This window comes from Sphingomonas sp. Leaf67 (assembly GCF_001421965.1).
GTDB lineage: Bacteria > Pseudomonadota > Alphaproteobacteria > Sphingomonadales > Sphingomonadaceae > Sphingomonas.
The window spans coordinates 901,628-1,016,970 of record NZ_LMLP01000001.1 but is presented as its reverse complement, the minus strand read 5'-3'; the positions used below and the strand labels follow the sequence as shown (position 1 = coordinate 1,016,970).

The window sequence follows — 115,343 nt, the reverse complement described above, 5'->3', positions numbered from 1 at the left end:
GCGATCCCGCCTGACAGGTCGCGCCATTGTCGCAGCCCGCTGCCCAGTCGCCGAAGGTCTTCAGCGGCAACGGCTTGGGCCGGGCGGCGGTGTCGGTCGGCGGCATTGGCGCGGCGACCGGCGACGCAGTCGGTTCGGGCGTCGGCGCGCCGGCATTGCAGGCGGGGAGCAGCAGCGGCAGGGCAAGGGGCAGGAAACGGCGCATGGGGCTGCGATACCGGCATGGACGGCTGACCGAAACCCGCTATTCCCGCGTTCAGGACGCGAAAGTCGTAACGAGAGGACGTTGAGGATGAAGACGATTGGCGTGATCGGCGCGGGCCAGATGGGGGCGGGGATCGCCCAGGTCGCGGCGCAGGCGGGCTATCGCGTGCTGCTGTCGGACGTATCGGCCGACCGCGCGCAGGCCGGCAAGGACGGCATCGCCAGGCAACTGGCGCGGGCGGTTGCCAAGGAAAAGATCGCACAGGACGATGCCGATGCCGCGCTCGGCCAGATCGAGCCGATCGGCGATCTGGCCGCGATGGGACCGTGCGATCTGGTGATCGAGGCGGCGACCGAGCGTGAAGCGGTCAAGCGGCAGATTTTCGAGAGCGTCGGCAAGGCGCTGTCGGACACGGCGATCCTCGCGAGCAACACGTCGTCGATCCCGATCACGCGGCTGGCACAGGCCGCGCCCGATCCAGCGCGGTTCATGGGCGTGCATTTCTTCAACCCGGTGCCGGTCATGGGGCTGATCGAGCTGATCCGCGGCCTTGCCACCAGCGACGCGACGGTCGCGGCGGTCGAGGCGTTCGGGCAGAGCCTGAACAAGCGGATCGTCCATGCCAACGACGCGCCGGGCTTCATCGTCAATCGCGTGCTGATGCCGATGCTGAACGAGGCGTGCTTCGAGCTGGGCGAGGGGGTGGCGACGATTTCGGATATCGATGCGGCGTGCCAGCTGGGCCTCAACCACCCGATGGGGCCGTTCACGCTGGCCGATTTCATCGGACTGGATACCTGTCTGGAAATCACGCGCGTGCTGTTCGAGGGGACCGGCGATCCCAAGTTCCGGCCCGCGCCGCTGCTGGTCAAATATGTCGAGGCCGGTTGGTACGGGCGGAAGGTGAAGCGCGGCTTCTACGACTATTCGGGCGAGGAGCCGGTGCCGACGAGGTAAAGGACGCTTGACGTAAAGCGAGCTTGTCATGTAAAGCGTCCTTCACAATAATGGAGGACGCCGACATGTCGATGTTGCCCGAAATGAAGCGCTATACGGCGCGCTTGATGATCACGATGACGTTGTACGCCGTGACGCTAGTCGGTGTGAACCTCTGGTTCCGCTACGCCCCGCCGAGCGGACCGCTCGCCTATGTCGCGGCGGTGCTGCCGGCGCTGCCAATCGCGTTTGTGTTTGTGGTGATCGGTCGGCTGCTGGTCGAGATGCGCGACGAATATCTGCGCGCGCAGATGGTCCGGGATCAACTGATCGCGACCGGAGTCACGCTGTCGATCACGACGGCGATGGGATTTCTCGAAGGGTTCGGGCTGATCGGCCATGTACGGGGCTATTATGCCGCGACGATCTGGTTCGGCGCGCTGGGCATCGCGGCATGCGCGCGGGGCGTCGCGGGATGGCGGGAACGCGCGCGTGGATAACCACCTGAAGGCGCTGCGCGCCGAGCGGGGCTGGTCGCAACAGCATCTGGCCGAGCGACTCGACGTATCGCGGCAGAGCGTCAACGCGATCGAGACAGGCCGCTACGACCCGTCGCTGCCGCTGGCCTTCCGGATCGCCGAACTTTTCGGGCTGCCGATCGAGGCGGTCTTCGTCAGCCCGAGCCGGGATTAGATGAAGGTGCCCTGCGTCGCGCGACCGATGGCCGGCAGGACGATGCCCTGCAGGATGCCGATCAGCACCAGCACCACGAACGGCGCGAAGTCGAGCGCGCCGAAATCGGGAAGAATCTTCCGGATCGGGCGATAGACCGGCTCGGTCGCGGTCATCAGCCCGCGATACAGCGAGCGGATGAAGTCGTTATGGGTGTTGATGACGTTGAACGAGATCAGGATCGACAGGATCGCCTGCACGACGATGATCCACCACAGAACGTTCAGCAGCACCTGAATGATATCGAGCAGGACGTTCAACGCTTGGCCTTTCGCGAATGGTTCTCGACTATAGGGACGCGCGCGCCCGGCTCCAAGCCTTCAGCGGTCGGATCGCGGCGCGATCCGGTCCCGTTTCAGGCGCGGACCAGCGTTCCTGCACCCTGTTCGGTAAAGATTTCAAGCAGCATGGCGTGCGGCACGCGCCCGTCGAGGATGACAGCGGCATCGACGCCCTGCGCGACCGCGTTGACGCAGGTCTCGACCTTCGGGATCATGCCGCCCTTGATCGTGCCGTCAGCCTTCAGTTCGGCGATGCGGGCGGGGTTGAGGTCGCTCAGCAGTTCGCCGGTCTTGTCGAGCACGCCCGCGACATCGGTCAGCAGGAAGAAGCGCGACGCGCCCATCGCGCCCGCAATGGCCCCGGCCATGGTGTCGGCGTTGATGTTGTAGGTCTCGCCATCGGCCCCAAGCGCGACCGGTGCGACGACCGGGATGAACCCGTCGCGCGCGAGGCTGTGGAGGATGGTCGGGTCGACCGCGACCGGCGTGCCGACGAAGCCCAGATCGACATGGCGTTCGATCCCCTGCGACCGATCGGGTTCGCTGCGCCCGACCTTTTCGGCGGTGACCAACCGGGCGTCCTTGCCGGAAATGCCGACCGCCTTGCCGCCGGCCTGCGCGATCCACGCGACGATTTCCTTGTTGATCTTGCCCGCCAGCACCATTTCCGCGACCTCGGCGGTCGCCGCATCGGTGACCCGCAGGCCGTCAACGAAGCGTGATTCGACGCCGAGCCGCTTGAGCATCGCCCCGATCTGCGGGCCGCCGCCATGGACGACGACCGGATTGATGCCGACCTGCTTGAGGAGCACCACGTCCTCGGCAAAATCGCGCGCCAGTTCGGGATCGCCCATCGCGTGTCCGCCATATTTCACCACGAAGGTGCGCCCGGCATACCGTTGCAGATACGGCAGCGCCTCGGTCAGCGTTTCCGCCTTGGCGAGCATCTTCGGATCGGGAGCGTGGGTCATGACCGCGCCTTTAGCGGGGTCGTGCGGAAGAGGGAAGAAGTTGGGTTCACGCGGAGGCGCGGAGGAGGAAGAGGATTTTCGCGCAAAGGGCGCAAAGGGCGCAAAGGGGGCGTGGAGCGGGTTGGGTCGGCCTGTGCGGCGAAGCCTCTTCTCGACCTGCGTCTGATGAAGGAGAGCCGCTATCGCGGCGAGCGCGACCCCTTCACGTTCTTTGTGCCTCTGCGCGAAACCAAAACCACTTCTTCGCGTCTCCGCGCCTTCGCGTGAAACCGAATCCTGCTTACCTCGCCCGATCCAGCCGTCGTCCCAAAGCGACGAACGCGTAGATCAGCGGCGGGACTAGGACGATCGACAACGTGACCTTGGCCAGCATCTGCCCGACGACCAGCTGCCCGATCGGAAATACGCCGTAAAAGGCGACCGAGATGAAGATCAGGGTGTCGACGATCTGCGACAGGACGCTGGCGACCGCCGCGCGCAGCCAGAGCAGCTTGCCCTGCCCGCGCTTCAGCCAGCCGAAGATGGTGACGTTCAGCGTCTGCGACACGCCGTACGCGACGATGCCCGCCATCCAGATGCGCAGGTTGGAACGCATGACGAGGTCGAAGGCGGCGAGCCGGTCGGCCTCCATGCTGGGGGCGGCGGGCAGTTCGAGGACGATCGCGACCAGCAGCATCGACGCCAGCAGCGGCAGGAACCCGAACCAGACCAGATGCTTCGCGCGCGACGCGCCGTACAGTTCGGCGACCGCGCTGGACACCACGACCAGCAGCAGGAAGGCGAAGATGCCTGCCTCCACCGCCAGCGGGCCGATCGCGACCTGTTTGTTGCCGAGCACGCCGGCGATGCAGACCATGCCGCCGTAGAAGATCGAAAAGATGAACAGCGCGCGGGGCATGGTGATCGTCGCCGGCGCGGGCATTGCAGCTATCGTCGTTGCAGGTGTCGTCATGGCCCTTGCTAGTCCCGAAAACCGCCGATGGCAAAAGCGTTTGTCACCGCTGGCCCCCGCGACACCGGCATGGCATATCGCGACGGTTTGGGGCCGTCCGGGCGGGCGGCGGGGCAGGGTACTTCGCTTACATGACACGTTTCCTCATCGGCATCGCCGGCATCGTCGTGATCCTCGGCATCGCCTTTGCGTTATCGACCAACCGCCGCGCGATCCGGTTGCGCGTGGTCGGCGCGGCGTTCGCGTTGCAGGCAGGGATCGCGGTACTGGTGCTCTACACGCCATGGGGGAAGGGCGTGCTGGGGTTCCTGTCGGGGGGCGTCGCCAACCTGCTCGCCTATGCCAATGCCGGCACGTCGTTCCTGTTCGGCCCGCTGGCGCGTCCGGAAATCGGCGGGACGAGCTTCGCCATCGCCGCCTTGCCGGTCATCATCTTCTTCGCGTCGCTGGTGTCGATCCTCTATTATCTCGGCATCATGCAGCTGGTGGTTCGCTGGATCGGTGGCGGCATCGAAAAGGTGATCGGCGTCAGCAAGGTCGAATCGCTGTGCGCTGCCGCCAATATCTTCGTCGGACAGAGCGAATCGCCGCTGGTGATCAGGCCCTATTTGGCGGGGCTGACCCCGGCGCAGTTGTTCACGGTGATGACCAGCGGCATGGCCGGCGTCGCCGGCACGATTTTGGCGGCGTACGCATCGATGGGCATCCGCATCGATTTCCTGCTGGCGGCCAGCTTCATGGCGGCGCCGGGCGGCATCCTGATGGCCAAGATCATCATGCCCGACACGCCCGAGCCACCTGCCGGAGAATTGCCGCTGGGCGATGCCGACCGGATCGGGCGCGAGGCGGATTCGATCGCGCTGGCAGAGGCGACGCATGACGAGGAACGTCCGGCCAACATCATCATGGCGGCGGCACAGGGTGCGCAGACCGGCGTGAAGCTGGCGGTGGCGGTCGGCGCGATGGTGCTGGCGTTCGTCGCGCTGGTGGCGCTGGCCAACGGCCTGCTCGGCGGGATCGGCAACTGGTTCGGGATCGCCGACCTCAGCTTCCAGCGGTTGCTCGGCTATGTCTTCGCGCCGCTGATGTTCCTGCTGAACGTGCCGTGGAACGAAGCAGGGATCGCGGGCGGGTTGTTCGGGCAGAAGGTCGTGCTGAACGAATTCGTCGCCTATATCTCGCTCGGGGAAGCCGGCGGACAATTGTCGACGCGGACGATCGCGATCATCACTTTCGCCCTGTGTGGCTTCGCCAACTTCTCGTCGATCGCGATCCAGATGGCGGTGACCGGTAGCCTCGCCCCCAATCAGCGGCCGATGATCGCGCGGCTGGGCATCCGCGCGCTGATCGCGGGCAGTCTGGCGAACCTCATGTCGGCGGCGCTGGCGGGGCTGTTACTGGCTTGAAAATGCGGCGGTGACCCGCCCCGTCAACCGTCTGTTTACGCCATTTCAATACGGGTGCTCGTCCATGCCGGACACGGCGTGCGACTTGGGTGACGGGGATGGCCATGAACGACGGACTGATCGATCAGCGGGTACTGACGCAGACGCGGGGGGAACTGGGCGCGAATTTCATCCGCATTCTCGGATACTTCCGTGAGGATGGGCTGAAGTCGCTGCTGGCGATCGAACAGGCGATGCGCGAACAGAATGCGGTGGCGATGGTCCTGCCGGCGCATACGCTGAAGGGTGAGTCGCGGCAGTTCGGCGCGGAGACGCTGGCCGATATGGCGGAGGGCATCGAGCTGATCGCCCGCAAATGCGTCGAGACGCATGACAAGCCGACCGAGGCGCTGGAGCATGTCGCGCGGCTGCGCCCGACGTTTCAGGCGACGCTGGCGTCGCTAGACCGCGACAGCAACCCGCTGGCGCAGCGCAAGTCGACCGGGTTCGGCAAGCGGCCGGTCGCGCTGTAAGAACGGCGTTTCCGACCGTCCGTTGTTTCGAAAAAGCCGACCGCGACGATGCGCGGCCGGCCATCGGCGTTACAGCCCGTGCTTGTCGTATTCCGACTTGGCGTTGAGCTGAATGTAGTTCTGGATGCCCATCCGCTCGATCATCTCGAACTGGGTTTCGAGCGTGTCGACATGCTCTTCCTCGTTCATCAGGATTTCCGCGAACAGATCGCGGCTGACGAAATCGCGGATGCTTTCGCAATAGGCGACCGCTTCGCGCAGCTGCGCGACCGCTTCGACCTCGATCGCGAGATCGGCCTTGAGGATCTCCTCGACCGTTTCACCGACGCGCAGGCGACCGAGCAGCTGGAAGTTGGGCAGGCCGTCGAGGAACAGGATGCGCTCCGCCAGACGGTCGGCATGCTTCATCTCGTCGATCGATTCGTGGCGTTCGAACTGGGCGAGCTTGTAGACGCCCCAATGGTCGAGCAGGCGATAATGCAGCCAATACTGGTTGACCGCGGTCAGCTCGTTGCGGAGCGCCTCGTTGAGAAATTCGATGACCTTTGCGTCGCCCTTCACGTCGTTCGTCCTTATCCTGTGATGGACGGCGTCTACGCGGTTTGACGCGACAGGGACAGCATCAACGTGGCTGATTTCCGCCGATTTCGATAGCTGCGAACGCTACGCAGCCGCGCGCTCCGCGTCGATAATGGCTCGCGCGAACGGCACGCATTGACCGCATTTCGCCTGACATCCCAGCGCGCGATACGCCTGGCAGGCGCTGTTCGCGCCGCCGCGCGCAGCCTCGCGCACATCGCGTTCCCGAATGGCATTGCAGACGCATACGACCATGTTCGACCCTCGCTCCGTTGGGTCGGTTCATACTGGTAGTGAAAATCGTTCGCAACAATTATTGCGGATCATTCGCATCAATTCGTCGTGTTCAGGTCGTCGACGAACTGTGTATCGGTTGCCATTGCCGGCGTGCGAGTGACCGCCACAGCCATTCGAACGGCCCGTAGCGACAGCGGGCCAGCCACCATGGCGACCAGAGCAGCATCGCGGCGCACATCGCGAACACCGGTAGATAGAGCGACGCGCGCGACCAGTGGCCGAACTGGCCGAGGCCCCATCCGTAGAAGACGAAACACATGACGATGCTGGTGGCGAGATAGTTGCTGAGCGCCATCCGCCCGGCAGCGGCGAATCGGCGCGCGATGGGACCGCCGCCGGCGGCCAGCAGCACGATCGTGGCCGCCCAGCCGGGGATCATGATCGCGCGGACCGGGGTGGCCAGCGCGATCGGCCCGGCGACGATGGCCAGCACGTCGAGGTCGCGCGACGCCATCCAGACCGCGATCGCCCCATAGCCGAGCAGGCCGATGCCCGTCCCGCCGATCGCCCATCGCCACAGCCGGCGACGCGACCAGCGGCCGTCGAGCATCCCGCTGCGCAGCGCAGCCATGCCGAACAGCATATAGGCAATGGTTTCGAAGCCGATGATCAGCGTGTTGCTGAGGCTTTCGGCGATCTCCGCCAGATTGTGGGCGAGGATTCCGGCATAGCTTCCCCGGTACACGGCAAACTCCCGTGCAAGGACGGCGGGGGCGGGGACGCCGAACGCGTCCTGGAAATCGCGCAGGTTCTGCACGGCCTTCGCGCCATCACTCGCCCGTATCGACAGATAGGCGAGCGGGATCGAGCCCATGAGCAGCGCATCGATCAGCGCGAAGGCGATACCGAACGCTAGCAGCCGTCCGGGGCCGAGCGAGCGGAACGCATAGGCAGCCGACCCGATCAACGCATAATGGGCGAGGATGTCGCCACGCCAGAGCAGGGCGGCATGGGTGAGGCCGAGTACGAACAACCAGCCCATACGCGCGTAGTGAACCGCCGCCGGATCGCGCCCGGCGGCCTCCGCCCGGTCGGTGACCAGCAGCAGCGACGCGCCGAACAGGAACGAGAACAGTCCGCGCATCTTGCCGTCGAACAGGATCAGTACGGCGTAATAGGCGACGCGGTCGGCCGCGCCGTTCAGGCCATAGGCGCGCGGGCTGATATAAGCCGCTTCGGGCAGGGCGAAGGCGAGGATGTTGAGGAACAGGATCCCCATGACGGCGACGCCCCGGACCGTATCGATCGTCGCGATACGGCCCATGGGCGTCGGTTCAGGCAAGGGCGGCGTCGCCGTTCATCAGTGCCGGGAAAAAGCCTTCATGCGCCTTGCGCAGATCGTCGAGCGCGACGGCGAAATCGCCATCGGTCAGTTCGAAGATGATGCGGCTGCCGATCGTCCGGCCGATCGGTTCGGCATCGACCCCGGCCTTTTCCGCGCCCTGCAGGAATTCGAGCAGCGCATGGTCGTGGACGGTGACGATATAGACGCCCTGATCCTCGGCAAAGAGCGAGCGGGCGATGTCGTCGAACGGCAGCTTGCGGTCGAGGATCGCGCCGACATTGCCGGCCAGCGCCATTTCGGCGACCGTTACCGCAAGGCCGCCGTCGCTGACGTCGTGGCAGGCGGTGATCTTGCCCGACAGGATCGCGCGGCGGATATAGCCGCCGGTGCTGCGTTCGGCGTCGAGATCGACCGGCGGCGGCGGGCCTTCCTCACGGCCGTGCAGTTCGCGCAGCCAGAGCGACTGGCCGAGCGGCCCGGTGCGGTCGCCGACGCGCAGAATGATGTCGCCGGTCTGCTTGAAGGCGATCGTCGCCGACTTCTCCCAATCGGCCAGCAGCCCGACGCCGCCGATCGCCGGGGTCGGCAGGATCGCCGAGCCGCCGCCGGTCGCTTTCGATTCATTGTAGAGCGAGACGTTGCCCGACACGATCGGGAAGTCGAGCGCGCGGCAGGCTTCGCTCATCCCGTCGAGGCAGCCGACGATCTGGCCCATGATCTCGGGCCGCTGCGGATTGGCGAAGTTCAGGCAGTTGGTAACCGCCAGCGGCGTCGCGCCGACGGCGGTCAGGTTGCGATACGCCTCGGCGATCGCCTGTTTTCCGCCCTCGACCGGGTCGGCGAAGCAATAGCGCGGGGTGCAGTCGGTGGTCATCGCCAGCGCCTTCTGCGTCCCATGCACCCGCACCACCGCCGCATCGCCGCCGGGGCGCTGCACGGTGTTCGCACCGACCATGTGGTCGTACTGTTCCCAGATCCAGCGGCGGCTGGCGATGTCGGGCGATCCCATCAGCTTTAGCAGGTCGGCGGCCGGATCGGTGCATTCGGGGACGTCGGTCAGCTCGGCGGGCTTGGGCGTGGCGACATGCGGCCGATCGTAGAGCGGGGCATCGTCGGCCAGCGGCGCCAGCGGAATGTCGGCGACGACGTCCCCCTGCCATTTCAGCACCATGCGGCCGGTGTCGGTGACGTGACCGATGACCGCGAAGTCGAGCTCCCATTTGTCGAAGATCGCGCGCGCGAAATCCTCGCGGCCGGGCTTGAGCACCATGAGCATCCGCTCCTGGCTTTCCGACAGCATCATTTCGTACGGGGTCATGCCGCGCTCACGCTGCGGCACGTCGTCCATGACCAGTTCGATGCCGACCCCGCCCTTCGACGCCATCTCGACCGAGGAGGAGGTGAGGCCCGCGGCGCCCATGTCCTGAATTGCGACGATCGCGTCGGAGGCCATGAGTTCGAGGCACGCCTCGATCAGCAGCTTTTCGGTGAAGGGGTCGCCGACCTGCACGGTCGGGCGCTTCTCCTCGGCATCCTCGCCGAAGTCCGCCGAGGCCATGGTCGCGCCGTGGATACCGTCGCGGCCGGTCTTCGACCCGACATAGACGATCGGATTGCCGACGCCCGATGCCGCCGAATAGAAGATCTTGTCGGTGTCGGCGATGCCGACGGTCATCGCGTTGACGAGAATGTTGCCGTCATAGGCGGGGTGGAAATTCACTTCGCCGCCGACGGTCGGCACGCCGACGCAGTTGCCGTAGCCGCCGATGCCGTGGACCACGCCCGCGATCAGGTGGCGCATCTTGGGATGATCGGGCCGGCCGAAGCGCAGCGCGTTGAGGTTCGCGATCGGCCGGGCACCCATGGTGAACACGTCGCGCAGGATGCCGCCGACGCCGGTCGCCGCCCCCTGATAGGGTTCGATATAGGACGGGTGGTTGTGGCTCTCCATCTTGAAGATCGCCGCCTGTCCGTCGCCGATATCGATCACGCCGGCATTCTCACCCGGACCGCAAATGACCTGACGGCCGGTCGTCGGCAGCTTTTTCAGATGGATGCGGCTGGATTTATAGCTGCAATGTTCCGACCACATGACCGAGAAGATGCCAAGCTCGGTGAGGTTCGGCTCACGGCCCATCGCGTGCAGGACACGCGCATATTCTTCGGGGCTCAGGCCGTGTTCGGCGACGATCTCGGACGTGATCTGGGTCATGGGCGTGCCTCTAGCGTGCGCGCGCAGGCGGTGCCAGCCGGTTTGTGATCGTTGCCGATGTGTTTCCGGTGGTTCTGCTGCGTTGCAAAATAGGTACAGGCGAAGAACAATTATGATCGGCTGGATTTAATCCGCTTCGATTAACCCGTTTGCTGTGGGAACCTTGCATAGCGCTAGACGTCGGTGATCCGCATCGCCGGTCGCTGGCGTAGCAGGGCGTCATGCCGAGCAAGGGAGAATCTGAATGGTTTCGAAGTTTCTGACGGCAATCGCGGCAACCACGCTGGTCGCAGCCCCGGTCGCCGCCAACGCCGCATCGAACGCGCAGTCGCTGTCGGTTGCGAATTCGGTCCGTGCGTCGGCCCCGACCAAGGGTGGCCAGAAGCTGGCCGGCGGCGGCATCGTGTTCGCACTGCTGGCAGCCGCGATCGTCGCCGGCGGCGTCATCATCGCCACCGACGACAATTCGGACAGCAACTAAGTCCGGTTGCGGGGCGGGGGCCAGTGTCGGTCCCCGCTTCGGTTTTCAGTTTGTACCTTGCCCGTCAGCGCGGTCCAGCACTGCGGAGCGACGTTCTCCGATTTTGGTAACAAGGTCGTCGCAGAACAGTCCGCCCATCATGACAAAGAATGCGGTGTCGAGAGTCGGCGTTGCCATTCCCGACCACCAGCGCCACGCCACTATCGCGAGCGGAACAAGCGCGACGATCCCTATCGCTTGCCGTAAGCGGATCGGAACCTCATAGCGAAGCGCGATGAGCGACAGCAGGGCGATCGCCCATGTCGATCCGGCCAGCACCCACAGCATCAAGCGGTCTCCTGACCGGAAGACGAGCGGCTCAAACTTTCCGCTTCTTCCACGCCTGCCACAGCATCATGCCAAGCAACGTGCCGCCGGCGACGGTGCCGCCGACCGCGACCGCCGTCATCACCGGCGACAGCGTATCGTCGGCGCGGTGGAGATGCGGGCGGTGCTTCTTCAGCTTCTTGAGCAGCGGCGTGCGCTGCGACAACCCTTCGAACATCTCGCCCGGACCTTCGGGATCGAGGATCTTGTTGTCCGCCAGCCATTCGGTGACCGCGCCGAGGTCCGGCACTTCATAGGGGCGTAGCGAGCGGCCTTCGCCGCGAAGTTCCTCGATGGTCGCGATCAGCGAGCCGGTACGCTCCAGCGTGGCCTCGATCGTCTTGCAATCGGTGCAAAGATGCTCGGCCAGCAACGAGTCGCGAATGCCGGCGATGGTACGCCGTTCGTCGGCATTGACATGGCGGGTGGCATCGATGGTCACGTCGCATTCGGTGTCGAGGCGCAGCGAACGGTTGTTGAAGTTCGACGAGCCGACGCGCAGCAGCTGGTCGTCGATCACCGTCACCTTGGCATGGACATAGATGGCGGTGCCGCCGGCGGTGAAGGGGTGGTAGATGCGCAGCCGGTCGTGGCGGTCGCGTTCCTTCAACGCCTGAAAGATGCGGGCGCGCGCCGAATCCATCGCGACCGGTTCGAGCCAGCCCTCCGCCGTGGTCGGGTTGACGATCACGACTTCGGGGCCGTCGGCTTCGTCCAGCCGCCTCGCGATCGCCTCGGCGACCTTGCGCGAGGCGAAATACTGGCTTTCGGCGTAGATGAAGCGTTCGGCGCGGGCGATCAGGTCGAGATAGAGCGTCTCGATCTCGTGCACCGGTTCCTGTTCGGCCATTTCGGGGATGGTACGGGCGATGGCGACGTCGATTTCGGTGAAGTCGGCGTCCAGCCCGGTCGGCCAGCAATCGCCGGTACCGGTCGGGGCGGGCAGGACCTCGCCCCCCGACACTGCCCAGCGGCGGCGGCACATGTCGCCAAGGGCGGCCGCGACCGGCCCTTCCAGCGCCGTCGTGACGTCGTGCCATGGTTGGTAGGGCGTGCCATCGGGTTCGAGACGACGGGGATCGTTGTCGAGGTGTTCGCGCGTGTCCCAACGATCGACGGTCATGTCGATCCCGCCGCAAAAGGCGACGCTGTCGTCGATGACCACGACCTTTTGATGATGCGATCCGGCGATCGGGTGATGCCCGTCGAGGCGGAGATGGACCTGCGGATCGCCGATCCATTTGGCGATCCGTACCAGCGTGCGGCCGTGGAACAGCGTCTTGATCGCGCCGGTGTCCCAGCGCAAAATATGGACCTGTAGCCCCGGCGTGCGGCGCACCAGCCAACTGATGAATTCGCCGACCTTGTCGGGGCCTTCGCTCTCCGGATCGGTCTTGAACCGGATGCGCGCATCGAAGTCCCAGCCGATCAGCATGATCTGCTTCCTGGCCTTCAGCATCGCGTCGCGGGCATGGGTGAAATAATTGTCGGCATCGACCAGCACGGTCGCGCGGGTCGCGCGCTCGATCCGCCAGCAGTTACGACCGGGTTCGAGCGGAGGAGTATGACGTGCCATATGCCCGCCATGGCATCCTATCGTGACGGTTCCAAGGGTTAGCGGCGCGTGACGTGGCCAAAGGTCACAAAGGTCACACTCGCGCGCGGTTTGTGGCGCGCGTGTCGGACACCGGTTGGGACGGGCGGCGGGCGGACGATGGGAAAGAGCGGGAGGGCGATGCTGGCAGGGCGGCGGCGTGTAGGAAAGGGCGGATGCGGGCGCGCTCGCCTTCGCGGGAATGACGATGCGGGGCGTCGATCTGTCGTCACCCCGGGCCAAGCCCGGGTGACGGGATGGGGAGGTGGTTACAGGATTTCGTGCACCCGTTCCGGCGGACGGGCGAGGACGCTGCCCCTGGACGTTTCGACGATCGGGCGTTCGATCAGGATGGGGTGCTCGGCCATCGCGTCGAGAATGGCGGCGTCGGTGGCGTTCTTCAGCGGTCTGGCTTCGGTTTCGCCGGTGCGCAGGGCCTCGCGTGGGGTGAGGTTGGCGCGGTTGAACAGGTCGGCCAGTTCTGCGCGGGTCGGCGGGGTTTTCAGATATTCGATGACGGTGACGTCGGCGCCGGCTTCGGTCAGGAGCGTCAGAGCCGCGCGGGACTTCGAGCAGCGGGGGTTGTGGTAGATCGTGGCTTTCATGATTTCCTCCCCGGTACGGGGAGGGGGACCGTCGGCGTAGCCGGTGGTAGAGGGCGATGTCCGCGTCCACCACGGTTGCGTTTGGGGCCATCCCCCTCCACCATTCTGCGGATGGTCCCCCTCCCCGCGGGCGGGGAGGATCTTACGTCAGTCGTTCTTTGCCAGCCATTCCTCGAGCCATTTGATCGTATAGTCGCCCTGCTGGAATTCGGGGTCGTCTAGCAGCGCCTGATGCAGCGGAATGGTGGTCTTCATCCCCTCGATCACGAATTCCTCCAGTGCGCGGCGCAGGCGCATCAGGCAGCGTTCGCGGGTGGTGCCATAGACGATCAGCTTGGCGATCATGCTGTCGTAATAGGGCGGTACCTTGTAGCCCGCATACAGTCCGCTATCGACGCGGACGTGCATCCCGCCGGGGGCATGGAAATGCTTCACCGTGCCGGGCGACGGCGCGAAGGTGCGCGGGTCCTCGGCATTGATGCGGCATTCGATCGCGTGGCCGGTGAAGCGGATCTGCTCCTGCCGACAGGTCAGGCCGTGCCCTTCGGCGACGCGGATCTGTTCGCGGACGAGGTCTAGGCCGGTGATCATTTCGGTCACCGGATGTTCAACCTGCAGGCGGGTGTTCATTTCGATGAAATAGAACTCGCCGTCCTCCCACAGGAATTCGATCGTGCCCGCGCCGCGATAGCCCATATCGGCCATCGCCTTTGCACAGATGCCGCCCATGCGCTCGCGGTCGGCCTGTCCGAGCACGGGCGAGGGCGCTTCCTCGAGCACCTTCTGGTGGCGGCGTTGCAGCGAACAGTCGCGCTCGCCCAGATGAATGGCGTGGCCGTTGCCGTCGCCGAACACCTGGAACTCGATATGGCGCGGGTTGCCGAGATATTTCTCCATATAGACGGTGGCGTCGCCGAACGCCGCCTTCGCCTCGCTGCCCGCCTGCTGCATCAGCGTTTCGAGCTGGTCCTCGGATGCGCAGACCTTCATGCCGCGCCCGCCGCCGCCCGATGCGGCCTTGATGATGACCGGATAGCCGATCGACGCGGCGATCGCCTTGGCCTCGTCGACGTCCGCGATCGGGCCGTCGGAGCCGGGGACGAGGGGGAGGCCGAGCTTGCCGGCGGTCCGCTTCGCCTCCACCTTGTCGCCCATCACCCGGATATGTTCGGGCTTGGGACCGACGAAGATCAGATTATGCAGCTCGACGATCTCGGCGAACTTGGCGTTTTCCGACAGGAAGCCATAGCCCGGATGGATCGCGTCCGCGCCGCTGATCTCGGCGGCCGAGATGATGTTGGGGATGTTGAGATAGCTGTCGGTCGCCGCCGGCGGGCCGATGCAGATGGCTTCGTCGGCGAGGCGCACGTGCATCGCATCGGCATCGGCGGTCGAATGGACCGCGACCGTCCTGATGCCCATTTCATGGCACGCGCGGTGGATGCGGAGCGCGATCTCGCCACGGTTGGCGATCAGCAGTTTCTTGATTTCGGGCATGTTATTCCACGACCACCAGCGGCTGGTCGAATTCGACCGGCTGGCCGTTCGACACGAGGATCTGCGTCACGGTGCCGGCGGCGGGGGCGACGATCGGGTTCATGACCTTCATCGCTTCGATGATGACCAGCGTGTCCCCGGCCGCGACCTTTTGCCCGACCGCGATGAACGGCTTCGCATCGGGATTGGCGGCGAGATAGACGGTGCCGACCATCGGCGAGGTCACCGGCGGCACGGCGCTGACCGGCGCGACGGCGGCAGCGGCCTCGATCGTGGTCGTCGCGGCGCTGGCAAGCTGCGGCGCGGGTTGCGAGGCATAGGCCGGGGCGTAGGTCGCCTGTGCGACCGGCGCATGCTTGCGCACCACGCGGACCTTGCGCGCGCCGTCCTCCACCTCGACCTCGGTCAGGTCGGTTTCGTCGAGCACCTGCGCCAGCGCACGGACGAGGTCGATGTCGACGCGCATCGCGTGGCTGGTGAACGGCGTTCCTTCGCCCTGATTGTCGTCTGCCATGGTAACCCCCAATGGTATCGCTGAGTATAAAAAACCGCGCCCTTGTCAGATGCGGGCGGCCGCTTCAAGCGCGACCAGATAGGAGAGCGCGCCGAACCCGGCCACCGTGCCGCGTGCGGCGCGGCCGACGAAGCTGACGTGGCGAAAGTCCTCGCGGGTATGCGGATTCGACAGATGGACCTCGATCACCGGGGTCTTCACCGCCTTGATCGCGTCGTGGAGCGCGATCGACGTATGGGTATAGGCACCGGCGTTGAGCAGCACCGCCTTTGCCCCGTCCGCCTGCGCCTCGTGCAGCCAGTCGACCAGATGGCCTTCGTGGTTCGACTGGCGAAGGTCGATGGCGAGGCCCAGTTCGCGGGCGCGATCCTCCAGCATCCCGGCGATGTCGTCGAGCGTGTCCGACCCGTAGATGTCGGGTTCGCGCAGGCCCAGCAGGTTCAGGTTCGGGCCGTTGAGGACGAAGACGGTGGCGGGCGTCGGTGCGGGCACGGGCGGGCAGGCTTTCGGTTGCGGGCGCTTGGTCGCGGTCCCTATATGCACCGCACCATAGCCGGACCGGGCGCCCTAAGTCGAGAGAACGGCGCCCCGACAGGAGACGACATGCATAGCGACGGCACCATCAGCATCACGGTCAACGGCGATCACATGCGGGTTCGCGACGGGCTGACCATCGCCGAGCTGGCCGCGCAGATCGGGCTGGTCGCCGAAAAGGTGGCGGTCGAGCGCAATCTGGAAGTGGTGCCGCGTTCGAGGCTGAAGGACGTGAAGGTCGAGGATGGCGACGAGCTGGAGATCGTGCATTTCGTCGGGGGCGGCGATCATCAGCGGGTCGCGGCGTCGGCCGATACGTGGAGCGTGGCGGGCCGCACCTTCACCTCGCGGTTGATCGTCGGCACCGGCAAGTACAAGGATTTCGAACAGAATGCCGCCGCCGTCGCGGCGTCGGGCGCAGAGATCGTCACGGTCGCGGTGCGCCGGGTGAACGTCAGCGACCCCAAGGCGCCGATGCTGACCGACTTTATCGATCCCAAGAAGATCACCTACCTGCCTAACACCGCCGGCTGCTTCGATGCCGACAGCGCGATCCGCACGCTGCGGCTGGCGCGCGAGGCGGGCGGCTGGGATCTGGTCAAGCTGGAGGTGCTGGGCGAGGCGCGGACGCTGTATCCCGACATGGTCGAAACGCTGCGCGCGACCGAGGTGCTGGCCAGGGAAGGCTTTCTGCCGATGGTCTATTGCGTCGACGATCCGATCGCGGCCAAGCGGCTGGAGGATGCGGGGGCGGTCGCGATCATGCCGCTGGGCGCGCCGATCGGGTCGGGGCTGGGCATCCAGAACCTTGTGACGATCCGCCTGATCGTCGAGGGGGCGAAGGTGCCGGTGCTGGTCGATGCCGGTGTCGGACAGGCGTCCGACGCGGCGGTGGCGATGGAACTGGGCTGCGACGGGGTGCTGATGAACACCGCCATCGCCGAGGCCAAGGACCCGGTGCTGATGGCCCGCGCGATGAAGGCCGCGGTCGAGGCGGGGCGCATGGGTTATCTGGCCGGCCGGATGCAGCGGCGGCGCTATGCCGATCCGTCGAGCCCGCTGGCGGGCCTGATATGAAGTAAGTTTAATGGAACCGGTGGGTGCGGTTGCGCTTTGTATAATCGCAATCCAGCGAGGGAAACCTCGCCAACCTACAGGAGCCTTTCATGGGTGAACTCACCGACAAGCTCGCCGCAGCCGGCAACAAGATCGCCGGCAACGTCAAGGAAGCCGTAGGCAAGGCCACCGACAACGAGCGTCTGGAAGCCGAAGGCGAGGCCCAGCAGGCCAAGGGCACCGGACAGGACGTCAAGGGCAGCGTCAAGGGCGCGCTCGGCGACAAGATCTGAGCCGATCCGCACCGCATACCGTCGTGTAGTTGGCGGATGGTGCGAAAGGGTCGCTCCGGGAAACCGGGGCGGCTCTTTTCGTATCGGGCGTCGTGCTGCGGCAGGCCGCGCGTTGCGGGTCGGCAGCGGACGCGATAGGAACGGCGATGGCCAGAGCGGATCGACTTGCCCGTACCGAAACGTTGCGTGTCGAGCGCGAGGCGGAGTATCGCGACGCGTTGATCGTCGCGCTGACGGCAGCGGCGTCGGGCAAACAGGGGCTGTTCGATCATAACCGCGATCGACGTACCCGCGCGGCGATCGCCCCGGTCGTCGACGAACTGGTCCAGATCGGCGAGGAGATCGACGCGATGCGCGAGCAGTTGGGGATGCCGCCCTTCGCCTTGCACCACGAATTCATCAAATCGCGCGGCCCGGTCGGGCCGCAGGCGGTCGGCGAGCGCAAGCAGGCGCAGGCGTGGCTGGACCGGTTGGCGGTCGATGTGGAGTAGCGTTGCGGCGGTGTGATCGAACGGTCCGATCGGAACCGTTGCCCGACACGGGTCCGGGTGGGCCGACATAGGTTCACGACCGTCATGCCGGATGTGTTTGCGATCTCTGCAAAAGTCGCGATCACTGATCAATAAGCGTACCCCCGGCGCGGGCGGGGGGCCAGTGTCACAAGCGCAAGCGGTTGTTTTGCTTGGCTCTGGACCCCCGCCTGCGCGGGGGTACGGGGTTTCTGCCTCGACGTGCGACTGCTGTAGAGGTCTCGAACTAGGGCCGATCGACCTTCAGCGATAACCACGGAATTTCGTCATTCCCGCGCAGGCGGGAATCCATCGACGCCGACGGTTCGGCTCGATCTGCGACGCTGGCGTATATGGACTCCCGCCTGCGCGGAAGTGACGAAAGGGGATGGAACGCTATTCCTTACGCGCAGCGAACTGAATGTCGATCGGCCCTGGTCCGGCGGTACCGCAGCGGGTGACGCTACCGATTGCGGATGGCGGCGATCGTCGTGCTGTGGGTGATGGTTTCGATCTCGGTCTTGCAGTGGAGCAGGCGGACGCCGGTTCGCGCCAGCGCGCGGTCGAGGGCGGGGGCGAATTGGTCGGTCGTCTCGACGGTTTCGGACCACGCACCGTATGCGCGGGCAAGGGCGGCGAAGTCAGGGTTGTGAAGCGCGGTGCCGCTGAGGCGCGCGGGATATTCGCGCTCCTGATGCATCCGGATCGTGCCGTAGCCGCCATTGTCGACGAGGATGACGAGCAGATTGGCGCGGTGCTGAACGGCGGTGGCAAGTTCCTGTCCGTTCATCAGGAAGTCGCCGTCACCTGCCACCGCGACTGCCAGTTTGTCGGGTTCGCGCAAGGCGGCGGCGACGGCAGCGGGGACGCCATAGCCCATCGCGCCGCAAGTCGGGGCGAGCTGCGTACCCGACCAGCCATAGTGCCAGTAGCGATGCCACCAGCCCGAGAAATTGCCCGCGCCGTTGCAGATGATCGTGTCATGGCCCGACAGGCGCTCGCGCATCGCCGCGACGCATTGGCCCAGGTCGAGGGCGACGTCGCGCGGGGCGGGGGTGGACCATGCCAGCCATTCGGCATGGGCTTCGGCACCCGAGGGATGCGGATTGGCCGGCGGTTCTGCGCGGGCGAGCATGTCGGCAAAGGCGAACGGGTCGGCGGCGATGGCGATGTCGGCGCGGTACACGCGGTCGAGTTCGGCCGGGTCGGGATGGACATGGATCAGCGTTTGCCCCGGATGATCGGGGGTGACGAGGGTGTAGCCGTCGGTGGTCGCTTCGCCGAGCCGCGCGCCGACGACCAGCAGCAGGTCGGCGGCCTTGATCCGCTGCACCAGCTTGGGCGAGGGGCCGTAGCCGAGATTGCCGGCCCATGCGCGGGTGTCGTTGGCGATGGCGTCCTGTCGCCGGAACGCACCGGCGATGGGGATACCCCAGCTTTTGGCGAAGGCGCTGAAGGCGGCCCCCGTCGCCTTGTCCCAGCCCGCGCCGCCGACGATCGCGACCGGACGTTCGGCCCGGCGCAATCGGTCGAGCATATCGGTGAAGTTGACAGGATCGAGCACCGTTTCCAGTTTCGCGAGCGGCGGGCGGTCGACCGCTACCGCTTCCTCGACCAGCATATCCTCGGGCAGCGCGATCACGACCGGGCCGGGGCGGCCCGAGGTCGCGGTGCGCCATGCGCGGGCGATATATTCGGGGATGCGCGCGGGATCGTCGATGCGCAGCACCAGCTTGGCGAGCGGTGCGAACATCGTCAGGAAATCGACCTCCTGAAACCCTTCGCGGTCGCGCATTCCGCGATCGACGTCGCCGATGAACAGCAGCATCGGAATCGAATCCTGCATCGCGACATGCACGCCGATCGAGGCGTTGGTGGCACCGGGCCCGCGGGTGACGAAGGCGACGCCCGGCCGGCCGGTCAGCACCCCATCGACACAGGCCATGAAGCCGACCCCGCCCTCCTGCCGGCAGGTGACCAGATCGATCGCGGGCGTGTCGTGCAGCGCATCGAGGACCGCGAGAAAGCTTTCGCCGGGGACGTGGAAGATGCGGTCGCAGCCATGGGTGACAAGGGCATCGACGAGGATGCGGCCGCCGGGTCGTGGAGTTGTCATGGCCCCACGCTATCGCGGGCCACCGGTCGACGCCAGAGCGGCGGCGAAGTTGAAGGGCGGTTCAGGTTCTTGACCCGCCCGGTCGACCCTGCGACATCGGCGACGCGACCAGTTGGGAGAGAGCGAGTGAACAAGCTGTACCCGAGTGCCGAGGCGGCGCTGGAGGGATTGCTCCACGACGGGATGACGATCTGCGCGGGCGGGTTCGGCCTGTGCGGCATTCCCGAACGGCTGATCGACGCGATCGAGGCGTCGGGCGTCCAGAAGCTGACCATCGCCAGCAACAATGCCGGGATCGACGGACAGGGGCTGGGCAAGCTGCTGCGCAGCCGGCAGGTCGCCAAGATGATTTCGAGCTATGTCGGCGAGAACAAGGAGTTCGAACGGCAATATCTGTCGGGTGAGCTGGAGGTCGAATTCTGTCCGCAGGGCACGCTCGCCGAACGTTGTCGCGCGGGCGGGGCGGGGATTCCGGGCTTCTATACCAAGACCGGGGTCGGCACGCTGATCGCCGAAGGCAAGGAAGTGAAGCAGTTCGACGGCGAGGACTATATCCTCGAACGCGGCATCCGCGCCGACCTGTCGATCATCAAGGGGTGGAAGGCGGACGAGGCCGGCAACCTGATCTTCCGCAAGACCGCGCGCAACTTCAACCAGCCGATGGCGACCGCCGCCAATTTCTGCGTGGCGGAGGTCGAGGAAGTCGTGCCGGTCGGGTCGCTCGACCCGGATGCGATCCATCTGCCGGGCATCTATGTGAAGCGGATGATTGTCGGCGCGCCGTATGACAAGCAGATCGAGTTCCGCACGGTGCGGGAGCGGGTGTGATGGGGCTGCCACGCGGTTTGACCAAAGGGGTGGCGCGTACGCTTGCTCTTGGTGTCGGAGCCTTCGCGCTGTCGGGATGCGTCGTGGCGGTCGGCAACCAGTCCGCCGCGCCGGTCGCGCCGGCCACCGTGGCAGGTGTGCCGGCGGGGATGCAGTATCTCTATGGGTCGGGCGAGGCGGCGGCGGCGAGCCGGCAGGCTTATGCCGGGCTGGTCCGCTATGTGAACCAGTATTTGCGCGACCGGACGACGCTCCGGCGGATGCCGCTTTCGGCGGTCCTTACCGCCAATGCGACGCTCGCGCAGCCGACCCAATTGCCCTGCACCGGCAAGCCGGCGGTCGTGTTCGATGTCGACGAAACCGTGCTGCTGAACACCGGGTACGAGTATTCGGATGCGCGCGGTGGCCTTGGCTATGATGCCGCGCGCTGGGAACGGTGGGAGCGGTCCGACGGGCGCGCGACCCGCGCCGTGCCGGGTGCGGTCGAGGGGCTGGCGGCGCTGCGCGCGGCGGGCGTGACCGTGGTGTTCAACACCAACCGCAATGCCGCGACCGCCGAATTTACCGAAGGCGTGCTGAACCGCGCGGGCCTCGGCCCCGCCAGACATCGCGAAACGCTGTTCCTGAAGGGCGATGCGCCGGGCGGGTCGGGCAAGGATGCCCGGCGCGCACTTATCGCCAGCCGATACTGCGTTGTCGCGCTGGTCGGCGATCAGCTGGGCGATTTCAGCGACCTGTTCAACACCGGGCTGAAGCCCGCCGAGCGCCGCGCCGCCGCCGATTCGCCGGCCGTCGCCAATCTGTGGGGCAATGGCTGGTTCGTGCTGCCCAACCCGGTGTACGGCACCGCGCTGGCCGGCGATTTCGACGATGTTTTCCCCAATGATCTGCGCTGGACCGATCCCGGCGCGCGCAAGGAGTAACCGCATGGCCTGGACCCGCGATGAAATGGCGGCGCGTGCCGCGCGCGAGCTGAAGGACGGATTCTACGTCAATCTGGGGATCGGCATCCCGACGCTGGTCGCGAACCATATCCCGGACGGCGTCGAGGTGACGTTGCAGTCGGAAAACGGGATGCTGGGCATCGGCCCGTTCCCCTATGCCGGCGAGGAAGACCCCGACCTGATCAACGCTGGCAAGCAGACGATCAGCGAATTGCCGCAATCGGCCTATTTCAGCAGCGCCGACAGCTTCGCGATGATCCGCGGCGGGCATATCGACCTGACCGTGCTGGGTGCGATGGAAGTGTCGGAAGGCGGCGACATCGCCAACTGGATGATTCCGGGCAAGATGGTGAAGGGCATGGGCGGGGCCATGGACCTGGTCGCCGGGGTCAAGAAGATCATCGTCGTGATGGAGCACACGTCGAAGAACGGCGATCCGAAGTTCATCCCCGAATGCACCCTGCCGCTGACCGGGCGCAATGTCGTCGACATGATCGTCACCGATCTGGCCGTGTTCCAGCGGGCCGACCATGACAGCCCGTTCCGGCTGATCGAATGCGCGCCGGGGGTGACGACCGAGGAGGTTCGGGCGAAGACGACGGCGGCGTACGAGGGGTAGCCCCGCCTGTCCACGGACGCACTTTCAGGGAAGGCAGGAATGACGTTCGCGGTGGGCGCTCGATAAGAAGATTGGTTTCACGCGAAGGCGCGGAGACGCGAAGGAAGAAGTACCAGAATTGGTTTGTGCAGAGGCGCGAAGGGCGCAAAGTACTGCGCCTGCGGTAAAATCCGCCGCGACAGCGGCTTTCGGCGCTCGCGGCAAAAGGAAGAGAGGCTTCGCCGGACAGGCGGCGACCGCCACGTCCACAACCTCTCTTCTTCCTTCGCGTCTCCGCGCCTTCGCGTGAAACGAACCTTCTCCTGCCGCTCCACCGCATCAGGCTCGATGCACCCGTATGCAATCCAGCGATATCGGTAATAAAATGTCGTGCGGCCTTTTGTTGGCGACTGTTTTCGGTTAACGCGCGCCCATGAGCAACCGTCCGCAAACCCTGTACGAAAAAATCTGGGACGACCATGTCGTCGAACGCCGCGATGACGGCACCTGCCTGATCTATATCGACCGGCATCTCGTCCACGAGGTCACCAGCCCGCAGGCGTTTGCCGGCCTGCGCGCCGCCGGACGGCGGGTGCGGCGGCCCGACCTGACGCTGGCGGTGCCCGATCACAATCTGCCGACGACGGCGCGGGTGGACGCGAACGGCAACCGCCTGCCGATCGCCGATCCGGCGAGCGCCAGCCAGTTGGCGGCGCTGGAGAAGAACGCGCCCGCATATGGCATCCGCTATATCGACGCGACCGCCGCGCAGCAGGGCATCGTCCATGTCGTGGGACCCGAACAGGGCTTTACCCTGCCGGGGACGACGCTGGTGTGCGGCGACAGCCATACCAGCGCGCACGGGGCGCTGGGCGCGCTGGCGTTCGGGATCGGCACCAGCGAGGTCGAGCATGTGCTGGCGACGCAGACGCTGTTGCTGCAGCAATCGAAGACGATGGAGATCCGCGTCGACGGGACGCTGGGCTATGGCGTGTCGGCCAAGGACGTCGTGCTGGCGATCATCGGCAAGATCGGCGCGGCGGGCGGCACCGGCTATGTCGTCGAATATACCGGCGAGGTCATTCGCGGCCTGTCGGTCGAGGGGCGGCTGACGATCAGCAACATGTCGATCGAGGGCGGGGCGCGCGCCGGGCTGATCGCACCCGACGAGACGACCTTTGCGTATCTGAAGGGGCGGCCGATGGCCCCGACCGGGGCCGATTGGGACCGGGCGGTCGACTATTGGCGAACGCTGCCGACCGACGCCGATGCCCGGTACGATCGTGTCGTGCAGTTGCATGCCAGCGACATCGCCCCGTCGCTGACCTGGGGCACCAGCCCCGAGGATGTCGTGCCGATCACCGGCGTGGTGCCGTCGCCCGACAGCTTCGCCGACGCCAGCAAGCGCGTCGCCGCGCAGAAATCGCTCGATTATATGGGGCTGACGCCGGGCACGCGGATGCAGGATGTACCGGTCAGCTATATCTTCATCGGCAGCTGCACCAACAGCCGGATCGAGGATCTGCGCGCCGCCGCCAGCGTCGTGAAGGGTCGCCATGTCGCGGGCGGCATCAAGCAGGCGCTGGTCGTGCCGGGATCGGGGCTGGTCAAGCGACAGGCCGAGGCCGAGGGGCTCGACCGCATCTTTACCGAAGCGGGCTTCGAATGGCGCGAACCGGGCTGTTCGATGTGCCTGGCGATGAACCCGGACAAGGTGCCGCCGGGCGAACGCTGCGCTTCCACCAGCAACCGCAATTTCGTAGGGCGGCAGGGGCCGGGCGCACGGACGCACCTGTTGTCGCCGGCGATGGCGGCGGCGGCGGCGGTGACCGGGCGGCTGGCCGATGTCCGCGAACTGGTGACGGAGCAAGGCGTATGAAGAAGGTGTTGATGGCGCTGATCGCGGGCGCGGTGCTGAGCGGAGTCGCGGCGGCTTATGCGTCGAGCGTGCGGCCGGCGGTGGCGAAGCCGGTAGTGCCCCGCGACGGAGCATAGGATGGAAGCGATCACGCAGGTCGAGGGCGGTGCCTATCCATGGGGTGCCAAGAATATCGACACCGACATCATCATCCCGGCGCACTGGCTGAAGACCACGACGCGCGAGGGGCTGGGCAAGGGCGCGTTCGAGAGCGTGCGGGCGGAAGCCGGCAATATCTTCGACGATCCGCGCTATGCCGGCAGCCCGATCCTGATCGCAGGCGAGAATTTCGGTTGCGGGTCGAGCCGCGAACATGCCGCGTGGGCGCTGGGCGACATGGGCGTCAAGGCGGTGATCGCACCAAGCTTTTCCGACATTTTCTCCGGGAATGCGATCAAGAACGGGATCGTCACCGTCGTGCTGCCGCAAGCGGCGATCGACCGGCTGGTCGAGGTGGCGAAGGATCAGCCGATCGCGGTCGATCTGGAGACGATGACCGTCACCACGCCGTATCAGGATCGCTTCACCTTCGACCTCGATCCGTTTCGTCGCCGGTGCCTGATGGAAGGGCTGGACGAGATCGGCATGACGCTGGCACAAGATACCGCGATTTCGAAATATGAGTCCGGCGTGGCGAATGCCCGACCGTGGCTCAATGGGAGAAGCGGTGATGCGGGCGTTGCTGTCGAAGGAGCCGGGCGGGCCTGAACGCCTCGCGATCGGGGAATTGCCCGAGCCGGTAGCGGGCGGGGGCCAAGTGATCGTCGCCGTCCGCGCCTGTGCCGTCAACTATCCCGACGTGCTGATCATCGAGGATCGCTATCAATTCCGCCCGCAGCGCCCGTTCGCGCCGGGGGGTGAGGTCGCGGGCGTCATCGAGAGTGTCGGCGAGGGTGTCGAGGGCTGGGCGGTCGGCGATCGGGTGATCGCGGTCACCGGCCATGGCGGGATGGTCGAGAAACTGGTGCTGCCCGCCGCCGCGCTCCACCGCCTGCCACCGAACCGCAGTTTCGAAGATGGTGCGGCGCTGTTGCTGACCTATGCCACCGCGATCCACGCGCTGGTCGATCGCGGGAGGATCGCCGCGGGGCAGACGTTGCTGGTGCTGGGCGCGGCAGGCGGGGTCGGTCTGGCGACGATCGAGCTGGGCAAGGCGTTCGGGGCGCGGGTGATCGCGGCGGTGTCTTCGGAGGAAAAGGCGGCGGCGGCGCGCAGCGCAGGGGCGGACGAGGTCGTCGTCTATCCGTACGCGCCGCTCGACAAGGCCGCGTCGAAGGCGCTGGCGGATGCGTTCAAGGCGGCGGTCGGCGGGCAGGGCGCGGACATGGTGTTCGATCCGGTCGGCGGCGACTATGCCGAACCGGCGCTGCGCAGCGTCGGGTGGGAAGGCCGTTATCTGGTCGTCGGGTTTCCGGCGGGGATACCGAGGCTGCCGCTAAATCTGACGCTGCTCAAGAGTTGCGATGTGTGCGGCGTCTTCTGGGGCGCGTTCGCGATGCGCGATCCGGCGGCGAATGCGGCGCATGTGGCGACACTGTTCCGGTTGTGGGACGAGGGCGCGATCGCACCGAAGGTGACGGGGGTGTTCCCGCTGGAGCGCGGCGGCGATGCGATTGCGGCGCTGGCGGGGCGGCGGGTCATCGGCAAGCTGGTGGTGGTGCCGTAGATTGGGTTCACGCGAAGGCGCGAAGGCGCGAAGGCGCGAAGGCGCGGAGAAGAGGGGAGTTGTTCGCGCAGAGACGCGGAGACGCAAAGGGGTTGCGTGACGTCGAACCTGCATGAATTTCGTCCTTCCCGCGAAGGCGGGAAACCTTAGACGCGCAGCTTGGCGATGGAGGCGTGACCGTTGCGGTTATGGATCCCGGCCTTTGCCGGGATGACGATGGGGGATGGGTTCGGGACGACGGCGGCTGACGTAGCTCGGCGTCGGGGTGTGCCACCCGCCTTACCCTGCGCCGTTGCGTAGAACCGGGCCGCGTCCTATCTCGCTGGGGAGGGACCATTAGGGGATTGCCATGACGACGTTCGACGACCGGGAGCGCGCTTTCGAAGCCAAATTCGCCCGTGACGGGGAAATGGCGTTTCGCGTGACCGCGCGGCGCAACAAGCTGGTGGGCCAATGGGCCGCCGAACGCATGGAACTGACCCCGGCCGAAACCGACGCCTATGCGACGTCGGTCGTGCAGGCCGATTTCGAGGAAGTCGGTGACGAGGACGTGATCCGCAAGCTGATATCCGATCTGGCCGCCGCCGGTGTCGGTTGCGGCGAGTCGGACATTCGCCAGGCGATGGCCGATTGCACGGTCGAAGCTCGCCGGCAGCTGCTGGAGAGCATGTAATGCCGATGGAGGCACAGGCGATCGAGGCGCTGATCGTCGCCGCCATTCCCGATGCGGTGGTCGAGATCACCGATCTGGCGGGCGATGGCGACCATTATGCGGCACGGGTCGTGTCGGAAAGTTTCCGTGGGAAACCGCGTATCGCACAGCAGCGCGCGGTCTATGCCGCGCTCGGTGAACGGATGGGCGGCGAACTGCACGCATTGCAACTGACGACCGGCGTCCCCACTCCACAGGCATGAAGCGCCCGCCGGGCGACGAGAAGGATATGACGATGACCGACGATACCAACGCCCGCATCGACGCGGTGGTGAAGAGCAACCCGGTGGTGCTGTTCATGAAGGGCAGCCCGCTGTTCCCGCAGTGCGGCTTTTCGAGCCGGGCGGTGGCGATCCTGAACCATCTGAACACCCAGTTCGAAAGCGTCGACGTGTTGCAGGATCAGGGCATCCGCCAGGGCATCAAAGCCTATTCGGACTGGCCGACCATCCCGCAGCTGTACGTCAATGGCGAGTTCGTCGGCGGATCGGACATCATGATGGAGATGTACGAGAGCGGCGAGCTGGCCGAATTGCTGGGCGGCGACAAGGCGGCCTGAGGTTTCAGGTTTTGGACCGTCGGGAAGGCCCGGTCGCACGATGGTGCGGCCGGGTTTTTCATTTGGGGTAACGGAGGTTGACCCATCCGGGGTGCGCGCGGACCGCGGACTGACGAAGACTGAGATATCTTCGTGAAAGCGTGGCGAGGGGCGCTGCAGGCGCCCGCCCTCGCCGGGGCGACGTTCACTCGGATGTTCCGCCCGGTCGAAGCGATCATATGCCAGTTCAACGCCGGCGGCGGAATGGCATGGCTGTCGGTGAGGGAGACCCGGGTGGGCGGACCGGCAAGGATGCTGGCCCGCCCGATTGAAGCGCGAACGCATCGGGTGCCTTGACCATTGCAGGTCGCGTGCCAGTTCCGAACATTGCACGTTTCCATCGGCCATTGCGGTTAACCGCCCTGCACCACGCGGCGGGAGTGTAAGCGGTTCCGACAGGTTGGATGGCGTAAACAAATTACACTTGTAAACGTAACGACCACGGGTGTAGTCATTGCCCATGGCCGAACGAATCAGCGATGCCGAGCATGCCGTCATGGAAGTGCTCTGGGACAAGAACCCGCTCACCGCGCAGGAGGTGATCGAACGCGTCGCCCCGTTGCGCGACTGGAGCGCGAACACCGTCAAGACGCTGCTGGGCCGGCTGCTCGCCAAGGACGTGATCGGCGCGGAGGAGGATGGGCGGCGCTACCGCTATCGCCCGCTGGTCGCGCGCGAGGAATATGTCGCGGGGGAATCGCAGAAGTTCATCGACCGGTTGTTCGGTGGCAGCCTGACCCCGCTGGTCGCGCATCTGGCCGAACGCGACCAGTTGAGCGCGAAGGAAATCGACGAGATCGAGGCTCTGTTAAAGGCGCTGAAACAATGATCGGATGGGCGGTGGAGACGATCGCGGCGGCGACGCTGCTGATGCTGATGGTGCTGGTGCTGCGCGGTCCGGTCGCGCGGCGGTTCGGTCCGCAGGCGGCCTATGCGCTATGGGCGCTGCCGGCACTGCGCATGATCCTGCCGCCGATTCCCGATGCGTGGCGGCCGGTCGATATCGCACCGATCGGTGCCGCGACCGAGCCGGGGGTGTTTTCGCTGGGCGTGCCGGTCGCCGACATCCCGGCGCTGCCGCAGGGGTGGGGTATGGCCGACGTGCCGCTGGCGGTGGTCGCCCTGTGGTTGCTGGGGGCCATCGCGTTCGTCACCTGGCATGTCGTCCAGCATCGCCGCTTCTGTGCGAAGGTACTGGCGTCGGGGCGGGCGAAGGGGGTGGCGAACGGACACGTCAAGATGATCGAGACGCGCCATGCCGCCGGGCCGCTCGCCTTTGGCGTGGTGCACCGCTACGTCGCGATGCCGGTCGATTTCCGCGAACGCTATGACGAGCGCGAACAGGCGTTGGCGTTGGCGCACGAGCTGGGCCATCATGCGCGTGGCGACCTGCTCGCCAACTGGGTCGCGCTGGTCGTGCTGGGGTGCCACTGGTTCAATCCGGTCGCGTGGCGCGCCTTTCGGGCCTTCCGCGCCGATCAGGAGATGGCGTGCGACGCGATGGTGCTGGCCCGCGCCACGCCCGGCGTCCGCCACGCCTATGCCACCGCCATCGTCAAGTCCGCGCATGGGCAGGGGCTGTCGGCCGCCTGTCACCTGCACGGCGTCCATGAACTGAAAGGGAGGCTTGTCATGTTGTCGAAGCATCGGGTGATGTCGCCCGCCACCAGGCGGATCGCCGGGGGCGCGACGCTGGCGCTGGCCGTGCTGGGGCTAGGGATCACCGCGTCGGGGACGCAGGCGGCCGAGACTCTGCGCGGCAAGATGGAGGATGCGACGGGCGTCGAGATCGCAGCAGTCGAGGCGAAGGCGGCGGCGGTGCTGGCCCCGGTCGCGGCGATCGTGCCCGCACAGGCGGCGACGCTGCCGGCCGAGCCTGCGAGCCCCGCGCCCTTGCCGAAACCCGCGGTCCCGGCGACCACGCCGCAGGTGCCGATGCCGGTGACGGTCATGATGCCGGCCATGCCCGCCATGCCTGCGACGTCGGGCAAGCGCGGGAATGGCGAGGTCCGCAAGATCGTCGTCCAGCGGTTCGACGGCGACGGCAAGCTGATCGGACAGGATGTCAACGACATCCCCGAAGTGAACGTCGTCGCCGGCAATTGCGGCCCCGGCACGCAGACCAGCGTGACGCGCAACAAGGATGGCAAGCAGGTCACCGTCATCTGCTCCGACCGCATCCGCATCATCACCCGCGAAGCGGCACGCCGCGCGCAGGACGGTGCCCGGATAGCGGCTTTGGGCGCGGCGGCGGCAGCCCGCGGCGAAGCGGCGGCGGCACGCGGTGAGGCACAGGCGGCGCAGGGTCGTATCTATGCCCGGCAGGGATTGCGGACCGCGCTGGCCAGCCTGCGGTCGACCCGCGCGTCGATCGCGGCGGACCGGGACATGCCGGCCGCAGGACGCACCAGCGCGCTCGAAGGCATCGACGAAAGCATTAGCGAACTTCAGTCCCAGTTGGACGACGAGGACTGATACCCGGGTCCACGGACGTTCTGCCCCGTTCGTTCGTGGCAGGGCCGGTCGGCTTCGCGCCGGCCGGCCCGATCGCCTTGTATCGTCGGCGGTCAGCCGCCATCTGTCCCGGTAATGGCCGAATTTCCCCCCGGTATCGCCCAGCCGCTCGAACCGCTGGTGACGCGCGTGCTGGCGCGCAATGCTTCGCCCTACACCCATAGCGGCACGCAGAGCTTCGTGGTCGGCGGCACGGGGGCGGTGGCAGTGATCGATCCGGGGCCGGTCGACGACGTTCATCTCGACGCCATTCTGGCGGCGGTCGGCGGGCGCGAGGTCGCCGCCATCCTGTGCACCCACACCCACCGCGATCACAGTCCGGGGGCGGCACCGTTGGCCGAGCGGACCGGTGCGGCGATCATCGGCTGCGCGCCGCTGACGATGGACGATGCAGGGCCGCGTTCGGACGCAGCGTTCGACATCGATTATCGCCCCGACCGGGTGCTGGCCGATGGCGAGGCGGTGGCGGGTGACGGGTGGACGCTGGTCGCGGTGGCGACGCCGGGCCATACATCGAACCACCTCGCCTTTGCCTTGCCCGAAAGCGGTGCGCTGTTCAGCGGCGACCATGTCATGGGCTGGTCGACGACGATCGTGTCGCCGCCCGATGGCGACATGGGCGAGTACATGGCGAGCCTGTCGAAGCTGCTCGAACGTGATGATCGCGTCTATTACCCGGCGCACGGTGACGTCGTAGCGACGCCGCAACGGCTGGTGCGCAGTATGCTCGGCCATCGTCGACAGCGTGAGGGGCAGATCGTCCGGGCGATCGAACGCGGCATGCACGACGTGCCGACGATGGTTTCGGCGATGTATGTCGGACTGGCACCGGGGCTGGTCGGTGCGGCGCAGCGTTCGGTGCTGGCGCATCTGATCGACATGGAGCGGCGGGGATTGGTGCGACAGGAGGGCGCGACATGGCATCGCAGGTGAGGCCACAGGCGCTGCGGCTGGTCGTCGCGGTCGTCGTGCTGCTGGCATTGGCGGTCGGCGGTTGGCTGCTGTGGCAACGCTATGAAGAGCGCTATACCGTCACGACAGAGCCGGACAGCGGGCAGGCGGTGACGCGGATCATCACCGCTCGGTTGTCGGGGGCGAGCGCGCTGAAGGTCGCGTCGTTGTCGGGCACGTTGCAGGCGACGGCGAGCGACGTGCGCGGCTTTGGCTGGCTGCGGTCCGATCAGGTAGTCAAGATGCCGTATTCGGTCGATTATTTCGTCGATGTCGGCGGGATCGGGGACGGGCAGCTGAGCTGGTCGGCCGATACCCGGACGCTGGTGGTCGATGCGCCTGAGGTAACGGTGGCGCGGCCGAATGTCGACGAAGCAGCGCGGACGCTGATTCAGACCAACGGGCTGTATGTCACGCGCGAGGCGGCGGCGGCGTTGTCGCAGCGGGTGTCGTCGGTGGCGCAGACGCGTGCCGAACGCGAGGCGCGCAGTCCCGAGCGACTGGCGCAGGCGCGGGAGATGGCGCGTGCCGGGCTGGCCCGGTTGCTGGCCGCACCGCTGGCGACGGCGGGCGAGCGGAATGTGCGGGTCGTCGTGACCTTTCCGGCCGAACGAGCCGTTCGGAACAACGAGCGCTGGGATGTTTCGGCGGACCCGGCCGAGGTGGTCGCCAATCGGCGGTGAGGTTTCGGCTCCGCTCCCTTGGCGGGCAGGGGAGGACGTCCCGCTTGCGATGCGGTCGGGACCGACCTACGGGCAGGTTCACAGGAGACGACAATGAACGCGCGCACCGAAATGCCCACCGGCACCGACCTGCTGGCCGAGATCGACCGGCTGCGCCGTGAGCGCAACGCCGTCATCCTCGGCCATTATTACCAGCGGCCCGAGATTCAGGACCTTGCCGATTTCGTCGGCGACAGCCTCGACCTCAGCCGCAAGGCGGCGGCGACCGATGCCGATGTCATCGCGTTTTGCGGCGTGCGCTTCATGGCCGAAACGGCCAAGATCCTGTCGCCCGACAAGACGGTGATCCTGCCCGACATGGATGCCGGCTGTTCGCTGGAGGACAGCTGCCCGCCCGACCAGTTCGCGGCGTTCCGGGCCAAACATCCCGACCATATCGCGCTGACCTACATCAACTGTTCGACCGAGGTGAAGGCGCTGTCCGACATCATCGTCACCTCGTCGTCGGCCGAAAAGATTCTGGCGCAGCTGCCGGCCGATCAGAAGGTGATCTTCGGTCCCGACCGCAATCTGGGCGGGTATCTGATGCGCAAGACCGGGCGCGACATGTTGTTGTGGCCGGGCGTGTGCATCGTGCACGAGGCGTTCAGCGAGACCGAGTTGCTGAAGCTGAAGGCGCAGCATCCCGGCGCGCCGGTCGCGGCGCATCCCGAATGCCCGGCGATCATCCTCGACCATGCCGATTATGTCGGGTCGACCAGCGGCATCCTCGCCTATGCCGCCGACTTCCCCGGCGACACGCTGATCGTCGCGACCGAGCCGCACATCATCCACCAGATGGAAAAGGCGTTGCCGAACAAGCAATTCATCGGCGCGCCGGGTGCGGACGGGAACTGCAACTGCAATATCTGTCCGTATATGGCGCTCAACACGCTGGAAAAGCTCTACATCGCGCTGCGCGACCTGTCGCCGCGGATCGAGATCGAGGAGGGCTTGCGCCAGCGGGCCAAGGTGTCGCTCGACCGGATGCTGGCGATGGCCAGCGGCACGGTGGGACTGGGCGATCTGGGACCGCTGCGCGCAGGGTGAGGCCGGCGTAGCGGCACGGGTGCCGGACGCCGAGTCGCTATGCCATCGGTCGTCCGGACCGGCGGTTTCCCCCGCCGGTGGGCGAGCGGGTGCGATTCACACGCGGGCCTGGTTCCGGATTTCGTCCGTAGGGCGTGGTACCCCGCGTCCCAGCCAATGGGCGAAGCCACCATTGCGCAGACCGGTGATGGTGCCGATCAGCACCAGCAGCGTGGCGATGACCACGCCGATCGCGACCAGCGCCGATCGCTGCCCGCCCGATGCCCAGATCGCCGACAGCGCCCAGAAGAAGACCAGCGCATAGGGCGGGCAACCCCGGCCGGCGACCAGTGCCGCCGACCCGATCGCGCCACCGACGACCACCACCGCCGCAGCGATGAACGGCGTTTCGCCGCCGAAATAGACGCCGTGCGCGCGCAGGGTCGCGGTGATGTTGACGATCGACGCGACGGTCAGCCAGCTGGCCAGCGCGGTCAGGGGCAGGACCGCGCACCACCGCTCACCGGGGGTGAAGCCCGATGGCCATGCGGCGAGAATGCGGTAGCTTTTGAGCAGGCACAGCAGCGTGAACAGAATGATCGCGACCGACGGCACACCCAGCCCGGCGACCTGCACATAGGCGGCCCATAGCGCGTTGCCGAAGAACGCCCCGGCGGCGGGGCCGCGCAACCGGGCGATCAGCACATTGTCGCGCTGGGCGGGTAGCGCCTGATACAGCGCGAACACCAGCGCGCCGGTGTAGAGCGCGCCCCAGATCGCGAACGCCCAGCCGGCGGGCGTGACCAGCGTGCGGACGGCGTTCGACTGATCGCCGATCGTTCGCCCGATGTCGATCATCGGCAGCAAGGGGGTCAGGATTTGTGCCGAAGCGCAAACCAAGGGGAGCATGCGCGACGTGAACGATACGTCGGCGATATCAGGGGATTGCGTCGTCATGGCGAGCAAACTCGCAACATTGCATTCGGTTGCCAACTGCTACTGGCATGTTGGTTCCATTATTTTTTCTGTCTGCTCCGACTAATCGGCGCGCCGGGGGGTGCCGGCGCGCCGAAAACGGTCAGGGATGCGCCACGCTGCGCCGTTCGCCGAACCGGACGTACAGCGTCGGCAGCACGAACAGCGTCAGCAGCGTGGCCGAGATCAGCCCGCCGATGACGACGGTGGCGAGCGGTTTCTGCACTTCCGCCCCCGCCCCTGATCCGAGCGCCATCGGCACGAAGCCGAGGCTGGCGACCAGCGCAGTCATCGCGACCGGGCGCAGACGAAGCATCGCCCCGGTCCGTGCCGCCTCCGCCCGGGCCATGCCGTTCGCGACGAGTTGCTGGATCGAACTGACCATCACCAGCCCGTTGAGCACTGCGATCCCCGACAGCGCGATGAAGCCGACCGCCGCCGATACCGAGAAATCGATGCCGCGTACGTAGAGCAGCAGCACCCCGCCGACCATCGCGAAGGGGACGCCGGTGAACACGATCGCGGCGTCACGAACCGATCGCAGCGCCCCGTACAACAGCAACAGGATCAGCACGAAACAGGCCGGGACGACCAGTTTCAGCCGGGCGGTGGCGGAAGCGAGGTTTTCGAACTGACCACCCCATTCCAGATAGCTGCCCGAGGGCAGGCGGACCTTTGCCGCGATCGCCTCCTGCGCATCGGCGACGACCGAGGCGACATCACGGCCGCGGACATTGGCCTGCACCACGACGCGGCGCTTGCCGTTTTCGCGGCTGATCTGGTTGGGGCCGTCGACGACGCGGATTTCGGCCACGCTCGACAGCGGTACGCTGCCGCCGCCCGCGATCGGCACCGGTACGCGTTGCAGGAGTTGCAGGTCGGCGCGCTGGCTGTCGGACAGGCGGATGACGATCGGCACGCGCCGGTCGCCCTCGAAGATCACGCCCGATGGCCGCCCGCCAATGGTGGCGGTGATGACGTCCTGCACGTCCTGCGCGGTGACGCCGCGCTGTGCCATCGCCATCCGGTCGACGCGGATGTCGAGCATCGGCAGGCCGGTGGTCTGTTCGACCTTCACGTCCGCCGCGCCCTTCGTCTGGCGCAGTACCGCCGCGATCTGTTCGGCGGTGCGGTTCATCGCGTCGAAATCGTCGCCGAAGACCTTCACCGCGATGTCGCCGCGCACCCCCGCGATCAGTTCGTTGAAGCGCATCTGGATCGGCTGGGTGATCTCATACGCGTTGCCGGGAATCTTGGAAAGATCATGCTCGATCCGCTCGACCAGTTCCGCCTTGGGCAGACGCGGGTCGGGCCATTCGGACCGGGGTTTCAGGATCACGAACATGTCGGTCGCGTTGGGCGGCATCGGGTCCGAAGCGAGTTCGGCGGTACCGGTCTTCGAATAGACGAAGCGCACCTCGGGCTGGCGCGACATCAGCCGTTCGATCGGCACCTGCATCGCCTGACTCTGCTGGACCGAGGTCGCGGGGATGCGCAGCGCCTGGATCAACAGATCGCCTTCGTCGAGCTGCGGCAGGAACACCTGTCCCAGTCCGGTAAAGGCGAGCAGCGCCACGATCAGGCTGGCGATACCCGCACCGATGGTCAGCGACGGGCGCTTCATCGCGCGGTCGAGGCCGGGTTCGTAGCGGCGTTTCAGCCACGACACGATCCGGCCGTCCTTCTCCTCGATCCGTCGTGACAGCAGCAGCGCGATCATCGCGGGGACGAAGGTCAGCGACAGCACGAAGGCGAAGGCGAGCGCGATGATGATCGTCAGCGCCATCGGCACGAACGTCCGCCCCTCGACCCCCGACAGCGTCAGCAAGGGCAGGTAGACGAGGATGATGATCGCCTGCCCATAGACCGAGGGCCGGATCATCTCACGCGCCGCCGCCGTCACGGTGTCGAGCCGTTCGTCGGTGGTGAGCAGCCGGCCCTCGGCATGTTGACGATCGGCGAGACGCCGCATCGCATTTTCGACGATGATGACCGCACCGTCGACGATCAGCCCGAAATCGAGCGCGCCGAGACTCATCAGGTTGGCCGACACACCCGCGTGCAACATTCCGAACCCGGTCAGCAGCATCGTGATCGGGATGACCAGCGCCGCGATCACCGCCGCACGGAAATTGCCGAGCAGCAGGAACAGCACGACAATGACCAGCACCGCCCCTTCGGAAAGGTTCTTGGCGACGGTGGCGATGGTCGCGTTGACCAGTGCGGTTCGGTCAAGCACCGGCTGCACCACCACGTCGGGCGGCAGCGAGGCGTTGATCGATTTCAGCTTGTCGGCGACCGCGGTGGCGACGGTGCGGCTGTTCTGGCCGATGCGCATGATCGCGGTGCCGACGACGACTTCGGTGCCGTTTTCCGACGCCGATCCCATCCGCACCGCCTGTCCGGTCCGCACGGTCGCGACCTGATCGAGCGTGATCGGCACGCCTTCGCGGGTGGCGATGACCATGCGCGACAGGTCGGCGGCGCTGCGCACCAGCGCGTCGGACCTGACTGCCAGCCCCTCGCCACCGCGATCGACGAAGCCGCCGCCGACGCTGCTGTTGTTGCGTTCCAGCGCGGTACCAAGGTCGGTCAGCGTCAGGTTCAGCGCCGCCAGCCGCTGGATATCGGGTACGACGAGAAACTGCTTGGCATAGCCGCCGATCGAATCGACCCCGGCTAGACCCGGCACGGTTTTCAGCAGCGGGGTGACGATCCAGTCCTGCGCGGTGCGCAGATAGGTCGCCTTGTCCTCTTCGCTGACCAGCCGTTCGCCCTCCGGCGTGATATAGCTGCCATCGGGCTGCTGGCCGGGCTCGCCGGGTTTGTGCAGGTCGTCGCCGCGATGCTGTAGCCGGACGGTGTACATATACACTTCGCCAAGGCCCGTCGCGATCGGCCCCATTTCGGGGGTGACGCCCGGCGGCAGGCTTTCCTGCACCCCCTGCAACCGTTCGCCGACCTGTTGCCGGGCGAAATAGGTGTCGGTGTCTTCCGAAAAGACGGCGGTGATCTGGGCAAAGCCGTTGCGGCTGAGCGAGCGGGTATATTCGAGGCCGGGGGTGCCGGCGAGCGCGGTCTCGATCGGGAACGAGACCTGTTTCTCGACCAGTTCGGGCGAGAGGGCGGGGGCGCGGACGTTGATCTGCACCTGGTTGTTGGTGATGTCGGGCACGGCGTCGATCGGCAGGCGATAGAGCGACCATGCGCCGATGGCGGTGGCGATGAGGGTCAGCAGCAGAACCAGCCAACGCTGCGCGACCGACCACGCGACGATACGGGCGATCATCGATCAGTGATCCGCATGGGTGGCTTCACCCTTGCCGAGTTCGGCCTTGAGCGTGAAGCTGCCGGTGGTGGCGATCTGTTCGTTACCCGACAGCCCCTTGCGGACGACCACCGCGCCGCCCGATGCGGTGCCGAGTTCGACGGGAACCGCCCTGAACCCGGTCGGGGTACGGACGAACACGACCGAGCGATTCTCGACGGTCTGGACTGCCGTGGTCGGCACGCGGATCGCGCCGGTGCCTTCGCTGCCGGTCAGGCGGATCGCGGCGGTCACCGGTTCGCCGACCCGCCACTGGCCCCCGCGATTGTCGAGCGTGGCGATGGCGGGGACCAGCCGCGTTTCGGGGTCGAGCGCGGGCGAGACGAAGCGGACGCGGGCGGTCGTTTCCCGGCCCGGCGCGGTGACGGTGACGACATTCCCCGGCGCGATGCGGCTGGCATCCTCAGGCTTCAGGCTGAGCGACAGCGCGACCCGCGACAGGTTGGCGACGCGGAACAGTTCGGCGTCCGCCGCGACGGTCTGACCCAGCACCACCGGGCGGGCGATGACCTGTCCGCCGATCGGGGCGACGATGCCGATGCGGTTGAGGCTGCCGCCCCCGCCGCCCGTCGCGGCCATCATAGCGCTTGCCTGCGTCAACGCGATGCGCGCCTCGGTCGCGGCGGTGCGGGCGGCGATCAAATCCTGTTCGGGCGTGACCTTCTGCGCAAATAAGCGCTGTTCGCGCGCGAGATTGCTGTTGGCGAGTGTCAGGCGGGCGCGGGCGGCCTGTACCTCGCCCTTGATCTGCGCCGCCTCGCGGCTTTCGATCACGGCGAGCGTCTGCCCGCGCGCGACGCTTTCGCCAAGATTGCGGTTGAGCGCGACGACCCGTCCGCCGATCGCGGCGGAGACGACCTGCGTCGCCTGCGGATCGCCCTCGACGATCGCGGGAATTTCGATCGTCGCCGCGCCGTCGTTGGTCGGGCGGGCCAGTTCGACGGCGGCCAGCGCGATCTGTTCGGCGGTCAGGGTGACGGTCGCTTCGTCATGCTCGCCGCCATGTTCCTCGCCATGCTCGGCTTCGGACGCATCGTTGGTCGGGGCGTCGGCGGCGTTACAGGCCGACAGCAACAAGGCGAGCGCGAGGGTCGTGCGCAATTTCATCACGGTGTCTCCGTCGACGGCGCAGGGGCGGTCAGTCGCTCCAACTGCGCACGGGCATTCTGATACTCGGCCAGCGCATCGATCGCGGCGAGCCGGGTTTCGGCAAGGGTGCGTTCGACGTCGAGCAATTCGGTCTGGCCGAACTTGCCCTCGCGATAGCCGATACGGGCGATGCGCGCGGCCTCCTGCGCCGCTGCCAATGCCGGGCCGGCGGCGGTGCGCGCGGTGGTCGCGGCATTGGCGGCCTGTACCTGCGCATCGGTGATCGCCTGCGCGACATCGAGCGCGGTGACGCGGGCCTGCGCCTCGGCACGGGTGCGTTCGGCGCTGGCCTGCGCGATCGCCGCGCGACCGCGGTCGAACAGCGGGATCGGCAGCGACAATGCGACCACAGCAGCAGTATCGTTGGTCGCCTCCAGCCGCCGGATCGCCGGACCGATATTGAGGTCGGGAACGCGGGCAGCGCGGGCGAGGCGAATGCCGGCATCGGCGATGGCGATATCGGCTCGTGCCGCCGCCAGCGCGAGCGTGCCGTCGGGCAGGACGGGCGCCACGGGGCCGTGGGTATCGGCGGGCAGGCGATCGAGCAGGCGGTCGTCCAGTGGCCCGGCCACCGGATGACCGATCCGGCGCGACAGGTTGGTGCGCGCCGCCTGCGCCAGTCGCTCGACGCGTTCGACCCCGGCCTCGGCATTGATGCGGGCGACCTCGGCCCGCTGCCGTTCCAGTGGTGAGGTGCGGCCGGCCTCGACCCGGATCATGGCGACGCGGAGTGCGTCGGTGGCGATCCGGGCCTGTTCGCGCGCGGTCGCGACGCGGCGGTCGGCGGCCAGGGCGCCGACATACAGCTGTGTGATCCGCAGCCGCAGGTCGGCGGCGATGACGGCTGCCTCGATTCGGGTACGCGACAATTGCGCCCCGGCGACCGCCCCCCGCGCGCTACGCTTGCCGCCGAGTTCGATCGGGATGGCGATGCCGAGCGTCGTCTCGGCGCTGCGCAGTCCCTGATAGGCACCCGAGCCGAGGATATTTTCGACCTGCGCCTGCACCTGCGGGTTGGGGCGAAGCGCCGCGACGGCGCGCGCCTGTTCGGCGGCATCGACTGCGGCGGTGGCGCCGTCGATCGACGGTGCGGCCCCGCCCGCCGCCGCGACCGCCTGATCGAGCGTATAGACCGGCCCCGTGTCGGCGGGGGCGGTTTGCGCCATGGCCGGACCGGCACACGACGCCGCGACCAACATGGCCGCGAACCAGATTTGCATGATGGAGAAATCCCAACGAACTGCGTCAGGCCGGTCGTAACCGGCCGGTGGCGTTCGTTAGGCGGCGGGCGGCCGCAGCGCCGGATCGATCGCGCGTGACGGTGTCCTACGAACCTGCGCAAGCGTAGCGGGATTGACCGTCACCAACGAAAACAGGTTCAGCGCGCCGCGCTGCGGAACGCTGAACGTCCCGGCGTGGCAGTTGCCGTGATGGTGCAGCGCCGCCTTGTCGTTGTCGCTGCCATCGGGGCCGGTATCGGCATCGCTATGGACCGGTCCCGAACATTCGACGGTCGCCGGCCCGGCCGATTCGCTCGCATGGACCGTGGTCGCCAGCACCAGCGACGACAGCAGCAGCATGAGCAACAGGGACCAGGCACGGGTCAGCATGAGCGCAACCCTATCGCATCGCCGACGGAAAGTCACCGGGAGGCTGCCGGAAAACAACAAGGACGCGATGCTACCGTATTCGTCGGTCATGACCGGAGCGAAACCGGACCGATCAGCCGGCAGCGACGCGCTCCGCCTCGCCGGGTGCGAACCCCGCCAGATAGGGATGCCCCAACACGCGGCGGGCATTGCGTTCGCCGATCGCGGTGTCGTTGACCAGCCGGCTGCCGGCGACGGTGCGGTACTGCGCGACACAGGCGTCGATCCGCGCGAAGCGGGCCCCCGCCGCCCCGGCCCGGGTGTAGAAATCCCAATCGTTGCAATTGTGGAAGCTGGGATCGAACCCGTCGACGCGCTCGACCAGCGTGCGGCGGACCACCGACCAACTCGGCCCGATCACCCCGCCGCTGGCAAGGCCCGCACGGATGCAGTCACCGTCCCAGCCGCATTCGGGATCACCGGGCGCGGCATCGCCCTCGACCCGCGCGAACCAGCCGACGACGATGTCGCTGGCGGCACTCACCACGCTGCCGAGCAGGGCGCGCGCCGCGCCGGGCAGCCAGACATCGTCGCTGTCGAGGAACGCGATCCAGTCGGCAGTGGACAGCGCCGCGCCGCTGTTGCGCGCCTGCGATGCGCCGACGTTGCGCGGCAGGATCATCGCGACCACGCGCGGGTCGGTATCGGCAATAGCGCGGATCGTGGCGGCGCTGTCATCGCTCGACCCGTCATCGACCACGATCACGCGTTCGGGTGCCGGCACCTGCGCCAGCACGCTCGCCACCGCATCGGCGACGACGTGCGCGCGGTTATGACACGGGATGACGACGTCGTACGACGCGACGAACGGATCGGCGGAATGCAGCATCCCCGCCCCATGCCAGAACCACGCCCACGATCAAGCGTCGCAACCGTACCGGCACAAAGGCCGTTTGAAAACGCGCCGGTACCGCCTTGAAACTCGCCCTTTTTGCGAGTTTCCAAACCGACCCTCAGCGCCCGCCGTAGCGCAGGCGGGCACCGGCATAGACATAGCGGCCGACCGGCGAGATCGGCACATTGGTTTCGAAGCCGATATCGGGCCGCTGGTCACCCAGATTGTTGACGCCGCCATAGAAGGAGAAATCGTCGTTGACCGCGACCTGCGCCTGCACGTCGTGGCTCCACAATTCCTTGTACCGCAGATAGCGCGGATCGACGAGGCTGGGGTTGCTGTCGGTATCGATCCGCGAGAAGCGGCGGACGCCGTTCTGCCAGCGCAGATTATAGCTGAGCGTCAACGCGCCGCTGTTCCATGTCGGGGAAAAGGCGAGGGTATAGCGCGGACGGAACGGCTGATCGACATTGTTCTCGGCCACCGCGCCCGGCGTCGCCACCTGTTCAAGCCGGTCGAGATAGCCGCCGACCAGCCGCAGGTCGAAATCGCCGATGCGCGTGGTCGAAAAGCGATAGGTGACGTTCAGCTCGGCTCCGGCGGTCCGGAAGGCGGCGACATTCTGAAGCGTGATCGCGTACCCATTGATGAAGCCGCTGCCCTGTGCGCGCGAGATTTGCGGGCAGAACACATTGTCGAGCGTCGACTGATCGACGCACGCCGCTGCATAGTTGTTCGGATCGGGATTGATGATCGCATCAGTCAGGTCGATGTCGTACCAATCGACTGCGACCGACAGGCCCGGCACGAAATCGGGTCGCAATACGACGCCCGCCGTCCATGTCCTTGCGACTTCCGGCCGCAGGTTGGGATTGCCGGCCACCGATCCAGGGATGAAGATCGTCGCGTCGGGATTGCTCTGGGCCGTGAAGTTCGCGAAATTCCCGCCAGCGGCAGTAATCAGCGTCTGGCAGTTCGCCGTGCGATACTGGGTGCCCCGGCTGCGATTGGCGACGTAGCAAGGGTCGGAGAAGAAGTTACTGGTGCCGGACAGCGGCCGCTGAAGCTCGCCGATATTGGGCGCACGGACCGAGCGGCCATAGGAGCCCCGAACGCTGATCGCGGCGATCGGCGCGTAGATTCCGTTGAACTGCCACGCGCGGGTCGATCCGATCGTCGAATAATCGGACAGGCGACCCGCCGCACCGACGGAGAGCAGATGGGCGAAGGGCACTTCCTTCAGCAAGGGCGCGTTGACCTCGCCAAAGGCTTCCCAGACGTCGAAGCTGCCGTCCGACGGGGTCGGGATGATATATTCGTCATATTGGTAGAAGGCATTGTCGATCAGCGCCTGTGCCGGGCGGAAGCGGCTCGATTCGCGACGATATTCGCCACCGGCGGCGAAGGCGACGGGGCCGCCGGGCAGCTCGAAGAACTGGCCGAAATCGCCGGTCAGCGACGCGTTGGCGACATGCTGTTCGATCCGCGCGTTGCTGACCGGGTTGCTGAGATAATAGCCGAACGAGCGGCCATCGACGGTATTGCCGCCAAAGGTGTTGACCGGAATGCACCCCGCCGCCCGCGCGTCGGCCGAGCGGCACACGATCGCGCCGCTGCCGTCGCGCACCGCGTCGAGGGCGTTCAGGAATTGGGTGTTGAGCCGGTCGTTCAGCTTGGTCGCGCGGACATCGGTGCGGCCATAGGTATAGGACAGGTCGTAGCTGGCATGGTCGCTGATCCGCCCGGCAAGATCGACCACGCCGCGCCACGTCCGCCGCCGGTCGCGCTCGCCGCGGCGGGGGATGTCGAAATTGTTGCGGCTGATATCGACCGAGGTAAGGCCGGCGGCGCGCGCGGCGGTCAGGATCGACAGCGGAATGAACGGATTGTCGAGCGCGATGGTGGCCGGGTAATTGCCGCCATAGCCGCTGAAGCTGGTCACCTCGCTCTGGACGAACTTGCCCTCGACCGACAGCTTGAACGCGTCCGAGACATCGAAATGGGCGAGCGCGTTGATCGCATGGCGTTCGGTGCGTGGCAGGATGTCGCCGACATAGCCCGCGACCGGCGTATCGTCGCCGCCGATCGAGTAACCGTCATTCTGCAGGAAACGACCGGGGGTGTAGATCGCGCCGTCGCCGCGAAACACCTGATCGCCGATCACGACATAGCCCTGGTTCGATCCATAGGGATAGCGCAGGTCGGTGACCGGTCCGATCTTGTAGCTGCCGGCGCGGGTCGGGTCGTAGCCGTCGAGGTTCACGAAATACTGGCGCTGGGCGAGCGCCAGATAATCGCGGTCGTCGTTCGCCAGCGGATCGTCGGCGTTATATTCATAGGCCAGCGTCAGATTGCCGCGCCCCTCGGCGAAATTGCGTCCCGCGATCAGCGAGGCGAAGCGGTTGCCGGCATCGCCGCGTTCGGAAATGCCCGCCTGCGCCCGCGCGGCGATCCCGTCGAAATCGCGACGCAGGACGAAGTTGACGACGCCCGATACGCCATCGGCACCATAGACGGCGGAGGCCGCGCCGGTCAGCACGTCGACCCGTTCGATCAGGTCGGTCGGGATCGCGTTGATATCGACGGCGGCGGTGTCGGGCTGTCCGGCGACGTGGCGACGGCCGTTGACCAGCACCAGCGTCCGGTTCGGGCCGAGGCCGCGCAGGTCGAGCAGGTTCAGCCCGACCTGTCCCAGCGCGCCATCAGCCTGGTTGCGGCCGGCGGTGCGCGTGCTGTCGAGCGAGTTGGTGAGCGCGGGCACGCGTTGCAGGAAATTGGTGACGTTGGTCGTCCCCGATCGCCGAAGTTCCTCGGCCCCCAGCGACACGACCGGGTTGGGCGCGGCATAGTCTGGCCGGGCGATCCGCGATCCGGTGACGACGATTTCGCCGCCGTCGTCGTTGCTCGTCGCGGCTTCGGGGGGCTGCGGCGTCACGGCTACGGTCTGGGCCTGTGCGGATGCTGCGGTGAGCAACGCCGCCCCGGCAAGCAGGTGACGGCGTGTGACGATCGACATGGTGTACTTCCCCCGACCATCGCACCCCTTGGCGTCGAGACTGGTCGGAATGCAAAACATCAGACGGCCGAAAAGGGTTCGGTTCGGTACGCGGTGGACCGGAATATCGGCGCGTTTCTTGTGGTTTAGCTGTCACGTCGGCTGGCGTCCGACTCCGCGATCCGGCACAGATCGACGGGTGCAGAGCGGCGACGATCATGGCGGACCGACCCGCAGGGCGATGCTCGGCCTGTTTCCCGCGCTTGCGATCGCCGGCTGCGGCAAGACGAGCGGGCCGCCGCCGCTGCGCGTCTGGGCGATGAGCTATGAGGGCGACTATTCCCCGTTCCTGATGCCCGGCTTCACCGCCGCCACCGGCATCCCGGTCGAGGTCCAGTCGCTGCCGACCACCGCGTCGCACGAAAAGCTGCTGACGGCGTATGCGGGGGGGGCGTTGCCCGACGTGTTGATGTTGTTCAACGGCTGGGTGCGCGAATTTGCGATGATCGGCGCGGTGGCACCGGTCCCGTCGCCCGCGCTGACCGCCGGACTGTTCCCCGGCATCCGCGACGCGCTGCGCATCGACGGCGTCGATCATGCGGTGCCGTGGTCGGTCGCGCCGCAGGTCCAGTATTATCGCACCGACATCGTCGCCGAGGCCGGCTATGCGACGCCGCCGCTCGACTGGGCCGGGTGGCTGACGATGGCGCGGGCGATCAAGCGGCGGCGGCCCGACAATTATGTGTTCCTGATGCTGCTCAACTGGCCCGGTGCGCTGCTCACGATGATGACGCAGGCGGGCGCGACGATGCTGCGCGATCAGGCGACCCGCGGCAATTTCCGGTCCGAACCGGTGCGCGAAGCCTTTGCCTATTACGCCAATCTGTTTGCCGAGGGACTGGCCCCGCGCGCGGCGTCGACCGAGGTGCAGGACCCGCTGGCCGCGTTCGCACAGGGGTTTTTCGCGATCTGGCCGAGCGCGCCGACGACGTTGCTCGACCTGCGCCGCCGCGCCGCCGATATCGCGCCCGATCGCTGGGGCACCGCGCGGCTGGCCGGGCCGAACGGGCCGGGGCCGGTGTCGGGCGATAGTGCCGCGCTGTGCGTGTCGACCACGACGGACCGGCCGGCCGAGGCTTGGGCGCTGGTCCGGCACATGACATCGCGCACCAGCGAGCTGACGTTTCAGCGGATGATCGGCAATCTGCCCGCCCGGCTGGATGCATGGGATTCGCCGCAACTGGCGCTGCCGGTACTGCGCGCGTTTCGCGAACAGATGGCGCAGCCGGCACCGATCCCCCCGGTGGTCGAATGGGAACGGATTCAGGGCGAGATCCAGCTGGCCGCCGAACGGGTGGTGCGCGGACTGCAAACGATCGGCCAGGCGCTGACCGCACTGGACGAACGGGTCGATCAGCTGCTGGCGCGGCGCCGTGCGCTGGTCGATGCCGGGAAGATCGCATGACCCGCCAGTCGCGCGCCGCATGGCTGTTCACCGCGCCGGTGCTGACCATCATCCTGATCGTGCTGGTGATCCCGACGATCGCGGCGATGGCGCTGTCGGTCACCAACTATTCGATCTATGCGCTGGCCGATCCGGGCAATCTGCATTTCATCGGCATCGACAATTTCGTCGAACTGCTGGCGACGCCGTTATTCTGGCGGTCGCTGAAGAACACGCTGATCTTTGCGGTGCTGGGCGTGCCGATGGCGATCGGTACCTCGCTGCTCGCCGCATTGCTGCTGAACGACGCGACGGTCCGGTGGAAGCCATTGTGGCGAGTCGCGCTGTTCGCGCCCTATGTCACCAGCGTGGTCGCGACCGCCGTCGTGTGGCGGTTCCTGTTCAACGAACGGTTCGGCCTGCTCAATCAGGGGCTGGCGCGGATCGGCATCGCGCCGGTCGACTGGCTGGGCAATCCCAACAGCTCGATTCCCGCCATCCTGATCTTCGTCACGTGGAAGATCTTCGGATACAATATGATCGTGTTCACGGCCGCGCTGGCGGCGGTGCCGCAGGAGCTGATGGAGGCGGCACGGCTGGACGGGGCGGGGCGGTGGCTCCGGTTCCGCCATGTGACGTTGCCGGCGATCGGGCCGACGCTGTTGCTGGCGGCGGTGATGAGCGTCGCGGGGTTCCTGCAGATCTTTGCCGAACCCTATGTCATGACGCTGGGCGGACCGGCGCAGAGCACGACGACGGTGCTGTATTTCATGTTCGAGGAAGGGTTCAAATGGTGGAACCTGGGACAGGCGAGTGCGGTCGCCTTCATCCTGTTCGTCATGATCCTCCTCATCACCTGGGTCCAGACCCGCATCGGCAGGCGCAACGAATGGCTGTGAGCAAATTGCGCACGGTCGTCGCCAATGCCGCGGTCGTCGCGCTGGTCGCGCTGACCGTTGCGCCGCTGGTCTATATGGTCGTCGTGTCGTTCATGCCGCGCGGCGAGTCGGGCACGTTGCCGATCCCGCTCTGGCCGTCGCGCTGGTCGCTGGAGAATTATCATGAACTGCTGGTCCGGCGGCAGATCGACGGGGCTTGGTTCGATTATCGCATCCTGCCGGCGCTGCGCAACAGCTTCGGCATCGCCATGCTGTCGACGCTGCTCGGGCTGCTGTTGACGGTGCCGGCGGGCTATGCCTTTGCGAAATTGCGGTTTCGTGGGCGCGAGCGGTTGCTGAAACTCCTGATCGCGGCGCTGGTGGTTCCCGGACAGGTGGCCATGCTCCCCCTCTTCCTGATCTTTCGACATCTGGGGCTGGTCAACAGCTATGCCGGGGTGATCCTGCCGGGGCTGGCGGGGATTTTCGGCGTGCTGTTCGTGCGGCAGGCGACGCTGGCGATCCCCGACGAACTGATCGATGCGGCGCGGATGGACGGGGCGAGCGAGATGCGCATCTTTCGCGCGATCGTCCTGCCGCTGCTGACGCCGGTCGTCGTCACGCTGGCGCTGTTCACCTTTCTGGCGAGCTGGAACGATTTCATGTGGCCGCTGGTGATCCTGGCCGATCAGCAACGCTATACCCTGCCCGTCGCGGTCGCCGCGATCGCCCGCGAACACGCAGCCGACGGCGAATTGATGATGGCGGCATCGGTGGTCACGACGATGCCGGTGCTGCTGATCTTCCTGCTGCTCCAGCGTTATTATCTGACCGGGCTGCTGGGCGGCGGGGTCAAGGGATAGGCACGGCCATCGGTGGCAAAGACATGGGCGTCGCCCGGCGGGATCGAGAAATGCAGCGTCTCGCCAAGCGTCACCGAACGGTCGCCCGGCAGCTGGGCAACGATCGTGTCGACATCGCCGCGCGCGCCGAGATGCGCGAACGACAACGGTCCCAGTCGTTCGAACAGCTCGACCGCGCCGACGAACGGCCCGTCGTCATCGGGCACCAGGTGTTCCGGGCGTACGCCGAGCGTCACCGACGTGCCGACATCGTCGATGCCGACCAGTGCCGCCGTCGCGACCAGCGCGCCGTCGGTCAGGCGCAGCGTCGCTCCACCCGGGGTGACGGCAGCGAGCGTGGCGGGCAACAGGTTCATGCCCGGCGATCCGATCGCGGCCGCCACCGCGATGCTTGCCGGGCGGCGATAGACGTCGATCGGCGCACCGACCTGTTCGATCCGCCCCGCGCTCATCACGACGATGCGGTTGGCGAGCGTCATCGCCTCCAGCTGGTCGTGCGTCACGTAGATCATCGTCGCGCCCAGCTGCTGGTGCAGGCGCGCGAATTCGTGCCGCATCCGCGCGCGAAGCGACGTGTCGAGGTTGGAGAGCGGTTCGTCGAGCAACAGCACCTGCGGCCGGCGGACGATCGCACGGGCGATCGACACGCGCTGCCGCTGCCCGCCCGACAAGGCGCGGGGGCGGCGGTCGAGCAGGCCGGTCAGGTCGAGCATCGCCGCCGCTTCGGCGACGCGTTCGGCAATTTCGGTTTTCGGCAGGCCGGCGACTTTCAACGGAAAGGCGATGTTCCCGGCGACGGTCAGATGCGGGTAGAGCGCATAGGACTGGAACACCATCGCCACGCCCCGTTCGGCGGGTGGCGCGTCGGTCACATCGCGCCCGCCGATCAGGATGCGGCCTTCGGTAGCGGTTTCCAGTCCGGCGATCATCCGCAGCAGCGTCGATTTGCCGCAGCCTGACGGGCCGACCAGCACGACGAATTCCCCATCGGCGATGGTCAGGTCGCTGGGCGCCAGTGCCACGGTGTCGCCGTAGCGCTTCCCAAGTCCCGCAATATCGACCGCCGCCATGATCTCTCCCGTTTGTTACAGCGGCTTACGCGTAATCGGGGGCGACGCAACGATTGGTGCGGTGGCGGCAGTTCAGTTAGTCCCGGCGCGGGGCGCGGCCAAATCCTCCCCACGGGCGGGGAGAAGTCGGGTGAAATCAGAAGCGGAAGGCGGTTCCGACGTAGATCGCCTGGCTGTCGCGATTGTCGCGGGCGATACGCAACATGCGTTCGCGTTCCGAGCGGTAGCGGACGCCGGCGGTGACATCGAGGTTGCGGGTCAGCTTGTACGATCCGCCCATGTCGAGCGAATAGGCCGGTGCATCGGCGATCAGCGCGGGCTGATCGGCGAGCGGACGGTCGCTGATCGCGCCGACGCGGCCGGTGAACTTGCGGCCCGAATAGCTGACGCCGACGCCCATCTGCTCGCGGCTCCCCGGCTGCCCGGCCAGATCGAGACGCGTCACATCGCCCGATACCGCCAGCCGCTTCCAGCCGACCGAAACGCCGAGATTATAGGCGACCGGGTTGAGCGTCTGCACCGGTGCCGCCGCAGCGATGCGCTCAGGCAGGCGATTCGGCTGGAGCGAGCGACCGCGTACCGCGACCTTGATCGAACGGTTGCCGATCACCGCCCCTTCGGACGGCGTGAACTGAAACCCCGGTGCGTTGAGCGCGGTCCGCGACAATGCCGCGGTCAGGCGCGGGTCGGCAGCGGCGGGGGTGAACGATCCGAATGCCACCAGCGGCATCGAGTCGGGATTGACGCGCTTCAGGACGCGCGGTGCGCGCTGTTCCTGCGCGAACAGTGCAGGCGACGCACCAAGACCGGCGGCGATCATCGCCCCCAATCCTATGCCAGCCGAGATCCTGCCACGCGTCATCATTTCCCTCACTCCCCGCCAATGGCGCTACCACGATTCGGTTGCGTGGCACCACCGCGCCCGGTCGCTTTCCCGTGACCTGTTGCATCGAACCCACATATTTGTCCGACTACGCCCGAACCTGCATCAATCCGGGACCGTCACCGCCCGCGCCCGCCCGGTTCCGGTCGCGTGTCACCAACCCGCTTGCCGCGTCCGCGGCACCTCCTATAGAAGCGGCGCGAACTGCCGTAATGGCCTGTAGTCAAGGAACCGCTAATGAACCGCCCGCTGCTGATCGCGTTGCTGGCAACTTTCGCCTTGCCGATGGCCGCGTGCAGCGGTGGCAAGGGGCGTGTCGCGGGCGATCTCGCCGCGTCGAAGGTGACGACGATCGGCGTCAACAGCTATCTGTGGCGCGCCAGCCTCGACACGCTGTCGTTCATGCCGCTGACCCAGACCGATTCGAACGGCGGCGTCATCGTCACCGACTGGTACGTCAATCCGGCGACGCCGACCGAGCGGACCAAGGTGACGGTCACCATCCTCGACCAGGACCTGCGCGCCGATGCGCTGCGCGTCGCCGCGCTGCGCCAGATCAATCGCGGCGGCCAGTGGATCGAGGCCCCGGTCGAGGCCGCGACCGTGCAGAAGCTGGAGGATATCATCCTGACGCGCGCACGCGATCTGCGCCGCGGGGCGGTGACCGGCTGAGCGACGCATCGATGACCCCCCGTTTTTCGCCCGGCGAGGCCGATGCGCGCTGGCAGGCCGCATGGGACGATGCCCGCACCTTCGTGGCCGACGATGCGTCGCCCAAGCCGAAGCGCTATGTCCTCGAGATGTTTCCCTATCCATCGGGGCGCATCCATATGGGCCATGTCCGCAACTATACGATGGGCGACGTGCTGGCGCGTTTCCTGCGGATGACGGGCCACGAAGTGCTTCACCCGATGGGGTGGGACGCGTTCGGCATGCCCGCCGAGAATGCGGCGATGGAAAAGAAGGTCCATCCGGGGCAGTGGACCTATGCCAATATCGCGGCGATGAAGGCGCAGCTGAAGCGGCTGGGTCTTGCCTTCGACTGGTCGCGCGAGTTCGCGACCTGCGATCCCGAATATTATGGCCACGAACAGGCGCTGTTCCTCGAACTGCTCAAGGGTGGACTCGTCTATCGCAAGGAATCGGCGGTCAACTGGGACCCGGTTGACATGACCGTGCTGGCCAACGAACAGGTGATCGACGGGCGCGGCTGGCGGTCGGGCGCGCTGGTCGAGAAGCGCAAGCTGTCGCAGTGGTTCCTGAAGATCACCGACTTCGCCGACGATCTGCTCGACGGGCTGGGGGCGCTCGACCAGTGGCCCGACAAGGTCCGGTTGATGCAGGAAAACTGGATCGGCAAGTCGGAGGGGCTGCAATTCGCCTTTGCGCCGGTCGCGCCCTTCGACCAGTCGATCGAAGTCTATTCGACGCGCCCCGACACGATCTTCGGCGCGAGTTTCGTCGCGATCGCCGCCGATCATCCGATCGCGCGGGCGCTGGCCGATGGCAATCCCGATGCGGCGGCGTTCATCGAGCTGTGCAAGCAGGGCGGTACCACCGCCGCCGAGCTGGACACGGCCGAGAAGCTGGGGTTCGATACCGGTTATCGGATGCGGCATCCCTTCGATGCGTCGATCGACCTGCCGGTCTATATCGCGAATTTCGTGCTGATGGAGTACGGCACCGGCGCGGTGATGGGCGTGCCGGCGCATGACCAGCGCGACCTTGATTTCGCACGGAAATACGGGTTGCAGGTCCGCCGCGTCGTCGCCGATGGCGACGTGGCCGACCCGGTGTTCGACGGGACCGAAGCCTATACCGGTCCGGGGCGGCTGGTGAATTCCGACTTCCTGAACGACATGGACGTTGCCGCCGCCAAGCGCGCGGTGATCGACCGGGCCGAAACGGGCGGCTGGGGCAAGGGCACGACCGTATGGCGCCTGCGCGACTGGGGCGTCAGCCGCCAGCGTTACTGGGGTACGCCGATCCCGATCGTGCATTGCGACGCGTGCGGCGTGGTGCCGGTCCCGGTCGAGCAGCTACCGGTCAAGTTGCCCGATGACGTGTCATTCGACATTCCCGGCAACCCGCTCGACCGCCATCCGACGTGGAAAGCTGTCGATTGCCCGGGCTGCGGTGCCCCGGCGCGGCGCGAGACCGACACGCTCGACACCTTCGTCGATTCGTCGTGGTATTTCATCCGCTTCGCCAGCCAGCCCGACGACAAGCCGTTCGATCGCGCGGCAGCCGAAAGCTGGCTGCCGGTCGGGCAGTATATCGGCGGGGTCGAACATGCGATCCTGCACCTGCTCTATGCGCGCTTCTGGACGCGGGCGCTCAACCATGTCGGGCTGATCGACCTGAAGGAGCCGTTTGCGGGGTTGTTCACGCAAGGGATGGTCACGCACGAGACGTACAAGTCGGCCGATGGTCGCTGGCTTGCCCCGTCGGAAGTGACCGACGGTATCGAAACGGCGACCGGCGACGCGATCACCGTCGGCCGCATCGAGAAGATGTCGAAGTCCAAGAAGAATACGGTCGATCCCGAACCGATTCTCGATCGCTACGGTGCCGATGCCGCGCGCTGGTTCATGCTGTCCGACAGCCCGCCCGAGCGCGATCTGCCGTGGAGCGAGGCGGGCATCGAAGGTGCCGAACGCTTCGTCAAGCGGGTGTGGAAGCTGGTTGCGGCGCACGTGGCCGGTGGCAACAGCCCGGAATCGCTGACCCGCGTGGTTCATCGCACCATCGCTGGCGTCGCCGACGACATCACCGCGCTGCAGTTCAACAAGGCGGTGGCGAAGCTCTATACGCTGCTGGGCGAGGCGGAGAAGGCGAAAGGCATGTCGGACGCCGACATGGACGCGCTGTTGCTGCTGGTCAGCCCGATGATCCCGCATCTTGCCGAAGAGGCATGGTCGCAACTGGGGCGCAGCGGCCTGATCGCCGATGCGCCATGGCCGATGGTCGATCCGGCGATGCTGGTCGAAGCGGAAGCGACGATCGCGGTGCAGGTCAACGGCAAGCTGCGCGACACGATTGTCCTGCCCAAGGGCGCGGCCAAGGAAGACGCCGAAGCCGCCGCGCTGGCGAGCGAGAAGATCGTCCGCGCGCTGGACGGCAAGGCCCCGCGCAAGGTCATCGTCGTGCCCGACCGCCTCGTGAACATCGTCGCATGATCCGCGCCGCCGTCCTTGGCGTGGCGCTCCTGCTCGGCGGGTGCGGCCTGCGCCCGCTCTATGCTGGCGGCGAGGGTGGCATGGTCCGCCAGACGCTGGCAGGGGTCGAGGTCGCGCCGATTGCCGGGCAGAATGGCTGGCTGGTCGCCAACGCCCTGCGCGACCGGCTGCGTGCCGAAGGGCCGACGCGCTATCGGCTCGAAATCAAACTCGACGACGATATCACCGGTCTGGGCGTGCGGCGCGACGATTCGATCACGCGCGAACGGCGGACGCTGCGCGCGCGCTATCAGCTGATCGACCTGACCAACGGTGCGGTGACGCTCGACGCGACGGCCGGATCGGATGCCGGCATCGACGTGGTCCGTTCCGAATATGCAACCATCGCGGCGGAGCGCACCGCGCTCGAACGGCTGTCGCTGATCGTCGCCGACCAGATCGTGACGCGGATCGCGCTGACGCTGCCCAAGAAGGGCTCGTGAAGCTCCGGCCCGAGCAGGTTGCGGCCAAGCTCGACCGGCCCGGCCCCGATATCCGGCTCTATTTGTTCCACGGACCCGACACGGCGGGCGCGATGGCGCTGGCCGCGCGACTGGCCAAGGGGGTGGGCGAGGGGGCCGAGCGCGTCGACATGGACGGGGCGATGCTGAAAAGCCGTCCGGGGCTGCTCGCCGACGAAGCCGCGTCGATGTCGCTGTTCGGCGATGCCCGCTGCATCCGCGTAACCGGCATGGGCGAGGAATCGGTCGAGGCGGTGACGCTGCTGCTGGCGGCAGAGCGCGCCGGCAATCCGGTCGCGGCGATCGCGCCGAGCGTCAAGGGCACGTCGAAGCTGGTGAAGCTGGTCACCGCCTCGCTCAACGCCGTCGCCGTTGCCTGCTACGTGCCCGACGCGGCGCAGGCGGCGAAGCTGGCGGTGACGATGGCCCGCGATCAGGGGCTTCGGCTGCTGGGCGACGTGCCCGACCGGCTGGCGGCGGTGACGGCGGGCGACCGTGCGGTGCTGGCCAGCGAGATCGAGAAGCTGGCGCTGTATCTGGACGCATCGCCCGAGCGCCCGCGCGATGCGGATGGGGAGGCGTTCAATGCGATCGGCGCCTCGATCGCCGATGCCGAACTGGGTGGCATCGTCAGTGCGATGATCGCGGGCGATGCAGCGGCGGCGGCACTGCCCGAAATGCCGGGCGGGGCGATCCCGGTGCTGCGCGCGGTCGCCCGGCGGCTGTTGTCGCTGGCCGAGATGCGCGCCGATATCGACGATGGCGACAGCGTCGACCGGGTGATGGAGCGCCACCGGGTGTTTTTCAAGGAACAGGCGACGACCGCCACGGCGCTGCGCCGCTGGGACGCGACGCGCCTTGCCCGTGCGCTCGAACGCGTCCGCGATGCAGAGCGTGCGGCGCTGTCGGGCAGCGGTCTGGGCGAGGTGATGACCGCCGCCGAAGCCATCGCGATTGCCCGCGCAGCGGCGCGCGGCAAATAGAGCGATTTCCGACCAGATTGGATCGCCGGCACGGCGGCGATTTCGGTTCGGGGCAAGGCGGGAGGAGGGCGCGATGCCAGAGCATCGTGGCCGACGAGCAACGCCGCCCGGGATCGAAAGCGTCCCGCCGCGTCAGCGGTCGCCCGCAGGGCGATGACGGTGGTTCAATCTGGTCGGAAATCGCTCCAATCCACAAAAGCATTTGCACGACCACGAACGCGCTGCTAGGGGCACGCTCCTGCCAGCCAAGGGGGCAACCCCAAGGTGTTCACGTGCGGTCGTGGCGGAACTGGTAGACGCGCAACGTTGAGGTCGTTGTGGCCGAAAGGCCGTGGAAGTTCGAGTCTTCTCGACCGCACCATTCTCCCCCGGCAGTGGCCGGGGGGAGAACTCTCCCCTCCGATCAGTTCGATAGGTTCGGTTTTGCCGGGCTGACCGTTGGTTGCATGGCGCGCAGGAGGACCATTCCGGATTTGCCAGCAGTGAGCGCGACTTCGCGTAGGGCGATCGCCGTGCGACATACTTCGCGCGCCTCTCCCTTGCCGGTCAATGCTTCGCGCAGCCGATCTTCGGGCAGACCGGAGACGCGTCGAACTTCATCGACGATCGAGCCCGGTATCATAAACAGCTGCGACGTCGTTACGGGCCGTTGGTCCGACGCCATGATGGCGCGATGGATCAGCTTCTCCTGCCGTGGACGTTGGTCGGGGAACAGCACGGTGTAGTGCGCGGGAAACTGGAACTCGTTGCACCGCTCCGGGGTCGCTGTCAGCAACGGCTGATCCTTCAACAACGCCCGTTTTCCGTCGATCTCGAACTGTGTGACGTCCCGAAGCAACGCATCGGGTGCGTTGGCCAGTCCCGAAAGAATGCGGCGACCAGCAAGCTCGTTGATGATCTGACGCGCTTTCGGTTCACTCGACACCGAACTCAACGCGGCTACGGTCGCCCGGATTTCGGCAGCCAGTTTCGGGTTGCGGTTGCTGACCGGGACGATGCCTTCGCCGGTCAGGTCGCGGGCTATCTGGTTCGGTTCGGCGATGAAGCCGGCCGACGCGGGTGCCGTCCATTTAGGTGACTGGGGTTCCTCCGATGAATTCCAGGCGTTCAATATGCGGAAGGCGACGACGAGCAAGAAAATGATCAGCCATGTCACAGTTCCCGCCCATTGCCGTTTCGATCGACGTTGCTCCCATCGAGCGACCCGGGCGGGGTCGAGCCATTGTTCTGCAGCAGGATGCCGTTCGCGAACGATCTGTAGCAATTCGCTGGTCCGCGTATTCTGATTGAACCATTCGAACCGACCTCGATCCTGCCCCACCAGCCCGGTCCACGCCCGGTGAAATCGGTGATCGGGCTGCGATACCAGATGAACGAAACGCTTCGTCCCGATCCGTTCCACGATCTCGACGGCCTCCGGCGACAGCGCGTAGTCGTTTCGACGATCGATCCAGCCGAACGCGGCGGCAGCAGGCTCCAACAGCGTGTCGGAGCGCGGAATGCTTGCCGACAGGACTTCCGCGAACCAGCGTTCCGCACCGGTCACGAAATCGACCTGTTCGAGCCGGGCGTCGGCCAGCAGCGCATGGCCGTGATGCTCGATCGCCGTTAGCTCCTCGGCGGTCGGTGGCGCATCGTGGCCAAGGAACAGCAACGATTCGAGCGCCTGAAAATGGACGTTGATCGCTTCGTGAAAGGCGGCGAGTTCCGGATCGATCCCGGCGTCGGGCGGCGGTTCGGCCTCCGCCATGTCGGGGGATAGGGTTTCCGTCTCGAATGCCGGTGCCGCCTCCTCCACCGCCGCCAGCGCCGCGTCGCGCGCCGCGCGCAGCGCCGCGAAGCCGGCCGGATCGGCATCGACGTCCATCGCTTTCAACCGTGCCGCATAGGCTTTGCGGATCGCGCTGCGGTCGGTGGTCGGATCGAGGTCGAGCGTCGCCCAGATGCCGTGCCTCACAGGAAGCGCTCGCCTTCGATCTGGTCGAGTGCGGCACCGAATGCCTCGCGCGCTGCGGCGATGATGCGGTCGTCCTGCGTCGCCAGCGCGGTTTCGAACTGGCCGAGCATATGGCCGATCGCGGCGCGGGTGTCGCCGAGAAAGGATTCATACGCGCGCCGCGCCCGTGCCAGCAGCGCCGCATTGACCGCATCGTCGCGCGGATGGACCTTCAGCGCGGCCAGTGCCGCGCGGCGCTTCTCCAGTTCTGCGGGGTCGGGTGCGTCCTCGTCATCGACGATCACCAGATTGCGGGTCATGCCCGTCTCCGGCACGCTGACGTCGATTTCGAGCAGCCCCGACGTATCGTAGCTGAAGCGGCACTCGACGGTGACCTCGCCCGCGCGGCGCGGGGGGACGGGCACGGTGATCTCGCCCAGCTTGACGTTGCCCGATACCTCGCGCGCCTCGCCCTGATAGACGCCGAACTGCACCTTGGTCTGCTGGTTCGACAGCGTCGAGAAGGTCGAGACGCGGCTGATCGGCACCGCCGAATTGCGTTCGATGATCGGCGAGAAGAGCCCGGTACGAAACCCGCCGCGCCCGTCCGGCTCGCTGGTATCGACACCCAGCGTGAACGGGCAGACATCGGTCAGCCGGATTTCGTCGAGACCCGCATCGCGCGCCAGCAGCCCGGCCTGCACCGCCGCGCCCATCGCCACCGCATGGTCGGGATGGACCGTCGTCGCGGGGAACCGGCCGAACATCCGGGTGACGGCCCGGCGCACGATCGGCATCCGCGTCGCCCCGCCGACCAGCACGACTTCGGACAGGGTTGCGGCGGCGATGCTGCTGTCGCGCAGCGAGCGCAGCACCGGCTCGCGGATGCGCTGGAGCAGGCCCGCTGCCGCTTCCTCGAACGCGCCGGCGGTGACGGGGACGGTCAGCGCGGTATCGCCCGCCGTGACGCCGAAATCGGCACTGTCGCCGTCGCTCAGCGCCCGGCGGCAGCGTTCGGCGGCCTGCGCCAGCAACGCGGCGGCGCGGTCGGGCGGGAGCGTCGCCAGCAGCCCCTGCGGATCGAGCGAGGCGCGGACCAGCGCGATCAGGCAGTCGTTGAAATCGTCACCGCCCAGCCGGTTGTCGCCGGCCGATGCGCGGACCTCGATCACCCCGTCGAACATCTCGACGATCGACACGTCGAACGTGCCGCCGCCCAGATCGAAGACGAGAAACGGTTCGTGATCGGCGCGGTCGGCGATGCCGAAGGCGAGTGCGGCGGCGGTCGGTTCGTTGATGAGCCGGCGGATCGGCAGCCCGGCGAGTTCGCCGGCACGCCGTGTCGCCTTGCGCTGGCGATCGTTGAAATAGGCGGGGACGGTGACGACCGCTTCGGTCACGCGCTCACCGGTAAAGGCTTCGGCATCGCGCTTCAGACTGGCGAGGACCAAGGCCGACAGCGCCTCGCTGTCGAAATCGCGTTTGGCGAGCTTCACCGTCTCGCGCGTGCCGATGCGGCGTTTGAAGCTGGTGACGGTGCGGTCGGGATGGGTCGCCATCCGGTCGCGCGCCGCACGCCCGACCAGCACCGCGTCGTCCTCGCCGATGCTGACCGCCGAGGGGGTCAGATAGTCGCCCAGCGCATTGGGCACCATCACCGGCGCATCGTCGCGCCAGATCGCGCACGCGCTGTTGGTCGTCCCCAGATCGATACCGACGATCATCCCTGTCCCCTTCGACTTTGGGGACGGGTGTAGCGCGTCGGCTTCGTCAGGCAACGGGGTGGCGATCCTCCCTTGGGACGACCGCCGCGATCAGAATTCGGCGACCTTGCCCCATGCCGACTGGGCAAAGCGGTCGGGGTGATAGGGTTTGGGGTCGACGATCGGTTCGGCCCCGCTGACGATATCGGCGATCAGATGGCCGGCGCCGGGTCCGATGCCGAAGCCATGGCCGCTGAACCCGGAAGCGAGGACCAGTCCGGGCAGCGCCGCCATCTCGCCGATGCCGGGCACGCCGTCGGGGGTGCTGTCGACATAGCCCGCCCATGCCCCGGTCACCGCCCGTTCGCTCAGGCGCGGCATCATCTCCAGCGCGCGGGCACGGGTGCGTTTCACGGTCGCGGCGTCCGGTGTCGGATCGAGGATACGCATCCGCTCCATCGGCGTCGGCCGGTCGAGCTTCCAGCGCTTCACGCTCTCATGGCCCGACTGCACGCCTTCCAGCCCGCCGGGCGACAGCTTGCGCCAGCGACGCGCGAACATCGGCAGGAACTGGGTCGAGAACCGCAGGAACTGCGGCGTCGGATCGACCTTGCCGCTGCCGCTGATCGACAGGGTGTAGCCGCCATCGCTGCGCCGGGTCATCGAGATGAATTCGCTGTGCATCGCCGGTGGAAAAATGTCCTCACCCGGCCCGACCGCCATTACCGTCTGGCGGATCGTCGCCTGCGGAAAACGGATGCCATATTGGTAGCAGAAGGACGATGCCCATGCCCCGGCGGACAGGACCGCGATCTTGGTGCGGATGACGCCGTGTTCGGTGACCACGCCCGACAGCCGCCCCCCTTCGGTTTCCAGCCCGCGCACGGCGCATTGCTGGTGCACCGTCCCGCCCAGCGCCATGATCGCGCGTGCGACGGCCGGGGCCGCGCGCGACGGGTCTGCGGTACCGTCGGTCGGGGAAAAGACGCCGCCCTTCCATGCCTTGTTACTGAACCGGCCGCGTTCGCTCGCTTCGGCGGCCGACAGCATATGAGTCGTGACGCCCGCGGTTTTCGCGAAATCGCGCCACCGCGCCCAGCCCGCGATCTCCGCCTCGTTGTCGCTCAGATACAGGAGACCGCAGCGGCGGAAGCCGGTATCCTCGCCGGTGTCGGCGGCGAATTGTTCCCACAGATCCAGCGCCTTGGTCGCCATCGGCAGTTCGCGCGCATCGCGATTCTGCTGCCGGCACCAGCCCCAGTTGCGGCTCGACTGTTCGGCACCGATCCGGCCTTTTTCGATCAGCGCGACCTTCAAACCGCGTTTGGCGAGATAATAAGCGGTGAAGCTGCCGACGATGCCCCCGCCGATCACCACCACATCGGCGGAATCGGGCAGGTCGGGGGTCGAATCGACGAACGTCAGCGGTGCGGGCATGTGGAAAGGCTCCAACAGATCAGGACAGGACGCTCAGAGATATTTGAGCCAGCGAATGTCCTTGCGGCGCTTCTTCAGGTTCGAAAACCAGCGCGTCGGGAAATAGAGCGGCACGATCAGCAACAGCCACATCAGCCAGATCCAGCCGATCGAGGGCAGGCCGAACACCTCGCCATGGTTCGTGCCCCAGATCGCCAGCGCGATCAGGTACACGGTGCGCAGGATATACAGGTGGAACAGATAGAAGAACATCGGCGCCCCCCCCAGCACCGCCAGCCACCCGGTCACCCGCGCATCGGCGATCCGGTCGAACAGCGCGAGCAGCAACAGGCCGAAGCCGAGCGTCGCCAGCACGTACAGCAACGACGGCGGATATTTGGTCAGCGCGAGGAAGCTCATCACGGTGCGCAGCGACGAACCCGGCACCACGAACCACGGCGTATCGCCATAGACATTGGCGAAGCGCAGCACGACGAATGCCGCCAGCATTGCCAGGCCGGCACGCACCAGCGTCCGCCCCCGTGCCGCGACGTCGCCGCGCGCGAACCATGGCCCGGCGGTCCAGCCGAGGCAGATGACGCCGATCCACGGCAGCACCGGATAGCTGAACCGGATCGGCAGCCCGCCGATGGTGATCGTGCCGCGTTCGTGCAGCAGCGACCAGATGGCGTAGAAGGGATGTTCTGGCGGCAGCACGATCGGATCGAGCAGGTTATGCCCGGCGACGATCGCCACGCCGATCGCGGCGATGACGATATGCGGCAGGCGGATCAGCCCGGCCAGCACGATCATGCTGAGGCCGATCGCCCAGATGACCTGCAGATAGACGATCGTCGGCGGAAATTCCGCGCGCCACTGAAAATTGACGACGGTCAGTTCGAGCAGGACGAGAAAGATGCCGCGCTTTAGCAGGAAGGCGGTCGTGTCCGACTTGCTGTGCTTCTGCGCATAGAGATAGGCGCCCAGCCCGGTGAGCGCGACGAAGACCGGCGCGCAGATCTGGCTGGTCAGGCGGCTGAAGAAGCTGGCAGGCGAGACGGTCAGCGCGTCGACCGGATCGCCGATCGGCACCCACAGGAAAAAACCTTCGCGCACATGGTCGAGCAGCATCAGCACCATCACGAATCCGCGCAGCGCATCGATACTGACCAGCCGCGCCGCCGCCGCAGGCTTCGCCGTTGCCGGGGGCGGGGCGGTTCGCGCGGGGTAGGGGGCGTCGGTCGGGATGCTCGCCATGGAATGCTCCACCGATAGAAGAGAAATCAGTCGCGCGGGAACAGCGCGACCGCGTCGATTTCGACCAGATACCCGTAATGCAGTTCGGGTACCGGCACGACGGTGCGCGCCGGGCGGGCGTTGCCGAGCCTTGCGGCATAGACCGCGTTGAAGCGCGGCCAGTTGTCGACGCCGACGATATAGGCGGTGACCCGTGCCAGATGATCGGCGGTTCCGCCGACGGCGTGCAGGATCGCCAACATATTGTCGATCGCCTGCGCCGCCTGCGCCTCGAACGCCATGTCGTCCAGCTTCGCGCCATCGGCACGGATCGGAAGCTGGCCCGAGATATAGAGGTGGTCGCCCGCGCGGACCGCCTGCGCATAATGGCCGGCGGGGGCAGGGGCGTCGCCAGTCAGCACCGGCTGGATCATGTCGCGCATCTCACCACCCCCCGAAACGCGACCATGTCGCGACGACCGCCGGATCGTCGCCATGGACGACATGATAGGCGGGATGCTGCGCACCGGTCGAACAGGCATGGTTGGGCAGCACGCGCACCCGGTCGCCGATGCGCAGCGGGGGCAGTTGGCCGTCCGATCCGGGGCGAACGGTAATGATGCCGTGTTCCTGATTGGCATCGGCGAGGATCAGGTCGGGATAGGCGGTGCCGTCGGGCGTGCAGACCACGCCATAGCCCTGATCGACCGGCTGTCTGGCGGTACCGCGATCGCGCGACATCGCCATCCATCCGGCGTCGATCAGGATCCAGCCCTTTTCCTTCTGAAACCCGATGACGGTGCCGAGCACGGACAGGGCGATATCGTCGATCGCGCAGACGCCGATGCCGTGCATCACCAGGTCGAAGAACACGAACACGCCGGCCCGCACCTCGGTGACGCCCGTCAGGTCGGTGGCGAAATGCGCGGTCGGGGTCGATCCGACGCTGACCACCGGACAGGGCAGACCGGCATCCCGCAGCGTCGCCGCCGCATCGACCACGCTCTTGCGCTCGGCCTCGGCATAGCGACGTAGTTCGTCGGGGCTTCGCGCGGCATAGCTGCCGCCGGCATGGGTCATGACCCCGCGCAGTTCGCCGCCGGCCACCAGCGCGCGACCGATCGCGATCAGCGCGGCGCTGTCGCCGGGCAACACGCCCGAGCGGTGGCCGTCGCAGTCGATTTCGATCAGCGCGGGAATGGCGGTGCCCGCCGCCACCGATGCGGCTGCGACCGCCTCCGCCTGTTCGACCGTGTCGAGCACCACCGCGATATCGACGCCGCGTTCGCGCAGCGCGAGGACGCGCGGCAGCTTGTCGGGGGCGATGCCGACGGCATAGATCAGGTCGCGGACGCCGGCGTCGGCAAATTGTTCGGCTTCCTTCAGCGTCGATACCGTCGCTGGTCCCGCCGGGCTTTCCATCAGCCGTTGCGCGACCTCGATCGACTTGCCGGTCTTCAGATGCGGACGCAGCGTGACCCCCATCGGCGACAGATGCGCGCGCAGCCGGGCGATGTTGCGGTCCATCCGATCGATGTCGAGGATCAGGCACGGCGTCTCGACGGTCGACAGCGTCGCGCCGTCGGTCTGCGTCTTGTGGGTCAGGGTTGCTGTCGTCATGCCAGGATCGCCTTGGTTTCCAGATATTCCTCAAAGCCATGGACGCCATATTCGCGGCCATTGCCCGATTGCTTGTAGCCGCCGAACGGCGCGTGCGCGGTCCATGCCGGATAGTTGATATGGACCTGTCCCGACCGGATGCGCCGGGCAACCGCCTGCGCGCGTGCCGCATCGCCCGACTGGACGTGCGCGCCAAGACCGTAGACGGTGTCGTTGGCCAGCGTGACGGCGTCCGCATCGTCGGCATAGGGCATGATGCACAGCACCGGCCCGAAAATCTCCTCACGCGCGATCCGCATGTCGCGGGTCACCCCCGAGAAGATTGTCGGACGGACATAATAGCCACGATTGAGGTCGGCGGGGCGGCCGGGGCCGCCGCAGATCAGCCTGGCCCCCTCGGTCAGGCCCGCTTCGATCATCGCCTGCACGCGGGCGTACTGCGCGGCGTTGGCGATCGGGCCCATCGTCGTCGCCTCGTCGGTGGGCGCTCCGACGCGCCATTCGCTGGCGGCCTGTGTCGCCAGTGCCTCGACCTCGTCCAGCCGGGCGGCGGGGACCAGCAACCGGGTCGGTGCGCTGCACGACTGGCCGACATTGCGCATGCCGGCCATCACGGCGCGCGGTACGGCGGCACCGAAATCGGCATCGTCGAGGAACAGGTTCGGCGATTTGCCGCCCAGTTCCTGCACGACGCGCTTGACGCTGACCGCCGCCGCCTGCGCGACCAGTACGCCGGCGCGGGTCGATCCGGTGATCGAAATCATCGCGACATCGGGATGCGCGGACAATGCTGCGCCGACCGCTTCGCCGGTGCCGTTCACCAGATTGAACACGCCCGCCGGCAATCCGGCGTCGTGCACGACCTCGGCGAACAGCAACGCGCTGTACGGCGACATCTCGCTGGGCTTCAGCACCACCGGGCATCCGGCGGCGATGGCCGGGGCAACTTTTGCCGTGATCTGATACAATGGCCAGTTCCACGGCGTGATGAGCGCACACACGCCGATCGCTTCCTTGACCAGCGTGAACCCTGCATCGGGCCGTTCGAACCGATAGCCGCGCAGCACGTCGATCTGCGCGCGGACATGGGCGATGGCGAAGGGAACCTGCGACGCGCGGGCAAAGCCGATCGCCGCACCCATTTCCAGCGCGATCGCCTGTGCAAAGGCTTCGGCGCGTTGTTCCATCAGCGCCGCGATCCGTTCGAGCAGCGCGATCCGGTCGGCGACCGGGGACACCGAAAAGGAGGCGAATACCCGCAGGGCCGCTGCCACCGCGCGGTCGACATCGGCGGCTGACCCGGCGGCGATCGTGCCGATCTGCGTTTCGGTCGCGGGGTCGATGACGGCGATGCGCGGGGCGTCGCCGACCGGATCGCACCAGCCGCCATCGATATAGAATTGTCCCGACCTGTCGCCCGTCATGCCCGTCCCGTCCGTATGTCCGTCGCCCGATACGGGCGGCACGACCAGATGTCGTCCTACGATCGCAAGTCTAGGGGCAAGCGAACGGCAGACGCTTTCGAAAACATGCCGCAAAACGGCATTCCCGCCGCGGGCGGGCGGCGTTGCCGGCCATATCCGCTCGCGCCGCGCGATTTCCTGCCGCAATGGCGTCCGCGCCATCGCCGTGGAGGCGACAATCACCTGTGTCCGGGATGGATGGAGGCTCGGCATATTATGCCGGACGATCCGCAACGTCGTTCGCTTCGCGGCATCCGGCCGGGCAAAACAAGTGTTTCTGCCGCACTCCTGCCGCCAATATCACCACCATTCCGCAATAACTTCGCAAAGGGGGCTACCGTGCTTCGTCCTAAATACATCACGTTCGATTGCTATGGCACGCTGATCTATTTCGAGATGGCGCCGGTCGCCCGCCGTCTGTACGCCGATCGGGTCGCCGAAGCCGATCTGCAGCGCTTTACCGACGATTTCTCCGCCTATCGCCTCGACGAAGTGCTCGGCGCATGGAAGCCGTATCGCGATGTCGTCGAGGGTGCGTTGCGCCGGACCTGCAAGCGGTGGAACATCGACTATCGCGACAGCGACGCGGCCAAGGTCTATGCCGCCGTGCCGACCTGGGGGCCGCACCCGGACGTCGTCGAACCGCTCAAGCGCGTCGCCGCCGAATATCCGCTGGTCATCCTGTCGAACTCGATGGTCGACCTGATCCCGCCCAATGTCGAAAAGCTGGAGGCACCGTTCCACGCCGTCTACACCGCCGAAGAGGCGCAGGCGTACAAGCCGCGGATGCAGGCGTTCGAATATATGTTCGACCAGCTGGGCTGCGGACCGGAGGACATCCTGCATGTTTCGTCGAGCTTCCGGTACGATCTGATGACCGCTCATGATCTGGGCATCAAGGACAAGGCGTTCGTCAATCGCGGTCACGAACCGCTGAACGCCTATTATCAGGTCAAGGAGATCCCGAGCATCGCCGGTCTGCCGGGACTGGTCGGGCTGTGAGCGTGGCGAACAAGGTCCGCTCTTTCATCGATCTGCGCGCCTTTGCCGATACGGCGGAGGTGCGCGCCACCGGCGACTATGCGACGGCGCGCGCCGCATTGCCGCTGGCGGACGGGCCGTGCGGGGTCGATCTGGTCGCGCTCGACGGCGGCGCGGGGTCGGTCGCCGGCCTGCCGGGCGACGAGTTCGTGATCGTCGTCGCCGGATCGCTGCGCATCGGCGCCACGACGCTGGTCGCCGGGCACAGTGCGGTCGTCCCCTCGGGTGTCGCCTTCGACTGGGAGGCGGCACCCGCGACGCGCGCGCTGGCGATGCGCTACGCGATCGAAACGCCCGCCGCCGACGCGGTGGTACCGATCGACGAGGATGCGGCGCTGACCCCGTCCAACCCGCCGCTTGCCGAACTGCTGGTCGGGCCGACGCCGTCCTGCCGCAACCATACCGATTACCTGTCGAGTGACGGCGTCTTCATTTGCGGGACATGGGATTCGACGCCCTATCACCGCGTCGCCATGCGTTATCGCCATCACGAACTGATGCACTTGCTGGACGGCAGCGTGACCTTCGTCGACGAGGCGGGGGTCAGCGGGACCTTTGCCACGGGCGATATCTTTCTGGTGGAGCATGGCGCCGAATGTTCGTGGGAAAGCCGCGAACACGTGAAGAAGGTCTATGCGATCTGGCGGCCGGCGGTCGCCTGATCGGGCCGGTGGTTTGATCGTCACCCCGGGCCTGACCCGGGGTGACGGACAGTCCGCCCCCTTACCGCCCCGCCAGCGTCTCGATCGACCGGTGGCAGTAGATATGCCGATCGCCCTCCGCCAGCAACGGCGGCATCTGCGTGGCACAGGCATCGATCGCCAGCGGGCAGCGTGATACGAAACTGCACCCGACCTCGCGCATCCGCGCGCCGCCGGTCGTGTTCGCGTCGCGGGCGGGGGTTTCCTCCAGCCAGCCGGGGCGCAATTCGGGCACCGATGCGGTCAGCAGCCGGGTATAGGGGTGATGCGCGCCATGGCCGACCCCGTCGCGCGTCACCCGTTCGGCGATGCGGCCGGCATAGAGCACCAGCACATCGTCACTGATCGCGCGCACGATCTCCAGATCATGGGTGATGAACATATAGGCGAGGCCGAGTTCGCGGCGCAATTCGATCAGCAGGTCGAGCACCGCTTCGGCGACGACCGGGTCGAGCGCCGAGGTCACTTCGTCGCACAGCAGCAGCTCGGGGCGTGCCGCCAGCGCGCGGGCGAGGTTCACGCGCTGCTTCTGCCCGCCCGACAATTCGCCCGGCAACCGGTCGGCAAGCGCGGCGGGCAGGCGGACGAGGTCGAGCAGCCGCGCGACCTCCGCCCGTGCCGACCGGCGATCCATGCCGTGGTAGAAGGCGAGGGGGCGGGCGATCGCCGCACCGACGCTGACCGCCGGGTTGAGTGCGGTGTCGGCGCTCTGGAACACCATCTGCACCCGGCGCAGTTCGTCGCGCGAGCGGCGGCGGACGACGGGGGCGAGCGGCTTGCCGTCCAGCAGGATGCGGCCGGCGGTCGGCGCGTGCAGCCCGGCGACGACGCGCGCCAGCGTGCTCTTGCCGCAGCCCGATTCGCCGATCACGCCCAGCACCTGTCCGCGCCGGATCGACACGTCGATCCCGTCGAGGATCTTTACGCGCGGGCTGCCGTCATGGTTGGTCCCGCCATAGCCGGCGACGACGCCCCACAGGTCGAGCAGCGGCCGGTCCTGCGTCACGGGAACGTCGGCGGGCTTGCGCGGCGCGGCGGCGGCGACCAGCGCGCGGCTATAGTCATGGGCCGGGGCGAACAGGATCTGTTCGGTGGTGCCGAGTTCCTGGACTTCGCCGCCCTTCAGCACGGCGATGCGATCGGCAATCTGCGCCACCACCGACAGGTCGTGGGTGACATAGACGGCGGTGGTGCCCAGATCGCGGACCGCGTCCTTGAACGCCTTCAGCACCTCGATCTGCGTCGTCACGTCGAGCGCGGTGGTCGGTTCGTCGAAGATCACCAGCTTGGGATCGGTGATGAGCGCCATAGCCGCCATCAGCCGCTGCAACTGCCCGCCCGATACCTGATGCGGATAGCGCGCGCCGACGCCGTCGGGATCGGGCAAAGCGAGCCGCCGGAACAGCGCCTTCGCCTTCTCCTCCGCCGCCGCCCGGTCGAGCGTGCCGTGGATCAGCGCGGGCTCGATGACCTGCGCCATGATCGTCAGCGACGGATTGAACGCGGCGGCGGCGCTCTGCGCGACATAGGCGACGGTGCGACCGCGAACGCCGCGCAGTTCCTCGGCACTCGCCGTGTCGAGCCGCTGGCCCGCCACCTCGATGACGCCGCCGGCAATGCGGCAACCGGGCCGGGCATAGCCGAGCAGCGACAGCGCGATGGTCGTCTTGCCCGACCCCGATTCGCCGATCAGCGCCAGCACTTCGCCCGGGGCCACCGACAGCGTGCAGTCGGGGACGATCACGATCTCGTGCCTGTCCTCGCCGGCGGCGGTGATGCGCAGATGCTCGATACGCGCCAGCGGAGCGGTCATCGCCGGCGCCGTCCGGGAAGGGAGTCGATCAACAGGTTCATCCCGATGGTGAGGGAGGCGATCGCCACCGCCGGAAACAGCACGGCGGGCGCACCGAAGCCGAGGCCGGCGATATTTTCGCGGACCAGCGCGCCCAGATCGGCATCGGGTGGCTGTACGCCCAGCCCCAGAAACGACAGCCCGCTGAGCAGCAGCACGACGAACACGAAGCGCAGCCCGAAATCGGCGGCGAGCGGCCCGGTCACGTTGGGCAGCACCTCCCGCACCACGATATAGGGCAGGCGTTCGCCCCGCGCGCGGGCGGCGGATACGAAATCGAGCGCCATGACGCCGAGCGCGAGTGACCGCGCGGTGCGGAATGCGCCGGGGGTATAGATCACCGCCAGCGTCCCGATCAGCACCGGGATCGACGCGCCGGTCGCCGCGATCACGACGAGCGCGAACATCAGACTGGGAATGGCGATGACGATGTCGAACAGCCGCGACAGCAGCGTGTCGACCCATCCCCCCGCCGCCGCGGCAAGACCCAGCAGCACGCCGGTCACGACGGCGATGGCGGTCGCGACGAAGGCGATGAACACCGTATAGCGCGCGCCGTACAGCACCCGGCTGAGCATATCGCGGCCGAGATAGTCGGTGCCGAGCGGGGCCATGCGGCTGATCGGGCCGAACACGTCGAGGTCGATGATCTCCCCCACGCCATGCGGGGCGAGCGCCGGGCCGGCCAGCGCCACCGCCACCCATAGCAGCACGAGGGCAAGGCCGATCCGGCCGCTGGTCGCGAGCCGGCTCATCGGCGGCGCAACCGTGGATTGGCGAGGATCGCGACGACGTCGGCCGCCGTCACCAGCACCAGATAGGCGATGCAGAAGATGATCGCGATGGTCTGCACCAGCGGCAGGTCGCGGGTCGCGACCGCATCGACCATCAGCCGCGCGACGCCCGGATAGTTGAAGATGATCTCGACCACGATCACGCCCCCCAGCAAGGTCGACAGGCTGAGCGCGATCGCATTGGCGATCGGCCCGACGGCGTTGGGCAGGGCATGGCGCAGCACGACGCGCGCGGGCGAGCAGCCCTTCAGCCGTGCCGCCTCCGCATAGGAGGTGTCGAGCGCGTCGATCACCGCCGCACGCGTCATCCGCACCATCTGCGCCATGACGAAACAGGCAAGGCTGAAGACCGGCAGGGCGAAGACGCGGACCAGATCCCATGTCGAATGCACGTCGCGCGTCGACGACAGCGCCGGCAGCCAGCGCAGCGTCACCGCGAACAACATCACCGCCAGCGTCGCGATCAGGAATTCGGGTACCGAGACGATGCCGATCGTCGCGATGCTGATCGCGCGGTCGAACGCCGTGCCGCGTTTCACCGCCGCGACGATACCGAGCAGCAGCGCGAACGGCACCGACACCAACGCGGTCAGCCCGGCCAGCGTCAGCGAATTGCCAAGCCGCGCGGCGATCATCTCCCACACCGGCAGCCCGGTGATGAGCGAGCGCCCCGGATCGCCGGTCAGCACGCCGGTCGCCCAGTCGAGATAGCGTTCCCATGCCGGCTGATCGAGATGCATCGCTGCGCGCAGGCCCGCCAATGCCTCTGGCGTGGCGCTTTGACCGAGGATCGCCTCGGCCACGTCGCCCTCCATCAACTGCGCGATGCCGAACACCGCCAGCGACACGAACAGCAGCGTGACCAGCGACGCGCCGACCCGGCGCACGATCAGCGAGGCGAGGGGCGAGAGCGTCATTTGCCCTCCAGCCAGACATGGGCGGCGAAATCGAACCCCATCAATCCCCCCTGCGGCATCGGGCGCAGCCCCTTCACGCGCGGGCTGTGCGCGTCGAGCAGGCTGAGGAACAGCGGGATGCCGATGCCGGCACGGTCATGGACCAGATGCTGCATCTCGCCATACAGCGACTTGCGGCGGGCCTCGTCGGTTTCGCCGCGCGCCGCGACCAGCAGCCGGTCGAACCGCCCGTTCTTCCACCCGCTCTCGTTCCAAGGCGCGTTGGATTCGAAGAATTGCGTGAAGATGATGTCGGCGGTGGGGCGCGGGTTGGTGTTGCCGAACCCCAACGGCACTTTCATCCAGCTGTTGGTCCAATAGCCGTCGGACGGCACGCGACGAATGTCGAAGCCGATGCCGGCACGCGCCGCCGCATCCTGGATCAGGACGGCCATGTCGTCGGACTTGTCGGCGGCGGTCGAGGTGACCATCGGCACCCGCGTGCCCGCCAGCCCGGCGCGCCGGAACAGAAAGCGCGCGCGTTCGGGATCGAACGGCCGCTGCGGCACACTCGGGTCGTAATAGGGGTTGGTCGGCGCGATCGGCTGGTCGTTGGCGATCGTCGCATAGCCCCGAAAGATCGCCGTCCGCATCGTTTCGCGGTCGAGGAGCAGTTTCAGACCCTCGACGAAATCGGGATGGTTGCCCGGTGCCCGGTCCAGCCGCGCGATCAGGTCGGTATAGCCGCTCGATCTGGTTTCGAGCAGCTTGAACCCTGCGCCGGTCAGATGGCGGGCAATGCGCGGATTGATCGCATGGATCAGGTCGACATCGCCCGACAGCAACGCGTTGATCCGCGCGCTGTCGTCGGCGATCGCGAACAGTTCGCATTCGCCCAGCCGCACCGCGCCGCGCCAGTAATCGTCGAACCGCGCGGCGAGCGAGCGGACGCCCGGAATATATTCGACCATCCGCATCGGGCCGGTGCCGATCGGACGGTTGAAATCGCGCGTGCCGTCGCGGATGATCTGGAACTGTTGAATGCCAAGGATCGTCGGCAGGTCGGCGTTGGGCGTTTTCAGCACGATGCGCACCCGGTCGGGGCCATCGGCGCGAACGGAAGCGAACTGGTCGGCGAAGACCTTCGCCTTCGATCCGACGGCCGGGTCGAGATGGCGGCGCAGCGAATAGACGACGTCGGCGACGGTCAACGGCGATCCGTCATGGAACCGCACGCCCTTGCGCAGCCGGATCGACCAGTCGCGCGCATCGGCGGTCTCGATCGCCTCGGCCAAAGCCGGCTGCGGCCGGAACCGGTCGTCGAGCGTGGTCAGCCCGTCATAGACCATCGCGCAGCGGCAGAAATCGGTGACGACCGTCTGCCGCGCCGGGTCCATCGTATCGGCGGTCGAGGAGACCGCCACCGCGACGCGCAACCGTCCACCCACCGGCTCGGGCCGCGCCGGTTCGAACCCGCAGGCACCCAGCCCGACCGACAGCCCGCCGCCGCCGATCAGGCGGATCGCGTCGCGCCGGCCGATCAATGCCGCCAGTCCTGATAACGATAATAGGCACCGACCGCCGGCAGGAACCATGGCGGGCCGAAATGTCCCGGCACCGCCGGCCATGCGATCGCGTGGAACGGGTTTTCGTCCACTGCCGGCGCGCCGCCGATGATCCGCGCCATCGCCTCGCCCATCACCACCGAAATCTGCGTGCCGTGACCGCTATAGCCCATGGCGTAATAGATGCCGTCGCGCGATCCGGCACGCGGCAGCCGGTCGGCAGTCAGGTCGACGATCCCGCCCCACGTATGGGCGATGCGGACGTCGGCCAGCTGCGGAAAGATGCGGCGCATTCCCGCTTCGAGGATCGCGCCGCTGCGCGTGTCGCTGCGCGGGCTGGACAACGCAAAGCGGGCGCGCCCGCCGAAGATCAGCCGGTCATCGGCGGTCAGGCGGAAATAATTGCCGACGTTGCGTGTGGTCGTGCCGTTGCGCCGCCCCGGCATGATCTCATGCGCCAGCGGCCCCAGCGGTTCGGTGGCGACGATGAAGCTGCCGATCGGCACGATCCGTCGTCGCAGCCAGCGGAACGGCCCGGTCATCGACGCACCGGTCGCCAGCAGCACCGCATCGGCCTCGATCACGCCGCGCTTTGTCGTCAGTCGGTGGCGACCGCCGGACAACCGCTCCATGCCGGTGAGCGCGGCATCCTCGTACAGTTTCGCACCGTGACGGACGGCGGCACCGGCAAGCCCGGCGGCGAACCGGCCCATGTGCAACGAAGCGCTGCGCGGGAACAACAGTCCGCCGTAGAACGCGTCCGACCCGATCTCGTCGGGCAGGTCGGCTTTGGCGATCAGGCGGATGTCGGGTTCGACCGTCTGCGACAGCAGTTCCGCGGTCCGGGCGAGCTTGGCGGCATGTTCGGGCTTGTCGGCCAGCTTCAGCTTGCCGTTGCGCGCGAAGTCGCAGGCGATGCCCTCTTCGGCGACGATCGCCTCGACCCGGTCGACGCCGGTGTCGAACGCGCGATAGATCGCGGTCGCGCGATCGATCCCGAACCGGCTGGTCAGCGCGGCGAAGTCGCCGGCGATACCGTTGTTGCACTGGCCGCCATTGCGCCCCGATGCCTCACCCGCGATGCGCCCGGCCTCGACCACCACGACGTCGGCACCGGCCATCGCCAGCTTGCGTGCCGCAGCAAGACCGGTGAAGCCGCCGCCCACGACCACCACCGACGCGCGCACCGGCACCGGGCCATGTTCGGCCCCTGCAAAGCGTTCGCCGCTGTCCAGCCAATAGGATTCCAGCTTCATCGCGTGTCCGCGTCCCCCATCGAAGCGATGCTGCTTCGGCACGGCATAATCTGCTCCAACCGTACCGGCATCGTTACACCTTAGTTGGTCGGACGACAGGGCATATGTGCCGATCGCTGCCCCGGCCACCGCACAGCGTACCGCCCGCCCTGTATTTCCATCGGGTTCGACCATCGTCGTTCGCTGGGTAGGGACGGACGGTGGTCTGGGTCCCGGCGGCAGGATATTCCGGTCGACGGCCGATTTATGCGCGATACCATGCCGGTTGCGGCGCGGCGCGGCACCTCCTGCGCCCTTCGGCCGGTTACACCATGGGTCGAGGACATGATGGAACGCGAAACGATGCAGACGAGTGCCGATCCCCCGCCCGCCGAAAACCGGACGATGCGCCTGCGGCCGATGACCCAGGATGATATCGCCGGGGTACATGCCCTGTCGAAGGCGGAGCAATGGCCGCACCGGGCCGAGGACCTGTCGGACATGCTGACGGTCGGCACCGGTACCGTCGCCGAACTGAACGGCGAAATCGTCGGCACGACCATGTGGTGGCGCGCTGGCCCTGCCATCGTCACGCTTGGCATGGTCATCGTGTCGCGGCGGCATCGCGGTGCGGGCATCGGTCGGATCGTGATGGAAGCGGTGCTGGACCAGATCGCCGATGCGATCGGCCCCGATGGTTCGATCCAGCTGAACGCGACCGAGGACGGGCTGCCGCTCTATCGCAAGCTGGGCTTCACCGGGATCGGCGAAATCCTGCAGCATCAAGGCGCGGCGTTCCAGGCACCGTTGGTGCCGCTGGCGGCCGGCGAGCGCATCCGGCCGATGGGGGAGCGCGACGGCACACTGGTCGATGCGCTGGTGCGCGCCGCCAGCGGTCTCGACCGCCCGACGGTGATGACGGTGCTGCGCGAAAAGGCGCATGGCGTGGTGCTGACCCACGGGGACGAGGTGACCGGCGTCGCGCTGTTCCGCCGGTTCGGGCGCGGGTATGTGGTTGGTCCGGTCATCGCCCCCGACCGGACCCGCGCGCAGGCGCTGATCGCGCAGTGGATCGGCTCGCGCAGTGGTGAGTTCATCCGGCTCGACATTCACGGCAATAGCGGGTTGGGACCATGGCTGGAGGAACTGGGACTGGTACGGGTCGGACGGGTCGTGACGATGGTCAAGGGCGCGGAGCCGCCGGCGACCGCCCCGGCGACGGCGTTCGCGATCGTGAGCCAGGCGCTGTGCTGAGCAACGACGACCTGCGCGGCACCGGGCTGCTGATCGAATCGATGCTGATCGGCGGCGAATGGGTCGCGGCACAGGACGGGGCCACGCTCGACGTGACCGACCCGGCGACCGGCGACGTGGTCGGCACGATCCCCGCGGGTGGGGCGGCCGATACCGAGGCGGCGATCGCCGCCGCAGCGGCCGCCTTGCCGGCGTGGAAGCGGCGGACCGCCGATGATCGCGCGACGTTGCTGGAACGCTGGCACGCGCTGATCCTCGACCATGCCGACACGCTGGCGGCGATCATGACCGCCGAACAGGGCAAGCCGCTGGCCGAATCGAAGGGCGAGATCGCCTATGCCGCGTCGTTCGTGAAATGGTTCGCGGGCGAGGGGCGGCGGATTTCCGGGCACACCATTCCGGCCCCGACCAGCGACCGCCGCATCCTCGCCACGCGCGAGCCGGTCGGCGTCTGTGCGGCGATCACGCCATGGAATTTCCCGGCGGCGATGATCACGCGCAAGGTCGCGCCGGCGCTGGCGGCGGGCTGCACCGTCGTCATCAAGCCGTCCGAGCTGACCCCCTATACCGCGCTCGCGCTGTGCAGGCTGGCCGAACGGGCGGGGATGCCGGCGGGCGTCGTCAACATGGTCACCGGCCTGCCGCAGGCGATCGGCGCGACGCTGACCGCATCGCCGGTAGTGCGCAAATTGTCGTTCACCGGATCGACGCGGGTCGGATCGCTGCTGATGCAGCAGTCGGCCGATACGCTGAAGCGGTTGAGCCTCGAACTCGGCGGCAACGCGCCGTTCATCGTGTTCGACGATGCCGATCTCGACACCGCCGTCGCCGGCGCGATGGCGTCGAAATTCCGCAATGCCGGCCAGACCTGCGTCTGCGCCAACCGCATTCTGGTGCAGGACGGCATCCACGACCGCTTCGTCGAGAAACTGGGCGAGGCGGTTCGGGCGCTGCGGGTCGGCGACGGCCGGGCGGAGGGGGTCACGATCGGCCCGCTCATCAACGCCGCCGCGACGCAGAAGGTCGCCGATCACCTGTCCGACGCGCTGGCGAAGGGCGCGAAGATCGCCGCCGCGCCCGAGGGCGTCGCGGAGAATGAACGCTTTGCCCGGCCGGTGGTGCTGACCGGGGCCACCGCCGACATGCGGCTGGCGTCGGAGGAAACCTTTGGCCCGGTCGCGCCGATTTTTCGCTTTTCGGCCGAGCAGGAGGCGATCGACCTTGCCAATGCCACGCCGTTCGGTCTCGCCAGCTATTTCTATACCGAGGACCTGCACCGCGCATGGCGCGTCGGCGAGGCGCTGGAGTTCGGCATGGTCGGGCTGAACACCGGCAGCATCGCGATGGAGATGTCGCCGTTCGGCGGGATCAAGGCATCGGGCCTGGGCCGCGAGGGCGGCCGCGAAGGCATTGATGAATATCTGGAAACGAAAGCGTTCCATTGGGGGGGATTGAAGGGCCTGTGAACAACTATCGGATTGCGGTCATTCCCGGAGACGGGATCGGCAAGGAAGTAATTCCCGAAGGCATCCGCGTGCTGGAAGCGGCGGCGGAGGCCCATGGCTTCACGGTCGAGCAACAATGGCATGATTTCGCGAGTTGCGATTATTATGTCCGCCACGGCCGGATGATGCCCGAAGACTGGAAGGCGCGGATCGGCGATGTCGATGCGATCTTCTTCGGCGCGGTCGGCTGGCCCGACACCGTGCCCGATCACATCTCGCTATGGGATTCGCTGATCCAGTTCCGGCGCGAATACGATCAATATGTCAATCTGCGCCCGGCGCGGCTGATGCCGGGCGTGCCGTGCCCGCTGGCCGGCCGCAAACCGGGCGACATCGACATGATGATCGTCCGCGAGAATACCGAGGGCGAATATTCGGCGATCGGCGGCACCGCCTTTCCCGGTACCGATCGCGAGGTCGTGTTGCAGGAAACGGTGATGACCCGCATCGGCACCGACCGAATCCTGCGCTACGCCTTCGACCTCGCGCAGAAGCGTCCGGCCAAGCATGTGACGTCGGCGACCAAGTCGAACGGCATCGCCATCACCATGCCGTGGTGGGACAGCCGCGTCGCTGAAATGGCCGCGCGCTACCCCGACATCCGCACCGACAAATATCATATCGACATCCTCGCGGCCCAGTTCGTCATGAACCCCGATCGCTTCGACGTCGTGGTCGCGTCCAACCTGTTCGGCGACATCCTGTCCGACCTTGGTCCTGCCTGCACCGGCACGATCGGGATCGCGCCGTGCGGCAACATCAACCCCGATCGCAGCGTGCCGTCGCTGTTCGAACCGGTGCACGGTTCGGCCCCTGACATAGCGGGGCAGGGCATCGCCAATCCCGTCGGGCAGATCTGGTGTGCGGCGATGATGCTCGATCATTTCGGCGAGCATGACGCAGCGAAGTCGATCGTGACGGCGATCGAAACGGTGCTGGCCACCGACAGCGGCCGGACCCGCGACCTGAAAGGGTCGGCGAATACCGAGCAGTGCGGGAAGGCGATTGCCGCGGCGATTGGCTGAGCCGGCGTCGGTCTCGCGCTTAACCGCACAATCGCCGTGCCCCCGCGCAGGCGGGTTTCAGAGCCAAGCAGAACAACGGTTTGTGCCCGGCACCCTGGGCCCCCGCCTGCGCGGGGGTACGGTCAAGGCGGGGCCGAGCGCGCGGCCCTGGCAAAGATTCTGCTCTGGCTGGAATCACGATAGGCGACCCACGGCATAATCTGCCGCACGCCTGCGAAGTTCGGCAGCTTGGCGGCGTCGCACGGCGCGCGGGATCGCTCCCGCCATCGTCGTCCGCCCCTACACTGGCCCCATCATCAGACAACAGGGCCAGCCATGTTTTCCAATTCGCTGATCGAGGCCGACCGCCGCCACCTCATCCATCCGGTCACCGCATGGCGCGGGCACGAGGCGCGGGGCGCGACCGTGTTGACCAGCGGGCAGGGCATGTACCTGACCGATGGCGACGGCAACCGGCTGCTCGACGCGTTTGCCGGCCTTTGGTGCGTCAATATCGGCTATGGTCATGAAAGCGTCGTCGAGGCGGCGGCGGAGCAGATGCGACGGCTGCCCTATGCCACCGGCTATTTCTCCTTCGCCAGCGAACCGGCGATCCGGCTGGCCGAGCGGCTGGCCGAGCTGTCGCCGCCGGGGCTGGAGCGAGTCTATTTCTCGCTCGGCGGATCGGATGCGGTCGATTCCGCGCTGCGCTTCATCGTCAACTACTGGAATGCCAAGGGCCGCCCGACCAAGAAACAGGTGATCGCGCTCGACAAGGGCTATCACGGATCGTCGTCGAACGGGGCGGGGATCACCGGCCTGCCCGCGTTCCACCGGCTGTTCGACCTGCCGCACGACTGGCAGCATCATATCCCGGCACCCTATCCCTATCGCCACGCGGTCGGCAGCGAACCGCAGGCGGTGATCGACGCCAGCGTCGCCGCGCTGAAGGCGAAGGTCGCCGAACTCGGTGCCGACAACGTCGCGGCCTTCTTCGCCGAACCGGTGCAGGGGTCGGCCGGGGTGATCATCCCGCCCAAGGGTTGGCTGAAGGCGATTCGCGCGACCTGCACCGAACTCGGCATCCTGCTGGTCGCCGATGAGGTCATCACCGGTTTCGGCCGTACCGGGCCGATGTTCGCCTGCGAAACCGAGGGCGTGACCCCCGACCTGATGACACTCGCCAAGGGGCTGACCGCCGGCTACGCGCCGATGGGCGCGGTGCTGATGACCGACGAGATCTATGCCGGCATCGCCGATGGTCCCGACAATCACCTGCCGGTCGGACATGGTGCGACCTATTCGGGGCATCCGGTATCGGCTGCCGTCGCGCTGGCGGTGCTGGATCTCTACGAGGGCGGCATCCTTGCCAACGGGATCGCCCGTGCGCCGCAACTGGCCGCCGGGCTGGCGGCGATCACCGATCATCCGCTGGTCGGCGACGTCCGTCAGGCGGGGATGCTGGCCGGCATCGAACTGGTGGCGGACAAGGTGAGCAAGGCCCGGTTCGACCCGGCGGTCGGCCTGCCCGACAAGCTGGCGCGGACCGGCTATGCCAACGGCATCATCTTTCGCGCCTTCGCCGACGGCACGATCGGTCTGGCACCCGCGATCAGTTGCGATGAAACCGATATGGCTGCATTGATTGAGCGGCTCACGCGGACGCTGGATCAGGTAGCGGACATGGCCGAGGTTCGCGCGGCCCTACGATAGACGTTGCGGTAACGGAATGATGAGATAAAGTCTCCTGTATGACACCATCGCCCAAACTCGATCGACTGGACTTCCGCATCCTTGCGCAATTGCAGCGCAACGGGCGGATCACGAACGTCGATCTGGCCGATGCGGTCGGCCTGTCGCCCAGCCCGTGCCTGTCGCGGGTCAAGCGGCTGGAAAAGGCGGGATATATCATCGGCTATGGCGCACATGTCGCGCTCGCCAAGCTGGGCGAGACGCTGACCGTCTTTACCGAGATCACGTTGAAGGATCACCGCACCGGCGACTTTTCGCGTTTCGAACAGCGCGCGCGCAACGTGCCCGAGGTCGTCGAATGCCATCTGGTCAGCGGCGGATACGACTATCTGGTCAAGTTCATCACCCGCAACGTGTCGCAATATCAGGAGCTGATCGAATCGATCCTTGAAAGCGATTTCGGGATCGAGAAGTATTTCAGCTATATCGTACTCAAATCTCCGATCGTGAAACGCTACGACCCGATCGAGGCGCTGTTCGACGAACGGAGCTAACCACGAAAGGCGCCCGACGATGCGTATCGACGACCAGGATCTTGCCGACCTCGCCGCGTTGCGCCGCGACCTGCATGCGCACCCCGAACTGGGCTTTGCCGAACACCGTACCGCCGCGATCGTCGCCGAAGCGCTGCGCGCCGCCGGGCTGGAGGTGACGACCGGTATCGGGGGTACGGGCGTGGTCGGTACGCTGCGCAACGGTCCGGGCAACGGTGCGATCGGCTTTCGCGCCGACATGGATGCGCTGCCGTTCGCCGAGCAGACCGGTCTGCCCTATGCCAGCAAGACGCCGGGCGTGTTCCATGGCTGCGGTCATGACGGACATAGCGCGACGCTGATCGGCGCGGCGCGTCATCTGGCGAAAACGCGGGAATTTTCGGGTACGATCCACTTCATCTTCCAGCCGGCGGAGGAAGGGCAGGGCGGGGCCGATGCGATGGTTCGCGACGGGCTGTTCGACCGTTTTCCGTGTGATCGGGTGTTCGCGCTCCATAACTGGCCCGACCTGCCGCTGGGCAGCGCGCGTACCCGGCCGGGGCCGATCATGGCCGCCGCCGACCGGTTCGACATCGTGATTTCCGGCAAGGGCGGCCATGCCGCCATGCCGCACCAGACGCCCGACGCGATCCTCGCCGCGGCGACGTTGGTCCAGCAGCTCAACACCATCGTCGCCCGCCGCCTGCCGCCGACCGAAAGCGCGGTGCTGTCGGTGACCAAGGTGCATGGTGGCGATTCGCACAACGTCATTCCGGCGACGGTGACGCTGACCGGCACCGTCCGGACGTTCTCTCCGCAAGTGCAGGACCGGATCGAGGAGTCGCTACGCGCGATCTGCGACGGGGTCGCCCGGTCGAGCGAGACGCAGATCGCGGTCGACTATATCCGCTATTATCCCGCGACGGTGAACGATGCCGAAAGCGCCGCGATCGCGCTGGCGGCGGCACGGGCGGTGTGCGGCGATGCGCTGGAAGCACCGGCCCCCGCGTTCACGTCGGAGGACTTCGCCTTCATGCTGCGTGCCCGGCCCGGTGCCTATCTGTGGATGGGCCAGCGCGACGACACCCATGTCGCGGCGCTCCATCACCCGGCCTATGACTTCAACGACGCGGTGACGCCGATCGGCATCGCGTGGTTCGCCGAATTGGCCAGGAATCAGCTTCCCGTCGGCTGACGGCACGAATGCGTCGGCGCACCACGCCCAAAGCCGCATTTCGTTCCGAAGGTGTCACAGCTTCGCAACAAAATGCTTGAGCCCCCCCCGCATGATGCAGATGCCGCAGAGGTGGCGCTACATCGACCAGCCGGTCCATCGAAACCGGGACGAAGGTCGGGACGCCATCAGGTCGAGGACGACGCGATAGCCGTTTCACGCTTGGGGGTTCAAATGCGCAACCGACATCTGCTTTTCTTCAGCGCCGCCAATCTGGCGCTTCTGGCACCGACCACGGTGTCGGCACAGGAACTGGCCGCCGCCACGACTGCCTCGACAACCGCGCCCGAGGAGGCGGGGCAGCCCGGCGAGAGCGAGATCGTCGTCGAGGGCGTTCGCCAGCAATATGTGGCGAACGTTCCGACGATCGAGGTGCCCCAGAGCATCCAGATCCTGTCGTCGGAAACGTTGAAGGATGCCGGCATCACCCGGCTCGACAACGCGCTCGACTTCGCGACCGGCATCGCCCGGCAGAACAACTTCGGCGGTCTGTTCGATGTGTTCGCCTGTCGCGGTTTCAGCGGTGACGAAGGTGCGGGCAGCAACTATCTGGTCAACGGCTTCAACGCCGCCCGCGGCTATGGCGGCGCGCGCGACACGTCGAACGTGCAGCAGGTGCAGGTGCTGAAGGGGCCGAATTCGGCGCTGTTCGGGCGCGGTGAGCCGGGCTGTACCGTCAACATCATCACCAAGAAGCCGGGTTTCGACCTGCATGGTGGCGTGATCCTGTCGGCGGGCAGCTACAACAATTTCCGCAGCGAAGGCGATTTCAACGTACCGCTGTCGGACCGGGTCGCGGTGCGCGTGACCGGTGCCGCCGAGTCCGCGGACAGCTTCCGCGATTTCCTGTCGAGCGAGAAGGTCACGGTCACGCCGTCGATCCTCGCCAAGCTCGGGCAGGACAGCTCGATCAGCTATGAATTCGAATATATCGATCAGAAGGTCGTCTTCGACCGCGGCATCGTCGCGCCGACCGGCGACCTGAAGCTCGTGCCGCGCGAACGCTTTTTCGGCGAGCCCGGCGACGGCCCGGTCCATGTCCGCGCCATGGGCCATCAGGCGCAGTTGCAGCACGACTTCAGCCCCGACTGGTCGCTGGTGCTGGGCGTCGGCTATCGCGACACCTTCTTCAAGGGCGTGTCGACCGAAGCCGAACTCGCTGCCGGGCGTCAGCGCATCTATACCGACGGCACCACCCTGTCGCGCCAGCGCCGCGAACGTGACTATTCGACGACCGACCTGACCTTCCGCGGGGAAGTGAGCGGAGAATTCGGCACCGGGCCGCTGCAGCATCACATGATCGTCGGCGCCGACTGGGACGATTACCAGCTCGATGTCGTCCAGAACCGCTATCGCCCGCCCGTCGTGGCGTCGCAGACTGCCGGCAATCTGGCACTCGGCAACCGCATCGACATCTTCAACCCGGTCTATGGCAAGCTGCCCGTCCCCGGCCGGTTCCAGAGCTATGTGGAACGGCAGAATAGCTGGGGTGCCTATCTGCAGGATCAGGTCGACGTGACCGATGCGCTGAAGGTCCGCTTTGGCGGTCGCTTCGACAATTTCGAACAGATCGTCGACGACCGCGTCGCTGCGCGTCGCACGATGCAGGAAAAGACCGCGTTCAGCCCGTCGGTCGGCGCGACCTATCTGTTCGGTGACGATGTCTCGATCTACGCGAATTACGGTCGCGGTTTCCGCCCGAACAACGGGACCGACGCGAACAACAACGCCTTCGAACCCGAACGCACCGTGTCCTATGAAGCCGGGGCGAAGATATCGCTCCTACGCAAGCGGTTGACCGGTACGCTCGCCTTTTTCAAGACGACCAAGGACAACGTGCTGACCGCCGACCCGATCAACGCCAATTTTTCGCTGGCGGTGGGCAAGGCGCGCAGCAAGGGCGTCGAGGCGGAATTGTCGGGCAACCTGCCGGCCGGGTTCCGGGTCCAGCTGAATTACGCCTATATCGATGCCGAAGTGGCGCAGAACGCGCTCGACCCCAATTTCGGCTTCGGCCTGCGCGAGGGTGATCCGCTGCTCAACATTCCCAAGAACAGCGGCAGCGCGCTGCTGTTCAAGGACTTCGATATCGGCAGCAGCCGGCTGACGCTGGGTGCAGGCGTGAACTACGTCGGCAAGCGGCTGGGCGAGACCGGCTTCCGCTTTGCGAACGGCGAATTCTACTATCTGCCCGCCTATACGCTGACCCGGGTCATGGCGTCGTACGAACCAACCGAGCGGCTGCGCGTGTCGAGCGAGGTGACGAACCTGTTCGACGAACATTATTTCCCGAGCTCCTATTCGCGGCTGTGGACGCTGCCCGGCGCGCCGCGCCAGTTCATGGTCCGCGTCGGCTATTCCTACTGAACTACCCTCGGCCGGCGCCTGCCACGCGCCGGCCGTCGTCCGATCGTCTAGCGAGATGTGAGGTGTCATGACCCGCCAACGCCCGCTGCACGCATCGAACATGCGCGACGCTGGTTTTCATCGTGGCGCACGCGCCGGAATGATCGGTTGAGGGGCGATCGCTTCGCCTGCGTACATATCGGGGACGGTGGTTCGCCGTCCCCCATCCGGAGTATCTGCCCATGCGTCACATCCTGACCGGTTTCGCCGCTGCTGCCCTGTTCGCTGCCCCGGCATTTGCCCATCCCAAGCTGGTGTCGGCGACGCCGGCCGCCGACGCGAAGGTCGCGGCAGGTCCCAAGACGCTGACGCTGACCTTTTCCGAGAAGCTGGTCGCGCCATTGTCCGGTGCGGAACTGACCATGTTGCCGATGCCGGGCATGGGCCCGCACCGCATCCCCGCCACCGCGAAGGTCGGCAATGACGGCAGTTCGCTGGTGCTGACGCTGGCCCGTCCGCTGCCGCGTGGCAGCTACCGTGTCGACTGGCATGTGGTATCGACCGATACCCACCGGGTGACCGGCAGCTACACGATCACGGTGGGCTGACCTTGGACGCGGCCGCGTTCGTCGTTGTGCGCGGCCTGTTGCTGGCAGTCCTGCCGGCGACGTTCGGGCTGGCGCTGTTCGCCCGAAAAGGTCTGGCCGGGCGGCGGGGGTTGATCGTCACCACCGTCGCCGCGCTGCTCCTGTCCGGTGTCGCCTTCGCCCTGATGGCGGCGGAGATGACCGGGGCGGGGGTCGGATCGCTCGATCGCGACCTGCTATGGATGCTGGTGCGCGAGACGACGCCGGGCACCGCCTTCGTGATCCGCAATGCCGCGCTGGTGGCGATGCTGGTCGCGCTGCTCGTGCCACGGCCCCGCTTCACCCTCGTCGCGCTGCTGGCCGCGATCGCCAGCGCAACGCTGGCGTGGAACGGCCATGGCGCGATGCACGAGGGGGCGGCGGGCTGGCGGCATCTGGTCGCCGACATCCTGCATATTCTGGCAGCGGGGGCGTGGATCGGGGCGCTGACGGTGTTCGTCGGACTGGCGCTGCGCCGATCGGGGCAGGCCGGGGATGCACTCGCGGGTTTTGCGGGAATGGGCACGGCGATCGTCGCCACGATCCTGCTGACCGGCATCGTCAACGCAGCCATGATGGTCGGCATCGATGGGGTCGCCCGGCTCGGCGACACCCTGTACGGACGGTTGCTGCTCGCCAAGCTGGCGCTGTTCGCCCTGATGCTGGCGCTCGCCGCGGCCAACCGTTTCGTCCTGACTCCGCGCCTTGCCGCCAGCGGCGACGTGCGCGCGCTACGGATCAGCCTGTCGATCGAGTTCGCCGCTGCCATATTGATTATACTGCTGATCGGCTGGGCCGGCACGCTCGAACCACCGGTGTCGGCCGCTTCCTGAACGCATCTGCGTTTGTCGGACGCCTGAGCGCGCTTTCCTTCGGGCAATCGGGAACGCAGGGCGCTGACGCGACCCGGGGCCGGTCACATGGAAAACGAAGTATCGGCATCCGGGGGGGATGCATCGACGCCGACAACTTCGGGAGCGTCATCGATGCCAACGGTTGCGATGGACGTCAGCTGTCGCCCGGCGGGGTGGGGACGGGGGCAGTGTTCCGATCGTGCGAAATTTGCACGATCCGCGCGGCTGCCTCAACGGCGGCGGCCAACATGGCGTTGCGCTCCGCCGACGAGATGGACGGGCGCGGCTTGTCGTCGAGGACGCTGATGACGCCGACGGGCAGTCGGCCGTGCGGGCGGATCAGCGATGCCGCGTAATAGCGGAACCTGCCCACCTCACCATTTACCCACGGGTTCTCGGCAAATCGTTTGTCAGCGCAAAGGTCAGGCACGACGAACAGATCGTCGTCAGCGTACAGCGCATGCCCCGACAGCGAATTCCTGCGACGATATGCGCCGATCGCGAATCCATGCGCAGCGATCACATATTGTGTCTCGCCGTACAGAACCGACAGCAACGAAGCCTTGCCGAGAACTTGCCGGCAAGCCTTGGTGCAGATCGCTTCCAGCACCGCATCGCCCCTGGCCTCAAGCACACCCGTTTCGATCACGGCACGCTCGCGCTCCGGATCATTGGCCCCTGTCGGCGGCGGAGAAAAATACGAGACGCCCACAAAAGTCCCCTTCGCTATCATCGGCGTCCTTAACTGCCCGGAACGCGTTAACAACCAACGATTATTTTGGAACTGTCTCGTTTTAGCCCATGCTGCCCCCGCAACACGTCACGTTAACTGCAACGTTACTCCATCCTGACGGATGCTGTGGTTACCAATCTTGTCCGCTACCATCCCCACGATGCCGGGCATCGCCGGAACCCCGGGCCGTTCCACCCTGTCGACGTTTCGTCGCGTCTTCGCGTCAAAAAAACGCGGAATGTGATTTAGCAAGCGCCAAACTTGCTTGATCCCGGCGGTTGTACGAAGGCAGTCGGATGCTGGTACTGCTCCTCGTCTCGCTTGTCGGCAGCTGCCTTCTGCCGCAGATCGCCCGGTTCATGGGGCGTGGTGCCGGACTGATCATCGCGTTGTTCCCGCTCGGCCTGTTCGCGGCGTTTATCCGCATGTCCGACATCGTCGAGCGTGGATGGGTGCGGGGCGAGGGCAAGGACTGGGCACCCTCGGTCGGGTTGGACCTGACATTGCGGCTCGATGGATTTTCGTTCCTGTTCTGCCTGTTGATTACCGGGATCGGGACGTTGGTGATCGTCTATGCCGGCGGCTATCTGACGGGGAAGCCACGGCATCAGCGGGCACGGTTCTTCACGCTGATCCTGTTGTTCATGACCGCGATGCTCGGCACCGTGCTCGCCGACAATCTGCTGCTGATGGTGACGATGTGGGAGGCGACGAGCATTCTGTCGTTCCTGCTGATCGGGTTCGACAGCCGTTCCGCGCGGGCCCGGCGCGCAGCGTTGATGGCGTTGCAGGTGACGGCGGGCGGCGGGCTGGCGCTGGTCGCGGCGGTGGCGATGATCGCGCATGTGCTGGGCACCTTCTCGCTCGCGCAGACGATCGATCGCACGCCGGAGCTGATCGCGAGTAGCTGGTCAGCACCGATCATCGTCGCGGTGATGATCGCCGGCTTCACCAAATCGGCCCAGTTCCCGTTCCATTTCTGGCTGCCCAACGCGATGCAGGCCCCCACGCCGGCGTCGGCCTTCCTGCATTCCGCGACGATGGTGAAGCTCGGCATCTATCTGCTCGCGCGGTTCGAACCGGTGATCGCGGCAACGGTGTGGGGCCGCAACGTGATGATTGCGGTCGCGTGCATCACCATGCTGGTCGCGGCGGTACAGGCGTTGCGGGCGGAGAGCTTCAAGGCGGCGCTCGCCTATTCGACGATCGCCTCGCTCGGCATTCTCGTCCTGCTGGTCGGGCTGGACGGGCCGACCGCGACGGTGGCGATGATCGGCTTCCTGATCGCCCATGCGCTGTACAAGGCGGCGTTGTTCTTCTGCGCCGGATCGGTGCTGCACATGACCGGACAGGGATCGTTGCGCGCGCTGGGCGGACTCGCCCGGAAAATGCCGCTGACTGCCCTCGCCTGTATCGGGGCCAGCCTGTCGATGGCGGGGATACCGCCCTTTTTCGGTTTCATTACCAAGGAATTCCTGTTCCAGGCGCAGATCGAGAGCAGTTGGGAAAGCGTACCGATCGCGATCGCCGTACTGGTCAATGCGGTGATGGTCGCCGTCGCGTCGGTCGTGACGCTGCGGCCCTTCTTCCTGAAGCCCGGCGCGCCGATCGAGTTCAAGAATCGCGAGAGCCTGTCGCTGGGCTTGCCGCCGCTGTTCCTGTCGCTGCTCGGCCTGTTCCTCAGCCTCAATCCGGGATGGATCGAGCGCGTGGTCGTCAGCCCGGCGGTCGCGGCGGTCTATCGTCGGCCGATCCCGGTCGATGTCGCGGTATGGCACGGCGTCACGCCGATGCTGTTGCTGAGTGGTCTGGTCGTCGTCGTCGGCATCGCCATCTCGGTGTTCTGGCGTCGCATTCACCTGTTCCTGCGCGATAGCGACCGGTTCGAACGCTTTGCGATCGAACGCCTGTGGGAATCGAGTCAGCGGGCGCTGCCATGGCTGTCGGCGCATGCGGTCAACTGGACCGAACACAGCGATCTGCGCGTCTTGCTGGGCATCGTCCTCGCCACGATCGCCGGCATCACCGGGTGGTCGATCGTCGCGGTCGGGGCGCCGGTGCGGATCGCGGTCGGTGAGATGCCGCATCTGGCCGATGCCGCGATCGCCCTGGCGGCGGTCGTCGGTGCCGTCGTCGCGGCGCGGTCGCAACACCTGATCACGACGATGCTGGCCGTCGGCCTGACCGGCTTCGCCGTCGCGATCCTGTTCATGACCGGCGGTGCGCCCGACCTCGCCATCACGCAGTTCACCGTCGAGGCGTTGCTGGTCGTCCTGTTGACCGCGATGCTGGCGACGCTGCCGCTGATTGCCGGGCGGACGCGCAACCCGGCGCAGCGGTGGGTCGATGCCGGCCTCGCCGGGGCGCTGGCGCTGGTCCTGCTGGTCGCGACGCTGGACGCGGCGGCGGCGATCCATGGTGCGCCGGCCTCCGACTTTTTCGGTCGGATGAGCTATATCGCCGGGCGGGGGCACAATGTCGTCAACGTCATCCTCGTCGATTTCCGCGCGTTCGATACGCTGGGCGAAACGGCGGTCATCGCCGCCGCCGCGCTGCTGGGATCGGCGCTGTTCTTCCGTCCGGGCGACGAAGACCGCCCCGTCCGTGGCGACGTCCATTTCGGCTTTGCAATGGCGGCGGGGCCGCTGTTCGCGCTGTTGCTGGCGGCATCGGTCGCGATCCTGTGGCGCGGCCATGACCAGCCCGGCGGCGGGTTCATCGGCGGGTTGGTCGCATCGCTCGCCTTCGCCGTCCTGTCGCTGGCGCGCGGGCCGATCGCCGCAGCGCGCAGCTTGCGGATGCCACCGACCGTGCTGGTCGGGGCCGGACTGTTGCTGGCGGTGGCCAGCGGCCTGCCGGGCATGATCGGCGGCGGGGCGTATCTGACCCATACATGGTGGGAACCGGGCGGATGGTTGCCGAAACTCGGCACGACGCTGTTGTTCGACATCGGCGTCTATCTGGTCGTGCTGGGCGCGGTGCTGACCTATCTCTTCGGATTGCAGAAGGAGGCGGTACGATGATCCTGCTCCACGCCGTCGCCGCTGCGATCGTCATCGCCTGTGCGCTGCATATGGTGTTGTCGCGCAATCTGGTGCGGATCCTGCTGGGGCTGGCGCTGCTGGCAACCGGCACGAACCTGATGCTGTTCGTCGCCGGTGGACGGGGCGGGCGGCAACCGCCGTTGATCCGGGAGGGGGCGAAGACGCTCGGCGTGTCGGCCGATCCGACGATCCAGGCGCTGATCCTGACCGCGATCGTCATCGGCCTCGCCCTGACGGTCATCCTCGCGACGGTCGTTTTGCGCGGGTGGCACGCGACGGGATCGCTCGACGCGCGCGATCTCGATCTGGTCGAACCACGGCCCACGACCAAACCGGTCGAACCGTCATGATGCCCGACGCCCTGTTGTTGCTGGCGCCGGTCGTCCTGCCGCTGGCCGGCGGCGCGGTCGCGATGGTGCTGCGCCGGCGGCCGCGGCTGGTTGAGCCGTTCGCGGGCGGCATCGTCGCGCTGACCGTGCTCGCATCGTTCGCGCTGTTGCTGCGGACGCTCGATCGCGACAGCCTTGCCGTCACGATCTTCGGGGGCTGGCCGGGCGGGATCGGCGTGGGCTTTGCCGCGCGCCTGCCGGGCGTCGCGCTGGTCGCCGTCGTGGCGCTGGTCGCCTGCGCCGCGGCGATCTTCGCACGGGCGGACATCGGCGACCGGCGGCGGCGGGCGGGCTATGACGCGTTGATGCTGGCGCTGATCGGGGCGGTCGACGGCGCGTTGCTGACGACCGACCTGTTCAACCTGTATGTCTGGTTCGAACTGGCGCTGGTCGCGGCGCTGGGACTGATCCTGCTCGACCGGCGGCGGCATCAGGTCGGCGGTGCGACCCGCTATGCCGTGTTCGGCATGGTCGGTGCGACGGCGATCCTGATCGGCATCGGGCTGCTCTACGGCGTGACCGGCACGCTCGACATGGCCAGCCTCGCGACGATCCTCAAGTCGCGCCCGCCCAGCGTCACGACCGGCGTCGCCGCGGCGCTCCTGCTGTCGGGCTTTGCACTCAAATCCGGTCTTGCCCCCTTCCATGTCTGGCTCCCCGCTTCCTACGCCGCCGCGCCGTTGACGGTTGCGGCGGTGTTTGCGGCGTTGATGACGAAGATGGGCTTCTTCGCGCTGATGCTCGTGATGGCCGGCATGTTCGGCAGCGGCGCGGCGCAGCTGTATCCGGTCATCGCCGTGCTGGCCGCCGTGACGATGCTGCTGTGCGCGCTGGCGACGCTGGCGCAGACCGACATGCGCCGGCTGATCGGCTATCATGTCGTGGCGCAGGTCGGGTATATGGCGGCCGGGCTGGCGATCGGGTCGGCGATGGGACTGGCGGCGGCGACCTTCACCATGATTCATTCAATGATCGTGCAGGCGAACCTGTTCCTTGGCATCGGTGCGATCCGCCGCGCGACCGGCAGCTGGGACCTGAAGCGTAGCGGCGGCATGGTGCGGTCGGACCGGTGGTTCGTATTTCTGTTCGCAGTGCCGATGCTGTCGCTGGCGGGTATTCCACCGCTCTCCGGTTTCTGGGCAAAGCTGTTCGTCCTGCGGGCGTCGGTTGATGCCGGCATGGGCTGGCTGGCGCTGATCGCGCTGATCGCCGCGCTGCTGACGATCGTTTCGGTCGCCAATTTGTGGTCGGAAACCTGTTGGAAGGCGCTGCCGACCGATCGCCAGCCGCGCCGCGTGCCGACCGCGATGAAGGCGGGGATGGCGGTGCTGTCCGCCGCGACGCTTGCCATCGGGCTGTTCCCACAATCGCTGTGGGTCGTCGCACGAACCTCGGCGCGCACCTTGACGGAGTTGGGGCTATGACCATCGTGCGGCGGATCGTTGCCGTCCCAGCCCTGCTGGCGGTGTTCCTGTGGGATCTGGTCTTCTCGTCGTTTCGGGTGGCGGCGGTAGTGTTGCGCCCCCGGTTGCGGAACCGGCCCGCCATTCTCGTGATGACGACCGACCTTCGACAGCCATGGGCGGTAGCGCTGCTCGCCTATTTCACGTCACTTACGCCCGGATCGACGTGCCTGCATGTGTCGGGCGATCGCCGCCGGCTGTATCTCCACGTGCTCGACGCGCCCGATCCACTCGCGACGATCGCGCGGTTTCGGCGGTTGTACGAACGCTGGATACGGGAGTTGGCGGCATGATCGCGTTCGATCTGGCCGGCATCGCGTGGGGGCTGATGGCACTGCTCGGCGTCGCGCTGGCGCTGGCGGCGTGGCGGATGCTGCGTGGCCCGACGCCGGCCGACCGCTTCGTCGCGTTCGACATGCTGACCGCCATCGCGGTCGCCTTCTCCGCGTTGACCGCCGTCGCAACGGGGCGCAGCGGCTTTCTCGACGTCGCGCTGGTCCTGTCGCTCGTCAGCTTCGTCGCGACGTCCGCGTTCGCTCTCTTCCTCGAACAGCGAAAGCAGCCCTGACCATGGCGCTCGCCGAAATTTCCCTGTCGATGTCCGCCGGTGTGCTGTTGATGGCGGCCGGGGTCGCCTTTCTGCTGGTCGCCGCCATCGGCCTCGTCCGCCTGCCCGACGCATTGCAACGGATGCACAGCGCGACGAAGGCGGGGACGCTCGGCACGGCGCTGGTGATCGTCGGCGCGATGCTGCTGGGCGAAGTCGCGCGGCCGCAGACGGGATTGTTGACGATCCTCTTCCTGCTCGTAACCCTACCCTTCGGCGCACAACTGCTCGGCCGGGCAACCTATGTGGCGCGTACGCCGCTCGACGGGATCACCGACGATCCACTGGCCAGCGACGAACAGTTCGCGGCAGGAAAGCCGCCGTCGGGCGATCGGTAGATGCCGGGCAGTCGTCGCCCGACCGGCCGCGCGGCCTTGGGCCGGTAATCGCGATCGGGCTCGATGGATTGGCACAGGATGCTCGCCGGGGGATCAGGTCGAACTAACCAGTCGCTCCACCGTCCTCGCAAGATGGCTCAGCGCGTAGATGTCGAACGTATCCAATCGCGGCTCCGTGTCGGCCACACAGAGTGCGCCAAGCGCGTACCCTGCGCGGTTGACCAGCGGTATACCTGCATAGAAGCGAATATGCGGTGCCTCGATCACTGCTGGATTTCTTGCGAACCGAACATCCGCCAGCGTGTCCAGCACGATGAGAGGCTCGCCGGGTCTCAAGATGGTATGGGCGCAGAACGCTTCGCTACGCGGACCCTCTTCCGCGTCGAGCCCGATCCGAGCCGCGAACCACTGTCGGGCACGATCGATGATCGTCACCGCCGCTATTGGTGTTTTGGCAAGCCGGGCCGCGTCCTCGACGATCGACTGCAGTGCCGGATTGTTGGCACGCCGTGTGATGCCGGTCCGATCGACGGCTGCCTGCCGCTGCATCTCGTTCGCCCCGATCGGCCCGTACGCTCCCACAAGCGCCCTCCTGTGTTTTTTCTAAAGATAAAGCTAACCAAGCCATAGGTTTAGGTAAAGGGCAGTCGTCGTGTCACCGGCGGAATTCTGGATGGTCGGTGGCAGGAGCCGCTGATTGGCGGCGGTCCATCGTGTTCCCTGAGAATGTCGAATGGCCCTGCGAACGTTCATGGTTGCGGGCGCTGATCTGGCCATATCGATTGCACGGCCTATGGGAGTATCGCTCCGGCGTCGGCATCCGTCGCATTGCGCCGGCAGGAGTTCGTCCGGTGTCATGCGTGCGATCATCGGAAACGGCATCATATTCCTCGCGATGGTCGGGATTACGAATCCGCAACGTATCGGGACAATGCGTTGCCCGGTGGCCTGTCGTGACGAACGAGCCTGTAGGCGGTGGTGTCGCGTGACGGCAGATCCGTGCGTCGAGGACGACCGGAATGCGGAGCAATCCGTTCGGGTTTGCCGCGCCTTGTAACCTTCCGGGACGTGGACCCGGTAGCGGCGAACCGTGCCGGGATAGATATGCGGCCGCAGTTCGAAAGAATGGTCGGCCGTTCGATCACGGTAAGATGCTTCTCGTTGCGGGGCGGCCTTTCCATCCTGCGCGTGGAAGCTGTATCAAAGGGGTGAGTCTGGTGAGGCAAGCGCTCTGCGTCGAGGCTCAACGGCTTGTTACCGTACCTCGATCGGAAGCTCCGAGTTTTTCAGCGGTGAGGACATGCCAACAAACCGTTGCCGACAGCATCTTGGCGATCCGATCATCGTCCATGCCAGTTGCCATCGGCGAGTGCCCCGACGCATGGCATGCAGTGCGATCGAGGCGTACTCTGTCCAAAGCATTTGTGCGGTATCGGTCCCGATCACTGGCGCTGGTCGGGCAGATCGACGAAAGCACGCATAGCTTGATCCTCGACGGCGCATCGGCTGGGCAGGTTGCCAGCCCTGACCGGGTAGCGCGTTCGTTGATGGCGTAGGTGAACAACAGGTCGAGCTCCCGAAGCACGTTCAGCGCCACCATCGCTGGTACAATATGTAGTCCAAGTCGAAGGGCGCGGCCGATATAGAGCCGTTCCGCACGAGCGGCACCGCTGCGCAAGGCGTCAAGCGCAGGTGACCGCCCGCGATAGACCGACGCTGCGCCTGGGTTTACGGTCATGTTGAGCTTTTCAATCGTCACGGCTGGTCGAAACGCACAGCTGCCTGGCGCGCGGTGTCGGGATGTTCAAGGCATGCTTCCTTTGATACGTCGATGTAGGGACAGTCCGACGAGAATGCCGGTACCGCGTTGTGGTCGAATGCCGTCGATCAGAATTTTCGGACCGTGTCATGCGCGTCGTTGATCACGTTCCGGCGAGTAGATGCGATCGGTAACGGCGGCGAGTGTTCGTAAATTTACGACCGGATGCCTCTTCTGCGAACGGCGTAAAGCGTTATATGGTTTCCGGGGCGATATTGCCCCGTCCTTGGGACATATTGATGCCGGCATTCAAGACCCCTGATTTCAACGAGCGTACTGCTGCTGCTCGTGCAGCCAAACTGGAGGCGTTGAAGCAGTATCGTCAACGACCCGAACCTGACCCAGTCGTCGTGGCAGAGCGTAAAGCTGCCCGTGAAGCACGAGAAGCTGCGCAGGCCGAGCGGCAGGCTGCGAAGCTCGCGGCCGCTGCCTTGGCCAAGGAAGCCGCGGAACAGGCAAAAGCGGCCGCTGAAGCAGCCGCCCTTGCAGAAGCAGAAGCCGCAAAGGCGAAGCTTCCGAAGGTACCGACGGCAGCGGAACTGAAAGCGGCGCGAGATGCCCGGTACGCAGCACGCAAAGCCCGAAACTAGCGGTTTGATCGTCTTTCCCGGAGCTGCGTGACCGCGAACCCGGGAGCATTCCGCGCGCGCAGGTCGATGGCAACATCGACTGAGCCATCGCGGTGGTCGAGCGGGAGTCGGTGCAGGCGACTGCCCGCATCGGTTATTTTCTACCGTTCGATGGCGCCTTAGGCCATCCGGCAAGCGCGACGGGCCATTCGCGATTGCTCAAACGCTGAATCTGTCGAGCGGAGAAGCATTTCGTCGGGCACCGTGGTCAACCAACCGCGTGGTCCCGGCTAGAGGCGAACGCCGAACCGGGTTTTCAAGGCCTTCGTCGCGTTGCCCGGTCGTCAAGATTGCTACGACGGGTAGCCCGCATGGATGCAGCGCCGATCAAACCGCAGACGTCTGGTCCGTCTGGGGAAAGGGAGGCGATCCTCAGCGGGTCGATGCCCGCCGTTGTCAGGAAGGCATATGGTCACCCCACGTATCATACGTCAGTCTAGCTGTTTGCTCCCGGTGATTGGTGGTGCGACAACCACGAGCGAGTGGAAGGAAGCGCCAGGTTTTGCGCGGGAGCGCCACGAAGACCGAGGTTGTCCGTCGAGCGATATAACATAGTAAAGAGAGCCTGAGAGCGCTGGCAAGGTGCCACGGCGTCGACCAGAAGACGATCGCCAAGTGGCGCAAACGTTTATTGACGGTCGGTCTGCGGACCGGACCCAAAGAGGCCAGGTCCACGACGCTGACGATCGAAGAGGAGGCAGTAGCCGTGGAGGGACTGTCAGTAATTTCGTGTGCGGGCGGGCGGATGCACATTACGCCGCCATGGCGCGGATGAAGCGCTCGCCGAAGATGACGGCGAACCGGGCCTTGGCCATGGTCCACTCACGTGGCGGCATCCTCCACTCTTTCTCCGAGCGGTTCAAGATCAGGTAGAGCAGCTTGGTGGCGGCCTCGTCGCTGGGGAAATGCCCCCGGGCACGCACGGCCCGGCGCAGCTTTGAGTTGAGCGCTTCAATGGCGTTGGTGGTGTAGATGATCCGTCGGACCTCGTCGGGGAAGGCGAAGAACGGGATCACCTCGGCCCACGCGCGCCGCCAGCTCTGGCCAATGGCCGGGTAGCGGGTGCCCCAGGGCCCGGCCTCGAAGGCCGTCAGCGCCTGCTCGGCCGCCTTGGCGCTGGGTGCGCGGTAGACTTCCTTCAGCGCTGTCGCGAGGCCCTTGCGGTCCTTCCAGGAGACGAAATCCATCGAATTTCTAAGCAGATGGACAATACATGTCTGGACGACTGCCTCCGGAAATACGGCGGTGATGGCATCGGGAAAGCCCTTCAGCCCGTCGACGACGGCAAGGAGGATATCCTCGGTGCCGCGGTTCCTGAGCTCGTTCATGACCCTGAGCCAGAATTTGGCGCCCAGCCTCACTGACGATGATCCCCCGGATCATCGTCCGGGCGTTCGGCTTCTGCTCTAGCCACAGGCCCGGCACCTCCTTGGTGCCATCGGCGCGAACGCCCAGCGCGATGTGGATGGCTTTGTTGCGCACCATGCCTTCGTCGCGGATCTTCACCCGCAAGGCGTCGAAGAAGACGAGCGGATAGACCGGATCGAGCGGCCGTTGCTGCCAGGTCGCCACCTCGTCGAGCACGGCGNTCGTCGCGGATCTTCACCCGCAAGGCGTCGAAGAAGACGAGCGGATAGACCGGATCGAGCGGCCGTTGCTGCCAGGTCGCCACCTCGTCGAGCACGGCGTCGGTCACCGTCGAGATCAGGTCTGGCGACACGTCGATGCCATACAGATCGTGCAGGTGCCCGGTGATCTCCCGGGTGCTCATGCCCCGCGCGTACATCGACACGATCTTCTCATCGAAGCCGGGGAAGCGCCGCTGGTATTTGGCGATCAGTTGCGGGTCGAAGCTNCTCCCGGGTGCTCATGCCCCGCGCGTACATCGACACGATCTTCTCATCGAAGCCGGGGAAGCGCCGCTGGTATTTGGCGATCAGTTGCGGGTCGAAGCTAGCCTGCCGGTCGCGCGGTACGTCGATCGCCAGCTTGCCCGTATCAGTCGTGATCGTCTTCCGACCGTAGCCGTTGCGCGAATTGCCGGCGCCGTCACCCCGGCCAACAGCTGATCCAGAAGATCATTCGGTATCGCAGGCTCTTTGCGTCGAGACATATCGGGGCTCCTTCGTTCCCGTTATGCCCGTCCGCACACGAAATTCCTGACAGGCCCGGCCAGATCAGCGCCATCTTCACCGACGCCAACTCCTGCTACCACCTCGCCTTCGCGCGGATCGGCGCGCCCGAACCCACCAACAGACCAAGGCGCAGACGCATCTGATCGAATCGTCCAAAACGCCTCGTTTCGCGACATGCTGGCCCGCTTCAACCGCCGAACCAAGCGCGCCTCCAAGACCCAACAGATGCTCGAGATCACCCTCGACATCTTCCTCGCCAGAAAACGTCTACAGAGTCTGAATTGAACATTCCCGGGTGCGGAGGGAGACTCGAGCTTGAAAAAGCCCGACGCCTTGGCCGCGGGTCGATCCCCGCGGGTGCGGGGGAGACTGGCGCAATCACGCGGAAGACGCGCTCGCCCGGGGTCGATCCCCGCGGGTGCGGGGGAGACCGGCACCGGATGGGCTGGACGCGTCCCAGATACGGTCGATCCCCGCGGGTGCGGGGGAGACACGGTGCTGATCGGGCTATCCGCCGACCGGTCGGGTCGATCCCCGCGGGTGCAGGGGAGACGCCGAAAGCGGCAACGTGGCGGCCGAAAAGGAGGGTCGATCCCCGCGGGTGCGGGGGAGACATTGGCGGTCTGGCGCTTGACCGCCGCTGGCAGGGTCGATCCCCGCGGGTGCGGGGGAGACATCAGCGCCAACGTGGTGCCGACCTGTCCGTTGGGTCGATCCCCGCGGGTGCGGGGGAGACCAGCAACATCACGAAGGGCGATAACCCCCGGCGGGTCGATCCCCGCGGGTGCGGGGGAGACGGGCTGCAACTGGGTGCGGTGGGAGAGGTGTCGGGTCGATCCCCGCGGGTGCGGGGGAGACCCAATGCCCAAACGCTTGTCGGTAGCCTCGTAGGGTCGATCCCCGCGGGTGCGGGGGAGACTAGTCGTCGCAATCCGCCATAATGGCACGACGGGGTCGATCCCCGCGGGTGCGGGGGAGACGCACCGGCTCCCCCCTCACTGAATCCGGGATTGGGTCGATCCCCGCGGGTGCGGGGGAGACCAGCCGTAGCGCCATGCCAGCGCATTCGGGTCGGGTCGATCCCCGCGGGTGCGGGGGAGACAGCTTTTAAGGACGGCCGCGAGGTTCTTGTTGGGGTCGATCCCCGCGGGTGCGGGGGAGACGTAGCTGCGGCCCGACGTGATCGCGAAGCCCAGGGTCGATCCCCGCGGGTGCGGGGGAGACGTCGAGGCCATCCATTCGCCTGCGTACAGCCGGGATCGATCCCCGCGGGTGCGGGGGAGACGCCTCCAGCACGGCCTTGCCCTTGGGCGACTGGGGTCGATCCCCGCGGGTGCGGGGGAGACGCGTTGGCGGTGCCCTTTTTGTAGGCGATCAGGGGTCGATCCCCGCGGGTGCGGGGGAGACGTCGACGCGCCACGCTTGATGTTGCCGACCTGCGGTCGATCCCCGCGGGTGCGGGGGAGACTGATGGCGAAATCAAGCTGCAGCCGGCGGACGGGGTCGATCCCCGCGGGTGCGGGGGAGACTCTATGTCCTTATGCCAGCCCGTCCCGGTCGCGGGTCGATCCCCGCGGGTGCGGGGGAGACGTCTTGCCGTGCTTTGCGATGATGGTGGTCATGGGTCGATCCCCGCGGGTGCGGGGGAGACGCATTCCGGCATTGAGCGCACGCCATGCCAGCGGGTCGATCCCCGCGGGTGCGGGGGAGACGATCGTCATGCCAAGCTGACGACTGGTCACCAGGGTCGATCCCCGCGGGTGCGGGGGAGACTTGTCCAGCGCGGTATCGGCCTTGCTCGCAGCGGGTCGATCCCCGCGGGTGCGGGGGAGACGGTCGCCGTTCCCGCTCGAATTGATCTGCGCCGGGTCGATCCCCGCGGGTGCGGGGGAGACAGCGGGGGCACGAACATGCCGATGCGCAGGAAGGGTCGATCCCCGCGGGTGCGGGGGAGACCGACGGTGATAGGATCACTGCCTGCCGAATCCGGGTCGATCCCCGCGGGTGCGGGGGAGACATCGCGTCGAAGTCTATCGCCATGCTCACGCCGGGTCGATCCCCGCGGGTGCGGGGGAGACCCAGTAATCACCACCGGATAGTCGACCCGCAGGGGTCGATCCCCGCGGGTGCGGGGGAGACGAACCGCGACAGCCGCGCAAGACCATTGCCGAAGGTCGATCCCCGCGGGTGCGGGGGAGACCGGCGCTCGATTTCCTCAACCGGGTCTTCAAGGGGTCGATCCCCGCGGGTGCGGGGGAGACCTGTGGGAGTCGGATTACCGCCGTTAGGTGGCGGGTCGATCCCCGCGGGTGCGGGGGAGACTACCGTCGACCGGCTCGCCTTCGGGGTCCTCGGGGTCGATCCCCGCGGGTGCGGGGGAGACGGCGCACCGTCGATGAACGTCATCCCCGCCCGGGGTCGATCCCCGCGGGTGCGGGGGAGACGGCCTCGTAGACGAACCGAAGCGTTTCCTCACGGGTCGATCCCCGCGGGTGCGGGGGAGACCCGCGCTGTCGAGCGCGATCGAGAGCAACGTCGGGTCGATCCCCGCGGGTGCGGGGGAGACCAACCGGTAGGCGTGGTCCGTCAGTGCCGAGCGGGTCGATCCCCGCGGGTGCGGGGGAGACTGGAAAGCATTTGGGAACGCAAGACTTGGATGCGGTCGATCCCCGCGGGTCCGGGGGAGACAAGGTCGGGCCGATCGGGCCGATTTTCTCGCAGGGTCGATCCCCGCGGGTGCGGGGGAGACGTAGCGCCCAGCGTGTTGCCGAACTGCACATGGGGTCGATCCCCGCGGGTGCGGGGGAGACGAAGTAATGCTCGACAGGGTGCCGCGCTGCTCGGGTCGATCCCCGCGGGTGCGGGGGAGACTTGCCGACCGCGATGCACAGCGCCCCGAATGCGGGTCGATCCCCGCGGGTGCGGGGGAGACTCCTCGATCTCGGCGTAGAAGTCGAACGGGTCGGGTCGATCCCCGCGGGTGCGGGGGAGACGCCCCCCTGATATTCCGCAAGGTGCTAGGATCGGGTCGATCCCCGCGGGTGCGGGGGAGACCGCTGGCCGGGCTTTGACCCGGCCGGCACCCTGGGTCGATCCCCGCGGGTGCGGGGGAGACGAAAGGTTGAGGCTCTTAGCGACCTGAAGTGCGGGTCGATCCCCGCGGGTGCGGGGGAGACCCTCGCGCGCGTTTTCGAGATCATAGCCGGCGAGGGTCGATCCCCGCGGGTGCGGGGGAGACGATATCCAGTCGGATCCGGAATATTCGGCGGCGGGTCGATCCCCGCGGGTGCGGGGGAGACTCTTCGGCGACCAGGTTCGCGACCTCGTCGGCGGGTCGATCCCCGCGGGTGCGGGGGAGACGGCGAGGAAGCGACTGCCGCAATCCGGCACCAGGGTCGATCCCCGCGGGTGCGGGGGAGACGCCAGTGCCGCCACCGTCGCCCGCAAGCCCGAGGGTCGATCCCCGCGGGTGCGGGGGAGACAGCGGACATGACATGGCAGTTTGCGTTGGCGGGGGTCGATCCCCGCGGGTGCGGGGGAGACGGGGGGAAGTCGATTACCCAATCCGATTGGAAGGGTCGATCCCCGCGGGTGCGGGGGAGACTCTGCCGGTCAACTGCCTCGTTTCGTTCACAATGTCAAAGATCGCCTGTCGCGCACCCTTCAGAACCTTACCCCGGCGGTTCGGGGATCTGGCGTCCCGACAATGCGCGGCGGACCAGGAGGATGCCGTCATGTGCGACCACGTCCTTGGGCGGTTCGCCAAGGACCGACAGGCCGAGGCCACCCGCCGATGCCGGCTCGGCCCAGCACATGACGATGCTGCCACGGCGCAGGCGGGTGTGCCATTCCTCGACGACGGTCCAGATGCGGCCGCGCACGCCGGCGCTCATGCGGGGCTGGGCGTAGACGCCGGGGGCGAGTTCGAGCATCGCTGAGCCGAGGAAGCCGCGATAGCGGTCCTCGACGTCGCGGGTGATGACGACGGTCAGCGGCACGGCGTCAGCCGTGATCGGACGATAGCGGCGTGACGGCGGACGGACCGGGCGGCTCCGTCGCGCTGGCCGGCATCAATAATGCCTTGATGCGGTCGATCATGCCGGGGATCACGCTGCGCTGGCGGAAGAGCAGTGCGGCGCGTTTGCGGACCAGCCGTTCGATCGGCGCCGCCCCCCGTGCCCGCGCTTCGCGCACCGCGCCGAAGGCGATGTCGAGCAGCACGTCGTGGCGATACAGATCGCCGATATCGAGCACGAAGCTCTGCCCCGAATCCTCGTGGACGAAGCCCAGTTGCGGGATCGCGCCGGTCGCGGCGACGGCGACCGCGGCGGCGGCGGTCATCGCCGATCCGGCATGGTTGATCGCCTGGTTGGCGAGGTCGCCGGCCTCCGGGTTTTCGCGGTCGTAGCGGCGACCGTTCCACACGATGCCGTGGCGTTCGGCGGCAAGGACATAGGCGCGCTTGATCCGCGCGCCCTCCTGTCCGCGCAGCACGGCGATGTCGCGGGTCCGAACGATCTCGCCGAAGCGCATCGCGTACATGGCGCGTGCGGTTTCCATGCGCAGCTTCGGATCGGCCCAGCGGCGGACCTGCGCGCGGGCCAGCGCCGAACTGTCGGGCATCAGCGGCGGCGCGGTGTAGAAGCGCACCGCCCCGTCGCCGATCGCCGCCAAGGCGCAGCCATGGCGGGCGAGCAGGCGCAGCGCGTCATGGGTAACGCTCGACCCTGGCCCCAGCAACACGATCGAGATGGCATGATACGGAATCTGGTAATCGCCCGCGCCCAGCGCCCCGCCGCCCGCCGTCACGAACCGCAGGCAGCCATCCTCCACCTCCAGCCGTCCGCGATCCAGCCATACCAGCCCCTGCCGGTCGGCATGGGGAATCCGAGCCTTTTCAAGGCCGAGGCGGCCGGACAGCATCTACCCGGCCCGGGTCGGCGGGGCGAGCAGCAACATGCCATAGCCGAAGCCGGAATGCCGCCCGATCCCCTTGGCCAGCAACCCGGCAAAGGCCGCCGGATCGGCGATGGTCAGCGTTCCGCCGATCAGCGCGTCCGGCCCCTCGACCCGGTGGGTGCGGCGTCCTTCGCTGCGGTGCGTATTGCGCAAGGCGCGCGTGCGGCGGAACAGCCGGAGGTCGGCATGGTCCAGCGTCGCGGTACCGGCGAGGCGCGTTGTCAGCCAGTCGATATAGACCGCCGCCCGGTCGACGGTGTCGGGGTCGCCGCCCGCCCGTTCGATCCGTTCGCGCGCGGCGACATGGGCGTCGATCTCGCCCGCGTTGCGCTGCCATGCGTCCGATCGGCCGGCACGTTCTGCGCGAACCGTCTTGCCGAACCGTACGACCGGGCGCACCCGCACTTCGAAGCCGTAGCGCGCGCCTTCCCGCCAGGTCCCGGGCATCGGCTGTAGCCTGGGATCGCCGTCGAACACCGCCTGGACATCGGTATCGGCCGTTGGCAGTGCTGCGGCGTCGTCGAACGCGGCACGATCCTGAACATAGCCCAGCAGATGCGGCCCCTTCCCATGGTCGGGCAGGAACCGGAACGGGCGCGGCGCGGCATCGCCGAACCGTGCGAGGAGCGCGGCATGCAGCGCATAACCAAAATCCTCGTCGCTCAGCCGCCGCGCCACTGCGAACGCCGCCAGCGCACGGACATCAATGCCGATACGGGCGAGGTACAGGGTCATGGCGTGAACCCCGGCCAGTCGAGCCGGCCGACCATCACCCGACGCAGCCCGGCATGAACCCCGGCGGGCCAGTGGCGTTCGTCGGTCAGTTCCTCGGTCTGCGCATCCGGTGCAACGACGCCGCCGGTCGGTTCGCCGAACGGCCATTGTGCGCGGATTGCGGCGGGGTGGCGAAGCTCGATCTTCGCGAACCCCAGCGTCAGCGCGTCGGGGATGGTATCGGCCTCCACCTCGCCCAGCAACAGCGGGCGCGACGGGAGGAACGGCTTGCGGCCGAGAAACAGCGGACGTTCGGGGCGGCACAGTGCCTCCGCCAATGCATCGAGATCGGGCGCGGCGTCCGCCGGTTCCAGCCGACAGGCGATCAGGACGCGGGCATCGGCGTCCATGTCGCGATAGCGGATATGCGGCGATTTATAGGTGTCGGCACCGCCCGCGCGCCTCTCCACCCGCCCGCGGGTGGTCCAGCCGCGATCATTGGCACCGAGCTGCGCGGTCTGGAACTCGCGCTCGCGCCGTCCCTCGACCACCCGCGCCGATCCGATCACCAGCCTCGCCTGCAACGCGGCATGGGCATCGACGTCGAAGCGTTCCCATCCCAGCGCATTGGCGAACAGCCCGGCGACCATCGACTTCGACGGAAAATCGCGCACCACGCCATAGGCATCGACCAGATCGCCGCCGAAGCTCATCAACGGCGCGTCGCAATCGAGCAGCAGATGTTTCACGCAGTCGCATCCCGTACGACCGATCCGGCCCATGCGGCCAGCGCGCGCAGAGGGCCGTTGGCGATGCCGGTCAGGGCAAGGTCGGGCATAGCGGTATGGCGGCGAGCTTCGCCGGTTTCGTAAAGAGTATCATAGTCGGTAAGGTGCTTTGCCATCGCCTGAGCCGTGCGTTGACCGAGCGAGCCTTCGGGATCGTGATCGGTCGTGACCGCGTCGCGAAAGGCGTTGGCCAGCGTACGCGGCTGGCGGTCGCCGGCCTCGATCAACACCAGTTCGGCGCGGCTATAGGGCGCGGTCGATCCCTTCTTCGCACCGGGCGAGATTTCAGCGACGAGGTGGACGAGATGCTCGACCACTTGCGCGGCCAGCGTCCGGTCGTGGTCGCCGGTCCAGTCCTTGCGGTCGCAACCGGTCAAGTTCGATACCAGCAAGGGTACGTCGACCACGACATAACCGTAATACAATCCGGAGGTTAGTTCGGTGTCGAATACGCCCGCGGCCCCGGCATCGTCACCTTGTTCCCGGTCGCTGAGGTCGTCGACGACGGTGAAATAATCGGTTTCGGCCTGCATCGCATGGACGGTGAAGGCATGGGCGACATGGATCGCCGCGTCGCGATTGGCTTTGGTGTCACTGGTCACCATCCGCCCGAACAGCGCGGCCTCCAGCGATGCCGCCAGCAAATTCTGGTCGCGCAACTGGTTCAGATTGTTCTTCTGTTCCTTGACCCAGATCTCGGCCGCCGCCTTCACCCCGGCTGCGCTGGCGCTTTCGGCGAGCAGGCGTTCGGCCTCGGACGCCAGCCATGCCAGTTCGGGGCGACCGAACAGCAACGCCTGCCGCTGCTGCTTGTCCTTGGCGTTCTTGCCATAGAATTTGGTGATGAACGCTTCCTCGACCGCGTCGACCATATCCTTGTCGAACCGGGCGCGCAGCGGGCCGGTGACCTCGCGTTCGATCGCCTGTTTCGAGCGGACGCCCTCTACGCTGTTGCGCTTCGCCAGTTCATGCAGCGCGTGGCGGTCGTCGGCCATGCGCCAATGCCGCTTCAGGCATTGCGACGACACACGGGTCCGCGTGGCGGTGCCGAAGGGCAGGCGCTTGGCAAGGCCGGCATCGTCGCGGTTGAGCAAGGCACCCGGCCATGCCGCGAGGAAATGGATCTGGATGAATTTCGGCACGATGCCGTCGGTTGCGGTGGTCGTCATGCGAAATCCCTTCAGTTCGATTTGGCCTGCGCGGCGTAATAGTGCCGCGCCATGCGCAGCCGGGCGCTGTCCGATTTGACCGGATCGCCGCCCAGCAGGTGATAGATGTCCCACAGATTCACCGGCTGGCGCCCCCGCGACAGGATGCGGATGGCGAGCGCCAACTGATCGACCAGCGCCTCGCCACGGCTGGCGAGCAGGCGCAGCAGCCGCTTTTCCGAAACGCCAGCCTCGAACAAGGCAGCGCCGACCCCGCGTTTCTCGTCATGCGGATACAGCGCGGCCGTACCCGACAACAGACCGGCGAAATGGCCGATCAGACGCATTCGGGTCCAGTCCTGCTCGATGCGCGATTGCGGTACTTCCGCGCGGAGCAACATCTTGATCGCGACCGCATCGGCCGCGGGCGATTTCGTCAGTTCCATCCGACGCAATGCCGCGCGGTCGCCGCTGGACATGCCGTGCAGCTGTCGTGAGATCGACCGCATCCAGTCGTCGGGCGGTGTCGCCGTTGTCGGGGCTGCGCCCGTGGCGGCGGGGTTACTCGCCATGTTCGGCCTCCTCGACCCATTTCTTCATCTCGTAGTGGAGCAGCGATCCGGCGCGGGCGCGGGCCGGAACCCGGCGGACCTCGGTACCGGGCGCGGCTTCGGCGGCGACGGCGAAGGTGTCGGTGGCGATGTCGCGCAGCGTCGTCCGCCAGGCCATGCGATGATTGTCGTCGGTCGCGGTGACCTCTGCCCAGAACGGTCCGTCGAAGAAGATGCCGTCGACCGTTTCGTTGAACCGGTTCATCCAGCGTTCGATCTTTTTCTTGGCGGAGTCATCGTCCAGCCGCGCCTTGTCAGGCCCGCCCTGTACCAGTGAGATCAACGCGCGGCTGAGGCGGCGACTGGCCTGAAATCCCTCTTCGGCGCGCTTGCCGGCGACCTCACCGATGCGGTTGATCGGCAGGGGTCGGCCTTCTGCATCGCGCAATGCGCCGGGGGTGCGGACCGTCCGGCGGTGCAGTCCCTCGGTCTTGCCCTGTCCGCGCACCAGTGCGGCGGCGACGATCGCCAGCCCTTCCCGGTCGTCGGCGGGGTCGGCCTTGGCGAGCCGGGGGAGGGTGATCTTCGTCTTGTCGAGCAGCGTCGCCATCTGGCGATAGCCGAAGCCCGCGCCGCTGGGGGTGTGGCTGGTCGTTCCGTCCGCCTTCATCGGTGCCCATGGGTCGAGCGTCGCACCCTTCAGGTCCGATGCCGCGACGCGGGCGCATTTCGACCCGGCGGCGAGCGCCTCGATGCCCGCAGGCGTGCGCCGCAACCGTACCCGGCGGCAGATTTCGACATAGAGTTCGTCGAGCCCGTCATAGGCCAGCGACAGGGTGCCGTCCCACGGGACGGTCCACAGCAGCATGGTGCCGGCCCGCCGGTCGGCGCGCGCGCGGGCATCGGCGACCAGCCGCGCGACGTCACGCCGGAACGCCCGTGCCGCACCGCCAAGCGGCCGGATGCCGAGGCTCATGCGCGACGCAAAGCCGCCATTCATGCGCGAGATGCCGTAATTGCCGGCACCCAGAAACCCTTCGGTCGTCTGCAACGTCACCAGCGCGAACAGCCAGTCCTCATCGCTGGCGCCGGCCATGCGCTCCTGTTTGAGGTCGTGATTCTTCGCGGTCACCAGCATGTCGAGCGCGTCGGGCGTGGGGATGCGATTCTTGTACGCGGCGCGGTCGGTCGGGGCGAGCGTCGGCGGCTGCAGCAACGCCGGTTTCGACCAGTCGTCGACGACCAGTTCCCACGCCTCCGGCAGGTCGGGGGTCAGGCCCGTCAGCAGGTCGCGCCATGCCGCCTCACCCGTCGGCAGCGTGTCGGTATCGGCGTGGATCAGCGCCATCGCCGCGATCTGTACCGTGAACGCATGCCATGGCTCGCGGTGGTGCGGGCGCAGTGCCGGAAAGCTCCACGCCTGCCCGTCCGCCAGCGCCGCGAAGGCCGCGAACAGCGAACCGCGATGCACCCGGCCGTCCTCGTCCTGCCAACCGATCATGAGCCCCCCCTCGGTTCAACAACTTGCTTGGAATGTGAGCAGGCAAGCAAGCGGAGATGTAACGAAATCGGACGGAAATATTGCAGCAGTATCAATCATTTCCCCGCGGGTGCGGGGGAGCCTGCCTCACTTAAAAAAGCATGGGTCTAGCCGCGCGTCAGCGCAGAAACGGATGTCGTCCGAGGGGCGCGTCCAGGCCGACCTCCCGAACTCGTCGCTAAGCGCCATCGCCGGAGGCACCGTACCGGTCTCACCTGCAACCCAAACTGCTCTGGAGTTTCAAAGCGTTTCGACCACCATTGCAGCAACCGATCATGGCTGCGGCTACGGAAATAGCCCCGCCTCGTTCGTCGGGAGCTCAAGTGGTGGAAAGGGCTAAGCATGACGTTCATTAACTTGCCTGATTCGCGTTCATACGCAACACTTACGGATGAGCGATCTTTCTCGTAATGTAGCATGTTCGTTGAAAACCTAGTTTCGTTGAAAACGTCATTCATGAAATAATGCAGCCCCATCCGTAAGCACCGTGGGCGCGGTCAGCGCGCGGTCGAGGTAGAGGTTGCGCGCCTCGCAACTGGTTTCGGCGACCAGCAGGCAGCTATGGCAGGCCGCACCGCTCAGCGCGCGTTCGTCGGCATGGGCGTCGGGATCATGTTCGGCACAGATCGGATCGCCGCTGCACAATGCCAGCCGGTCGAGCGCGCGTTCGGCGATTGCCCCCAGACGCGGCAACACCGCCACCAAGCCGCCCAGCGTCCCCTGCGTGCCGGTCGAGGCGGTGTAGAGCAGCAGGCCGAAGCGTTCGCCGTCGTCGTCGACGATCGCATATAGCCGTTCCTTGAGCGCGGTCGCGGGATAGCCGCAGTCGAGGGCGATCTCGGTCATCAGCGCGTGGCTGAAGCCGTGCATCGCGTAATAAGCGAGGCCGGGAAAGCGCAGCTTGTCGCCATAGGCCTGACCGCTGCGCCAGCGGTCCCATCCGCTCAGCAACGCTTCCCCCCGCACCGCCACTGCCCGACGCGTCAGCCACGACCGGATCGCCTGTGGATCGAAGCGCAGGAAGATGCCTTCGCCCAGTTCCTCGACGGCGGGCAGCCATTCGAGATCGACGGCCAGCGCCGCGCCCTCGACCGCGATGTAGAGTTCCTCCAGATCGCCGTCGATCGCGGTCGGCGCGGCTTCGAACCGGGTAAAGCCGTACAGGCAGGCGACCTCGCGCAGCCGGTGGACCGCGACCGCCGTGGCGATCGGTGACAGGCGCGGCCGATCGCCGTCCCATTCGGCGCGGGTCAGGGTGCGGGCGAACAGCCGGGCGTCGGGGGTGTCGCTGCCGATGGCGGGCAGGCCGGAGGCGAGCAGGTCGAATTCGGCGACCTTGGGGGCTTTGGCCAGGGTCTGATGGCCGGTGCTGCGCAGTTGCGCGACACGGGCGACGATGTCGGCATCGCTCCATCCGGCCAGCGCCGCGCGCAACGCCGGGTTGGCGCGGCGGGCGATCGCGATCTCCGCTTCGGTCGTCACCCAGTCGATCGCGTCCATATGCGCCTCGACCAGTCGGGTCAGCTCGTCCTCGCCGGCGGGCAGCGAGATGACGGTCAGTACCTGCGGGAAATAGGCGTTGGTCGCGGTCCGGGTCAGGAAGCGCAGATTTTCGCCACAGTCCACGTCGTCGGTCGGTAGCCACGGCCGGCGGCCCCGGCATTTGCCGAACCGGCCATCGGCCTGTGCATCGCGCAGCGACAGCGCCGCACCGCATCCGCAGACGATCCGGGTCGAGGCGGGATCGCCCGACGTCCCGCGCTCCTCCAGCCAGAGCGGTTGGACGCAGCGCCCGGGCAGGTCGACATGCACGGCATAGGCCCAGTCGATGTCCTGCAAATGCCCCTTGTGACAGCCAGCGACGAAGCGGATCGGCGTCACCGCCAGACGGCGCCCGTCATCGTCGATCAACTCGGCCCGGCCGCGCGGGTTCAGGTCGCGCCAGCGGACCAGCCGGCGGCGACGGACGTCGCCCGCGTCCTCGGCATCGCGGGCGACGAACCATGCGGGGAAAATGCGCGCCTCGATGCCCGGCGGTTCGCCGGGTCCGGTACGATTTTCGTCATGCGCCGGCGGGGTGCGCAAGCTCAGGCGGACGCCATCGGCCAGCCGCCCGTTGCCGCGCAGCAGCGCCTCCAGCACTGCCGCCGCGCGCGGTTCGTGGATCGGACGCCAACTGCCGCGTTCGCGCATATGCCACAGGTCGAGGCCGCCGATGACCACCGACCGTGTCGGCAGGTCGATCATCGCGCCGGGACCGAAGCCCAGCACCAGTTGCGACTGGCGCAGCGTCACGGGTTTGCCGGTCATGCCATGTCTCCTGCGCCGCTGACCCGTTCGCCGGTCGGTCCGCGCGGCCGGACCAGCACCGCCGGTTCGACGTCGCGCATGCTCCATCCGGCCTGGAACCGCCGGTGCGCGGGCGACAGGTTGCCCAGCACGGGGTCGAGCGGAGGATGGAGCAGGCGTTGCGGGCGATCCTCGTAGCTGAACCGTCCGCCCGCGCCGGTCTGCTCGCCGGCGATCGCGATCCAGTCGTCGAGCAGCCCCTTGATCGTCGCCGCCAGCCGGTCGCGGCCGCCATCGATTCCGGCGGGCGCGCGATCCACCAGATGCGCGACCACCGCCGCACGGGTGGCGGGTGCGCTCGCCAGCGCCGCGACCGCGTCGGAGGGTGTCAGCGCCGGATCGAGATGGCGGGCGATCGCCACCACCACCGCCGCCAGCGACCGGTCGAGCGCACGCGCCGACCATGGCGTGACGCTGGTCGCCTCGACCGCGCGATAGAAGGTGTCGTGGAAGTGGCTGAATTGTTCGAAATGCATGCGGTCGCGCGGGCGGTGGATGTTCAACACCGCCACGACCAGTCCGGGGCGCGCCGGATTGCGGCCGACACGGCTGGTCGCCTGGATATATTCCGCCGCGGTCTTGGGCTGGCCCTGCACCAGCATCAGTCCCAGCCGATCGATGTCGAGGCCGACCGAGATCATGTTGGTCGCCAGCGCCACATCGACCGGGTCCGGCCCGTCGAAGCCGGTTTCCAGCCGCCGTTTGGCCGCCGCGACCTGATCGGTCGACACGCGCGACGTCAGTTCGACCGGTTCGCCCAGCAGCCGGTCGCCGAACGGCCGGTCGACCGGCTCGATCCGTCGCCGCTGCGTACCATAGCCGGCAAGCCGGTTCGCGACCTCGTCCTCGACGATGCGACGCGCGCCGCCCAGTTCGCGCAGCGCATTGAAATAGCACAGCGCCGTGCGATAGGCATCGGCGTCGCCGCCGTCATCGGCCAACCCCTGCGCCGCGCCGAGCAGGGTCACCAGCGCCTGCAGGAACACCAGCTTCGGCCCGCGCCCGGCGGCGGCGATGCCGACATACCAGCGCGCCGGATCGGTCGCGCTTTCGCGACAGGTGCGCGCGAAGAAACTGTCGCGGCGGTCGATGCCGGGCGGGGGAAAGATGCGCGTTTCGCCGCGGTCGAACAGCGCGCGGATCTGGTCGCCGGCGCGGCGGACGGTGGCGGTCGACGCGATGATCTTCGGCCGGACCCGCTGTCCGTCGACGCTACGGCTGGCGAGGCGGTCGATCGCGGCTTCGTACAGACCAGCGACGGTGCCGAGCGGGCCGGAGATCAGGTGCAGTTCGTCCTGCACGATCAGGTCGGGCGGGTCGAGCCGATGGCCGCCGTCCAGCGCGCGACCCCGGCCGGGTTCGGCCGCACCGTAAAAGCCGCTGTCGTCGGCACGGTCGACATGGCCGAAAAACGCCCCCGCCGCCCCGATCCATGGCAGCGCCGCGAATTTGTCGACGGTCGCGATCAGGAACGCGGGCAGGCGGCGATAGATCGCTTCGTCGACCGTCACCACCGGCAACGCCCGGTCGCCGGTAAAGGGGCAGGCGAGGTCGACGCAGCGCAGTTCGAGATTGGTCGGCGCATCGGCATGGGGCACGCAGCGAAAGCTTTGCGGGGTGAAGGCGGTGCCACACCACGGGCATGCCTTGATCGGGGCGGGCGCGCGGCTGTCGCGGCCGCTGGTATAGGCGCGGACGCGGCGGACGGCGGTGCCCTCGCGCTTGTCGCCCTTGCGCCCCAGCCGGTTGGGGCTGGCGTCGGACCCGACCCACAACCCGATCTCGATCGGCCAGTCGCCGAGCAGCGGACGGCCGCCGGCGTCGCGGTACTCGGCCCCGGTGCGCAGCAGTTCGAGCGCGCAGACCAGCCCCGCCGCCCGGCCCAGCTGGTCGAGCGTCAACAGCCGCAGCGTATAGCGCATGACGACCGATACGCCCGCGCCGAGCAGCCCGTCCCCCGACAGGCGACGCAGCGCGATGGTGAAGGCGGCAAGGCCCAGATACGCTTCGGTCTTGCCGCCGCCGGTCGGGAAGAACAGCAGGTCGGCGATCTCGCGGTCGGCATGGCGGCGGTCGGCCATGCCGGACAGGTTGAGCAGCAGGAAGGCGAGCTGGAACGGGCGCCATGCCGGGCGAACGTCGCCCGGCCGACGGGCGCGGGTCGCGTCGGCGACGGCGCGGTTGGCGATCTCGAACGCCTGTCGCACGCGCGCATCGGTCGCCAGCAGGTCGATGCCGGCGGCGATCCGGCCGCGCGCTTCGTGTTGCGCGGCGATCAGCGCGGCGGCGGTGCGGGCCCGTTGCGGTGCCCCGGCGATGTCGGTGGCGGCAGCGGCGGCGTGCTGGCCCTCCGTCCAGCCGGCATAGGCGGCAGGCAGCGGTTGCAGCGCCGTCTGCAACGCCGCACCGTCGCCGCGGGCCAGTTCGGCGAGCCGGTCCATGCCGAACGGCACCGCATCGACCCCGGCCGCGACCGTGCGTTCCACCGAGGCCAGTGGCATATGGGTCGTGTGGACCTGGCGGACCGTGCCGTCGTCGTCCACGCAGTGTGCCGCCGCACAGCCGAGCCCGGCGGCATAGGCGGCGCTGTCGCGATAATGGAGGTCGGCGAGCTGGTCGTCCCAATCGTCGCGGGCGATCCGCGACAGGTCGTGCTGCGCGACGAACCCCGCTTCGCAGCGGAGCGTCAGGCGGACCTGATAGGCATAGGCAAGGTCGCGATAGCGCGACGGCGGTTCGAGCCGTTTGTTGACCAGGAACACCGTCACGACCTGTACCGCGCGCGTCGTGCCATCGGGCAGTGCCAGCGCGAACGGCCGCGCCCGTACCGCCAGTTCCAGCGCGCCGCCGGGCCGGGCGGTCGCGGCGGTGCCGGGCAGGGGATGGTGGGCGATGCCGTGGTCGACCGATGGCAGGGGGAGTGCGATGCCATGGCTGCGCGGCACCCGCCGCCAGCCGATCGGCTGGCCATGCGGTTCGCCGCCGCTGTCGAGCATATCGGGCGGCAGCGGCGGTTCGGGGACATAATCGCCCCAGTCGACGGTGACATCGATCGTGCGAACAGCGGCATCGACCATCGTCGACAGGCCGATACTGCTCGGCAGGTAGCGGCGACGCGTGGGTGGCGGATCGGGTTCGTCATGATCGCCCGCCGCCCCGCCGGCGCCGAATCCGGCATCGTCGAACAGATAGCGCTCGATATCGTCGGGTTCGGCATCGGCGGGAATTTCCGGCTCCACGGTCAATTCGCCCGACGGCGCGATGAATCCCGCCAGATACCAGCGCGACGGGTTTTCGCCGGGCGGCAGCCGTTCGGCGGCAAGATCGGCATCGTCGCGTTCGCACGGGCCGATCAGATTGCGTCGCAGCCGCCGGACCAGTTCGGCGCGCACCCCGTCGGCATTCACAACAGTCGCTCCATCGCCGCGCGTTCCTCGTTCAGTCGCAACAGTCGCCCCAGCACCGCGTCGCGAAACGGCGCGGGCCAGAACAGTCGGTCGTGGTATCGGTGGTCGTCCTCGCGATTGGTATCGAGCGGGACCGGTGCCGCTTCGGCGGCGAGATCGTCCCAGCCATAGGCGGCGAGAACCGCATGATCCAACGCGGCGTGCAGGTCGCGCAGCGTCGCGATGTCGGGCGCGGTGTCGGTGGCGCGGTGGAACCGGTTGTAGGTCGGCGTCAGCCCCTCGCCACGCGCGACCATCATCGCCGCGCGGTGATCGTGACAGGCTTGCCCGACTGCTTCGAGCGCGGTGTCGGCGGCGTGGTCCGGGGGCAGCGGAAAGGTGTCGAAGCAGTCGGACGGGGTGTAGCGCAGCCGGTCTTCGAGCGTCGACGCGAAGAACCGGGTCCAGACTTCGTGAACGCGCGACTGCAGGACTGCGAACGAGGCGAAGGAGGGCAGGGCGAAGACCGCGAGGGTGTTGCCGAACAAACCACCCGTCGGCACGCGTGCCAGCGCCCAGTGCGGCGTGGCGGCGCAACTGGTGACCAGTACGAACGGCAGCCGATGGATGGCTGCGTACAGGCCGGGCCTCGCCTCTTCGAACAGCCACCAGTGATCGCGGGTCCGCGGGCGCGACACCGTGTCGCGATAGGGTTTCACGACGTCCCGCACCAAGGCGACCAAGGCGGGGTAGCGTTCGGTCGCCTGTGCCAGCGACAGGCCGGTCAGGTCGATCGCGTATCGGAAGGGCAGGTGCAACGGGTCGTTATAGACCTCTTCACCGCCGAGGAACGGCCGAACGGCTTGCCGCGCGTCCGGATGCGCCCGGAGCAATCGATCCATCGCCCCGAGCGTGTTGTCGGTGCTGGCCGGCTTGTCGTCGCGGAACAGGAAGCCGGCGCCATAGACCTTGCTGCCCTCGAACACCTTGCCCGCGTTGGCGCGCAACGACGCTGGCGACCCATCCAGATCACCCTCCATCAGATACGCCGAGATCCGCCGCACCGGTCGTCCGTCGAGCATCGGCGGACCGTCATCGTGCCCGCCGCGCCGGACGAAGACCTGCGCGACCACCACCGCCGCCTCACCCTCCCAGACATGGCGGCTGACGGCGCGGTAGATGACGCCGCCGTCGTGCAGGATCCGGGTCAGGCCGGTCTCGCGCGTATCGCCCTGCCGGATGGTGTTGGTCGCGATCAGCCCGAAGCTGCCGCCGGTGCGCAGCAGTCCGAACGCGCGGCGGAAGAAATGCGCCGACAGGTCGGCATTGCCATGCGCCCCGGCATGCAGCGTCTTCAGCCAGTCGGGATAGGCGGCGGCATGGCCGGCGGCGATGGTGTTCTTGCCGGCAAAGGGCGGATTGCCGATGATCGCGTCGAACCCCGGATCGGGGCGGGCGAACACATCCTCGAACGCCAGTTCCCAATGGAAGCTGGTGATGCCGATCGGTGGCGCGCGCAATGCCGCCTGCCATTCGACGAGCTGTGCCCAGCTGGCCGCACCGGGGGACAGCACGCATTGCTGCACCTCGGCCAGCCGCGCATCGCGGTCGCGTGCGCCGGTCCCGGTAAAGAACGACCACAGGACCGCATCGGCGACCAGCTGCGCCCGCTCGAGCGCGATGGTCGCGGCAAGGTGGCGACGTTCCTGCGCGGCATAGGGCGCGATTTCAGCCTCGCTGCGCATCAGGCGGCGCAATTCGGCGGCGGCGTCGATCCCGTCGCGCACGATCGCCTCGACGAAGCTGTGCTGCCCCGACACCTTGTTCCATGTCACCGCGACGATCTTGGGATTGGGCAGGCCGACCAGACTGTCGCCAGCGCGCAGCACTGCGTCGAGAAAGGTGAATTCATGCGCGCTCGCCAGCGTTTCCAGCCATAGCGACAGCTTGGCGAGATCGATCGCGAGCGGGTTGCGATCGACGCCGCGCAGGCAATGCTGCGCGACCAGCCGCTTGGCGTGGAGCAGTTCGTCCTCGTCGGTCGGGATCGTCGGGCGCTGCGCCGGCCAGCGGCTCCATGCCGCGACCAGCCGTTCGCCCAGTTGCCGGCACGCCTCGACCAGAAACGCGCCCGATCCGGCGGCGGGATCGCAGACCTTCAGGTCGAGGATGTCGGCCGGGCCGGCATCGGGTCCGATCCGGGCGAAAGCGGGGGCGAGCGCGTGGGCGACGATCGGGCGCGTCAGCGCGGCGGGGGTGTAATGGCTGCCGGTGCGGCGGCGTTCGTCGGTCGGTTGCAGGATCGGCGTTCCCGCCACGACCGGCTGCCCACGCGGGCAGGCGCGGCGGTCGACGATGGGGGAAAGGGCGGTGGCGAGGGCATCGGCGTCTGCTGTCGATCGGATCGCACGGGCGACGGGGGGCGCGAAACTCCCGCGTCCGGTCATGGTCTTCAGCCGCTTTTCGCGCTCGCTGCCGGAAACGCCCGCCAGTGCATCGAGATCGACCCATACCGGCACGCGGTTGCCCTTGCCCGCGCGGATCGCCAGCGCCGTGCCGGCCGCGCGCTCGACGGTGAAGCCCATCACCGTTTCGTACACCGATCCGATCTGTTCGACGCTGAGCGAGCGATAGGCGACGCGCTCGCCGCCCAGCATCAGCAGTCCGTCGAGCACGCGCAGCACACAGCCGTCGCCGACCGGCAGCACCGTTTCCGGATCGCCCGGCGCGTTGCGGCCGAGCAGGAAGGGAAAGGCCGCCTCGCTGAACAGCTTGCCGCCGCGCGCTTGCATGAATCCCGACAGATGGCCGCGATCGACCAGCCGGAACAGCGCGATCAGCTGCCCCCACGCACCGCGCCGGTCGTCGATCGTGTCGGGATAGAGCGCGGCACCCTCGCGCAGTCGCAGGTGCAGCGCGCCCAGCGCATAGCCCTGTTCATACAGTGCCGCCGCCGCGCCGCCGGGGGCCGACGGCATCAGCGCGCGATCCTCGGCATAGAGGATGAAGATCAGCCGCAGCAGCACCGTCAGCATCGCTTCGTAGAGATGTTGCGGGCGGTCGCCGGCCAGCGCGCGGACCCGCTCGGGCGCGGCGGCGTCGAGACCGCGCAGCAGTTCGTGCAGGCTGGCCAGCACCTGCCCGGCGAGCCGCGCCGACACATCGGCCTGTGCGGCGCGGCTTTCGGCGAGGAGCGCGGGCAGGCGGTGCGAGGGCGGTCCGGTGAACAGCGCATGGGCGTCGAGCAACAGTTTCAGCCCGGCGAGCATCGCCCGCCCGCCGACGCTCCCCAGCGCGTCGAGCGGCCAGCTCATATGCCCCGACACCTCGCCGCGCGGCGCGACCACCAGCCGCAGGACGCGTTCGGCGGGTGCATCGTGCCGCCCGGTCTCGCGCAGGCCGATCAGGACCCCGGCGAGGATGCCGGTTTCGCGCAGCAGCCGTTCGAAGCGTTGCTGCGCGGTCGCTTCCCATCCGTCGAGCGTGGCGCGCCGGTCGAGGATCACGTCCTCGATCCGCACCAGCAATTGCGGCGCGCCGTCGGCGGTCAGCACGACGCCATGCGGTTCGAGCAGCGTGTCCTGTTCGGGAAAGGCGATACGCAGCGTGTCGGGGATCGCCGGTCCGCCGGGGGCACCGGCCACCCGGTCGGCGGGCCAGCCGAGGATGTCGTGGAACAAGCGCCACGGATCGGCGTCCGCCAGCGCCGCAGCGACCGCCGTGGAATCGCGGGCGTGCTGCGGTGCCGGCCATGCCCCGATCCGGGCAAGCGCGGCGGGGGCGACGACCAGCCCGACCGGCTGGAGATAGCCGATCCAGTCGTGCAGCCCATGGGCATCGGCCCGGCTCATGCGGCGGGCCAGAGATAGACGAGACCGATCGGTTCGACGCGGGTGGCATGGATCGTCGCGGCACCGCGCAGTCGTTCGGGCTCGCGCACGCGTTCCTCGGCGAGCCGGGCGGTGGCGCGTTCCCAGGAGCGGCGGTCGGCGGCGCGCTGTCGCGCCTCGGCCGGGTCGAGCAGCAACGTCAACTGCGCGTCGTCGGTGCCGCGTTCGCGTCCGATGCGGGCGAGCCGCGCGTCGAGCAGCGTTTCCAGCCCGCGCGCTTCCGCCGCCGCGCGCCGGGCGAGTTCGGTGGCGACCCGCTCGCGACGCGCCGCCGCCCGCGCCAGCAGTGCCGGACGCAGCCCGGCGATGTCGCGGGCCGACCGTGCGGTCGCGTGGGTCGCGATGGCGGGGTCGGCATCCTCGGCGGTCTTCAGCGCGGCGATCAGGTCGTCAAGGACCCGTCCCTCCGCCTCGCGCCCCTCGGCCAGTATCCGCAACGGGCCATCCTTGCGCCACTCGGCGGCGACGCTCAGCACTTCCTCGTGCAGTCGCGCCGCCTTTTCCCCGTAGAGCGCCAGCCGGCCGATCAGGATCACGCGGCGTGCCGATGCGGCCGGCGAGCGGATCACACAGGCGCGCTCCAGCCCCTGCCGGAACCCCGCCGACAGGAACTGGCTGAGCAGGCGGCGGACGAGGCGGTGTTCGAGATGCAGTTGTACAACGTCGCCGGCATCGCGGCCGTCGGGCAGGATCGCCGGCGCGAAGCTCACCCGCCGGACCGCGGCATCGGCGCGCCAGTCGCCGGGGCGTTCGCCGGGCCGGAGCGGGCGAACGCGCAATTCGTCGAGCAGGGGTGCCCAGCTGGCATCCTGCACCATCCGGCCCTCGTCGAGCGCGAACACCGGCGTCGTGCCGATCGCCGCCGGCCGGTGCCAGCCGCCGCCCGACCGTGCCAGCGCCAGCCCGACCACCGACTGCAATTCGTCCGGATCGATGCCGACCCGCTCGCGCGCCTTGTCCAGTGCGGCGGCAAGGTCCGCCTGTTCGCGCCGCAGCCGTGCCAGCCGTGCATCGGCCCCGTCGTCCAGATCACGCACCGCCGCGCGCACGCGGTCGTCGGCCTCGGCATCGCGAATGCGTCCGGCCAGCGTCGCCGCCGCCGCGCGATCGATGCCGCCGCCCGCCAGCCGGTCGGCGATCCGGTCGCCCAGTACCTGTCCGGCCGATCCCAGCTGCCGCCGGATCAATTCGGTCTTGCGCACCAGTGCGTCGAGCACAACGTCCTCGGGCCGCTGTGCATAGACGAAATAGCGGCAGGTGACGGTGGCGCTTGGTTGCAGCTTGCGGTCGATCCGCCCGTTGCGCTGTTCCAGCCGCGACGGGTTCCATGGCAGGTCGACATGGATCAGGTCGTGGCACTGCGTCTGCAGGTTGATGCCCTCGCGCGCGGCGTCGGTGCAGATCAGGATGCGCAGCGGATCGTCGGGATCGTTGAAGGCACGCTTCACCGCCTCACGCCGTTCGGTCGAGGTGACGCCGGTAAAGCTGTCGATCCGCCGCGCCTCGAGCGCATCGGTCGGGTCGAGCAGTACCGACAATTGCCGCTGCAACCAGCGGCGCGTATCCTCATATTCGGTGAACAGGATCAGCCGCCGGTCGCGCCACCGCCCGTCGTCGTCGAGCAGGTGCGACCGCGCCCAGTCGACGATCCACCGCACCCGCGCATCGGGTCCGCCGCGCGCGGCGTCGGCGATGGCCAGCATCGCCAGCGCATGGTCGCGTTCGGCGGCAAGCGGACCGGCCTCCACCGCGATCGCCGCCTCGCGCTCGGCCAGCAGGTCGAGTGCGGCGGCTTCGTCCTCGGCACGTTCGGGGGCGTCGACCGCCTCGACTATTGCCCGGTCGAGCCCGTCCAGACGCACCCGCAACGTGCGCGCAAAGGCCGGGATCGACGACAGCAACCGCTGCTGCAACCCGACGAAACCCAGCCGCGCCCGCGCCGCCTGTGCGCCGGGCAGCGTCGCGATCCGTGCCTCACGCAGGGCGCGATACTCGGCCAGCATCGCCGCCAGCACCAGTTCGGGCGCATCGGCGGGCAGGTCGTGCAAGCCGACCGGTTCGACCACCCGCTGCGGAAACGCCTCCCCCAGCGCGCGCAGATCGCTTTTCAGCCGGCGCACCATCACTGGTTCGAGATCGGCGGGCCGCACCGGCACCCCGCGGGTGAAACGCTGCGGATCGAGCAGTTCGAGCAGCGTCGCGAAACTGTTGGGATGGCCGTTATGCGGCGTCGCCGACAGGAACAGCCGGTGTTCGAAACGGTCGGCCAGGTCGCGCAGCGACCGGGTGAACTGGCTCTCGATCGCATAGCGTCCGCCGCCCGCCGATGCCGCATGATGCGCTTCGTCGAGGATCAGCAGCGAGCGCGCGCGAAACCCGCCGAGCAGGTCGCGCAGCCCGGCGACATAGGCTTCCTCCCCCAGCAACCGGTGCGACAGGATGAACCGCGACCCCGCCGCCCACGGGTTGGCACCGTAGCCGCGCCGCCGCCGCAGCGCCTCCAGATGCGCGGCATCGACGATCTCGAACGCCAGCCCGAACTTGGTCTGCAACTCCTCGCGCCATTGCAGCGTCATCGCCGCCGGAGCCAACACCACCGTATAATCGACCCGCCGCCGCAACAGCATCTCGCGCAGCACCAGCCCGGCCTCGACCGTCTTGCCGAGGCCGACATCGTCGGCGATCAGCAGGTTCACGCGCGGCAGGCGCAGCGCCTTGCGCAGCGGCAGCAACTGATAGGGATCGAGGCGGATGCCGGCGCGGAACGGGGCCTGGAACAGGTCGCGCTCCGCGGCGGTCGCGGTGCGCCAGCGGACCGTGCGCAGATAGGCCGAGAAGCTCGCCGCATCGCCGCCGCCACGGGTCAGCGCGTCCCACGCCTCTTCGTCGTGCAGGCGTGCATCGACCTCGGCGCTCCACAGGATGCGCGCTTCCTCGCCGCTGGCATCGTCGTCGATACAGGCGAGCAGATGACCGTCGAGCGGCCCGTCGGGTTCGGCTTCGACCATCCACAGCCGCCCGCGTAGCGACACGAACTGGCCGACCCCCGGCGGTCCGGCGCGCGCATGGGCGCGGCCGGTGGATTGCGTGTCGGCCATGCGGAGCGCCCCCTTTCCTGCCGCCAAGACTGCGGGCTGGCGGGCGCGCTGCCAACGAAAGTTGCATCCGCTTTGCTGGCGGCTTCTATCCGTTTCGGATCATTCGGGGTCGC

The 115,343-nt window shown here is 67.2% G+C and carries 99 protein-coding genes, 1 tRNA gene, 4 pseudogenes and 1 CRISPR repeat array (1 of these 105 cut by a window edge); of the genes and pseudogenes, 51 read left to right on the top strand and 53 right to left on the bottom strand.

Features of this window, described 5'->3' with window-relative positions; all coding sequences use genetic code 11:
* Window positions 1-205, bottom strand: partial view of a DUF1176 domain-containing protein gene (locus tag ASE90_RS04835; protein WP_055996613.1) — the beginning only. 857 nt of this gene lie to the left of the window's left edge; 205 of the gene's 1,062 nt are visible here — the first part of the coding sequence; it begins with the start codon at window positions 203-205; its stop codon lies beyond the left edge, outside the window.
* An 87-nt stretch (window positions 206-292) separates the two neighbouring features.
* Between ASE90_RS04835 and ASE90_RS04830 the strand changes: the two genes are divergently transcribed.
* From ASE90_RS04830 to ASE90_RS04820, 3 genes are all read left to right on the top strand, one after another.
* Window positions 293-1,162, top strand: coding sequence for a 3-hydroxyacyl-CoA dehydrogenase NAD-binding domain-containing protein (locus tag ASE90_RS04830; protein WP_055996611.1), 870 nt, complete (start codon window positions 293-295; stop codon window positions 1,160-1,162).
* Window positions 1,163-1,227: 65 nt separating this feature from the next.
* On the top strand, window positions 1,228-1,641 hold the full coding sequence (locus ASE90_RS04825; protein ID WP_055997342.1) for a hypothetical protein: 414 nt from the start codon (window positions 1,228-1,230) through the stop codon (window positions 1,639-1,641).
* Window positions 1,634-1,834, top strand: a complete 201-nt coding sequence (locus ASE90_RS04820) for a helix-turn-helix transcriptional regulator (RefSeq protein WP_055996608.1) — start codon at window positions 1,634-1,636, stop codon at window positions 1,832-1,834. Before ASE90_RS04825 ends, ASE90_RS04820 begins: the two co-directional genes overlap by 8 nt.
* Here ASE90_RS04820 and ASE90_RS04815 read toward each other — a convergent pair.
* From ASE90_RS04815 to ASE90_RS04805, 3 genes are all read right to left on the bottom strand, one after another.
* On the bottom strand, window positions 1,831-2,133 hold the full coding sequence (locus tag ASE90_RS04815) for a YggT family protein (protein WP_055996605.1): 303 nt from the start codon (window positions 2,131-2,133) through the stop codon (window positions 1,831-1,833). The genes ASE90_RS04820 and ASE90_RS04815 overlap by 4 nt on opposite strands.
* Window positions 2,134-2,228: 95 nt before the next feature.
* A complete protein-coding gene (gene argB / locus ASE90_RS04810; RefSeq protein WP_055996602.1) occupies window positions 2,229-3,125 on the bottom strand; it encodes an acetylglutamate kinase in 897 nt (298 codons plus the stop codon).
* Between the two features lie 280 nt (window positions 3,126-3,405).
* Complete coding sequence (locus ASE90_RS04805; RefSeq protein WP_055997339.1) at window positions 3,406-4,056, bottom strand: queuosine precursor transporter; 651 nt, start codon at window positions 4,054-4,056, stop codon at window positions 3,406-3,408.
* 152 nt (window positions 4,057-4,208) lie between these two features.
* Between ASE90_RS04805 and ASE90_RS04800 the strand changes: the two genes are divergently transcribed.
* Window positions 4,209-5,483 carry a NupC/NupG family nucleoside CNT transporter gene (locus tag ASE90_RS04800; RefSeq protein WP_055996599.1) on the top strand — a complete coding sequence of 425 codons (1,275 nt, stop codon included), beginning with the start codon at window positions 4,209-4,211 and terminating at the stop codon, window positions 5,481-5,483.
* Between the two features lie 104 nt (window positions 5,484-5,587).
* Window positions 5,588-5,995, top strand: coding sequence for an Hpt domain-containing protein (locus ASE90_RS04795; protein WP_235531650.1), 408 nt, complete (start codon window positions 5,588-5,590; stop codon window positions 5,993-5,995).
* Window positions 5,996-6,064: 69 nt separating this feature from the next.
* Here the strand turns inward: ASE90_RS04795 and bfr are convergent, their stop codons facing one another.
* The 4 genes from bfr to purL form a co-directional block, all read right to left on the bottom strand.
* Window positions 6,065-6,556, bottom strand: a complete 492-nt coding sequence (bfr, locus tag ASE90_RS04790; protein WP_055996593.1) for a bacterioferritin — start codon at window positions 6,554-6,556, stop codon at window positions 6,065-6,067.
* Window positions 6,557-6,658: 102 nt separating this feature from the next.
* A complete protein-coding gene (locus ASE90_RS04785; protein ID WP_055996590.1) occupies window positions 6,659-6,829 on the bottom strand; it encodes a bacterioferritin-associated ferredoxin in 171 nt (56 codons plus the stop codon).
* Between the two features lie 91 nt (window positions 6,830-6,920).
* Window positions 6,921-8,135 (bottom strand): DUF418 domain-containing protein, encoded by a 1,215-nt coding sequence (locus ASE90_RS04780; RefSeq protein ID WP_055996587.1) that lies wholly within the window; start codon window positions 8,133-8,135, stop codon window positions 6,921-6,923.
* A 10-nt stretch (window positions 8,136-8,145) separates the two neighbouring features.
* The gene (purL, locus tag ASE90_RS04775) at window positions 8,146-10,368 is read right to left on the bottom strand and encodes a phosphoribosylformylglycinamidine synthase subunit PurL (RefSeq protein WP_055996584.1); all 2,223 of its coding nucleotides are present in this window, start codon (window positions 10,366-10,368) and stop codon (window positions 8,146-8,148) included.
* Window positions 10,369-10,612: 244 nt separating this feature from the next.
* Between purL and ASE90_RS04770 the strand changes: the two genes are divergently transcribed.
* Entirely contained in the window at window positions 10,613-10,849 is a 237-nt protein-coding gene (locus tag ASE90_RS04770; RefSeq protein WP_055996581.1) for a hypothetical protein, read from the top strand.
* Window positions 10,850-10,894: 45 nt separating this feature from the next.
* On the opposite strand, the gene ASE90_RS04765 is transcribed toward ASE90_RS04770, so the two are convergent.
* From ASE90_RS04765 to aroQ, 6 genes are all read right to left on the bottom strand, one after another.
* Window positions 10,895-11,179, bottom strand: coding sequence for a hypothetical protein (locus ASE90_RS04765; RefSeq protein WP_156361410.1), 285 nt, complete (start codon window positions 11,177-11,179; stop codon window positions 10,895-10,897).
* 28 nt (window positions 11,180-11,207) lie between these two features.
* Entirely contained in the window at window positions 11,208-12,791 is a 1,584-nt protein-coding gene (locus ASE90_RS04760) for a phospholipase D-like domain-containing protein (RefSeq protein WP_055996575.1), read from the bottom strand.
* A 287-nt stretch (window positions 12,792-13,078) separates the two neighbouring features.
* Window positions 13,079-13,414 (bottom strand): arsenate reductase (glutaredoxin), encoded by a 336-nt coding sequence (gene arsC / locus ASE90_RS04755; RefSeq protein WP_055996572.1) that lies wholly within the window; start codon window positions 13,412-13,414, stop codon window positions 13,079-13,081.
* Window positions 13,415-13,561: 147 nt separating this feature from the next.
* Window positions 13,562-14,911: an acetyl-CoA carboxylase biotin carboxylase subunit gene (gene accC / locus ASE90_RS04750; protein ID WP_055996569.1), complete on the bottom strand. Its 1,350-nt coding sequence runs from the start codon at window positions 14,909-14,911 to the stop codon at window positions 13,562-13,564.
* A 1-nt stretch (window position 14,912) separates the two neighbouring features.
* On the bottom strand, window positions 14,913-15,425 hold the full coding sequence (gene accB, locus ASE90_RS04745; RefSeq protein ID WP_055996566.1) for an acetyl-CoA carboxylase biotin carboxyl carrier protein: 513 nt from the start codon (window positions 15,423-15,425) through the stop codon (window positions 14,913-14,915).
* A 45-nt stretch (window positions 15,426-15,470) separates the two neighbouring features.
* Window positions 15,471-15,917, bottom strand: a complete 447-nt coding sequence (aroQ, locus tag ASE90_RS04740; protein WP_055996563.1) for a type II 3-dehydroquinate dehydratase — start codon at window positions 15,915-15,917, stop codon at window positions 15,471-15,473.
* A gap of 111 nt (window positions 15,918-16,028) precedes the next feature.
* Between aroQ and thiS the strand changes: the two genes are divergently transcribed.
* From thiS to ASE90_RS04725, 3 genes are all read left to right on the top strand, one after another.
* Complete coding sequence (thiS, locus tag ASE90_RS04735) at window positions 16,029-17,036, top strand: sulfur carrier protein ThiS (RefSeq protein WP_082449415.1); 1,008 nt, start codon at window positions 16,029-16,031, stop codon at window positions 17,034-17,036.
* A gap of 89 nt (window positions 17,037-17,125) precedes the next feature.
* Window positions 17,126-17,308, top strand: coding sequence for a CsbD family protein (locus tag ASE90_RS04730; protein ID WP_055996560.1), 183 nt, complete (start codon window positions 17,126-17,128; stop codon window positions 17,306-17,308).
* A 146-nt stretch (window positions 17,309-17,454) separates the two neighbouring features.
* Window positions 17,455-17,799, top strand: a complete 345-nt coding sequence (locus tag ASE90_RS04725; protein ID WP_055997333.1) for a hypothetical protein — start codon at window positions 17,455-17,457, stop codon at window positions 17,797-17,799.
* 481 nt (window positions 17,800-18,280) lie between these two features.
* Here the strand turns inward: ASE90_RS04725 and ASE90_RS04720 are convergent, their stop codons facing one another.
* Entirely contained in the window at window positions 18,281-19,933 is a 1,653-nt protein-coding gene (locus ASE90_RS04720) for a thiamine pyrophosphate-binding protein (RefSeq protein WP_055996557.1), read from the bottom strand.
* Window positions 19,934-20,059: 126 nt separating this feature from the next.
* On the opposite strand from ASE90_RS04720, the gene ASE90_RS04715 reads away from it, so the two are divergent.
* The 14 genes from ASE90_RS04715 (at window position 20,060) to nadA (ending at window position 32,434) form a co-directional block, all read left to right on the top strand.
* On the top strand, window positions 20,060-20,761 hold the full coding sequence (locus ASE90_RS04715; protein WP_082449412.1) for a CoA transferase subunit A: 702 nt from the start codon (window positions 20,060-20,062) through the stop codon (window positions 20,759-20,761).
* Complete coding sequence (locus tag ASE90_RS04710) at window positions 20,761-21,684, top strand: 5'-nucleotidase, lipoprotein e(P4) family (RefSeq protein WP_082449409.1); 924 nt, start codon at window positions 20,761-20,763, stop codon at window positions 21,682-21,684. Before ASE90_RS04715 ends, ASE90_RS04710 begins: the two co-directional genes overlap by 1 nt.
* 4 nt (window positions 21,685-21,688) lie before the next feature.
* Complete coding sequence (locus tag ASE90_RS04705; protein WP_055996554.1) at window positions 21,689-22,324, top strand: CoA transferase subunit B; 636 nt, start codon at window positions 21,689-21,691, stop codon at window positions 22,322-22,324.
* 412 nt (window positions 22,325-22,736) lie between these two features.
* The gene (leuC, locus tag ASE90_RS04700) at window positions 22,737-24,182 is read left to right on the top strand and encodes a 3-isopropylmalate dehydratase large subunit (RefSeq protein ID WP_055996551.1); all 1,446 of its coding nucleotides are present in this window, start codon (window positions 22,737-22,739) and stop codon (window positions 24,180-24,182) included.
* Between the two features lie 117 nt (window positions 24,183-24,299).
* Entirely contained in the window at window positions 24,300-24,929 is a 630-nt protein-coding gene (gene leuD, locus ASE90_RS04695) for a 3-isopropylmalate dehydratase small subunit (protein WP_055996548.1), read from the top strand.
* A complete protein-coding gene (locus ASE90_RS04690; protein WP_200910787.1) occupies window positions 24,892-25,887 on the top strand; it encodes an NADPH:quinone oxidoreductase family protein in 996 nt (331 codons plus the stop codon). Before leuD ends, ASE90_RS04690 begins: the two co-directional genes overlap by 38 nt.
* A 349-nt stretch (window positions 25,888-26,236) precedes the next feature.
* Complete coding sequence (locus ASE90_RS04685; protein WP_055996545.1) at window positions 26,237-26,560, top strand: DUF1476 domain-containing protein; 324 nt, start codon at window positions 26,237-26,239, stop codon at window positions 26,558-26,560.
* Window positions 26,560-26,802, top strand: a complete 243-nt coding sequence (locus tag ASE90_RS04680) for a BolA/IbaG family iron-sulfur metabolism protein (RefSeq protein ID WP_055996542.1) — start codon at window positions 26,560-26,562, stop codon at window positions 26,800-26,802. The genes ASE90_RS04685 and ASE90_RS04680 overlap by 1 nt, the downstream gene beginning before the upstream one ends.
* A 32-nt stretch (window positions 26,803-26,834) precedes the next feature.
* Window positions 26,835-27,158, top strand: coding sequence for a Grx4 family monothiol glutaredoxin (gene grxD / locus ASE90_RS04675; protein WP_055997321.1), 324 nt, complete (start codon window positions 26,835-26,837; stop codon window positions 27,156-27,158).
* Window positions 27,159-27,657: 499 nt separating this feature from the next.
* Window positions 27,658-28,026, top strand: a complete 369-nt coding sequence (locus tag ASE90_RS04670) for a BlaI/MecI/CopY family transcriptional regulator (RefSeq protein ID WP_055996536.1) — start codon at window positions 27,658-27,660, stop codon at window positions 28,024-28,026.
* Window positions 28,023-29,672, top strand: coding sequence for a M56 family metallopeptidase (locus ASE90_RS04665; RefSeq protein ID WP_055996533.1), 1,650 nt, complete (start codon window positions 28,023-28,025; stop codon window positions 29,670-29,672). The genes ASE90_RS04670 and ASE90_RS04665 overlap by 4 nt, the downstream gene beginning before the upstream one ends.
* A gap of 114 nt (window positions 29,673-29,786) precedes the next feature.
* Window positions 29,787-30,644, top strand: a complete 858-nt coding sequence (locus tag ASE90_RS04660) for an MBL fold metallo-hydrolase (protein WP_055996530.1) — start codon at window positions 29,787-29,789, stop codon at window positions 30,642-30,644.
* Window positions 30,629-31,345: a DUF4230 domain-containing protein gene (locus tag ASE90_RS04655; protein WP_055996527.1), complete on the top strand. Its 717-nt coding sequence runs from the start codon at window positions 30,629-30,631 to the stop codon at window positions 31,343-31,345. The genes ASE90_RS04660 and ASE90_RS04655 overlap by 16 nt, the downstream gene beginning before the upstream one ends.
* A gap of 93 nt (window positions 31,346-31,438) precedes the next feature.
* On the top strand, window positions 31,439-32,434 hold the full coding sequence (nadA, locus tag ASE90_RS04650; RefSeq protein WP_055996524.1) for a quinolinate synthase NadA: 996 nt from the start codon (window positions 31,439-31,441) through the stop codon (window positions 32,432-32,434).
* Window positions 32,435-32,530: 96 nt separating this feature from the next.
* Here nadA and ASE90_RS04645 read toward each other — a convergent pair whose 3' ends face one another.
* A complete protein-coding gene (locus tag ASE90_RS04645; protein ID WP_235531649.1) occupies window positions 32,531-33,271 on the bottom strand; it encodes a hypothetical protein in 741 nt (246 codons plus the stop codon).
* Between ASE90_RS04645 and ASE90_RS20465 the strand changes: the two genes are divergently transcribed.
* Window positions 33,261-33,455, top strand: coding sequence for a hypothetical protein (locus ASE90_RS20465; RefSeq protein ID WP_162233633.1), 195 nt, complete (start codon window positions 33,261-33,263; stop codon window positions 33,453-33,455). The genes ASE90_RS04645 and ASE90_RS20465 overlap by 11 nt on opposite strands.
* A gap of 36 nt (window positions 33,456-33,491) precedes the next feature.
* On the opposite strand, the gene ASE90_RS04640 is transcribed toward ASE90_RS20465, so the two are convergent.
* The 6 genes from ASE90_RS04640 to ASE90_RS04615 all read right to left on the bottom strand — a co-directional run bounded on the left by ASE90_RS04640 (window position 33,492) and on the right by ASE90_RS04615 (window position 43,365).
* Window positions 33,492-36,677, bottom strand: a complete 3,186-nt coding sequence (locus tag ASE90_RS04640; RefSeq protein ID WP_055996521.1) for an efflux RND transporter permease subunit — start codon at window positions 36,675-36,677, stop codon at window positions 33,492-33,494.
* A 3-nt stretch (window positions 36,678-36,680) separates the two neighbouring features.
* Window positions 36,681-37,823 (bottom strand): efflux RND transporter periplasmic adaptor subunit, encoded by a 1,143-nt coding sequence (locus tag ASE90_RS04635; protein ID WP_055996518.1) that lies wholly within the window; start codon window positions 37,821-37,823, stop codon window positions 36,681-36,683.
* Entirely contained in the window at window positions 37,823-39,085 is a 1,263-nt protein-coding gene (locus ASE90_RS04630; RefSeq protein WP_055996515.1) for a TolC family protein, read from the bottom strand. The genes ASE90_RS04635 and ASE90_RS04630 overlap by 1 nt, the downstream gene beginning before the upstream one ends.
* Window positions 39,086-39,142: 57 nt before the next feature.
* On the bottom strand, window positions 39,143-39,475 hold the full coding sequence (locus ASE90_RS04625; protein ID WP_055996512.1) for a hypothetical protein: 333 nt from the start codon (window positions 39,473-39,475) through the stop codon (window positions 39,143-39,145).
* Between the two features lie 112 nt (window positions 39,476-39,587).
* Entirely contained in the window at window positions 39,588-40,343 is a 756-nt protein-coding gene (locus tag ASE90_RS04620) for a glycosyltransferase family 2 protein (RefSeq protein WP_055996509.1), read from the bottom strand.
* Between the two features lie 124 nt (window positions 40,344-40,467).
* Window positions 40,468-43,365 (bottom strand): TonB-dependent receptor plug domain-containing protein, encoded by a 2,898-nt coding sequence (locus tag ASE90_RS04615; protein ID WP_082449406.1) that lies wholly within the window; start codon window positions 43,363-43,365, stop codon window positions 40,468-40,470.
* Between the two features lie 220 nt (window positions 43,366-43,585).
* Between ASE90_RS04615 and ASE90_RS04610 the strand changes: the two genes are divergently transcribed.
* The 3 genes from ASE90_RS04610 to ASE90_RS04600 are packed head-to-tail and all read left to right on the top strand — an operon-like array spanning window position 43,586 to window position 46,529.
* Window positions 43,586-44,809 carry an extracellular solute-binding protein gene (locus ASE90_RS04610; RefSeq protein ID WP_235531648.1) on the top strand — a complete coding sequence of 408 codons (1,224 nt, stop codon included), beginning with the start codon at window positions 43,586-43,588 and terminating at the stop codon, window positions 44,807-44,809.
* A complete protein-coding gene (locus tag ASE90_RS04605) occupies window positions 44,806-45,687 on the top strand; it encodes a carbohydrate ABC transporter permease (protein WP_055996503.1) in 882 nt (293 codons plus the stop codon). Before ASE90_RS04610 ends, ASE90_RS04605 begins: the two co-directional genes overlap by 4 nt.
* Entirely contained in the window at window positions 45,678-46,529 is an 852-nt protein-coding gene (locus tag ASE90_RS04600; RefSeq protein WP_055996500.1) for a carbohydrate ABC transporter permease, read from the top strand. Before ASE90_RS04605 ends, ASE90_RS04600 begins: the two co-directional genes overlap by 10 nt.
* On the opposite strand, the gene ASE90_RS04595 is transcribed toward ASE90_RS04600, so the two are convergent.
* Both ASE90_RS04595 and ASE90_RS04590 read right to left on the bottom strand, forming a co-directional pair.
* Entirely contained in the window at window positions 46,490-47,599 is a 1,110-nt protein-coding gene (locus tag ASE90_RS04595) for an ABC transporter ATP-binding protein (protein WP_055996498.1), read from the bottom strand. The two genes, ASE90_RS04600 and ASE90_RS04595, sit on opposite strands and share 40 nt — an antisense overlap.
* Window positions 47,600-47,735: 136 nt before the next feature.
* Window positions 47,736-48,419: a hypothetical protein gene (locus ASE90_RS04590; protein ID WP_235530371.1), complete on the bottom strand. Its 684-nt coding sequence runs from the start codon at window positions 48,417-48,419 to the stop codon at window positions 47,736-47,738.
* A gap of 300 nt (window positions 48,420-48,719) precedes the next feature.
* On the opposite strand from ASE90_RS04590, the gene ASE90_RS04585 reads away from it, so the two are divergent.
* The 5 genes from ASE90_RS04585 (at window position 48,720) to ASE90_RS04565 (ending at window position 53,505) form a co-directional block, all read left to right on the top strand.
* Window positions 48,720-49,154 carry a DUF3576 domain-containing protein gene (locus ASE90_RS04585; protein ID WP_055996495.1) on the top strand — a complete coding sequence of 145 codons (435 nt, stop codon included), beginning with the start codon at window positions 48,720-48,722 and terminating at the stop codon, window positions 49,152-49,154.
* 11 nt (window positions 49,155-49,165) lie between these two features.
* Window positions 49,166-51,661 carry a leucine--tRNA ligase gene (gene leuS / locus ASE90_RS04580; protein ID WP_055996493.1) on the top strand — a complete coding sequence of 832 codons (2,496 nt, stop codon included), beginning with the start codon at window positions 49,166-49,168 and terminating at the stop codon, window positions 51,659-51,661.
* On the top strand, window positions 51,658-52,143 hold the full coding sequence (lptE, locus tag ASE90_RS04575) for an LPS assembly lipoprotein LptE (RefSeq protein ID WP_055996490.1): 486 nt from the start codon (window positions 51,658-51,660) through the stop codon (window positions 52,141-52,143). The genes leuS and lptE overlap by 4 nt, the downstream gene beginning before the upstream one ends.
* A complete protein-coding gene (gene holA, locus ASE90_RS04570) occupies window positions 52,140-53,144 on the top strand; it encodes a DNA polymerase III subunit delta (protein WP_055996487.1) in 1,005 nt (334 codons plus the stop codon). Before lptE ends, holA begins: the two co-directional genes overlap by 4 nt.
* Window positions 53,145-53,418: 274 nt before the next feature.
* Window positions 53,419-53,505, top strand: a tRNA-Leu gene (locus tag ASE90_RS04565).
* Window positions 53,506-53,547: 42 nt separating this feature from the next.
* Here the strand turns inward: ASE90_RS04565 and ASE90_RS04560 are convergent.
* The 7 genes from ASE90_RS04560 to ASE90_RS04530 form a co-directional block, all read right to left on the bottom strand.
* Window positions 53,548-55,101: a hypothetical protein gene (locus tag ASE90_RS04560; protein WP_055996484.1), complete on the bottom strand. Its 1,554-nt coding sequence runs from the start codon at window positions 55,099-55,101 to the stop codon at window positions 53,548-53,550.
* Window positions 55,098-56,804, bottom strand: a complete 1,707-nt coding sequence (locus tag ASE90_RS04555; protein ID WP_055996481.1) for an Hsp70 family protein — start codon at window positions 56,802-56,804, stop codon at window positions 55,098-55,100. The genes ASE90_RS04560 and ASE90_RS04555 overlap by 4 nt, the downstream gene beginning before the upstream one ends.
* Window positions 56,805-56,894: 90 nt before the next feature.
* The gene (locus ASE90_RS04550; protein WP_055996478.1) at window positions 56,895-58,220 is read right to left on the bottom strand and encodes an NAD(P)/FAD-dependent oxidoreductase; all 1,326 of its coding nucleotides are present in this window, start codon (window positions 58,218-58,220) and stop codon (window positions 56,895-56,897) included.
* Between the two features lie 33 nt (window positions 58,221-58,253).
* On the bottom strand, window positions 58,254-59,456 hold the full coding sequence (locus ASE90_RS04545; protein ID WP_082449400.1) for a DUF1624 domain-containing protein: 1,203 nt from the start codon (window positions 59,454-59,456) through the stop codon (window positions 58,254-58,256).
* Between the two features lie 26 nt (window positions 59,457-59,482).
* Window positions 59,483-59,878 (bottom strand): RidA family protein, encoded by a 396-nt coding sequence (locus tag ASE90_RS04540; RefSeq protein WP_055996476.1) that lies wholly within the window; start codon window positions 59,876-59,878, stop codon window positions 59,483-59,485.
* A 1-nt stretch (window position 59,879) separates the two neighbouring features.
* Window positions 59,880-61,055, bottom strand: coding sequence for a DSD1 family PLP-dependent enzyme (locus ASE90_RS04535; protein WP_055996473.1), 1,176 nt, complete (start codon window positions 61,053-61,055; stop codon window positions 59,880-59,882).
* Window positions 61,052-62,479 carry an aldehyde dehydrogenase family protein gene (locus tag ASE90_RS04530; RefSeq protein ID WP_055997308.1) on the bottom strand — a complete coding sequence of 476 codons (1,428 nt, stop codon included), beginning with the start codon at window positions 62,477-62,479 and terminating at the stop codon, window positions 61,052-61,054. Before ASE90_RS04530 ends, ASE90_RS04535 begins: the two co-directional genes overlap by 4 nt.
* A 378-nt stretch (window positions 62,480-62,857) precedes the next feature.
* Between ASE90_RS04530 and ASE90_RS04525 the strand changes: the two genes are divergently transcribed.
* Window positions 62,858-63,520, top strand: a complete 663-nt coding sequence (locus ASE90_RS04525; RefSeq protein WP_235531647.1) for a haloacid dehalogenase type II — start codon at window positions 62,858-62,860, stop codon at window positions 63,518-63,520.
* A gap of 2 nt (window positions 63,521-63,522) precedes the next feature.
* On the top strand, window positions 63,523-64,221 hold the full coding sequence (locus ASE90_RS04520; protein ID WP_235531646.1) for a cupin domain-containing protein: 699 nt from the start codon (window positions 63,523-63,525) through the stop codon (window positions 64,219-64,221).
* A 61-nt stretch (window positions 64,222-64,282) separates the two neighbouring features.
* Here ASE90_RS04520 and ASE90_RS04515 read toward each other — a convergent pair whose 3' ends face one another.
* Genes ASE90_RS04515 through ASE90_RS04495 form a run of 5 tightly spaced genes read right to left on the bottom strand, consistent with a single transcriptional unit; the run spans window position 64,283 to window position 70,623 of the window.
* Window positions 64,283-66,073 carry an ABC transporter ATP-binding protein gene (locus tag ASE90_RS04515; RefSeq protein WP_055996467.1) on the bottom strand — a complete coding sequence of 597 codons (1,791 nt, stop codon included), beginning with the start codon at window positions 66,071-66,073 and terminating at the stop codon, window positions 64,283-64,285.
* A complete protein-coding gene (locus tag ASE90_RS04510; protein ID WP_055996464.1) occupies window positions 66,070-66,867 on the bottom strand; it encodes an ABC transporter permease in 798 nt (265 codons plus the stop codon). Before ASE90_RS04510 ends, ASE90_RS04515 begins: the two co-directional genes overlap by 4 nt.
* Window positions 66,864-67,823, bottom strand: coding sequence for an ABC transporter permease (locus tag ASE90_RS04505; protein WP_055996461.1), 960 nt, complete (start codon window positions 67,821-67,823; stop codon window positions 66,864-66,866). The genes ASE90_RS04510 and ASE90_RS04505 overlap by 4 nt, the downstream gene beginning before the upstream one ends.
* The gene (locus ASE90_RS04500) at window positions 67,820-69,346 is read right to left on the bottom strand and encodes an ABC transporter substrate-binding protein (protein WP_235531645.1); all 1,527 of its coding nucleotides are present in this window, start codon (window positions 69,344-69,346) and stop codon (window positions 67,820-67,822) included. Before ASE90_RS04500 ends, ASE90_RS04505 begins: the two co-directional genes overlap by 4 nt.
* Window positions 69,343-70,623, bottom strand: a complete 1,281-nt coding sequence (locus tag ASE90_RS04495) for an NAD(P)/FAD-dependent oxidoreductase (protein WP_055996455.1) — start codon at window positions 70,621-70,623, stop codon at window positions 69,343-69,345. The genes ASE90_RS04500 and ASE90_RS04495 overlap by 4 nt, the downstream gene beginning before the upstream one ends.
* 246 nt (window positions 70,624-70,869) lie before the next feature.
* Here ASE90_RS04495 and ASE90_RS04490 point away from each other — a divergent pair, with 246 nt between their 5' ends.
* The 9 genes from ASE90_RS04490 to copD all read left to right on the top strand — a co-directional run bounded on the left by ASE90_RS04490 (window position 70,870) and on the right by copD (window position 81,629).
* Window positions 70,870-71,856, top strand: a complete 987-nt coding sequence (locus ASE90_RS04490; RefSeq protein WP_156361408.1) for a GNAT family N-acetyltransferase — start codon at window positions 70,870-70,872, stop codon at window positions 71,854-71,856.
* 41 nt (window positions 71,857-71,897) lie between these two features.
* Window positions 71,898-73,322 (top strand): NAD-dependent succinate-semialdehyde dehydrogenase, encoded by a 1,425-nt coding sequence (locus tag ASE90_RS04485; protein ID WP_055997297.1) that lies wholly within the window; start codon window positions 71,898-71,900, stop codon window positions 73,320-73,322.
* Window positions 73,319-74,386: a tartrate dehydrogenase gene (locus ASE90_RS04480; RefSeq protein WP_055996452.1), complete on the top strand. Its 1,068-nt coding sequence runs from the start codon at window positions 73,319-73,321 to the stop codon at window positions 74,384-74,386. The genes ASE90_RS04485 and ASE90_RS04480 overlap by 4 nt, the downstream gene beginning before the upstream one ends.
* A 315-nt stretch (window positions 74,387-74,701) precedes the next feature.
* Window positions 74,702-76,078 carry an aminotransferase class III-fold pyridoxal phosphate-dependent enzyme gene (locus ASE90_RS04475; RefSeq protein WP_055996449.1) on the top strand — a complete coding sequence of 459 codons (1,377 nt, stop codon included), beginning with the start codon at window positions 74,702-74,704 and terminating at the stop codon, window positions 76,076-76,078.
* A 38-nt stretch (window positions 76,079-76,116) separates the two neighbouring features.
* A complete protein-coding gene (locus ASE90_RS04470; protein WP_055996446.1) occupies window positions 76,117-76,611 on the top strand; it encodes an Lrp/AsnC family transcriptional regulator in 495 nt (164 codons plus the stop codon).
* Window positions 76,612-76,630: 19 nt separating this feature from the next.
* Complete coding sequence (locus tag ASE90_RS04465) at window positions 76,631-77,785, top strand: M20 aminoacylase family protein (RefSeq protein ID WP_055996443.1); 1,155 nt, start codon at window positions 76,631-76,633, stop codon at window positions 77,783-77,785.
* Between the two features lie 213 nt (window positions 77,786-77,998).
* Window positions 77,999-80,191, top strand: a complete 2,193-nt coding sequence (locus tag ASE90_RS04460) for a TonB-dependent siderophore receptor (RefSeq protein WP_055996440.1) — start codon at window positions 77,999-78,001, stop codon at window positions 80,189-80,191.
* 221 nt (window positions 80,192-80,412) lie between these two features.
* A complete protein-coding gene (gene copC / locus ASE90_RS04455) occupies window positions 80,413-80,778 on the top strand; it encodes a copper homeostasis periplasmic binding protein CopC (protein ID WP_055996437.1) in 366 nt (121 codons plus the stop codon).
* A 2-nt stretch (window positions 80,779-80,780) separates the two neighbouring features.
* Window positions 80,781-81,629, top strand: coding sequence for a copper homeostasis membrane protein CopD (gene copD / locus ASE90_RS04450; RefSeq protein ID WP_055996434.1), 849 nt, complete (start codon window positions 80,781-80,783; stop codon window positions 81,627-81,629).
* 175 nt (window positions 81,630-81,804) lie between these two features.
* On the opposite strand, the gene ASE90_RS04445 is transcribed toward copD, so the two are convergent.
* The gene (locus ASE90_RS04445) at window positions 81,805-82,362 is read right to left on the bottom strand and encodes a GAF domain-containing protein (protein ID WP_162235043.1); all 558 of its coding nucleotides are present in this window, start codon (window positions 82,360-82,362) and stop codon (window positions 81,805-81,807) included.
* 317 nt (window positions 82,363-82,679) lie between these two features.
* Here ASE90_RS04445 and mbhE point away from each other — a divergent pair, with 317 nt between their 5' ends.
* The 6 genes from mbhE to mnhG are packed head-to-tail and all read left to right on the top strand — an operon-like array spanning window position 82,680 to window position 88,224.
* Window positions 82,680-85,406, top strand: coding sequence for a hydrogen gas-evolving membrane-bound hydrogenase subunit E (mbhE, locus tag ASE90_RS04440; protein WP_055996428.1), 2,727 nt, complete (start codon window positions 82,680-82,682; stop codon window positions 85,404-85,406).
* Window positions 85,403-85,777: a sodium:proton antiporter gene (locus tag ASE90_RS04435; protein ID WP_235531644.1), complete on the top strand. Its 375-nt coding sequence runs from the start codon at window positions 85,403-85,405 to the stop codon at window positions 85,775-85,777. Before mbhE ends, ASE90_RS04435 begins: the two co-directional genes overlap by 4 nt.
* On the top strand, window positions 85,774-87,240 hold the full coding sequence (locus ASE90_RS04430; RefSeq protein WP_055996425.1) for a proton-conducting transporter membrane subunit: 1,467 nt from the start codon (window positions 85,774-85,776) through the stop codon (window positions 87,238-87,240). The genes ASE90_RS04435 and ASE90_RS04430 overlap by 4 nt, the downstream gene beginning before the upstream one ends.
* Entirely contained in the window at window positions 87,237-87,572 is a 336-nt protein-coding gene (locus ASE90_RS04425; protein ID WP_055996422.1) for a Na+/H+ antiporter subunit E, read from the top strand. The genes ASE90_RS04430 and ASE90_RS04425 overlap by 4 nt, the downstream gene beginning before the upstream one ends.
* On the top strand, window positions 87,569-87,847 hold the full coding sequence (locus tag ASE90_RS04420; RefSeq protein WP_055996419.1) for a monovalent cation/H+ antiporter complex subunit F: 279 nt from the start codon (window positions 87,569-87,571) through the stop codon (window positions 87,845-87,847). Before ASE90_RS04425 ends, ASE90_RS04420 begins: the two co-directional genes overlap by 4 nt.
* 2 nt (window positions 87,848-87,849) lie before the next feature.
* Window positions 87,850-88,224, top strand: coding sequence for a monovalent cation/H(+) antiporter subunit G (gene mnhG / locus ASE90_RS04415; RefSeq protein WP_235530376.1), 375 nt, complete (start codon window positions 87,850-87,852; stop codon window positions 88,222-88,224).
* A 93-nt stretch (window positions 88,225-88,317) separates the two neighbouring features.
* On the opposite strand, the gene ASE90_RS04410 is transcribed toward mnhG, so the two are convergent.
* Together ASE90_RS04410 and ASE90_RS19505 are read right to left on the bottom strand one after the other, a co-directional pair.
* Window positions 88,318-88,773: a GAF domain-containing protein gene (locus tag ASE90_RS04410; protein WP_055996416.1), complete on the bottom strand. Its 456-nt coding sequence runs from the start codon at window positions 88,771-88,773 to the stop codon at window positions 88,318-88,320.
* A gap of 694 nt (window positions 88,774-89,467) precedes the next feature.
* Complete coding sequence (locus ASE90_RS19505; protein WP_156361405.1) at window positions 89,468-89,983, bottom strand: hypothetical protein; 516 nt, start codon at window positions 89,981-89,983, stop codon at window positions 89,468-89,470.
* 299 nt (window positions 89,984-90,282) lie between these two features.
* Between ASE90_RS19505 and ASE90_RS18915 the strand changes: the two genes are divergently transcribed.
* Both ASE90_RS18915 and ASE90_RS20460 read left to right on the top strand, forming a co-directional pair.
* Entirely contained in the window at window positions 90,283-90,633 is a 351-nt protein-coding gene (locus ASE90_RS18915; protein WP_082449542.1) for a DUF6481 family protein, read from the top strand.
* Window positions 90,634-91,135: 502 nt separating this feature from the next.
* Window positions 91,136-91,381 (top strand): annotated as a pseudogene (locus ASE90_RS20460) (hypothetical protein); the annotation flags it as partial.
* A 43-nt stretch (window positions 91,382-91,424) separates the two neighbouring features.
* Here ASE90_RS20460 and ASE90_RS20455 read toward each other — a convergent pair.
* The 14 genes and pseudogenes from ASE90_RS20455 to drmD form a co-directional block, all read right to left on the bottom strand.
* Window positions 91,425-92,260: pseudogene (locus ASE90_RS20455) on the bottom strand (IS256 family transposase); the annotation flags it as partial.
* Window position 92,261: 1 nt separating this feature from the next.
* A pseudogene (locus tag ASE90_RS20450) lies at window positions 92,262-92,527 on the bottom strand (transposase); the annotation flags it as partial.
* 1 nt (window position 92,528) lies between these two features.
* A pseudogene (locus tag ASE90_RS20445) lies at window positions 92,529-92,785 on the bottom strand (transposase); the annotation flags it as partial.
* A gap of 363 nt (window positions 92,786-93,148) precedes the next feature.
* Window positions 93,149-96,411: direct repeats of the CRISPR family, unit length 29 nt; unit sequence GGGTCGATCCCCGCGGGTGCGGGGGAGAC.
* A gap of 67 nt (window positions 96,412-96,478) precedes the next feature.
* Complete coding sequence (cas2e, locus tag ASE90_RS04400; protein ID WP_055996414.1) at window positions 96,479-96,805, bottom strand: type I-E CRISPR-associated endoribonuclease Cas2e; 327 nt, start codon at window positions 96,803-96,805, stop codon at window positions 96,479-96,481.
* 4 nt (window positions 96,806-96,809) lie between these two features.
* The gene (gene cas1e / locus ASE90_RS04395; protein WP_055996411.1) at window positions 96,810-97,730 is read right to left on the bottom strand and encodes a type I-E CRISPR-associated endonuclease Cas1e; all 921 of its coding nucleotides are present in this window, start codon (window positions 97,728-97,730) and stop codon (window positions 96,810-96,812) included.
* Window positions 97,731-98,501 carry a type I-E CRISPR-associated protein Cas6/Cse3/CasE gene (locus ASE90_RS04390; protein ID WP_055996408.1) on the bottom strand — a complete coding sequence of 257 codons (771 nt, stop codon included), beginning with the start codon at window positions 98,499-98,501 and terminating at the stop codon, window positions 97,731-97,733.
* Window positions 98,498-99,229, bottom strand: a complete 732-nt coding sequence (gene cas5e, locus ASE90_RS04385) for a type I-E CRISPR-associated protein Cas5/CasD (RefSeq protein ID WP_200910774.1) — start codon at window positions 99,227-99,229, stop codon at window positions 98,498-98,500. Before cas5e ends, ASE90_RS04390 begins: the two co-directional genes overlap by 4 nt.
* Window positions 99,226-100,437 (bottom strand): type I-E CRISPR-associated protein Cas7/Cse4/CasC, encoded by a 1,212-nt coding sequence (gene cas7e, locus ASE90_RS04380; protein WP_055996401.1) that lies wholly within the window; start codon window positions 100,435-100,437, stop codon window positions 99,226-99,228. The genes cas5e and cas7e overlap by 4 nt, the downstream gene beginning before the upstream one ends.
* 11 nt (window positions 100,438-100,448) lie before the next feature.
* Entirely contained in the window at window positions 100,449-100,988 is a 540-nt protein-coding gene (gene casB / locus ASE90_RS04375) for a type I-E CRISPR-associated protein Cse2/CasB (protein WP_082449394.1), read from the bottom strand.
* Entirely contained in the window at window positions 100,978-102,468 is a 1,491-nt protein-coding gene (locus ASE90_RS04370; protein WP_055996397.1) for a hypothetical protein, read from the bottom strand. Before ASE90_RS04370 ends, casB begins: the two co-directional genes overlap by 11 nt.
* Before the next feature lie 489 nt (window positions 102,469-102,957).
* Window positions 102,958-104,817 carry a DUF1998 domain-containing protein gene (gene drmB / locus ASE90_RS04365; RefSeq protein ID WP_055996394.1) on the bottom strand — a complete coding sequence of 620 codons (1,860 nt, stop codon included), beginning with the start codon at window positions 104,815-104,817 and terminating at the stop codon, window positions 102,958-102,960.
* Complete coding sequence (gene drmA / locus ASE90_RS04360; RefSeq protein ID WP_055996391.1) at window positions 104,814-108,263, bottom strand: DISARM system helicase DrmA; 3,450 nt, start codon at window positions 108,261-108,263, stop codon at window positions 104,814-104,816. The genes drmB and drmA overlap by 4 nt, the downstream gene beginning before the upstream one ends.
* Entirely contained in the window at window positions 108,260-112,093 is a 3,834-nt protein-coding gene (locus ASE90_RS04355; protein WP_156361404.1) for an Eco57I restriction-modification methylase domain-containing protein, read from the bottom strand. Before ASE90_RS04355 ends, drmA begins: the two co-directional genes overlap by 4 nt.
* Window positions 112,090-115,230 (bottom strand): DISARM system SNF2-like helicase DrmD, encoded by a 3,141-nt coding sequence (gene drmD, locus ASE90_RS04350; RefSeq protein ID WP_055996386.1) that lies wholly within the window; start codon window positions 115,228-115,230, stop codon window positions 112,090-112,092. The genes ASE90_RS04355 and drmD overlap by 4 nt, the downstream gene beginning before the upstream one ends.
* Window positions 115,231-115,343: the final 113 nt, after the last annotated feature.

What these genes read in the sequence shown, in the direction of transcription:
- ASE90_RS04830 (WP_055996611.1), top strand. Translation starts at nt 293, where the DNA reads ATGAAGACGATTGGCGTGATCGGCGCGGGCCAGATGGGGGCGGGGATC.
- ASE90_RS04825 (WP_055997342.1), top strand. Translation starts at nt 1,228, where the DNA reads ATGTCGATGTTGCCCGAAATGAAGCGCTATACGGCGCGCTTGATGATC.
- argB (WP_055996602.1), bottom strand. Translation starts at nt 3,125, where the DNA reads ATGACCCACGCTCCCGATCCGAAGATGCTCGCCAAGGCGGAAACGCTG.
- ASE90_RS04800 (WP_055996599.1), top strand. Translation starts at nt 4,209, where the DNA reads ATGACACGTTTCCTCATCGGCATCGCCGGCATCGTCGTGATCCTCGGC.
- ASE90_RS04795 (WP_235531650.1), top strand. Translation starts at nt 5,588, where the DNA reads ATGAACGACGGACTGATCGATCAGCGGGTACTGACGCAGACGCGGGGG.
- ASE90_RS04785 (WP_055996590.1), bottom strand. Translation starts at nt 6,829, where the DNA reads ATGGTCGTATGCGTCTGCAATGCCATTCGGGAACGCGATGTGCGCGAG.
- ASE90_RS04780 (WP_055996587.1), bottom strand. Translation starts at nt 8,135, where the DNA reads ATGGGCCGTATCGCGACGATCGATACGGTCCGGGGCGTCGCCGTCATG.
- purL (WP_055996584.1), bottom strand. Translation starts at nt 10,368, where the DNA reads ATGACCCAGATCACGTCCGAGATCGTCGCCGAACACGGCCTGAGCCCC.
- ASE90_RS04770 (WP_055996581.1), top strand. Translation starts at nt 10,613, where the DNA reads ATGGTTTCGAAGTTTCTGACGGCAATCGCGGCAACCACGCTGGTCGCA.
- ASE90_RS04760 (WP_055996575.1), bottom strand. Translation starts at nt 12,791, where the DNA reads ATGGCACGTCATACTCCTCCGCTCGAACCCGGTCGTAACTGCTGGCGG.
- arsC (WP_055996572.1), bottom strand. Translation starts at nt 13,414, where the DNA reads ATGAAAGCCACGATCTACCACAACCCCCGCTGCTCGAAGTCCCGCGCG.
- accC (WP_055996569.1), bottom strand. Translation starts at nt 14,911, where the DNA reads ATGCCCGAAATCAAGAAACTGCTGATCGCCAACCGTGGCGAGATCGCG.
- accB (WP_055996566.1), bottom strand. Translation starts at nt 15,425, where the DNA reads ATGGCAGACGACAATCAGGGCGAAGGAACGCCGTTCACCAGCCACGCG.
- thiS (WP_082449415.1), top strand. Translation starts at nt 16,029, where the DNA reads ATGCATAGCGACGGCACCATCAGCATCACGGTCAACGGCGATCACATG.
- ASE90_RS04730 (WP_055996560.1), top strand. Translation starts at nt 17,126, where the DNA reads ATGGGTGAACTCACCGACAAGCTCGCCGCAGCCGGCAACAAGATCGCC.
- ASE90_RS04725 (WP_055997333.1), top strand. Translation starts at nt 17,455, where the DNA reads ATGGCCAGAGCGGATCGACTTGCCCGTACCGAAACGTTGCGTGTCGAG.
- ASE90_RS04720 (WP_055996557.1), bottom strand. Translation starts at nt 19,933, where the DNA reads ATGACAACTCCACGACCCGGCGGCCGCATCCTCGTCGATGCCCTTGTC.
- ASE90_RS04710 (WP_082449409.1), top strand. Translation starts at nt 20,761, where the DNA reads ATGGGGCTGCCACGCGGTTTGACCAAAGGGGTGGCGCGTACGCTTGCT.
- ASE90_RS04705 (WP_055996554.1), top strand. Translation starts at nt 21,689, where the DNA reads ATGGCCTGGACCCGCGATGAAATGGCGGCGCGTGCCGCGCGCGAGCTG.
- leuC (WP_055996551.1), top strand. Translation starts at nt 22,737, where the DNA reads ATGAGCAACCGTCCGCAAACCCTGTACGAAAAAATCTGGGACGACCAT.
- leuD (WP_055996548.1), top strand. Translation starts at nt 24,300, where the DNA reads ATGGAAGCGATCACGCAGGTCGAGGGCGGTGCCTATCCATGGGGTGCC.
- ASE90_RS04690 (WP_200910787.1), top strand. Translation starts at nt 24,892, where the DNA reads ATGCGGGCGTTGCTGTCGAAGGAGCCGGGCGGGCCTGAACGCCTCGCG.
- ASE90_RS04685 (WP_055996545.1), top strand. Translation starts at nt 26,237, where the DNA reads ATGACGACGTTCGACGACCGGGAGCGCGCTTTCGAAGCCAAATTCGCC.
- ASE90_RS04680 (WP_055996542.1), top strand. Translation starts at nt 26,560, where the DNA reads ATGCCGATGGAGGCACAGGCGATCGAGGCGCTGATCGTCGCCGCCATT.
- grxD (WP_055997321.1), top strand. Translation starts at nt 26,835, where the DNA reads ATGACCGACGATACCAACGCCCGCATCGACGCGGTGGTGAAGAGCAAC.
- ASE90_RS04670 (WP_055996536.1), top strand. Translation starts at nt 27,658, where the DNA reads ATGGCCGAACGAATCAGCGATGCCGAGCATGCCGTCATGGAAGTGCTC.
- ASE90_RS04665 (WP_055996533.1), top strand. Translation starts at nt 28,023, where the DNA reads ATGATCGGATGGGCGGTGGAGACGATCGCGGCGGCGACGCTGCTGATG.
- ASE90_RS04660 (WP_055996530.1), top strand. Translation starts at nt 29,787, where the DNA reads ATGGCCGAATTTCCCCCCGGTATCGCCCAGCCGCTCGAACCGCTGGTG.
- ASE90_RS04655 (WP_055996527.1), top strand. Translation starts at nt 30,629, where the DNA reads ATGGCATCGCAGGTGAGGCCACAGGCGCTGCGGCTGGTCGTCGCGGTC.
- nadA (WP_055996524.1), top strand. Translation starts at nt 31,439, where the DNA reads ATGAACGCGCGCACCGAAATGCCCACCGGCACCGACCTGCTGGCCGAG.
- ASE90_RS20465 (WP_162233633.1), top strand. Translation starts at nt 33,261, where the DNA reads ATGTCGATCATCGGCAGCAAGGGGGTCAGGATTTGTGCCGAAGCGCAA.
- ASE90_RS04645 (WP_235531649.1), bottom strand. Translation starts at nt 33,271, where the DNA reads ATGATCGACATCGGGCGAACGATCGGCGATCAGTCGAACGCCGTCCGC.
- ASE90_RS04640 (WP_055996521.1), bottom strand. Translation starts at nt 36,677, where the DNA reads ATGATCGCCCGTATCGTCGCGTGGTCGGTCGCGCAGCGTTGGCTGGTT.
- ASE90_RS04635 (WP_055996518.1), bottom strand. Translation starts at nt 37,823, where the DNA reads ATGAAATTGCGCACGACCCTCGCGCTCGCCTTGTTGCTGTCGGCCTGT.
- ASE90_RS04630 (WP_055996515.1), bottom strand. Translation starts at nt 39,085, where the DNA reads ATGCAAATCTGGTTCGCGGCCATGTTGGTCGCGGCGTCGTGTGCCGGT.
- ASE90_RS04625 (WP_055996512.1), bottom strand. Translation starts at nt 39,475, where the DNA reads ATGCTGACCCGTGCCTGGTCCCTGTTGCTCATGCTGCTGCTGTCGTCG.
- ASE90_RS04620 (WP_055996509.1), bottom strand. Translation starts at nt 40,343, where the DNA reads ATGCTGCATTCCGCCGATCCGTTCGTCGCGTCGTACGACGTCGTCATC.
- ASE90_RS04615 (WP_082449406.1), bottom strand. Translation starts at nt 43,365, where the DNA reads ATGTCGATCGTCACACGCCGTCACCTGCTTGCCGGGGCGGCGTTGCTC.
- ASE90_RS04610 (WP_235531648.1), top strand. Translation starts at nt 43,586, where the DNA reads ATGCTCGGCCTGTTTCCCGCGCTTGCGATCGCCGGCTGCGGCAAGACG.
- ASE90_RS04605 (WP_055996503.1), top strand. Translation starts at nt 44,806, where the DNA reads ATGACCCGCCAGTCGCGCGCCGCATGGCTGTTCACCGCGCCGGTGCTG.
- ASE90_RS04600 (WP_055996500.1), top strand. Translation starts at nt 45,678, where the DNA reads ATGGCTGTGAGCAAATTGCGCACGGTCGTCGCCAATGCCGCGGTCGTC.
- ASE90_RS04595 (WP_055996498.1), bottom strand. Translation starts at nt 47,599, where the DNA reads ATGGCGGCGGTCGATATTGCGGGACTTGGGAAGCGCTACGGCGACACC.
- ASE90_RS04590 (WP_235530371.1), bottom strand. Translation starts at nt 48,419, where the DNA reads ATGATCGCCGCCGGTCTTGGTGCGTCGCCTGCACTGTTCGCGCAGGAA.
- ASE90_RS04585 (WP_055996495.1), top strand. Translation starts at nt 48,720, where the DNA reads ATGAACCGCCCGCTGCTGATCGCGTTGCTGGCAACTTTCGCCTTGCCG.
- leuS (WP_055996493.1), top strand. Translation starts at nt 49,166, where the DNA reads ATGACCCCCCGTTTTTCGCCCGGCGAGGCCGATGCGCGCTGGCAGGCC.
- lptE (WP_055996490.1), top strand. Translation starts at nt 51,658, where the DNA reads ATGATCCGCGCCGCCGTCCTTGGCGTGGCGCTCCTGCTCGGCGGGTGC.
- ASE90_RS04555 (WP_055996481.1), bottom strand. Translation starts at nt 56,804, where the DNA reads ATGATCGTCGGTATCGATCTGGGGACGACCAACAGCGCGTGCGCGATC.
- ASE90_RS04550 (WP_055996478.1), bottom strand. Translation starts at nt 58,220, where the DNA reads ATGCCCGCACCGCTGACGTTCGTCGATTCGACCCCCGACCTGCCCGAT.
- ASE90_RS04545 (WP_082449400.1), bottom strand. Translation starts at nt 59,456, where the DNA reads ATGGCGAGCATCCCGACCGACGCCCCCTACCCCGCGCGAACCGCCCCG.
- ASE90_RS04540 (WP_055996476.1), bottom strand. Translation starts at nt 59,878, where the DNA reads ATGCGCGACATGATCCAGCCGGTGCTGACTGGCGACGCCCCTGCCCCC.
- ASE90_RS04535 (WP_055996473.1), bottom strand. Translation starts at nt 61,055, where the DNA reads ATGACGACAGCAACCCTGACCCACAAGACGCAGACCGACGGCGCGACG.
- ASE90_RS04530 (WP_055997308.1), bottom strand. Translation starts at nt 62,479, where the DNA reads ATGACGGGCGACAGGTCGGGACAATTCTATATCGATGGCGGCTGGTGC.
- ASE90_RS04515 (WP_055996467.1), bottom strand. Translation starts at nt 66,073, where the DNA reads ATGACCGCTCCGCTGGCGCGTATCGAGCATCTGCGCATCACCGCCGCC.
- ASE90_RS04510 (WP_055996464.1), bottom strand. Translation starts at nt 66,867, where the DNA reads ATGAGCCGGCTCGCGACCAGCGGCCGGATCGGCCTTGCCCTCGTGCTG.
- ASE90_RS04505 (WP_055996461.1), bottom strand. Translation starts at nt 67,823, where the DNA reads ATGACGCTCTCGCCCCTCGCCTCGCTGATCGTGCGCCGGGTCGGCGCG.
- ASE90_RS04495 (WP_055996455.1), bottom strand. Translation starts at nt 70,623, where the DNA reads ATGAAGCTGGAATCCTATTGGCTGGACAGCGGCGAACGCTTTGCAGGG.
- ASE90_RS04490 (WP_156361408.1), top strand. Translation starts at nt 70,870, where the DNA reads ATGCGCGATACCATGCCGGTTGCGGCGCGGCGCGGCACCTCCTGCGCC.
- ASE90_RS04485 (WP_055997297.1), top strand. Translation starts at nt 71,898, where the DNA reads ATGCTGATCGGCGGCGAATGGGTCGCGGCACAGGACGGGGCCACGCTC.
- ASE90_RS04475 (WP_055996449.1), top strand. Translation starts at nt 74,702, where the DNA reads ATGTTTTCCAATTCGCTGATCGAGGCCGACCGCCGCCACCTCATCCAT.
- ASE90_RS04470 (WP_055996446.1), top strand. Translation starts at nt 76,117, where the DNA reads ATGACACCATCGCCCAAACTCGATCGACTGGACTTCCGCATCCTTGCG.
- ASE90_RS04465 (WP_055996443.1), top strand. Translation starts at nt 76,631, where the DNA reads ATGCGTATCGACGACCAGGATCTTGCCGACCTCGCCGCGTTGCGCCGC.
- ASE90_RS04460 (WP_055996440.1), top strand. Translation starts at nt 77,999, where the DNA reads ATGCGCAACCGACATCTGCTTTTCTTCAGCGCCGCCAATCTGGCGCTT.
- copC (WP_055996437.1), top strand. Translation starts at nt 80,413, where the DNA reads ATGCGTCACATCCTGACCGGTTTCGCCGCTGCTGCCCTGTTCGCTGCC.
- mbhE (WP_055996428.1), top strand. Translation starts at nt 82,680, where the DNA reads ATGCTGGTACTGCTCCTCGTCTCGCTTGTCGGCAGCTGCCTTCTGCCG.
- ASE90_RS04435 (WP_235531644.1), top strand. Translation starts at nt 85,403, where the DNA reads ATGATCCTGCTCCACGCCGTCGCCGCTGCGATCGTCATCGCCTGTGCG.
- ASE90_RS04430 (WP_055996425.1), top strand. Translation starts at nt 85,774, where the DNA reads ATGATGCCCGACGCCCTGTTGTTGCTGGCGCCGGTCGTCCTGCCGCTG.
- ASE90_RS04425 (WP_055996422.1), top strand. Translation starts at nt 87,237, where the DNA reads ATGACCATCGTGCGGCGGATCGTTGCCGTCCCAGCCCTGCTGGCGGTG.
- ASE90_RS04420 (WP_055996419.1), top strand. Translation starts at nt 87,569, where the DNA reads ATGATCGCGTTCGATCTGGCCGGCATCGCGTGGGGGCTGATGGCACTG.
- mnhG (WP_235530376.1), top strand. Translation starts at nt 87,850, where the DNA reads ATGGCGCTCGCCGAAATTTCCCTGTCGATGTCCGCCGGTGTGCTGTTG.
- ASE90_RS04410 (WP_055996416.1), bottom strand. Translation starts at nt 88,773, where the DNA reads ATGCAGCGGCAGGCAGCCGTCGATCGGACCGGCATCACACGGCGTGCC.
- ASE90_RS18915 (WP_082449542.1), top strand. Translation starts at nt 90,283, where the DNA reads ATGCCGGCATTCAAGACCCCTGATTTCAACGAGCGTACTGCTGCTGCT.
- cas1e (WP_055996411.1), bottom strand. Translation starts at nt 97,730, where the DNA reads ATGCTGTCCGGCCGCCTCGGCCTTGAAAAGGCTCGGATTCCCCATGCC.
- ASE90_RS04390 (WP_055996408.1), bottom strand. Translation starts at nt 98,501, where the DNA reads ATGACCCTGTACCTCGCCCGTATCGGCATTGATGTCCGTGCGCTGGCG.
- cas7e (WP_055996401.1), bottom strand. Translation starts at nt 100,437, where the DNA reads ATGACGACCACCGCAACCGACGGCATCGTGCCGAAATTCATCCAGATC.
- casB (WP_082449394.1), bottom strand. Translation starts at nt 100,988, where the DNA reads ATGGCGAGTAACCCCGCCGCCACGGGCGCAGCCCCGACAACGGCGACA.
- ASE90_RS04370 (WP_055996397.1), bottom strand. Translation starts at nt 102,468, where the DNA reads ATGATCGGTTGGCAGGACGAGGACGGCCGGGTGCATCGCGGTTCGCTG.
- drmB (WP_055996394.1), bottom strand. Translation starts at nt 104,817, where the DNA reads ATGACCGGCAAACCCGTGACGCTGCGCCAGTCGCAACTGGTGCTGGGC.
- ASE90_RS04355 (WP_156361404.1), bottom strand. Translation starts at nt 112,093, where the DNA reads ATGAGCCGGGCCGATGCCCATGGGCTGCACGACTGGATCGGCTATCTC.
- drmD (WP_055996386.1), bottom strand. Translation starts at nt 115,230, where the DNA reads ATGGCCGACACGCAATCCACCGGCCGCGCCCATGCGCGCGCCGGACCG.